General features: G+C 63.9%; 97 protein-coding genes and 1 tRNA gene (1 of these 98 cut by a window edge). 48 read left to right on the top strand and 50 right to left on the bottom strand.

The genetic code is table 11. The features are described from left to right. The 3 genes from AC1D75_RS02230 to thiD all read left to right on the top strand — a co-directional run. Nucleotides 1–713 carry the 3' portion of a SpoIID/LytB domain-containing protein gene (locus AC1D75_RS02230; RefSeq protein WP_495513689.1) on the top strand. The gene continues 922 nt to the left of window position 1, outside the view, so only the last 713 of its 1,635 coding nucleotides appear in the window; its start codon lies beyond the left edge, outside the window; it ends in the stop codon at nt 711–713. 78 nt (nt 714–791) lie between these two features. Next, nucleotides 792–2,051 (top strand): APC family permease, encoded by a 1,260-nt coding sequence (locus AC1D75_RS02225; RefSeq protein WP_495513688.1) that lies wholly within the window; start codon nt 792–794, stop codon nt 2,049–2,051. 69 nt (nt 2,052–2,120) lie between these two features. Then, nucleotides 2,121–2,933, top strand: a complete 813-nt coding sequence (gene thiD, locus AC1D75_RS02220; protein ID WP_495513687.1) for a bifunctional hydroxymethylpyrimidine kinase/phosphomethylpyrimidine kinase — start codon at nt 2,121–2,123, stop codon at nt 2,931–2,933. Here the strand turns inward: thiD and AC1D75_RS02215 are convergent. The 5 genes from AC1D75_RS02215 to AC1D75_RS02195 all read right to left on the bottom strand — a co-directional run bounded on the left by AC1D75_RS02215 (nt 2,916) and on the right by AC1D75_RS02195 (nt 7,685). Beyond that, nucleotides 2,916–3,899 carry an FUSC family protein gene (locus tag AC1D75_RS02215; protein WP_495513686.1) on the bottom strand — a complete coding sequence of 328 codons (984 nt, stop codon included), beginning with the start codon at nt 3,897–3,899 and terminating at the stop codon, nt 2,916–2,918. The genes thiD and AC1D75_RS02215 overlap by 18 nt on opposite strands. Nucleotides 3,900–4,083: 184 nt before the next feature. After that, a complete protein-coding gene (locus AC1D75_RS02210; protein WP_495513685.1) occupies nt 4,084–6,156 on the bottom strand; it encodes an Hsp70 family protein in 2,073 nt (690 codons plus the stop codon). A 134-nt stretch (nt 6,157–6,290) separates the two neighbouring features. After that, entirely contained in the window at nt 6,291–6,671 is a 381-nt protein-coding gene (locus AC1D75_RS02205; protein WP_495513684.1) for a hypothetical protein, read from the bottom strand. 30 nt (nt 6,672–6,701) lie between these two features. Then, nucleotides 6,702–7,106, bottom strand: a complete 405-nt coding sequence (locus tag AC1D75_RS02200; RefSeq protein ID WP_495513683.1) for a hypothetical protein — start codon at nt 7,104–7,106, stop codon at nt 6,702–6,704. Between the two features lie 117 nt (nt 7,107–7,223). Then, entirely contained in the window at nt 7,224–7,685 is a 462-nt protein-coding gene (locus tag AC1D75_RS02195; protein WP_495513682.1) for an SgcJ/EcaC family oxidoreductase, read from the bottom strand. A 274-nt stretch (nt 7,686–7,959) separates the two neighbouring features. Here AC1D75_RS02195 and AC1D75_RS02190 point away from each other — a divergent pair, with 274 nt between their 5' ends. Genes AC1D75_RS02190 through AC1D75_RS02180 form a run of 3 tightly spaced genes read left to right on the top strand, consistent with a single transcriptional unit; the run spans nt 7,960 to nt 12,502 of the window. Further along, on the top strand, nt 7,960–8,784 hold the full coding sequence (locus tag AC1D75_RS02190) for an FAD binding domain-containing protein (RefSeq protein WP_495513681.1): 825 nt from the start codon (nt 7,960–7,962) through the stop codon (nt 8,782–8,784). After that, nucleotides 8,781–11,501, top strand: a complete 2,721-nt coding sequence (locus tag AC1D75_RS02185; protein WP_495513680.1) for a molybdopterin-dependent oxidoreductase — start codon at nt 8,781–8,783, stop codon at nt 11,499–11,501. The genes AC1D75_RS02190 and AC1D75_RS02185 overlap by 4 nt, the downstream gene beginning before the upstream one ends. Nucleotides 11,502–11,533: 32 nt before the next feature. Then, the gene (locus AC1D75_RS02180; RefSeq protein ID WP_495513679.1) at nt 11,534–12,502 is read left to right on the top strand and encodes an antibiotic biosynthesis monooxygenase; all 969 of its coding nucleotides are present in this window, start codon (nt 11,534–11,536) and stop codon (nt 12,500–12,502) included. A gap of 41 nt (nt 12,503–12,543) precedes the next feature. Here the strand turns inward: AC1D75_RS02180 and AC1D75_RS02175 are convergent, their stop codons facing one another. The 6 genes from AC1D75_RS02175 to AC1D75_RS02150 all read right to left on the bottom strand — a co-directional run bounded on the left by AC1D75_RS02175 (nt 12,544) and on the right by AC1D75_RS02150 (nt 21,479). Continuing rightward, the gene (locus AC1D75_RS02175) at nt 12,544–14,202 is read right to left on the bottom strand and encodes a CotH kinase family protein (protein WP_495513678.1); all 1,659 of its coding nucleotides are present in this window, start codon (nt 14,200–14,202) and stop codon (nt 12,544–12,546) included. Beyond that, a complete protein-coding gene (locus AC1D75_RS02170) occupies nt 14,202–14,879 on the bottom strand; it encodes a DUF4956 domain-containing protein (protein ID WP_495513677.1) in 678 nt (225 codons plus the stop codon). Before AC1D75_RS02170 ends, AC1D75_RS02175 begins: the two co-directional genes overlap by 1 nt. Continuing rightward, nucleotides 14,876–15,709 carry a polyphosphate polymerase domain-containing protein gene (locus AC1D75_RS02165; RefSeq protein WP_495513676.1) on the bottom strand — a complete coding sequence of 278 codons (834 nt, stop codon included), beginning with the start codon at nt 15,707–15,709 and terminating at the stop codon, nt 14,876–14,878. Before AC1D75_RS02165 ends, AC1D75_RS02170 begins: the two co-directional genes overlap by 4 nt. Nucleotides 15,710–15,853: 144 nt before the next feature. After that, nucleotides 15,854–16,603, bottom strand: a complete 750-nt coding sequence (locus AC1D75_RS02160) for a maleylpyruvate isomerase family mycothiol-dependent enzyme (RefSeq protein WP_495513675.1) — start codon at nt 16,601–16,603, stop codon at nt 15,854–15,856. Between the two features lie 65 nt (nt 16,604–16,668). Next, entirely contained in the window at nt 16,669–19,839 is a 3,171-nt protein-coding gene (locus tag AC1D75_RS02155; protein ID WP_495513674.1) for a multicopper oxidase family protein, read from the bottom strand. Nucleotides 19,840–19,982: 143 nt separating this feature from the next. Continuing rightward, nucleotides 19,983–21,479: an MFS transporter gene (locus tag AC1D75_RS02150; protein ID WP_495513673.1), complete on the bottom strand. Its 1,497-nt coding sequence runs from the start codon at nt 21,477–21,479 to the stop codon at nt 19,983–19,985. A gap of 92 nt (nt 21,480–21,571) precedes the next feature. On the opposite strand from AC1D75_RS02150, the gene AC1D75_RS02145 reads away from it, so the two are divergent. Then, a complete protein-coding gene (locus AC1D75_RS02145) occupies nt 21,572–22,273 on the top strand; it encodes a TetR/AcrR family transcriptional regulator (protein WP_495513672.1) in 702 nt (233 codons plus the stop codon). A gap of 283 nt (nt 22,274–22,556) precedes the next feature. On the opposite strand, the gene AC1D75_RS02140 is transcribed toward AC1D75_RS02145, so the two are convergent. From AC1D75_RS02140 to AC1D75_RS02110, 7 genes are all read right to left on the bottom strand, one after another. Next, nucleotides 22,557–23,786: an RNA polymerase sigma factor gene (locus AC1D75_RS02140; protein WP_495513671.1), complete on the bottom strand. Its 1,230-nt coding sequence runs from the start codon at nt 23,784–23,786 to the stop codon at nt 22,557–22,559. After that, nucleotides 23,783–24,106 (bottom strand): YciI family protein, encoded by a 324-nt coding sequence (locus AC1D75_RS02135; protein WP_495513670.1) that lies wholly within the window; start codon nt 24,104–24,106, stop codon nt 23,783–23,785. The genes AC1D75_RS02140 and AC1D75_RS02135 overlap by 4 nt, the downstream gene beginning before the upstream one ends. A gap of 53 nt (nt 24,107–24,159) precedes the next feature. Continuing rightward, nucleotides 24,160–24,753 carry a dihydrofolate reductase family protein gene (locus tag AC1D75_RS02130; RefSeq protein WP_495513669.1) on the bottom strand — a complete coding sequence of 198 codons (594 nt, stop codon included), beginning with the start codon at nt 24,751–24,753 and terminating at the stop codon, nt 24,160–24,162. Between the two features lie 192 nt (nt 24,754–24,945). Further along, nucleotides 24,946–25,305: an MmcQ/YjbR family DNA-binding protein gene (locus AC1D75_RS02125; protein WP_495513668.1), complete on the bottom strand. Its 360-nt coding sequence runs from the start codon at nt 25,303–25,305 to the stop codon at nt 24,946–24,948. Between the two features lie 89 nt (nt 25,306–25,394). Further along, nucleotides 25,395–25,760, bottom strand: coding sequence for a nuclear transport factor 2 family protein (locus AC1D75_RS02120; RefSeq protein ID WP_495513667.1), 366 nt, complete (start codon nt 25,758–25,760; stop codon nt 25,395–25,397). 406 nt (nt 25,761–26,166) lie between these two features. Continuing rightward, a complete protein-coding gene (locus AC1D75_RS02115) occupies nt 26,167–27,600 on the bottom strand; it encodes a dynamin family protein (protein WP_495513666.1) in 1,434 nt (477 codons plus the stop codon). Continuing rightward, the gene (locus AC1D75_RS02110) at nt 27,597–29,429 is read right to left on the bottom strand and encodes a dynamin family protein (RefSeq protein ID WP_495513665.1); all 1,833 of its coding nucleotides are present in this window, start codon (nt 29,427–29,429) and stop codon (nt 27,597–27,599) included. Before AC1D75_RS02110 ends, AC1D75_RS02115 begins: the two co-directional genes overlap by 4 nt. A gap of 124 nt (nt 29,430–29,553) precedes the next feature. On the opposite strand from AC1D75_RS02110, the gene AC1D75_RS02105 reads away from it, so the two are divergent. Next, entirely contained in the window at nt 29,554–30,063 is a 510-nt protein-coding gene (locus AC1D75_RS02105) for an RNA polymerase sigma factor (protein ID WP_495513664.1), read from the top strand. Between the two features lie 85 nt (nt 30,064–30,148). On the opposite strand, the gene AC1D75_RS02100 is transcribed toward AC1D75_RS02105, so the two are convergent. Next, nucleotides 30,149–30,484: a hypothetical protein gene (locus AC1D75_RS02100; RefSeq protein ID WP_495513663.1), complete on the bottom strand. Its 336-nt coding sequence runs from the start codon at nt 30,482–30,484 to the stop codon at nt 30,149–30,151. A 169-nt stretch (nt 30,485–30,653) separates the two neighbouring features. Between AC1D75_RS02100 and glf the strand changes: the two genes are divergently transcribed. The 14 genes from glf (at nt 30,654) to AC1D75_RS02030 (ending at nt 53,011) form a co-directional block, all read left to right on the top strand. Next, entirely contained in the window at nt 30,654–31,874 is a 1,221-nt protein-coding gene (glf, locus tag AC1D75_RS02095) for a UDP-galactopyranose mutase (protein WP_495513662.1), read from the top strand. Nucleotides 31,875–31,894: 20 nt separating this feature from the next. Continuing rightward, complete coding sequence (locus AC1D75_RS02090; protein ID WP_495515954.1) at nt 31,895–33,823, top strand: glycosyltransferase; 1,929 nt, start codon at nt 31,895–31,897, stop codon at nt 33,821–33,823. Beyond that, on the top strand, nt 33,804–34,397 hold the full coding sequence (locus tag AC1D75_RS02085; protein ID WP_482136763.1) for a phosphatase PAP2 family protein: 594 nt from the start codon (nt 33,804–33,806) through the stop codon (nt 34,395–34,397). Before AC1D75_RS02090 ends, AC1D75_RS02085 begins: the two co-directional genes overlap by 20 nt. Then, complete coding sequence (locus AC1D75_RS02080; RefSeq protein ID WP_495513661.1) at nt 34,394–35,320, top strand: decaprenyl-phosphate phosphoribosyltransferase; 927 nt, start codon at nt 34,394–34,396, stop codon at nt 35,318–35,320. Before AC1D75_RS02085 ends, AC1D75_RS02080 begins: the two co-directional genes overlap by 4 nt. Next, nucleotides 35,307–37,247, top strand: a complete 1,941-nt coding sequence (locus tag AC1D75_RS02075; RefSeq protein ID WP_495513660.1) for an arabinofuranosyltransferase AftB family protein — start codon at nt 35,307–35,309, stop codon at nt 37,245–37,247. The genes AC1D75_RS02080 and AC1D75_RS02075 overlap by 14 nt, the downstream gene beginning before the upstream one ends. 396 nt (nt 37,248–37,643) lie before the next feature. Continuing rightward, nucleotides 37,644–38,621 (top strand): alpha/beta hydrolase, encoded by a 978-nt coding sequence (locus tag AC1D75_RS02070; RefSeq protein ID WP_495513659.1) that lies wholly within the window; start codon nt 37,644–37,646, stop codon nt 38,619–38,621. 224 nt (nt 38,622–38,845) lie between these two features. Then, nucleotides 38,846–40,699, top strand: coding sequence for an alpha/beta hydrolase-fold protein (locus AC1D75_RS02065; protein WP_495513658.1), 1,854 nt, complete (start codon nt 38,846–38,848; stop codon nt 40,697–40,699). A gap of 94 nt (nt 40,700–40,793) precedes the next feature. Then, a complete protein-coding gene (locus tag AC1D75_RS02060) occupies nt 40,794–41,333 on the top strand; it encodes a DUF732 domain-containing protein (RefSeq protein ID WP_495513657.1) in 540 nt (179 codons plus the stop codon). 13 nt (nt 41,334–41,346) lie between these two features. After that, a complete protein-coding gene (locus tag AC1D75_RS02055) occupies nt 41,347–42,321 on the top strand; it encodes a cutinase family protein (protein WP_495513656.1) in 975 nt (324 codons plus the stop codon). Nucleotides 42,322–42,443: 122 nt separating this feature from the next. Beyond that, nucleotides 42,444–43,439 carry an LLM class F420-dependent oxidoreductase gene (locus AC1D75_RS02050; RefSeq protein WP_495513655.1) on the top strand — a complete coding sequence of 332 codons (996 nt, stop codon included), beginning with the start codon at nt 42,444–42,446 and terminating at the stop codon, nt 43,437–43,439. A 291-nt stretch (nt 43,440–43,730) separates the two neighbouring features. Then, on the top strand, nt 43,731–45,629 hold the full coding sequence (gene fadD32 / locus AC1D75_RS02045; RefSeq protein ID WP_495513654.1) for a long-chain-fatty-acid--AMP ligase FadD32: 1,899 nt from the start codon (nt 43,731–43,733) through the stop codon (nt 45,627–45,629). 13 nt (nt 45,630–45,642) lie between these two features. After that, nucleotides 45,643–50,958, top strand: a complete 5,316-nt coding sequence (gene pks13, locus AC1D75_RS02040) for a polyketide synthase Pks13 (protein ID WP_495513653.1) — start codon at nt 45,643–45,645, stop codon at nt 50,956–50,958. Continuing rightward, complete coding sequence (locus tag AC1D75_RS02035; protein WP_495513652.1) at nt 50,951–52,501, top strand: acyl-CoA carboxylase subunit beta; 1,551 nt, start codon at nt 50,951–50,953, stop codon at nt 52,499–52,501. The genes pks13 and AC1D75_RS02035 overlap by 8 nt, the downstream gene beginning before the upstream one ends. Nucleotides 52,502–52,582: 81 nt before the next feature. Then, nucleotides 52,583–53,011, top strand: a complete 429-nt coding sequence (locus AC1D75_RS02030; RefSeq protein ID WP_495513651.1) for a DUF6632 domain-containing protein — start codon at nt 52,583–52,585, stop codon at nt 53,009–53,011. On the opposite strand, the gene AC1D75_RS02025 is transcribed toward AC1D75_RS02030, so the two are convergent. Further along, complete coding sequence (locus tag AC1D75_RS02025; RefSeq protein ID WP_495513650.1) at nt 52,962–53,360, bottom strand: VOC family protein; 399 nt, start codon at nt 53,358–53,360, stop codon at nt 52,962–52,964. The genes AC1D75_RS02030 and AC1D75_RS02025 overlap by 50 nt on opposite strands. 432 nt (nt 53,361–53,792) lie before the next feature. Between AC1D75_RS02025 and AC1D75_RS02020 the strand changes: the two genes are divergently transcribed. The 3 genes from AC1D75_RS02020 (at nt 53,793) to AC1D75_RS02010 (ending at nt 56,742) form a co-directional block, all read left to right on the top strand. Further along, complete coding sequence (locus tag AC1D75_RS02020; RefSeq protein ID WP_495513649.1) at nt 53,793–55,073, top strand: HNH endonuclease signature motif containing protein; 1,281 nt, start codon at nt 53,793–53,795, stop codon at nt 55,071–55,073. A 175-nt stretch (nt 55,074–55,248) separates the two neighbouring features. Further along, nucleotides 55,249–56,217 carry a quinone oxidoreductase family protein gene (locus AC1D75_RS02015; protein WP_495513648.1) on the top strand — a complete coding sequence of 323 codons (969 nt, stop codon included), beginning with the start codon at nt 55,249–55,251 and terminating at the stop codon, nt 56,215–56,217. A 15-nt stretch (nt 56,218–56,232) separates the two neighbouring features. Beyond that, complete coding sequence (locus AC1D75_RS02010) at nt 56,233–56,742, top strand: alpha/beta fold hydrolase (protein ID WP_495515953.1); 510 nt, start codon at nt 56,233–56,235, stop codon at nt 56,740–56,742. A gap of 128 nt (nt 56,743–56,870) precedes the next feature. On the opposite strand, the gene AC1D75_RS02005 is transcribed toward AC1D75_RS02010, so the two are convergent. The 3 genes from AC1D75_RS02005 to AC1D75_RS01995 are packed head-to-tail and all read right to left on the bottom strand — an operon-like array spanning nt 56,871 to nt 58,758. Continuing rightward, nucleotides 56,871–57,479 (bottom strand): energy-coupling factor transporter transmembrane component T family protein, encoded by a 609-nt coding sequence (locus AC1D75_RS02005; protein WP_495513647.1) that lies wholly within the window; start codon nt 57,477–57,479, stop codon nt 56,871–56,873. After that, nucleotides 57,476–58,156 (bottom strand): energy-coupling factor ABC transporter ATP-binding protein, encoded by a 681-nt coding sequence (locus AC1D75_RS02000; protein WP_495513646.1) that lies wholly within the window; start codon nt 58,154–58,156, stop codon nt 57,476–57,478. Before AC1D75_RS02000 ends, AC1D75_RS02005 begins: the two co-directional genes overlap by 4 nt. Continuing rightward, nucleotides 58,156–58,758, bottom strand: coding sequence for a biotin transporter BioY (locus AC1D75_RS01995; protein ID WP_495515952.1), 603 nt, complete (start codon nt 58,756–58,758; stop codon nt 58,156–58,158). Before AC1D75_RS01995 ends, AC1D75_RS02000 begins: the two co-directional genes overlap by 1 nt. 178 nt (nt 58,759–58,936) lie before the next feature. Between AC1D75_RS01995 and AC1D75_RS01990 the strand changes: the two genes are divergently transcribed. Further along, nucleotides 58,937–59,296 (top strand): Rv2640c family ArsR-like transcriptional regulator, encoded by a 360-nt coding sequence (locus AC1D75_RS01990; RefSeq protein WP_495513645.1) that lies wholly within the window; start codon nt 58,937–58,939, stop codon nt 59,294–59,296. A 26-nt stretch (nt 59,297–59,322) separates the two neighbouring features. Here the strand turns inward: AC1D75_RS01990 and AC1D75_RS01985 are convergent, their stop codons facing one another. Beyond that, a complete protein-coding gene (locus AC1D75_RS01985; RefSeq protein ID WP_495513644.1) occupies nt 59,323–59,808 on the bottom strand; it encodes an Lrp/AsnC family transcriptional regulator in 486 nt (161 codons plus the stop codon). Between the two features lie 124 nt (nt 59,809–59,932). On the opposite strand from AC1D75_RS01985, the gene AC1D75_RS01980 reads away from it, so the two are divergent. Beyond that, on the top strand, nt 59,933–62,230 hold the full coding sequence (locus AC1D75_RS01980) for a thiamine pyrophosphate-binding protein (RefSeq protein WP_495513643.1): 2,298 nt from the start codon (nt 59,933–59,935) through the stop codon (nt 62,228–62,230). 68 nt (nt 62,231–62,298) lie between these two features. Here the strand turns inward: AC1D75_RS01980 and AC1D75_RS01975 are convergent, their stop codons facing one another. The 3 genes from AC1D75_RS01975 to AC1D75_RS01965 form a co-directional block, all read right to left on the bottom strand. Continuing rightward, nucleotides 62,299–65,589: an arabinosyltransferase domain-containing protein gene (locus AC1D75_RS01975; protein WP_495513642.1), complete on the bottom strand. Its 3,291-nt coding sequence runs from the start codon at nt 65,587–65,589 to the stop codon at nt 62,299–62,301. Continuing rightward, nucleotides 65,582–68,908, bottom strand: coding sequence for an arabinosyltransferase domain-containing protein (locus tag AC1D75_RS01970; protein WP_495513641.1), 3,327 nt, complete (start codon nt 68,906–68,908; stop codon nt 65,582–65,584). Before AC1D75_RS01970 ends, AC1D75_RS01975 begins: the two co-directional genes overlap by 8 nt. A gap of 95 nt (nt 68,909–69,003) precedes the next feature. Beyond that, nucleotides 69,004–72,336, bottom strand: a complete 3,333-nt coding sequence (locus AC1D75_RS01965; RefSeq protein ID WP_495513640.1) for an arabinosyltransferase domain-containing protein — start codon at nt 72,334–72,336, stop codon at nt 69,004–69,006. A 72-nt stretch (nt 72,337–72,408) separates the two neighbouring features. Here AC1D75_RS01965 and aroQ point away from each other — a divergent pair, with 72 nt between their 5' ends. The 3 genes from aroQ (at nt 72,409) to AC1D75_RS01950 (ending at nt 75,711) form a co-directional block, all read left to right on the top strand. Then, complete coding sequence (gene aroQ, locus AC1D75_RS01960; RefSeq protein WP_495513639.1) at nt 72,409–72,873, top strand: type II 3-dehydroquinate dehydratase; 465 nt, start codon at nt 72,409–72,411, stop codon at nt 72,871–72,873. A gap of 322 nt (nt 72,874–73,195) precedes the next feature. After that, a complete protein-coding gene (locus AC1D75_RS01955) occupies nt 73,196–74,131 on the top strand; it encodes a phosphatase PAP2 family protein (RefSeq protein ID WP_495513638.1) in 936 nt (311 codons plus the stop codon). Continuing rightward, nucleotides 74,128–75,711 carry a hypothetical protein gene (locus AC1D75_RS01950; RefSeq protein ID WP_495513637.1) on the top strand — a complete coding sequence of 528 codons (1,584 nt, stop codon included), beginning with the start codon at nt 74,128–74,130 and terminating at the stop codon, nt 75,709–75,711. The genes AC1D75_RS01955 and AC1D75_RS01950 overlap by 4 nt, the downstream gene beginning before the upstream one ends. 89 nt (nt 75,712–75,800) lie before the next feature. On the opposite strand, the gene AC1D75_RS01945 is transcribed toward AC1D75_RS01950, so the two are convergent. From AC1D75_RS01945 to dprE1, 5 genes are all read right to left on the bottom strand, one after another. Then, nucleotides 75,801–77,087 (bottom strand): HNH endonuclease signature motif containing protein, encoded by a 1,287-nt coding sequence (locus AC1D75_RS01945; RefSeq protein ID WP_495513636.1) that lies wholly within the window; start codon nt 77,085–77,087, stop codon nt 75,801–75,803. A gap of 228 nt (nt 77,088–77,315) precedes the next feature. Then, nucleotides 77,316–77,879 (bottom strand): dihydrofolate reductase family protein, encoded by a 564-nt coding sequence (locus tag AC1D75_RS01940; RefSeq protein ID WP_495513635.1) that lies wholly within the window; start codon nt 77,877–77,879, stop codon nt 77,316–77,318. 143 nt (nt 77,880–78,022) lie between these two features. Beyond that, nucleotides 78,023–79,906, bottom strand: a complete 1,884-nt coding sequence (locus tag AC1D75_RS01935) for a galactan 5-O-arabinofuranosyltransferase (protein ID WP_495513634.1) — start codon at nt 79,904–79,906, stop codon at nt 78,023–78,025. Nucleotides 79,907–79,910: 4 nt separating this feature from the next. Beyond that, nucleotides 79,911–80,672, bottom strand: coding sequence for a decaprenylphospho-beta-D-erythro-pentofuranosid-2-ulose 2-reductase (gene dprE2 / locus AC1D75_RS01930; protein ID WP_495513633.1), 762 nt, complete (start codon nt 80,670–80,672; stop codon nt 79,911–79,913). A 34-nt stretch (nt 80,673–80,706) separates the two neighbouring features. Further along, nucleotides 80,707–82,128 (bottom strand): decaprenylphosphoryl-beta-D-ribose oxidase, encoded by a 1,422-nt coding sequence (gene dprE1 / locus AC1D75_RS01925; RefSeq protein ID WP_495513632.1) that lies wholly within the window; start codon nt 82,126–82,128, stop codon nt 80,707–80,709. Nucleotides 82,129–82,203: 75 nt separating this feature from the next. Between dprE1 and AC1D75_RS01920 the strand changes: the two genes are divergently transcribed. Next, nucleotides 82,204–82,998, top strand: coding sequence for an SDR family oxidoreductase (locus AC1D75_RS01920; RefSeq protein ID WP_495513631.1), 795 nt, complete (start codon nt 82,204–82,206; stop codon nt 82,996–82,998). An 11-nt stretch (nt 82,999–83,009) separates the two neighbouring features. Here AC1D75_RS01920 and AC1D75_RS01915 read toward each other — a convergent pair whose 3' ends face one another. Next, complete coding sequence (locus tag AC1D75_RS01915) at nt 83,010–84,545, bottom strand: phytoene desaturase family protein (protein ID WP_495513630.1); 1,536 nt, start codon at nt 84,543–84,545, stop codon at nt 83,010–83,012. A 256-nt stretch (nt 84,546–84,801) separates the two neighbouring features. Between AC1D75_RS01915 and AC1D75_RS01910 the strand changes: the two genes are divergently transcribed. Next, nucleotides 84,802–85,239 carry a DUF4259 domain-containing protein gene (locus AC1D75_RS01910; RefSeq protein WP_495513629.1) on the top strand — a complete coding sequence of 146 codons (438 nt, stop codon included), beginning with the start codon at nt 84,802–84,804 and terminating at the stop codon, nt 85,237–85,239. Here AC1D75_RS01910 and AC1D75_RS01905 read toward each other — a convergent pair. Further along, nucleotides 85,217–86,158: a TIGR03557 family F420-dependent LLM class oxidoreductase gene (locus tag AC1D75_RS01905; RefSeq protein ID WP_495513628.1), complete on the bottom strand. Its 942-nt coding sequence runs from the start codon at nt 86,156–86,158 to the stop codon at nt 85,217–85,219. The two genes, AC1D75_RS01910 and AC1D75_RS01905, sit on opposite strands and share 23 nt — an antisense overlap. A 191-nt stretch (nt 86,159–86,349) precedes the next feature. Here AC1D75_RS01905 and AC1D75_RS01900 point away from each other — a divergent pair, with 191 nt between their 5' ends. After that, nucleotides 86,350–87,729: a WS/DGAT/MGAT family O-acyltransferase gene (locus tag AC1D75_RS01900; protein ID WP_495513627.1), complete on the top strand. Its 1,380-nt coding sequence runs from the start codon at nt 86,350–86,352 to the stop codon at nt 87,727–87,729. Nucleotides 87,730–87,744: 15 nt separating this feature from the next. On the opposite strand, the gene AC1D75_RS01895 is transcribed toward AC1D75_RS01900, so the two are convergent. Genes AC1D75_RS01895 through AC1D75_RS01885 form a run of 3 tightly spaced genes read right to left on the bottom strand, consistent with a single transcriptional unit; the run spans nt 87,745 to nt 91,464 of the window. After that, entirely contained in the window at nt 87,745–89,022 is a 1,278-nt protein-coding gene (locus AC1D75_RS01895; RefSeq protein ID WP_495513626.1) for a lysine N(6)-hydroxylase/L-ornithine N(5)-oxygenase family protein, read from the bottom strand. Nucleotides 89,023–89,027: 5 nt separating this feature from the next. Beyond that, the gene (locus tag AC1D75_RS01890; RefSeq protein ID WP_495513625.1) at nt 89,028–89,876 is read right to left on the bottom strand and encodes a GNAT family N-acetyltransferase; all 849 of its coding nucleotides are present in this window, start codon (nt 89,874–89,876) and stop codon (nt 89,028–89,030) included. Beyond that, the gene (locus AC1D75_RS01885; protein ID WP_495513624.1) at nt 89,863–91,464 is read right to left on the bottom strand and encodes an MFS transporter; all 1,602 of its coding nucleotides are present in this window, start codon (nt 91,462–91,464) and stop codon (nt 89,863–89,865) included. Before AC1D75_RS01885 ends, AC1D75_RS01890 begins: the two co-directional genes overlap by 14 nt. Before the next feature lie 332 nt (nt 91,465–91,796). Here AC1D75_RS01885 and AC1D75_RS01880 point away from each other — a divergent pair, with 332 nt between their 5' ends. Then, complete coding sequence (locus tag AC1D75_RS01880) at nt 91,797–92,219, top strand: GtrA family protein (RefSeq protein ID WP_495515951.1); 423 nt, start codon at nt 91,797–91,799, stop codon at nt 92,217–92,219. Nucleotides 92,220–92,235: 16 nt separating this feature from the next. Here the strand turns inward: AC1D75_RS01880 and AC1D75_RS01875 are convergent, their stop codons facing one another. Further along, a complete protein-coding gene (locus tag AC1D75_RS01875) occupies nt 92,236–92,913 on the bottom strand; it encodes a DUF4352 domain-containing protein (RefSeq protein ID WP_495513623.1) in 678 nt (225 codons plus the stop codon). Nucleotides 92,914–93,090: 177 nt separating this feature from the next. Here AC1D75_RS01875 and AC1D75_RS01870 point away from each other — a divergent pair, with 177 nt between their 5' ends. Together AC1D75_RS01870 and AC1D75_RS01865 are read left to right on the top strand one after the other, a co-directional pair. Next, a complete protein-coding gene (locus AC1D75_RS01870) occupies nt 93,091–94,299 on the top strand; it encodes a sensor histidine kinase (RefSeq protein WP_495513622.1) in 1,209 nt (402 codons plus the stop codon). Nucleotides 94,300–94,362: 63 nt separating this feature from the next. Next, on the top strand, nt 94,363–95,016 hold the full coding sequence (locus AC1D75_RS01865) for a response regulator (RefSeq protein ID WP_495513621.1): 654 nt from the start codon (nt 94,363–94,365) through the stop codon (nt 95,014–95,016). Between the two features lies 1 nt (nt 95,017). On the opposite strand, the gene AC1D75_RS01860 is transcribed toward AC1D75_RS01865, so the two are convergent. Next, nucleotides 95,018–95,896 carry an LLM class flavin-dependent oxidoreductase gene (locus AC1D75_RS01860; protein ID WP_495513620.1) on the bottom strand — a complete coding sequence of 293 codons (879 nt, stop codon included), beginning with the start codon at nt 95,894–95,896 and terminating at the stop codon, nt 95,018–95,020. A 104-nt stretch (nt 95,897–96,000) separates the two neighbouring features. Here AC1D75_RS01860 and AC1D75_RS01855 point away from each other — a divergent pair, with 104 nt between their 5' ends. The 3 genes from AC1D75_RS01855 (at nt 96,001) to AC1D75_RS01845 (ending at nt 98,151) form a co-directional block, all read left to right on the top strand. Beyond that, the gene (locus tag AC1D75_RS01855; RefSeq protein WP_482136809.1) at nt 96,001–96,336 is read left to right on the top strand and encodes a YciI family protein; all 336 of its coding nucleotides are present in this window, start codon (nt 96,001–96,003) and stop codon (nt 96,334–96,336) included. Then, a complete protein-coding gene (locus AC1D75_RS01850; RefSeq protein WP_495513619.1) occupies nt 96,333–97,544 on the top strand; it encodes an RNA polymerase sigma factor in 1,212 nt (403 codons plus the stop codon). Before AC1D75_RS01855 ends, AC1D75_RS01850 begins: the two co-directional genes overlap by 4 nt. 118 nt (nt 97,545–97,662) lie before the next feature. Further along, nucleotides 97,663–98,151: an SRPBCC family protein gene (locus tag AC1D75_RS01845; protein ID WP_495513618.1), complete on the top strand. Its 489-nt coding sequence runs from the start codon at nt 97,663–97,665 to the stop codon at nt 98,149–98,151. Between the two features lie 103 nt (nt 98,152–98,254). Here the strand turns inward: AC1D75_RS01845 and hydA are convergent, their stop codons facing one another. The 4 genes from hydA to AC1D75_RS01825 are packed head-to-tail and all read right to left on the bottom strand — an operon-like array spanning nt 98,255 to nt 102,141. After that, complete coding sequence (gene hydA, locus AC1D75_RS01840) at nt 98,255–99,643, bottom strand: dihydropyrimidinase (RefSeq protein ID WP_495513617.1); 1,389 nt, start codon at nt 99,641–99,643, stop codon at nt 98,255–98,257. Further along, complete coding sequence (locus AC1D75_RS01835; protein WP_495513616.1) at nt 99,640–100,026, bottom strand: allophanate hydrolase-related protein; 387 nt, start codon at nt 100,024–100,026, stop codon at nt 99,640–99,642. The genes hydA and AC1D75_RS01835 overlap by 4 nt, the downstream gene beginning before the upstream one ends. 11 nt (nt 100,027–100,037) lie before the next feature. Further along, complete coding sequence (locus AC1D75_RS01830) at nt 100,038–101,186, bottom strand: NAD(P)/FAD-dependent oxidoreductase (protein WP_495513615.1); 1,149 nt, start codon at nt 101,184–101,186, stop codon at nt 100,038–100,040. Continuing rightward, nucleotides 101,176–102,141, bottom strand: coding sequence for a dihydrodipicolinate synthase family protein (locus tag AC1D75_RS01825; RefSeq protein ID WP_495513614.1), 966 nt, complete (start codon nt 102,139–102,141; stop codon nt 101,176–101,178). Before AC1D75_RS01825 ends, AC1D75_RS01830 begins: the two co-directional genes overlap by 11 nt. Nucleotides 102,142–102,317: 176 nt before the next feature. Here AC1D75_RS01825 and AC1D75_RS01820 point away from each other — a divergent pair, with 176 nt between their 5' ends. The 4 genes from AC1D75_RS01820 to AC1D75_RS01805 all read left to right on the top strand — a co-directional run bounded on the left by AC1D75_RS01820 (nt 102,318) and on the right by AC1D75_RS01805 (nt 105,931). After that, a complete protein-coding gene (locus tag AC1D75_RS01820) occupies nt 102,318–103,322 on the top strand; it encodes a LacI family DNA-binding transcriptional regulator (RefSeq protein WP_495513613.1) in 1,005 nt (334 codons plus the stop codon). 200 nt (nt 103,323–103,522) lie between these two features. After that, the gene (locus AC1D75_RS01815) at nt 103,523–104,386 is read left to right on the top strand and encodes an ABC transporter substrate-binding protein (RefSeq protein ID WP_495513612.1); all 864 of its coding nucleotides are present in this window, start codon (nt 103,523–103,525) and stop codon (nt 104,384–104,386) included. 28 nt (nt 104,387–104,414) lie between these two features. Next, the gene (locus tag AC1D75_RS01810; RefSeq protein WP_495513611.1) at nt 104,415–105,155 is read left to right on the top strand and encodes an amino acid ABC transporter permease; all 741 of its coding nucleotides are present in this window, start codon (nt 104,415–104,417) and stop codon (nt 105,153–105,155) included. A 26-nt stretch (nt 105,156–105,181) separates the two neighbouring features. After that, the gene (locus tag AC1D75_RS01805) at nt 105,182–105,931 is read left to right on the top strand and encodes an amino acid ABC transporter ATP-binding protein (protein ID WP_495515950.1); all 750 of its coding nucleotides are present in this window, start codon (nt 105,182–105,184) and stop codon (nt 105,929–105,931) included. A gap of 103 nt (nt 105,932–106,034) precedes the next feature. Here AC1D75_RS01805 and glfT1 read toward each other — a convergent pair whose 3' ends face one another. From glfT1 to AC1D75_RS01785, 4 genes are all read right to left on the bottom strand, one after another. Continuing rightward, a complete protein-coding gene (gene glfT1, locus AC1D75_RS01800; protein WP_495513610.1) occupies nt 106,035–106,937 on the bottom strand; it encodes a galactofuranosyltransferase GlfT1 in 903 nt (300 codons plus the stop codon). After that, the gene (gene wzt / locus AC1D75_RS01795) at nt 106,930–107,727 is read right to left on the bottom strand and encodes a galactan export ABC transporter ATP-binding subunit Wzt/RfbE (RefSeq protein WP_495513609.1); all 798 of its coding nucleotides are present in this window, start codon (nt 107,725–107,727) and stop codon (nt 106,930–106,932) included. Before wzt ends, glfT1 begins: the two co-directional genes overlap by 8 nt. Nucleotides 107,728–107,731: 4 nt before the next feature. Beyond that, on the bottom strand, nt 107,732–108,568 hold the full coding sequence (wzm, locus tag AC1D75_RS01790; protein WP_495515949.1) for a galactan export ABC transporter permease subunit Wzm/RfbD: 837 nt from the start codon (nt 108,566–108,568) through the stop codon (nt 107,732–107,734). 82 nt (nt 108,569–108,650) lie between these two features. Further along, nucleotides 108,651–109,193 (bottom strand): bacterial proteasome activator family protein, encoded by a 543-nt coding sequence (locus AC1D75_RS01785; protein ID WP_495513608.1) that lies wholly within the window; start codon nt 109,191–109,193, stop codon nt 108,651–108,653. A 92-nt stretch (nt 109,194–109,285) separates the two neighbouring features. Between AC1D75_RS01785 and AC1D75_RS01780 the strand changes: the two genes are divergently transcribed. Next, nucleotides 109,286–110,482 (top strand): cysteine desulfurase-like protein, encoded by a 1,197-nt coding sequence (locus tag AC1D75_RS01780; RefSeq protein ID WP_495513607.1) that lies wholly within the window; start codon nt 109,286–109,288, stop codon nt 110,480–110,482. A gap of 88 nt (nt 110,483–110,570) precedes the next feature. On the opposite strand, the gene AC1D75_RS01775 is transcribed toward AC1D75_RS01780, so the two are convergent. Beyond that, nucleotides 110,571–111,539, bottom strand: coding sequence for an NAD(P)H-quinone oxidoreductase (locus AC1D75_RS01775; RefSeq protein WP_495515948.1), 969 nt, complete (start codon nt 111,537–111,539; stop codon nt 110,571–110,573). Between the two features lie 146 nt (nt 111,540–111,685). Between AC1D75_RS01775 and AC1D75_RS01770 the strand changes: the two genes are divergently transcribed. The 3 genes from AC1D75_RS01770 (at nt 111,686) to AC1D75_RS01760 (ending at nt 113,354) form a co-directional block, all read left to right on the top strand. Further along, on the top strand, nt 111,686–112,171 hold the full coding sequence (locus tag AC1D75_RS01770) for a MarR family winged helix-turn-helix transcriptional regulator (RefSeq protein WP_495513606.1): 486 nt from the start codon (nt 111,686–111,688) through the stop codon (nt 112,169–112,171). Between the two features lie 13 nt (nt 112,172–112,184). Then, nucleotides 112,185–112,269 (top strand) — tRNA-Ser (locus tag AC1D75_RS01765). Between the two features lie 197 nt (nt 112,270–112,466). After that, nucleotides 112,467–113,354 carry an exodeoxyribonuclease III gene (locus AC1D75_RS01760; RefSeq protein ID WP_495513605.1) on the top strand — a complete coding sequence of 296 codons (888 nt, stop codon included), beginning with the start codon at nt 112,467–112,469 and terminating at the stop codon, nt 113,352–113,354. Between the two features lie 36 nt (nt 113,355–113,390). On the opposite strand, the gene AC1D75_RS01755 is transcribed toward AC1D75_RS01760, so the two are convergent. Then, nucleotides 113,391–114,113: a LysR substrate-binding domain-containing protein gene (locus tag AC1D75_RS01755; protein WP_495513604.1), complete on the bottom strand. Its 723-nt coding sequence runs from the start codon at nt 114,111–114,113 to the stop codon at nt 113,391–113,393. Nucleotides 114,114–114,160: 47 nt separating this feature from the next. Here AC1D75_RS01755 and AC1D75_RS01750 point away from each other — a divergent pair, with 47 nt between their 5' ends. Beyond that, nucleotides 114,161–114,532, top strand: coding sequence for a DUF5997 family protein (locus AC1D75_RS01750; RefSeq protein ID WP_495515947.1), 372 nt, complete (start codon nt 114,161–114,163; stop codon nt 114,530–114,532). A gap of 72 nt (nt 114,533–114,604) precedes the next feature. On the opposite strand, the gene biuH is transcribed toward AC1D75_RS01750, so the two are convergent. After that, the gene (biuH, locus tag AC1D75_RS01745; RefSeq protein ID WP_495513603.1) at nt 114,605–115,330 is read right to left on the bottom strand and encodes a biuret amidohydrolase; all 726 of its coding nucleotides are present in this window, start codon (nt 115,328–115,330) and stop codon (nt 114,605–114,607) included. Nucleotides 115,331–115,343 lie beyond the last annotated feature (13 nt).

Raw genomic sequence — 115,343 nt, 5'->3', positions numbered from 1 at the left:
GTGACTTCCCGGCCGTGATCGACGAGGGTGACGCGATCTCACCGCACCACGAATGGACCGCCTCGGTCAGTTCGGCGAGCATCGCAGACGAATTCGGCGTCGGATCCCTGACCGGCTTCGACGTGATCGAGGCCTACGGCATGGGCGCAGAGTCCGGCCGGGCCGCCACCATCCGGATCAGCGGTACCGCAGGCTCCGTCGACGTTCCCGCGCAGGAGGTTCGCACCAGACTTCAACTGAAGTCGTCGTTCTTCTCCGTGCAGGGTCAGGCGAACCCGCCTGCGATCATCGCACCGCCCTCGGGTGTCGGCACCGCTCCGGCCGCACCGGCGATACCCGGCATCCCGACGCTTCCGACAACCCCGGGCACACCGGGAACCCCTGACTCCTCCACCGGCACCGACGAACTGCTCGGTCAGTTGCTGGCATTGGCAGAGGCCGCCATCGGGACGAAGTTTTCCGAATTGGGCGGTCCCGCAGGACTACTCGGCGCAGCCCTCGGACCGGTCGAACCCACTGTCACGGGAACCGGTGCGGTGCAGCGGTTCCAGAACGGTGCAGTGTTCTTCAGCCCGGAACACGGCGCGCACGCGCTGGCCGGTGTGGCCCTTGTCGATTACCTGCTCAAGGGCGGCGAAACCGTCTTGGGACTACCGGTCGAGGATGCGTTGAGCGCCCTTGCCGCAGGATTCGCCCCAACTCCATCCCCGTGATGTGAATTCCCGAGGGCAATGCTCCCTCGGGCCTGTGCCTATCGGGCGGGTTTCGGCCCAGCCGGGGATACTGGGCGCGTGAGCGAACCAGGTCCGGCCGCCGCCGGGCAACTCCATCGCAGACTTGGCGTATTCGACGCCGTGGCAATCGGGCTCGGATCGATGATCGGCGCCGGTATTTTCGCCGCATTGGCACCGGCCGCCGCGGCGGCAGGATCCGGGCTGCTCATCGGTTTGGCGATCGCCGCGGTCGTCGCCTACTGCAATGCGACATCGTCGGCACGGCTCGCCGCCCTCTACCCGGTGTCGGGTGGGACGTACGTCTACGGCCGCGAAAGACTCGGCGCTTTCTGGGGTTACCTGGCGGGCTGGGGTTTCGTGGTCGGGAAGACCGCATCGTGTGCCGCCATGGCGCTGACGGTCGGGCTCTATCTGTGGCCGCAGTACGCCCATGCCGTCGCGGTCGCGGCCGTCGTGCTCCTGACCGCCGTGAATTGTCTGGGTGTGACGAAGTCGGCGCTGGTCACGCGGCTGATCGTGGCGGTGGTTCTGGCTGTTCTGGCGGCCGTGGTGGTCACCGCCCTGTCATCGGAGGCCTCGCAAGCCGATCGGCTCGACCCGTTCACCGATATCACCGTCACCGGTGTTCTCCAGGCTGCCGGCCTGCTGTTCTTCGCGTTCGCGGGATACGCCCGGATCGCCACGCTCGGCGAGGAGGTGCGCGATCCCGCCCGGACCATTCCGCGGGCGATCCCGCTGGCGCTGGGGATCACCTTGCTCGTCTATCTGGTGGTCGCGGTGGCGGTGCTCAGTGTTCTGGGCGCCGATATCATGGCCGGGTCGGCCGCGCCGCTGGTCGACGCGGTGGCGGCAGCCGGTGCCCCAGGGCTCGAACCGGTGGTCCGGGTCGGAGCGGTAGTGGCTGCCCTCGGGTCGATGCTCGCGGTTCTGCTCGGTGTTTCGCGGACGAGCATGGCGATGGCCCGTGATCGACACCTACCGCATCCGCTGGCCGCGGTCCACGCGTCGACGGGTGTGCCGTACCGCGCCGAACTGGTGATCGGGCTGGTGGTGGCCGTCCTGGCCGCGACCGCGGATCTACGTGAGGCGATCGGGTTTTCGTCGTTCGCGGTCTTGATCTACTACGCGATCGCCAACCTCTCCGCGGCAACTCTGCGGGAGGACGAAGGCAGGCCGCCGCGGGTGGTACCCGTGCTCGGCCTGGTTGGATGTGTTGTCCTGGCGGCCTCACTACCGGCCGCGTCGATGATTGCCGGGCTTGTGGTTCTGGCGTGTGGCGCGGCGGTCTACGGATTGCGACGTGTGACCGCCCGTTGACGGCGGAGTCATCGCGAGTTGGGGCAGCTGGGACAATGGTCCCCGTACCAAGAACAAGGAGATGACCCCATGCGTCCAGAAGCTGACGGAACGGCGCCGCATATTTCGTACGTGATCGCGGGGTCGGAGGCCACCGGCGGTGCCGGGCTGCAGGCTGATCTGCGTACCTTCCGGCAACTCGGGACGTACGGCGTCGGGACCATCACGTGCATCGTCTCGTTCGACCCGAAGTCCGGCTGGGCGCATCGCTTCGTCGCGGTGGATCCCGAGGTCATCGCCGATCAGATCGAAGCCGCCACCAGTGCGCACGATCTCGATGTGGTGAAGATCGGCATGCTCGGTACGCCGCAGACGATCGCCGTGGTCGCCGACGCGCTCGCGAAGCAGACCTGGCGGCACATCGTGGTCGATCCGGTCCTGATCTGCAAAGGGCAAGAACCGGGCGCTGCCCTCGACACGGACAACGGTCTTCGCAGCGAGATCCTCCCCCTGGCCACGGTGGTCACACCGAATCTCTTCGAGGCGCGCACCCTTGCCGGGATGGAGAGCATCGAGAGTGTGGAGGACCTCAAAGAGGCAGCTCGGCGTATCGCCGACCTCGGACCCCGATACGTCGTGGTCAAGGGCGGAATGGATCTGCCGGGCACCGATGCTGTCGACATCGTCTACGACGGTGTCGATTTCACGGAGTTCCGGGCCCCGAAGATCGGGGAGCAGCGAGTTGCCGGTGCCGGCTGCACATTCGCTGCCGCGATCACGGCCGAACTCGCCAAGGGTGCGGACGTGCTGGACGCGGTTCGGGTGGCCAAGGAGTTCACCAGGGCCGGGATCTTGGGCCGGATCGAGACGAACATGCCCCAGCCATCAATCGGGATCGCGTGATCGGTTGCGCTCGGGTGCCCGAATCATCAATGCCGGCAGCATGATCCCGAAGAACAGCGCGATCGCCACGCCGAGTGCGGTTTCGCCGATCCGTTCGAACATCCGGGAAGGTGCGCTGTCGGGATTGGAGTATCCCAGCAGCATGATCACAAAGAATGTCGTGAACGCGGGCAGGATGTAGAACCTCGAGCCCGCGGTGGCAGCCGCCAGTGTGAGCGCCAGTGCGAAGGCGACGGCGTAAACGACCGTGGGTGGCGAGGTTTCGATCAGCAGTACGGCCAGTGCGCCGCCGGTGATCACCGACGCCAGGCGTCCGACCATGCGGGAGATCTGAACGCCCCGGGCCGGACGCATCACCATCAGCGCTGCGGCGCAGGCCCATCCGACATGGTCGAAGTCGAGCGCAAAACCGATCGCGGCCGCGACCGCTCCGGCTGCACCCAATCGCAGTCCGTACGCCATCCCCGGCCCCTCGGGTGGAGCGTCCCGGGCCTCGGGTTCCCGCTCTGGCAGCACCAGGCAGACCAGCCAGACATAGGCGGAACCGGCGAGGAAAAGCGCTGTCAGTCTTCCTGATTCACCGATGCTGTCGTAACTGAGGCCGACGCCGACCATCGGTACCGCCAGTGTCATCAGCAGTAGCCCGAGCCGGGCGAACCGGGCGACACCGGCCAGGAGCACCGCGCCCAGCGCGAGGCCGAAGATCACCGGGACCGCCACCGCCGGGTACGGGGCCACCAGTGAACCGGCCATCATCGGTACGCCGATGAGCAGCCCGGAGATCAGCAGAACGACGCGTTGCCTGCGTCGTGGTGGGATCCCGACCACGGCGGCGGGCAAAACACCCACGCCGAGTGCCGCGGCCGCGGCGAGGTCCGAGAACGCGACCACAACAGCGGGCAAGGCGGCCACCGCGCCAAGGGCAGCCGTGGTGCCGCTCCAGGCGAAGAGCGGTTTCTCGGGCATGGGCCACAACGCCTTTCGCAGCTGGTCCGGCTCGGGACCCGCGGGTCGGCCCGATGTGCCTTTCGAAACGCTAGCAGGATTCGGTCATGCACACGCTCTGGCTGTGGAACCATCGTCGTGATATCCGTGGCGGATAGCTGGATCGACCGAAACTCCATCGGTGAGCCCGCCGAACGAAATCAGTTCAGCACAGGCAGATCTGGGCCGAGCGCAACCATGCGGCGAATGCTTCCTGATCGGTGCTGTCCGTGACCCACCACGTGATGGTCCCGTTGACTTCCGAGTAGATGATGTACGCGACGGTGTTGTCGTCGAAGGTGTCGAAGTAGGCGTACACCGGGTCGCCGTCGATTGTCTGGGTGAACAACTCGGAGGTGTTGCTCTCGGCATACGCGGCGTCGGCGATGGTCTTGATGTCCGAGGTGCCTGCGTCGAACAGGGCGATGGCACTCGGTGGGGCGCCCGTGGTGCCTTCGGTGAGTACGCCACTGGCCGGCGCACAGATGATCGCGGCAATGGCATAGTCCGGACGGTCCATCGCCTGGCAGGTGTCGGCGTCGAACAGATCCGGGTTGGCGTCGACCAGACCCTGGTCGTCTGCGTCGAGGGCGCCAGGTGTTGCCGATGGGTTCGTCGTGGGTTCTGGGCGTTTGGTGGTGGTGGAGGTTTTGGTCGTGGTGGAGGTCGACGTCGATGTGGTCGACGAACTCACCGGCCCGGCCTTGGGGTCGTTGTCCCCGCCGGAACTGGCGATGGCCACTCCGAGAATGGCAGCGACCAGCACAACAACAACCGCTGCGATCGCACCGATCGTGAGATTGCGCTTGCGGTTCGGGTTGGGGCCCGGCTGCTCTGGCGGCGGGCCGTAGGCGGCGGCATAACCCGGCGGGGGGTTCGAACCGTACGGGGGGTCCGAGCTGTACTGGGGGTCCGAACCGTATTGGGCATTCGTGCTGTATTGCGCGGTTGGCACATATCCGCCACCCGGTGCCGGTGCCTCGGGCGAGCCCCAACTCGGTGTGCTCCAACCCGGTGCACTCGGTGGCGGTGGACCCGCAGGTGGCGCCGGTGGACCGGACGTCGTTTCCGGGGTTGCGGGTTTGGACAAAGCAACACCGACGATCGGTGGCGCCGGGAACGGTGCGGCCGCGGAACCGGCGGGATCCGACTCGGCGACGAGAGCTTCGAGCGCGCCGAGTGCGACCACGGTCTTCGGGTTGTCGAGTGTTGCCACCGTGCCGAGTTCACCGAGACGCTGCTGGACCAGTGGCACCCGTGAGGAGCCGCCCGTCAGATAGATCTGGACGTCACCGCCGGCGCCTGCGCGAGCCAGTGTCCGCCGGGTGAGGTCGACAACCGAGTCGACGTTGGCGGCGATGAGCTGTTCGAACTCACCGCGCGTCAGCTCGAGGATGGCCTCGCGGCCGCCTGCGCTGATGTTGATGACCGCGCGCGGCGATTCCGACAGCAGCTCCTTGGCGCGTCGGATGTTGTCGTCGACGGCGCGTTTGGTCGACAGGTTTGCCTCGGTCCGCAGGTACTCCAGGAGTTCGGGTGCGCGTGAGGTGAGCTGTTTGTCGACCCACCGCCGGATCATGGCGTCGAGGTTCTTGCCGCCGAGGCCGTTGCTGCCGTCGTGCGCGATCAGGTCGATCGAACCGGGTGTGGACGTCGCATCGCCGATCTCGACGACGGCGACATCGCATGTGCCGCCCCCGTAGTCGAGCACCGCAATCGTCTTGCCCGCGGCTTCTCCTGCAGGGATGGCCCGGGTGTAGTGCGCGATCGCGGCGCGAGGTTCGGAGATCAGGGTGACCGCAGAACGGTCGAATCCGATCAACTCGGCCGCGCGGGTCAGGACATCGATCTCCTCGGGTGACCAGGCCACGGGGTGCGTGAGGATCAATCGGCTGGGCCGGGTCCCGCCGCGGCGTTCCACCGCCCGATTCATGGCCGAATTCAGCACGGCGGCGATGAGGTTCTCCAGTGGTAGATCAAGATTGCCGACCGGAACCGTGCCGGCATTGATGTGCCGTTTGGGGTGTGTGATGAACGCGGCGGGATTGCCTGAGGCCTGGTTGACGGCGGCTTCGCCGACCAGCACATTGCGGTACGAATCCGCGTATACCGACGACGACATGATGTCGCTGTTGTGGGAGAGCGGCACCACCGCGGGCGCACCTGAACCGGGTTCATATCCGGCCGCGGCGGTATTGGACGTACCGAAGTCGATTGCCAGCCACCATTGGTTCGACATCGGGGCGGTTCCTTTCGAAGTGAGTTGGCCATCGGAGTCGGCCACCGCCAACGTAAGGCATCTACGCGTTGGCGGCAGCCGATTGTCCGGTGGGTGAATGTCGTACTGCCAGATGACGGTTGAGGCAGTGCCTGCTACAGGATGGTGAAGCCGTCCGGTATGCCGTTCTGGTCGAGATCGGAGACCGCGAGATCGTGCACGCCGTCTTCGTCGACATCGGTGTAGTAGGTGTCGACGGTTCCGTCCTGGTCGAGGTCGGATGCGCTGGTCTCGCTGAACCCGTCGCCGTCGATGTCGTGGGCGATGGTGTCGACGATCCCATCACCGGTGAAATCCTGGACGATCGTGTCGTCGATCCCGTCGCCGTCGGTGTCGACGAGCGCAGATTCTTTATAACCGTCACCGTCGAAGTCTGCGTATCCGACGATCTGCGGATCGTCCTGCGGATACTCGGCGGCCGGACCGTTGCTCTGGGGTGAGGTCTGCGGCGAATCCGCTCGGGTGGAATCAGACATGGGGTTCCTTTGATGCTGGTTGTCGCCGGCTCAGAGGGCGCTCGTGTCGGGGGTCTCGACGCTGTCGGGATCGATTTCGGTCCACTCGTCGGTGCCGGTTTCGTGGACGTAGGCGCTGTCCACCTCGCCGTCCTGGTCGTCGTCGACGAATGCGATGTCGTGTTCGCCGTCGGCGTTCTCGTCGAGGAACACGGTGTCGGCGATTCCGTCCTGGTCGGAGTCGGAGACCGCGGTTTCGACGTGCTGGTCGCCGTCGGTGTCGAAGGCAAGGGTCTCTGCGGTGCCGTCCTGGTCGTAGTCCTGCACCATGACGTCGCCGACGCCATCGCCGTCGACGTCCACGAGGGCGGATTCGGTCACGCCGTCGTTGTCGACGTCGAAGACCTCCAGGACGGTGGCATCTTCGCTGATCTCGGGCATGCTGTTGTCGGACATCGGATTCTCCTTGTTGGTGGGGGTGCTCGCGATGGTCTCGCTTGCGGTGTTGTTGATAGGAGAGTCCGAACGCGCCGAATGTTCCGGTGGATATGAAAGAGGTTTCCGGGTATCGATCTACTGGTTCGGAAGTACATCGCTGACAGGGGTGTTCTGGCCGGCCGCGAGCCACCACTGGTCGTCCTTGTTCACCAGTACATACATGGCCATCTCCGAAAATCCGGTGGCGTCGGGCTCTTCACCCGCGGACAACGCCTGCCTCCGGATGTGTGTCACCACCACCCCGGGTGCAGGGGAAATGCTCTGAACCACCTGAAACTCGGACGTCGGTACTGCGGCGACCTTGCCGTCCATCATGGACCGATGAATCGTGTTGAGAAGTGAGTATCCCTGGAGTACCTGGCCCTTCGGGCTTCCCCAGAGCACATCTGAGGCGAACAGCGAGTCGTATTGATCGGCATTCGATGCGCTTTGTAGCCGATCTGCCAGAAGTGCAACCGCAGCAGCGACCCCGTCGCTGTCGTCGGCTCGGTGCAGAGTCGGCCGGGTGGTGTCCATAGGTGGATTCGATTCAGTCATACGATGACGCTACGAGTTCAAGCGTGCTTTAAGTCAAGCCGCGACGTCAGCCCGTGATTCGGATCGTTTTCTCGAAGGCCTGTGGAACGCGTGTAGTGCGAACGGATGAGCTGGGACGACGTCAGGCGACAAAACCCGCGTATCCGTAACGGGCACTTGATGATCCACAAGCCGTCGGAAATGTTCTTTGGTGCACATCGGAGTTGCTGGTCGCGTACATTTGCACCGGCGCAAAGGCATCCCTGCGCATCGCCTGCCCAGAGGGAGTCCTTACATGGACATCAACACTGTCACCGACGTTGTCCGGCGCCCACCGCAGCGACCTGGGGAGATCTGGCGCGCAGGCGATGCCTGGCTTGCCGGTGGCACGTGGTTGTTCTCCGACGATCAGCCACATCTGCGTCGGCTTGTTGATCTCACCTCGTTGGGCTGGGAGCCGTTCGTGTCCGATGCCGACGGCCTGCAGATCGGCGCCACGTGCACGATTCGCGATCTGTATGCCTTTGTGCCCCCGGATGGTTGGGTGGCCGGCCCGCTGCTGGCCACCAGCTGTGAAGCGTTCTTGTCGTCGTTCAAGGTCTGGAACGCGGCAACAGTCGGCGGCAACATCGTCATGTCCCTGCCGGCAGGCCCGATGATCACGATGACCGTTGCGCTGGAGGCCGCCTACACCCTGTGGGCAGCCGACGGCAGTGAGCGGACGGTCGATGCGGCCGAGTTCGTCACCGGAAACCATGAGAACGTACTGGCATCCGGCGAGATTCTGCGCCGCATCGCGATTCCGGCGCAGGCGTTGCGTAAACGGTATGCCGTCCGCCGGTTCACCCTGACCAAGATGGGCCGATCCACGATCTTCATGGTCGGGACCCAGACACCGGGCACCACAGATCTGCTGCTGACCATCACCGCCGGAACCACCAGGCCGGTCCGGCTGGCGTTCGACACGCTCCCCGACGCCGTCGCCTTGCGCGCCGCCATCGATGCGCTGCCGAGCGAGCTCTGGTTCGACGACCCGAACGGGAAGCCCGATCATCGGCGACACCTGGCGAACCACTTCGCCGAAGAGATCCGGATCGAACTGGCAGGCGGTGTGGCATGACGTACACGGTGAACGGCAAACCCTTTGAGCAACAGCCAGACCCGGGTCAGTGCCTACGTACTTTCATGCGCGATCTGGGGCATCATGGAGTAAAGAAAGGTTGCGACGGCGGTGACTGCGGTGCCTGCACCGTCTGGCTCGACGGCAATCCGATCCACAGCTGCATAACACCGGCATTCCGGGCCGACGGCCGCGAGGTCACCACCATCGAGGGCCTTGGCACTCCCGAAGACCTCCATCCGATGCAGAAGAACTTCTGTGCGGCACCGGGTTTTCAGTGCGGCTTCTGTACGGCGGGCATGATCATGACGGCAGCGACGTTCACCGATGCACAGAAACAGGATCTGCCGCGAGCCCTGAAGGGAAACCTCTGCCGCTGCACGGGTTATCGGGCGATCGAAGACGCCGTCAACGGCGTCTCGGAGATCGAGGAAGCAAAGCCGGGCCAGGCCGTCGGAACCAGCGTGGGGGCACCGGCGACCGTGGACATCGTCACCGGCCGCGCCGAATACACGATGGATGTCGCGATGGAGGGAATGCTGCATCTCAAGGTGCTCCATTCGCCCCACGCTCATGCCCGGATCGTGTCCATCGACAAGACCGCGGCCCTTGCCGTGCCCGGCGTGCACCGGGTGTACACGTGGGAGGACGTCCCCCGAAAACTGTTCACCACCGCCATCCACACCGACCACCTCGTCGATCCGGATGACACCTACATCCTCGACAACGTTGTCCGGTTTGTGGGGCAACGGGTGGTGGCCGTACTCGCCGAGTCCATCGGCGCGGCCGAGGAGGGTTGCCGTCAGGTGGTGGTCGAATACGATCTGCTGCCTGCGGTTTTCGATCCCGAGGACGCGATGTCGCCGGGTGCGCCGGCGCTGCACGATTCGTCCGACCCCTTCGTTCAGGACCCGGAACACAACATCCTGCTCGAGATCCACGGGCACGTCGGTGATGTCGAGGCCGGGTTCGCCGCGGCCGATGTGATCCACGAGGGGACGTACACCTCGCCCCGGGTGCAGCACGCACATCTGGAGACCCACGGATCGATTGCGTGGATGGAGGAGGGGCGTCTGAATGTCCGCACGAGTTCGCAATCACCGTCCATCGCCAAGGTCAAGCTTGCCCACCTGTTCGATCTGCGCCCTGACCAGCTGCGCGTGTTCTGCAAACGGGTCGGTGGCGGCTTCGGTGGCAAACAGGAGGTGATCGCCGAGGACCTGGTGTCATTGGCGACGATGGACACCGGTGCGCCGGTCTCGCTGGAATACACCAGGACCGAAGAGTTCACCACGGCCTCCCCGCGCCACCCGATGAAGCTGACGGTCAAACTCGGTGCCAAGGCGGATGGGACGCTCACCGCATTCCAGGTCCGCAACGTCTCGAACACCGGTGCATACGGCAACCACGGTGGTGAGACGTTGTTCGCGGGCAGCGCCGCGGTGATGCTATACCGTTGCGCCAACAAGAAATACGATGCCTATTCGGTCTACACCAACACGGTGCCCAGTGGTGCGCTGCGCGGGTACGGGATGACTCAACCGGCTTTCGCTGTCGAATCCGCGATGAACGAGCTGGCGGTCCTGTTGGACATGGATCCGATGGACGTGCGGCGCCGCAACATCATCCGTCCGGGCGATGCCCTCATCGCGTTCGAAGATGGTCCCGACGATGTGATGTTCAGTGAAGACGGCCTTGGTGAATGTATCGATCTGGTCGATGCGGCGCTGGCGCGCAACAACAATGGTGTATCGCTCGGTGATGATTGGCTGATCGGGGTCGGCACCGCGAGCTCGGTCCATGAGACCGCGCCGCCGACCGAACACATCTCGGAGGCGTGGGCGACCCTGGGCGACGACCTGGTCTATGAGTTGGCCGTCGGAACGGTCGAGTTCGGTGAGGGTACCTCGACCGCGCACGTCCAGATCTGCGCAAACCAGTTGGGCACCACACCCTCACGGGTACGACTCGTCCAATCTGACACGGACCGCACCGGTTTCGACACCGGCGCATTCGCCAGTGCCGGCCTCTTTGTCGCAGGCAACGCAGTGCTGAACGCATCCAATGCACTTCGGGACCGGATCCTGGCATTCGCGGCATCGCACGCCGGTGAACCGCTCGCCAACTGCTCGATGGACGACGACGGCGTTCTCTGTGGTGGCACCCGACTGACGCTTGCCGAGATCGTCGCGGCCGGAGCGCGCCGCGGGATCAAGTTCACCGAGGCCCGAAAGGCGTACGGATCACCGCGAAGCGTCACGTCGAACACCCACGGATTCCGGGTTGCAGTTCACCGGATCACCGGCGAGATCCGCATCCTGTACAGCGTGCAGGCGGCTGATCCGGGCGTGGTGATCAACCCGGCCCAGGTTCGCGGTCAGGTGGAAGGCGGTGTGGCACAAGGGCTCGGATTTGTGCTCACCGAGGATTACCACGTCGACGAGACCGGCACGATGATGAACCCGAACCTGCGCAACTACCGCATCCCCACGTTTGCCGATGTGCCGCGTACCGAGGTGATCTTGGTGGAGTCACACGACTCGGTTGGCCCGATGCGGTCCAAGGGTATGGCGGAGTGCTGCATCAACCCGGTGGCTCCGGCGCTGGCCAATGCTGTCTACGACGCGACCGGCGTCCGGTACCGAGAGCTTCCGCTCACCCCGGACCGGATCTTCCACCGTCTCGGTGCTTCCCGAACAAATGTCGCGCCGGCCTGATCCGTGTTCGACAAACCCAATAGGAGATGGCGATGAGCGCCGAAACGATCAACACCGTCGCGACGGTCATCATCGGCCAGAAGGTACGGCCCGGAGCTGAAACGGCGTACTCGATCTGGCAGGACAGTATGAATGCCGCAGCCTCGCTCTATCCGGGGTTCGTCGCAGCCGAAGTTTCCCAGCCCACCGACGTTCAGCCGGATTGGGTGGTCATCTACCGCTTCGACTCTGTCGCCAATCTGCAGGCCTGGATCAACAGTGCGACCCGCCAGGAACTCTCAGATCGCGGACGCGACCACGTCGACGGGCCCGCCACCCAACAGGTGATCAGCGGTGGCGCCCAGGCCGCGGACCCGTTGGTGACGGTTGTCGTGACCCATCGGGTCAAACCTGAACTGGTGGACGACTTCTTGGCCTGGCAGGGCCGTCTGAAGGAAGCCGAGACGAAGTTCGACGGGTTCCGTGGATCCGAGTTGTTCCGGCCGATCGAAGGCCTGCAGGACGAATGGACCGCGCTGTACCGCTACGACAACGCCGCAGACCTCGATGCCTGGCTGACCTCCCCCGAGCGCCGCGAGTTGTTGGCGGAGGGTGAGCGGTTCAGTGATTTCGAACTGCGGACCATCGACAATTCCTTCGGCAGCTGGTTTGCCTTTGACGACAAGGGGATTGAGGCGCCGCCGCCGTCGGGGTTCAAGACCTCCATCGCGGTGTGGGTGGGTCTGTATCCGACAGTGGTGCTCTTGTCGCTGGCGTTGTCACCGCTCGAGATGCCGTTGTGGCTCGGGCTGCTGATCGGCAACCTCATCTCGAGCTTCCTGATGAGCTATTTCACAATGCCCTATTACGTGAACAAACTGCTGAAGGTATGGCTCTGGCCGCGGCCGGAACGCACTGCCCGGTGGACCAATTCGTGGGGCTGGGGCATAGTCGCCGCCGTGACGGCATTGTGGGTGGTGGTCTTCTACCTGGTCACGGTGGTGTTCTGGTCCCTGCCCTGAGGTGGCTCCTTCCGCCCCACTGTGCGAACGCGAAGTCGGAATCATCTGAGCGCAGCCAAGCTGTCGTTCCGGGCCGTGATCCAGGTCCGCATGCTGTCGATGCCGGCCGTCAGATCCTGCGCGGTCAATCCGTCGCTGGTGGGAATGGACTCCGCCAGGGCGTCGAGTTGATCCTCGGCCAGCCCACTGCCATAGATCAGGTCGTACAGATCCCAGTACGCGGACTCATAGACCTCGGTGAACGCATCCGAGGCGAGGAACCGGGTCTTGAGCGGGTTGCCGCCGCCCATACCTCCACCACCGGGACCGATCTGACCTCTGGTGTCGGGTCGGGTGTTGTCCTGGCCCGCAGGCGCTGCCTGCCGGATGCCGGTGTTGGCGGGGCGTTGCTGCATCTGCCCGTCCGTCGCGGTTGCTCCCGGTCGGGCGCCCGCGCCACCGCCGCCACCCATTGACACGGTGTCGTCGGGACCTGCGGTGGTCTGACCGTTCATGGCCAGGTTGAGGTCCCACGCGACAACCGTGATCTTCTCGGTTTCCAGGTCGTACCAGAGGTAGTAGTTCTGGCCCGGCCCGCTCATGTCGTCCGAGTTGACCAGCAGGTTCTGGGTGGCCACGTACCGCGCAAACGAATCGACGTCCACCCAGTCACCGAGGTGCTCGTCGAACTCTTTGTCGTCGGCACCATCGAGCCATCGCAGAAAGTTGATGATCGGCTGTACGTCACCGGTTCCCGATGCGTTGAGCAACTTGAACTGGCTGGTGTACGAGGCCTGGTCATCGTCGACGTACGCCATCTTCGAGTTCGCGTCGGCCTTGTACAGATAGCCGGGGGAGTCGAAGAGGGTGTCGGCGTAAGCGGAGGCAGGATGTTCGAGCAGCAGCCGCGTAGACGTCTCACTGCCGTTGATGCGGTAGACACTGTAGGCGTAACGCTGCGATGCCTGTCCGGTCTCTGCGGTCAGTGACAGGGCCATCGCCTCGTTGATGACGGGTGATCCCGGACGTACGGAGATCTCCGTGAGACCCTGGTAGGCACGGCCTTTGGCGTTCTCGTCGAAACTGATCAGCAGCGGAAGTGAGCTGGGATCATCTGCGCTGACGGAACCCATGGCGCCGCCCATCATGCCGCCCATGCCGCCGCCCGGTTGCCCATCGGCAGGTGGCTGCATGCCCTCGGGAAGTTCCATGCCTTCCGGTGGCTCGAAGCCTTCGGGAAGTTCCATGCCAGGGGGAGCTTCGGCACCCTCGCCGCCGGGGCCCTGCCGGTCGCCGTCTACACGTAGACCCATCAATGTGGAGTTGCCCTTGAGGCGTACCGAGGCATCCGAGACCACGGTGCCGTCGATCGTCACCGTCGCATTGATCCACTTCTTCTCGCCGTCATCGCGGTACGCGGTGATCATGTCCTGATACTCGGCGTCGGTGATGTCGATGGACACCTCGTGGTCCACCGAGTCGTCGAACAGATCGACTGTGCCGGTGATGTTCTCGGTGATCTCCGAAGCAATGACCGCTTGATCGCCGGTGATGTACGGACGGATCCGGGTGGTGCCGAACACCGTTGCCATCACGACCACGAAGACCACGAAGATCGCCACGATCTGCCAGTGCTGGCGCCAGCTGACCGGAATATGGTGGCGCAGCCTCTTTTTGGTCTGACCGGGCTCAGGGACCGCCAGATCCGGATCGTCGGCCATCAGATATCCGTCTGGTCGTATCCGGTCAGAACGGTGACTCGTTGGCCGGAGTTGACGTCCCTCAGTGCGGCGATGAGCTCGGCCGGCTGCTTCCCCTTCTTCAAGCGCGCGGTGTAGTACAGCTCATTGAGGGCGCCGGCTCTGGTGGATTCCGTTGACACCAACTCGAATTCGAGGCAATAGCTGATCATCACGTCTTCGATCAGTTTCGCGTACTCCTGCTCCGGCGGAACCTGGACCTTGACCACCTGGCGCTGGACGTCGAGCTTGTACCAGTTGAACTTGTACATGATCACGAGCACGAGGCAGATCGCCACGGTTGCCGCGATGGCGAGAAGGTAGAATCGGGTTCCGGTGCACATACCGATCGCCATCACAAGGAAAATGAATCCCACGTCTCGGGTTTCCTTGACGGCGTTGCGGAATCGGACCACCGACAGTGCTCCGACCAGAGCGAATGCGCGCGCGATGTTGGAGCCGACAACCAGCATGATGAGGGCGATGATCATGCCGCACATCACCAGTGTCTGCACAAATGACTGGCTGTACGAGACGTTCTTGTGGGTGTAGCGGTAGACCCAGGCCACCGTCGCCGACAGCACAAACGACAACGCCAATGAGCAGATGATGTCAAACGTGTTGAACGTTCCACTGAGATCTTGCAGATCGATATTCACAAACTCTTCCTCAAATCGGTCATACTCGCACAGCTCTTGGATTCTTGTGGCACAACAAGTTCTGCTGCACCCATCTGGGATCGCGGAGCCATCCCGAATGCTTCGATGGATTGGCAGTACTTCGACACGCGGATGACTGACATGTTCAGCCGGGCGGTGAGATCGGTGGCCCAGTAGGGCACACGTTCGTTCGCCTTGAGTTCCACGACCGCCAGTTTGGGTGGAATGGTGAACTTGTTTTCCGAAGCGCAGGCGAAGTCGAAATCGCGGTCACGGCCGTGGACCTTGTGGTCGATCGTCACTCGGAGCCCGAGGTCTGCGTCGTTGCCGACGAATGCTTCACGCAGGTATCCGGTGGTGACGATCGGCCGCAGGTCGAGATTGCCGATCAACGTGGTGACCTCGTTGACAAATGGTCGTTGTGCGGGGTCGCACTCGATGTCTTCGCGCTCGTTCAACCATCGCAGTGCGGCGCCGTACGGCATCGAGATCCGGCGTTTCTGGGTGACCCTGTTGACGCGTTGCTTGATCTCGACATGCACTTCGGTGGTGTCGGTGCACTGTGCCGGATCCCCGTATAGACGCATCCGCAGTTTGCGCCGGAACTTCAGTCCCTCGATCTTCTCCCAGTAGAACCGCAGATCCGGGGTGTCGTAGTACAACGACGTCACCGGGTACCCGCCGACGGGCGAGTACGGATCGGAGTCCATGCGGGCGGAGAGTTCTTCGCGCAGCTCTGGAACCTTCAGCTCGTCGACGAAGTATTTGATCTCGTAGCGATTGAACGCATGCAATCTGCTCGCCGTTTGCTGATATCCCTGGGTACTCACCCCGGTTCGTCACCTCTCCCGTTCCGATACGCCGGGATGAACTCCAGGCGAACGAGAACAGTAGAACTGATGAACCTTGAGGGAAGGTCTGTAGATTCCTGTCAGTTTCCTGTCAATGAAGGATCAATTGTCGCCGCGGCGGATTCAGAACGCGGTGCGCTCGAGCCACGTCTCCCAGATCTGCTGATCGCCAAGGACCTCGACGTTTGCTTCGGCAGCCGATAGGCGACGAGTCAATGCCAGCAAGAGATCCATCGCGCGTCCGCGTGCTGCGGCCCCGGCCTTGGTGTGGCTGTTGTCCCAGATGATGGCATCGTCACCGTCGCTGATCGACCATTCACCGGCGTTGCCTAGGGTGTCTTCGTGGGCGTGTAGGTGCAGGGTGGTGCCGGCGTCGAGTGGGGTGGGCCGGCCAGAGCCCGCCTGGGCCAGGAGGTCGAGCCATTCGGATATTCCATCGGCGGCAAGAGCTGGGCTCAGCTCGTAGGGAAGACCCAGTGCCAGTGCGGCATCGGCCCGGTGAACCGTCGCCTCGTGGAGACGGCGGCGGATCCACCACGCGGACGGACGCGGGCCGAGGAAGGTCCAGACCGGGGCATCCGGGCCGGTCACCGCGACCGCGTCGATCAACTTCTGGGCTCCGTCGTGCAGCCAGTCGATCGCCTGATCCGGATCGGCGGGCGGCTTTCCACCGCTGACCGATCGCGGATCGAGTGGTTGCTCGCGTTTTTCGGCGACGATCGCAGCGGCCCAGCGATCGCCACGGCCGACATGGCGAAACAGTTGCTGGACGGTCCATTCCGGACATGTCGGCACCGGATGTGCCGGATCTGCCTGCCGGATCAGTTCACCGAACAGGCGGTTCTCTTCCACAAGCGCATCGGAGTAGTCCATCCTCGGACAGTACCGCTTCGGGTCGGGGAGGGTCATGCATCCCGATGTCCCGCGGTTTCACCCCCCTAACGACCACCGAGCGCTGGCACCCCGGACGACGTGGGTGGCAGCGTGCTCAACAGCGTGGGGGTCAACGTGGTTGCGTCCGGGTTCGGCCGCGCCAGAACGTATTTGCGCACCTCTCCTGAGGGTCCGGAAACAAGAAGATCCGCACCGGTGGTCGTACTGGTGGTCGCGACGTGCACGCCGCCCGCGGTGTATGGCTCAAATGAAGCGATCACCCTGAACTCGATCGGACCATCGTGGTGGCCGGGGCTCTCCAAATACATGGCCGGGGCGCCGTCGAGGCGCGAGCCGCTCGAGAACACCTTCACTGATCCGGCGCCAGTGCTCATGCCGGCGATGATGCTCTTCGCGCCACCCTCTGCACCGGCGACCCAGCCCGTCGACAGTGACACACCGCCGGTGTAGGACGGATCGAATGCGAGGAACTCTGACGTCACGGTTGGCGCGATGGCGTCCGCGGGATCGACGGAATGGGCTGAGTGAGTGTTCGTTCCGGTTCGCTGGGCTTCGGCCGTCGGTGTGTACAGGTCGTACCGGAAGGTCTTGATCAGCGGCGCGTCACCGGCGCCGGGCGCGGTCGCGATGCTGTCCCGGCCGGAGGCCGCATCCACCATGCCGGTTGCCACGCTCACGCCGGCCTGAGAACCCGGATACGGGGTGAAGCTCGACCACACCTTCGGTGCGGTGGTCTTGTTCGCAGGGAGATCCGAAGAGAAAATCTTCACCTGCGTTTCGATACCCGGACCGGAACCCACGATGATGTTGTCTTTCAGGGCATTCCCGTCCACATCGGCGCCGGCAACGTTGACACCACCACGGAAGTCGTCGTCGAACGGAGCGAACCGGGTCAGCTCCTCGGTGAAAGGTGACGGTCCGGCGCCGCTGTACGCCACCACCTCTGGTGCCACACCCGCTCCGGTGCCCGCGACCAGATCGAGAATCATGTCACCGTCGACGTCCGCCATCGCGACGGTGGGCGATCCTTTGTATCCGTCGAACGGGGTGAGCGTCGCGACCGGCTTGTCGCCGTCGCCGTTCATGATCTGTACCTTCGCCGGGCCGGTCGGTGAACCATCGACGGCCACAGCGTAAGTCGATTCCTCGGGGATCACGTTGATGATCGCCATCAGTCCGTTGTCCTCGTGGTTGAGACGGTGACAGTGGATCACGTAGCTGCCGATGTAGTCGGTGAATGTGCTGCGCAGCGTGACCGATGCAGGTACCAGCGGGTTTTCCTGGTCGTCGGTCACCGGTGCCGGAACATTGATGTTGTCGATGCCCCACGGTTGGACGCCGGTCGTCACACCTGACATCGGATCGACGATCTCCATCACCTGGAAGTCGTTGACGTGGATATGCATTGGATGCTCGTCGTTGTTCAGGTTGACGACTTTCCACTCCTCGACGGAGTTCAGTCGCGGCTGGATCAACGGGATGTTGGGGAAGAGGTTGGAGTCGAACTCGTATGTGAACGACTTCGGATCGCTGTTGCTGGCCAGGTCGTTGCCGAACCCGCCGCTGATCACGAGCTCGCGATTCACGTCGACCGGCATCGAGGCGGTGTCGACAAACGACGTGTAGGCGTCGAGCTGTTGGCCGATGGTGAAGTCGGTGGTTTGGCCCGTTCCGCGATCGGGTGTCGCCTGGATCAGTGTTTGCGTCGGGAAGGTGAAGAACCCATCGGCGTAGCTGATGTACTGCGGATCGAGGGTGACCGTGCCCAATTCCGCAGGCGGGTTGTCGGTTCCGTTGTTGGTGTACAGCACGCCGTGGTTGATCACGGGCTTGGCATTCTCGAGCGGGGGCATCTCGAGCACCAGATCACCCGTGGTCGGCATCGTCACGGCGATCGCGTACCGCGAGGCCGGTGGAACCACCAGGCGCGTGCCATCGCCGTCGACCGGACCGTGGACCTCGGTGTACGGATTACCGTCCTGCCCGACGATGGTGAACTTCGGGTGATTGCCGGTCGCGGTCTCCGTCAATTGCAAAGGCATATAGGCGAAGTCGCTGATGTTGGCGACGACCCAGATCTCCGTCTGGCCCGGTTTGATCTTCAGCTCGGGCTGGAACTGACCGTTGACGGTGAACTGGACATCGCGCTCGTTGTCGGGAAGATTCGGATTCGCCGGGATGGTGATCTTCTCACCGGTGAACGATTGCAGGTTTTGCGGGACCATCTGGTTCTGGCCGCGATGGTTGTCCGGTGACAGCGGGCCGGAGTACCAGTTGGTGAAGTACTGCGCACCCTCGGTGGTCTCGGAGAAGTTCACCGGCGCAAGGACTGGCCGATAGGTGCCGTCGGCGAGTTCAGAGTCCGAGGGGGGTGTCAGTGTGCTCACGAACTGCGGCCAGTTCGGGGCGTTCAACTGGTTCCCTTTGCCTGCGCGGTCGAAGACGAAGTTGTACTGCAACGCCATGTCCCGGATGGGGATGTCGTTCTCGGTCACGATCGGGAGATCGCCGTCCGGACGGCCGATTTCGAGTAGTCCGGCCAGACCCATGTACGTCTGCTGTGCGGTCAGCTGGTGCCGGTGGCTGTGATACCAATACATCCCATTCGGCATGTCGTCGGGAACCTCGTAGGTGTAGGTGTTGCCCATACCGGCCGGGATGTCGAGTAACACGTTGTCGGCGTTACCTTCCGGGCTCACATGCAGCCCGTGGGTGTGCAGGTTCAGCGGCGTGGATTCCTGTGCCGCCGGGTAGATCGGCACCTCCTCGCCCTTGGCGGTGTAGGACGGATCGAAGTAGTCGGCGATCGTCAGGTCCTGAAGATCGTTGTCGTAGTGGATGATCAGGGTCTCGCCGGGATCGACGCGCAGGGTCGGGGCGGGGTAGAGGTCAGAGGCGGACATCTTGCCGTTCGACGGCGAGCCCTTGATCACGTCATAGCCGTAGACGAGAAAGCCGTCGACCGGGCCTGATGCGGTGTCGAGGGCGATGGCGCCCTGATGTGCGGAGAGGCGCACTTCGAGAACACCGCCCGCCGCAGTCAGTTTCACCGGTTCGCGGTAGGGGACGGGGCTGCCGCCGGACCCATGGTTGGCACCGGGGCCGGCTTCGGTTTTCGATGACGAACATCCGGTGAAGATCAGAACGATCGACAATATGATCACCGAAATGGCTACAGATCTCTTGCGCGACACAAACACTGTGGTCCTCACCATCGACGATGAGCGAACCTTACGTGTTTCCCGAGGATTCCACAGTGTGAATTGTCAATAGAGCGCAGGATTTTCGATCGGAGAACAAAAACGCCGGACCCGATGATCTCGGGTCCGGCGGCTTTGTTGTTCAGCGCGTCAGTGCATCAGTGTGCGATGACGGGTTCGGCGTTCGGGTCGATCTCCGGGATCTTGTTGGGATACAGGACACCGGCGACCAGTGCGCCGAGCGCGAAGAAGCCGGCAGCCCACCAGAATGCGGTGTGATAGCTGGCCATGGACGCGCCGTCGGCGATGGCCTGCATGCCGTCGGGGCCCGACGGGCTGTGGCTGCTGACGTAGTTCTCGGCCGCGGTTGCGGCGAAGCTGCTCAGCAGTGCCACGCCGATCGATCCACCCACCTGCTGCGCGGTGTTGATCGTGGCCGAGGCGACTCCGGAGTCACTGGCTGCGACGCCGTAGGTCGCCAGGCTGATGGCGTTGGCGAACACGGAGCCCAGGCCGATGCCGATCATGATCAGGCCGGGGACCACGCTGGTGACGTAGGAACTGTCGACCTCGATGTTGGTCAAGTACGCCATGCCGAGCGCGCCGACCGTAAGGCCGACCGCGACCATCACTTTGGGGCTCAACCGGGTGATGAGCACCGAACCCGAGATCGCCGCTGTGATGGCGATGGACAGGACCATCGGGAGGAAGGCCAGACCGGTTTCGACCGGGCTGAATGCGAGGGTCTTCTGCAGATAGAAGGTCAAGAACAGGAAGACTGCAAACATGCCGATCGAGGAGATGAGCATGACGAGGTAGGACGCGCCGCGCATGCGGTCGACCAGGATCCGCAGCGGTAGCAGTGGATGGGCAACCTTGGTCTGAACCCAGGCGAAGGCAACGAGAACCACGAGTCCGATGACAAGGGGGAGCAGCGTCAAGCTGTCGGTCCAGCCCTTGGTCTCGGAATTGGCGAATCCGTAGACGATGAGGAAGAGGCCGACGGTGACCAGTATGGTCCCGGCCCAGTCGATCGGAGTCCGGGTGGGGGCCTTGATGTGCTTGGGTAGCAGCACGATTGCGCCGATCAGGGCGATCAGGGCGAAGATGACGTTGACGTACAGGCACCAGTTCCACGAGATGTACTCGGTGAGAACGCCTCCCAGCAGGAGGCCGATGCCGGCACCGGCGCCGGCGACGGCCCCGAAGATGCCGAAGGCCTTACCGCGATCCGGCGATCCGGCGAACGTCACGGCGAGCAGTGAGAGCGCTGCGGGCGCCAGCAAGGCGCCGAAGACACCCTGCAATGCACGTGCACCGACCAGGACCTCGAAACTCGGTCCCCAGCCGCCGAGTGCCGATGCCGCCGCGAAGCCGATCAGCCCGACGATGAAGGAGTTCTTGCGACCGAACAGGTCGTTGATCCGACCGCCGATCAACAGCAGGCTGCCGAAGGCGAGCGAGTACGCAGTGATCACCCATTGCCGATCGCCATCACTGAAACCCAGGTCTTCTTGGGCTTCGGGAAGCGCGATGTTCACGATGGTGGCGTCCAGGACGACCATAAGCTGGGCGACCGCGAGCACGGCGAGGATCAGCCAGCGATGATTGGAGCCGGTCGATTCTCGCGACGGCGAAGTTTGGGTTGTAGACATGTTTCTCTTTCAAACGACAGAAACGGAATAGGCAATTCCGCTAATGGTATCAGAACGGAACCAGTGATTCCACTTAGCGCTATGCTGTAGCCATGGCTGAGATAGGGGACACGTCCGACGTGCTGCGGGCCGATGCGAGGGAGAACCACCACCGCATCCTCGTTGCTGCTCGGGAGGTGTTCGCGGCCCAGGGGCTCGGTGCGAAGTTGGCCGACGTGGCCAGTCACGCCGGTGTGGGTGTTGGCACGATCTATCGGCGGTTCGAGAGCAAAGAAGGGCTCATCGAGGAGCTCTACGCAGCGCGACTCGGAGATGTGGCGGCCATGGTCGGTGAGGCCGAGGCGCTCGCCGATCCCTGGGAGGGTCTACTGCACTTTCTGTATTCCAGTGCGACGATGATGGCCGACGATCGCGTCATGAGGGATCTCGTGTTCGCCGGTGCGCCATCGATTCCACAGACGTCGGGTGCCAGCATCGAACTGGCCGAACACATCACCGAGGCTCAGGCCACCATCAACGATGCCGCCGAACACCTTGTCCTGCGGGCGAAGGAGGCCGGTGAACTGCGCGCCGATTTCGAGGCCACCGATCTTCCGGTGCTGGCTTTTTCGATTCAGGCCACCGCTCAGTTCGCGAGGTCGCACAACCCGGATCTGTGGCGCCGGACGATGGGCATGATCATCGATGGCATCCGGGCCTCACGAACCAGCCTGACCCCGCTGGAGAGTCCGGCGCTGACGTCGGAGCAGTTGTCAGAGATATTTGTTGCCCATCAGATCGGAAAGTCCATCTGAGGGTCACAAAGTCAGAAGGGTCGCTTCGTCTACCCGCAACCGGTGACTGGTGTCGAAGCGACGTGTCAGTGGGTAGCCCACGGTATGAATTATTCCGTAGCTCAACGGCATCCATAGTTTGGGCTCGTGATTTTTGACATGAGCAATGGAACACGGACCTCGGGCCTGGACTCGGGGGGCGGCACCGGGAGGCACGGACCTGCTGCCCTGCCGTCTGCTCCTAGCGGGGTATTCCATGCTGACCGGACACCGCTTGAACGGGTTTCGACCGGATCCGTCTGCACTACTGCAGCTGGTCGCGGCGGCGTGTCAGGAAGGCAGCCTCCGCGGTGTTGCCCGCCACTTCGATGGCTTTGTCATACGCCGCGCGGGCATCCTCGCTGCGGCCCAGCCTGCGCAGAAGGTCGGCGCGGGTTGCATGGAAGGCGTGATAACCATCCAATCCCTTTTCAAGCCGGTCGACGATCGCAAGTGCCGCTTCCGGGCCATCTAGCTCGGCGACCGCGATGGCCCGGTTGAGGTCGATGATCGGCGACGGGTCGACTTTGACGAGCTGGTCGTAGAGGGCGAGAACCTGTGACCAGTCGGTGTCGCGGATGTTGGGGGCGGAGGTGTGCACGGCGCCGATCGCTGCCAGGATCTGGTAGCGACCCGGAGCCTCCCCGGCGGCGGCCAGGCGCTCGCGCACCAGCCGATGACCCTCAGCAACTAGCACCGCGTCCCATTCCCCTCGGTCCTGCTCATCGAGGGGAACCAGTTCGCCGTTTGCCGAGATCCGAGCGGTGCGGCGGGCCTCGGTAAGGAGCATGAACGCCAGCAATCCGGCCACCTCACCATCCTCCGGCATGAGGGCACGGACCAGGCGAGTGAGCCGGATCGCCTCGACCGTCAGGTCAGCACGTACCGGGTCGGTGTCGGGGCCGGTCGCCAGGTAGCCCTCGTTGAAGACCAGGAAGAGCACGGCGAGGACACCGGAGACGCGGCCAGGGAGATCCGCCGCAGACGGCACCCTATAAGGGATGCGAGCTGCCTTGATCTTGGCTTTCGCACGGGTGATCCGCTGTCCCATCGTGCTCTCGGGCACAAGGAAGGCGCGGGCGATCTCAGGGACGGTCAGACCGCCGATCATGCGCAGTGACAGCGCCACCCGGACCTCCATCGCCAACGCCGGATGACAGCAGGTGAAGATCAACCGGAGCCGGTCGTCATCGATGGCACCGATCGACTCGGGTGGAGCGTTGTCGCACACCATCTGTGCCTCTTTGTGCTTGTCGTCGCGTTTGTTCTCGCGCCGTATGCGATCGATGGCCTTGCGGTTGGCGGTGGTGGTGAGCCAGGCGCCAGGATTCGGTGGCACGCCGTCGGCCGGCCACCGCGCGACGGCTGTCGCGAACGCCTCGGCCGCAGCCTCCTCCGCGAGGTCGAGGTTGCCGAAGCTTCTGGTCAGCCTGGCGACCAGCCGGGCCCACTCGTCACGATGTGCCCGGGTGATTGCGTCCTCGACGTCGCTCACTGGAACGGTCGCACCTCGATCTTCCGATCGCAGATCTTCGAAGCCTCGGCGGCGAGGGCGAGTGCCACATCCAGATCGGGCGCCTCCCACACCCAAACACCGGCGAGGTACTCCTTGGACTCCACGAACGGTCCGTCGCTGAAGATCGGTTGCTCGCCCCGGTTGTCGATGACCGTGGCCGCGTCTGTGTCCGCGAGTCCGCCTGCGAACACCCAGTAGCCATCGGCGATCAGTTGTTCGTTGAACACGCTGATCAGCGGCCGCCTGTCCGTGCTGCCGGGATTGCTCTTGTCATCGATCACGGAAACTAGGTACTGCATCTGAGGACCTCTCCTATGGGTTTCAGGACATTGTGTAACGCCGGTCAGGTACTTCAGCCTGCTGCATATTGCGGCCGCCCGGCCGGCCAGTAGACCTGGATCGCAACGCCCTTTGAGTCGACTCGCGATTCGACCAGATCGAGCGCAAGGTCTGGACCGGTCTCCGGGAACAACCGCGCGCCCTGGCCGAGGATCACGGGGACGACAAGCAGGGTCATCTCATCGACCAGATCGTTCTCTAGCAGCCACTGCGTCAGCGCGCCACTGCCGTGCACCTGCAGCTCGCCCCCCGGCTTGGCCTTCAGATCTGCGATAGCGGTCGCGAGATCACCGGAGAGGAACGTTGTGCCCGCCCATTGCGAGTCGGTGAGCGTGGTCGACGCCACAAATTTAGGTGTCTCATTCAACGCCACACCGATGGGATGGCGTTGCATATCCGCAACTGCTCCCCACGAGCCCGCGAACAGCTCGTAGGTCCACCGACCGAACAAGAACGCGTCGGCGCGCTGGAAGGTCTGGGTGATGAATGTCCTGGTCTCGTCGTCACCCTTCCCCAGCGCCCATCCGCCGCGCTCGAATCCGTTCCTTCGGTCATCCGACGCACCACCGTTTCCCTGCATAACCCCATCGACGGTGACTTGCGTCATGGTCGTCAATCTCATGATCACGGTTCCCCTGCACTTGGGGCCGCCCTGGTGGACGACCTCTCACTACTCCTACGAACACCACTGCCCCGATCCGACACCGACTCCGGATCTCTTTCGAACCATGCGTCTGGACAGATGGCGTTACGTCGGCGCACCAGCCAGTGGTGCCGTTCATTGGGCCCTCGTCAGTTGTCAGTGCGGGCCACCGGGATGCGAGAGGTCGTAGGCGCGGGAGACCTTCGCTGGGACGACCATGCGCCAGGCATCGACGACGAGCTCGCGGGCCTCGGTCGGCTCCAGGGCCGCAAGATCGGCGTGGATCCAGTTGAAGCGCAGGTCTGACTCCGAGGGCATCTGGAACTTGCGTGGATCCGCCGCGACTAGCGCTGCCCGCTCCTCCTTCGGGAAGGCGAACCCCATCACGCTCTCGTCGAGCGAGAACGCGACGTAGACCATCTGACCGACGCGGAACTTCAACCGCCCGCGCACGTAGGCATGGTAGGAGCGCTCCAACTCTGCGCCCAGCGCTCGTACGTCGTCGATGACCGCCATGTTCAGAGTCCGTTGGGCGTGTTCGACACGGAGCGATCCGCTATCGGTGGGCAGACCGTTGTGCGGTCAAGCTTCACAGCCGCACCTCCTCAAGTCTTCACGTAGCCGCGTGCCTCGACGATCCTGCCGTCGCGGATGCGGATGAGGTTTACGCCGCGGACCCAGTCATTCTCGCCACTTCCCCAGCGCAGGATCCACGGTGCCACGGCGAGATCACCGAGGATTTCCGCGGGCTCGGTCGAGAAGTTGAGGTCCGCGTTGCCCGCGAGTTCGGACCAGCGCGCTAAACAGGCTCGACCGCCCTCGTGACGGGCTCCGTCGGGAGCCGGGCTCGTGTCCTCGATGACGCATTCGTCTGAGATCAGATCCTCCAGGAGCGTTGGATCATCCAAACGGAATGCCTTGATGTATCGGTCTATGACCTCATGGATGGTGCGGGGTGTGGTTTCGGTCATGGTGGCGCCTCCTCATGTGTAGTGGGTCATTCCGTCAAGAGTGAGCTGCGTGATCGTCGTAAGTTTCATTTCTTTTGTTCTCCAGCTCCGGCACCACGTTGGCACTTTTCACCTATTCAACGAACGACTCCGCTCGGATCCGACACCAGCCGAAAAAGACTTCGTTCGGACAAGAAGTCTCACGGTGGACAGTCCGAGTCTCGAGCCGCTTCTTTCTCATGAAAGGCCGCTTTTCACTAGCGCGACAAAATCAAGTGCTAGGAGGTGTGGTTCGGCATCATCGAACGTCAACCGTCTCTATCTCCATCGCCAGAGGGGTAGAAAGGTGTTCTTGCTCATGGTGAACCTCCCGGCCTCGCTTGCGGGTCGTCATCTTGAAGGACGAGGAAATCCTGTTCTCGGTCATCTAGACCGCCCGGCGCATCATCGAATATGTGTGCAGCAGAACGGCAACGGCCTGTTCCTCGGCCGCCGACCCGCCGAGCAATCCGGCGGCGTGCACCCGCTGCAGTCGACGGTCCAGTTCGGAGGCAATGGCGTTGCGGTCGGCGTGTGGCGGCAGCCCCACGCGGCCACCGATCCCGGAGCCGACCAGGACTTGTCGAAGCTCGCCCACCCAGGGCGATTCCGGATCGGTCTGCGTCAGGGACCCCAGTGCTTTGAACTCGGCCATCGTGTGGGCCTGGGGACTTCGGCGCACCTGGCGCAGGATCGACCTGATCTGCCCGCCCGCGGGATGGGTCAGGGCCAGGTGCTCGACCTGGGTGCAGGCGGCCACCGCCCGGCTGATCAACACCGATCGGGTCAGATTGACGTCGATGTTGGCGCGCAGCTCGTCCACCCTAGAATGTTGTTGCAACCAGGCGTTGACGGCGTACGCGCCGCGGGTGGCCACGGTGCGGGCGTGCCGAAGGCCGTACTCGCCCAACAGGTCCAGCAATCGGTCGCGTTGCGCGTCGGTGCCGATCGATGGTGTCGGGGATTCGAGCCAGCGCTCCAGCTGTGGGTCGGAGAGGCCGGCGAGCGCGGCCAGGGCATCGGCGTCGGATTCGGTGAACTGCCCGGTTTGCGCGGTCTGGGCCAGAAGGCCCGCCACCGGTTGCACGGTGAGGAGGCCGGCAGTCAGTGATGCCGCGATCGCATCGGACTGCTTCTGCGCTTCCTCGATCGGATCGACATCACCAAAAGCGCCCTCGCCGAGGGTATCTGCTTTGGCCAGCACCCCGATCGTGTTGACTGCAGAGAAGCCGAGGTCGTGCAAGAACTGCACCTCGTCGGCGCGGGGGGTCGCGTCGAAGAGGAAGATCGCCGCATCGGCGTTGACCGATGCCTCGCGGGTCTGTCCGAAGCCGTCGATCAACGCCCGGCGGGTGGCCTGCTCGTTGCCGGTGGTGATGGTCGCCAGACCCGGAGTATCGATCAGGATCATGCTCTGCAGCAACCGGCTCGGGAGGTAGCGGTTGACGTAGGCGACGTCTTCGGCGGCAACACCGAGTTCGGTGACCCGGCCGTCGGTCAACGGTGCACTGCGGCGGACTCCTCCAACGGTGACGACCTCGGCCCGCGAAGGTGCGCCATCTTGGTAAACCGCAACAACTTTGGTGCATTCGGTGGCGGCGGTATCGGCAACCCGGTCACCGATCAGTGCGTTGACAAGCGTTGATTTCCCGGCCTTGACCCGCCCGACAACCACCACCCGAGGTGGAGCCCACAGGTCATCACGGATGCGTGCGGTGGCCTGCGCCAGTGGCCGGTCGATCTGTGCGATCTGGGCGAGGGCGCCGGTCAGCTGGTCGCGCAGGGCATGTGGCCGGGTACGCCGGACCGGTGGCCGGGTCACAGGGGTGCGCTCGCCTTCTTGAGTCCGCCGATCGCGGTGTCGAGTTGTTCGATGAGCGAGACGATTTCGGTCTGGCGGCGCGTGAGCCCGCGCACGCGCTTGTCCCGGGTCGCCTTGTCCTCCTTGGCGGCCTCTGCGCCGGCACTGATCTGTTCGCTGATCTCCTCGGTCTGGGCCCGCAGGTGCCGTCGATACGCCACCACGATCTCCGGGCGCGCGGTGGCGACGGTGCGGTCGATCACCCGCAGGGTCGACTTACTGGTGAGTCCCAACGTTTCCCGGAGCCAGGTGATCAGATGCTGGCGGCCGTTGCGCATCGCGCGGTACCCGAGGTTGACCGACAGCCAGACGCCGCCGGCGACCAACCCGATCGGCAACACCGCGGCCATCGCAAGACTTCCGAAGATGGCGCCGCCGACCATGCCGCCGGTCAGCAGATTGGCACCCATGAACCCCATCATCATCGCGCTGGGGTCCACCACATCTTTCCACTTCTTCTGCACCTCAGGCGAATTGATGTCCTCGGCCACCAACGTGGCGGCCACCGAGTTCATGATGTCCTCCCACTGTTCGTCGTTGCCGAACAGTTGTGCCACCACGTCGTGCAACGCCGAGGCGAAGGTGTCGAAGGACCGGGCCCCGGCAGCCTGCAGATCGGAGGTGATCGCGGCGGTGAAGACCTGGGGCTGCTTGCGCAGCATCCGCCAGCCCTCACCGTTGATACGGCCGGTCCAGTCCTCTTTGATCCGGTTCAGGTCGCCGTCCAACTGGGCGGTCGCCCGCTGCCGGGCCAGCGTGATGTCGCGGGACAGATGCTGGTCCCATTCGGTGCCGTGGTCGCGAAGCTCCTTGAGCCGCGCCTTCTTCTGGTTCAGATCGTCCAGCGCGGACGAATCGCCCTGAATCAGCGCGATTTCCGTGTCGAGGCGGACCTTCATCCGGTGCATGCCGCTGCGGCACACCTGCAGTCCGTCGAGCATCGGCGAGATCTCGCCGAACTCGAGCAATCCGTTGATCGCATCGCGTAGGGCTCCGATCCCGGAGGCGGTGAGGATCTCCTCACGGTGTGCGGGGTCCTGGTCGAGAGCTGCCAGGGCCCGGGTACCCGACACCCCGATCACGGTGGCGGTCCGGCCGAGTTCGCGGCGCACGATCGAGCGATTTTCTTCGGCGATGGTGCGCCAGTTGCGGCGGTTCTTGTCGATCTTGGTCATCGCGACCACCACCGACCCGGAGGTCTCGGTGGCAGTCCGCAAGAACTCGACCTCGGGCGCGGTCAGTGGCGCGGCGCTGTCACAGACCATCACGATGGCCCCGGCCCGGCGAGCGGCGGTCAGAGCGAGCCGGGCGTGCCGGGGATCGAGACCACCGGCCCCGGGGGTGTCGACCAGCGTCATTCCGGGCAGATGCAGGGGATCGGCGGCCACCACGGCTTCGGTGGGCAGGGCCTCGATGGTGGGGTCTTGGACGCACCGACCGCCCATCGTCACCCAGTCGGGCAATTCAGCGAGTGGGATCACACGGTTCGCGTCGGGGAAGTCCAGACGCGCCGAGCCGGCCGCGAGAGTGTCGTCCGGCGGTGTGAACCAGACACTGGCGCTGGTGGTGATGTCGACACCGACCGGAGCCAGCGACCGTCCGAGCAACGCATTGACCAGGGTGCTCTTGCCGCGCTTCACCTCGCCGACGAACACCACCGCACCACCGGAATCGGCGGCGTGAAAACGCGCCTGGGCAAGGTCGGCCGCCTTGGGCTGTCCGTACTTACGTAAGGCCTCGGTGGCAGCGCCAAGCGCCTCGACCGCATCGGCGTTGGCACGAGTGGTCACGATCACTCCCAGATCATCGGTGGGGCAGGGGCAAGGGTGGGGCAGGGTCAGTCGAAGGGACGGTTTCTTCACCGATGACTCTGCCGCATCCACCCTGGTCTGCGACATTGATCAAGTGACTGACATGAGCGAGCGCGACCTGGTTTTGCGCAGCCAAGATGGCGATCAAGCGGCCTTTGGTGAGCTGGTCACCCGGAACCGGGATCAGATCTGGGCGGTCTGCCTCCGGATCACCGCCAACAAGTACGACGCCGAGGATGCGCTGCAGGATGCGCTGATCGCCGGCTGGCAGAACATCGGCAAGTTCCGCGGCGATTCGAAGTTCACCAGCTGGATGTACCGGATCGCTGCCAACGCGGCGCTGGCCGTCATCCGCAAGCGGCTCGACACCTCGGCGGACGGACCTCCCGAGTTCGAATCCTCGGCACCGCGGGTCGATGCCCAGGTCGCCGACGTCGACCGCGTGCGTGCGGCCTTGGCCCTGTTACCGCTGGAGTTCCGTGAGGCCATCGTCCTGCGTGAATTCGGTGATCTGTCCTATCAGGAGATCGCCGACCAGCAGGGCGTTGGTGTGCAAACCGTCAAAAGCCGCATCAACCGGGCCCGCGCCAAACTCCTGGAAACCCTCGCCTGACCCCGCCGCACCCCGACGATGTGCCCTTTTGGCGGCGCCCACCTGGGCTTTTGTTCGCCAAAAGGGCACATCATCGGGGGCCGGGTCAGGTGAGTAGGTCGTCTCCGGTCGTGTCCGTGGAATCTGAGTAGTCCGTGTGGTCCGTGTGGTCCGTGAAGTCGGAGTCGGATGAGTCTGTGGCGTCGGTGTCAGGGTCGTCACTGTCGAAGTCATCGGTGGTATCGCCGACAAACAGGTCGTCACTGGTCTCGTCTTGATCGTCCGGCAGTGTGCTTTCGGTCTCTGGAATCAGGTCCTCGAAGCCGGATCCGGTGTAGTCGAATGCGGCTTCGAGGGTCTGATCGAAGACCGCCGGATCAACCTGGTCCTGCGCCGCGATCTGGGAAAAGATCCCGTCGAGCTGGTCATCTGGGCTGGTCACGGTACTTCTCCTGGGTCGATGGTGCGTCCGCCGAAAAGATGGGTCGCCGGTTTGTCAGTAATAGGAGTCCGGCCGACCCCGGAATGTTCCCGCACGGTCACGACGTGTTTGGCGGTGTACCTGCCCGGCGAATCGGAGTAGCTCGACGGTTCGGTTACCCTGAACACCCGTGACCCCCCACAAATCCAGCCCTGATGCCGCGTCCGGCTATGACCTCTTTGTGGTCGGATCGGGATTCTACGGACTGACTGTTGCAGAACGGGTGGCCACCGAGCTCGGCAAACGTGTCCTGGTCATCGACCGGCGTCACCATCTCGGCGGCAATGCGTATTCCGAACCCGAACCCACCACCGGGATCGAGATCCACAAGTACGGCGCACACCTGTTCCACACCTCGAACAAGAAGGTGTGGGACTACGTCAACAAGTTCACCGACTTCACCGGGTATCAGCACCGTGTCTTCGCCATGTACCAGGGACAGGCGTACCAGTTCCCGATGGGCCTTGGCCTGGTCTCGCAGTTCTTCGGTCGCTACTTCACGCCGGACGAGGCACGCGCGCTGATCGCCGAGCAGTCCAGTGAGATCGATACCGCCAAGGCGACGAACCTCGAAGAGAAGGCCATCAGCCTGATCGGCCGCCCTCTCTACGAGGCGTTCGTGAAGCACTACACGGCCAAGCAGTGGCAGACCGACCCGAAGGAGCTGCCTGCGGCGAACATCGCCCGGCTCCCGGTTCGCTACACCTTCGACAACCGCTACTTCAACGACACCTATGAGGGTCTGCCGACCAACGGTTACACCGCCTGGCTCGAGAACATGGCGGCGAGCGACCTCATCGACGTCCGTCTGGAGACCGACTGGTTCGACGTCCGCGATGAGTTGCGGGCACAGAACCCCGACGCGCCCGTGATCTACACCGGGCCGCTCGACCGCTATTTCGACTACGCCGATGGCGAACTCGGCTGGCGAACACTGGATTTCGAGACCGAGGTACTCGATACCGGAGACTTCCAGGGAACCCCGGTGATGAACTACAACGACGCGGACGTGCCGTACACCCGCATCCACGAGTTCCGGCACTTCCATCCCGAGCGCGAGTACCCGACCGACAGGACGGTCATCATGCGCGAGTACAGCCGTTTCGCCGAGAACGACGACGAGCCGTACTACCCGATCAACACACCTGAGGACCGCGAGAAGCTCAGTGCTTACCGCGCACGGGCAGCCGCCGAGACGGCTTCGTCGAAGGTGCTGTTCGGTGGCCGTCTGGGCACCTATCAGTACCTCGACATGCACATGGCCATCGCCAGCGCCCTGACGATGTACGAGAACACGCTTGCGCCGCACCTGAAATCCGGTGCGCCACTGGCGACAGAGGTGGAACAGTGACCGGGACAGCAACAGGGACAGTGACAACGGAAGCCGAGCAGTCACAGAGCCCGCAGACCCACGACGCGGCAAAAACCTTGCTGCAACGCGTGATTCTCCCGCGACAGGGTGAACCGCTGGACGTCCGGTCGCTCTACCTGGTGGAGTCCGAGAACAACGCTCGACGCGCACATGCGCCGACCCGGACCTCGGTGTTGCTCGGTGCCGAGTCCGAGGTGAGCTTCCTGACCTACTTCAACGCTTTCGCTGCGTCGTATTGGCGCCGTTGGAGCATCCTGAAGTCCGTTGTGTTGCGTATCGAGGTCACCGGCGCCTGCCGTGTCGACGTGTACCGGTCGAAGATCGATGGATCCCGTATCGCGGTCGACGGCAACCTGGTTCCGATTGACGAAAACGGTGACGGTGTCATCGAATTCGAGGTCGGCCTGGAGCCGTTCGAAGACGGTGGCTGGATCTGGTTCGACATCACCACCGACACCGAGGTGGAGGTGCGCGCCGCTGGTTGGTACGCCCCGATCGATGCGCCGACCGGTCCGGAGACCAAGCGGGTGACCATCGGTATCCCGACGTTCAACCGCCCCACCGATGCGGTGAATGCGCTGCGCGCGTTGACCTCCGATCCGCTGGTCGATGAGGTCATCGACGCGGTGATGATGCCTGATCAGGGCACGAAGCTGGTCAAGGAAGAGCCCGGCTACGCCGAGGCCGCCGCCGCGCTCGGCGACCGGCTGCACATGTTCAAGCAGGGCAACCTCGGTGGCTCGGGCGGTTATTCACGCATCATGTACGAGGCGCTGAAGCAGACCGACAGCCCGTACGTCCTCTACATGGACGACGACATCAGCATCGAGCCGGATTCGATCCTGCGCGCTCTGGCGCTGTCGCGATTCGCCAAGTCGCCCATGCTCGTCGGCGGTCAGATGCTCAACCTGCAGGACCGCAGTCACCTGCACTGCATGGGAGAGGTCATCGACCACAGCAACTTCATGTGGACCAGTGCGCCGTACGTCGAGTACGACCACGACTTCGCCGAATACCCGCTGCGCGACCGGGAGAACTCCAAGGACCTGCACCGGCGCATCGACGTCGACGGCAACGGTTGGTGGATGTGCATGATCCCTCGTGAGACCGCGGAAAAGATCGGCCTGCCGATGCCGCTGTTCATCAAGTGGGACGACTGGGAATACGCGCTGCGTGCGGGCAAGGCCGGCTACCCGACGGCCACCATTCCCGGTATTGCCATCTGGCACATGGCCTGGAGTGACAAAGACGACGCCATCGACTGGCAGGCGTACTTCCACCTCCGTAACCGGTTGGTGGTCGCCTCGATCCACCACGAGGGTTCGATCAGTGGCATCCTGAAGTCGATGTCCAAGGCCACGGCCAAACATCTTCTGTGCCTGGAGTATTCGACGGTCGCCATCCAGAACGAGGCCATCCGTGACTTCCTGGCCGGTCCCGACCATGTTCGGGACCTGCTGCCGACGGCGCTGCCGAAGATCGCGGCCATGCGCAAGCAGTACCCCGATGCGGTGGTTCTTCCATCGGCCACCGAACTGCCCCGGACCACTGGGGAGGCAACACGTTTCGGGATGAGCATCCCGACCAACCCGATCTCGAAGATCCGGTCACTCGGTGCCGCGGTTGTGAACAACCTCCGCCCGGCAGATCCGCGCCACCATGAGGTCCCGCAGGCCAATTACCCGCCGCTGCAAGCGCGTTGGTTCAGCCTCGGCCGGGTTGACGGGGTCACCGTGACCACCGCCGACGGCCGCGGAGTCGTGTACCGCCAGCGGGACCGGGACAAGATGATCGAGCTGGCCAAGGAATCAGCCGCCCTGATCAAGGAACTCCGCGCTCGTTTCCCCGAGATGCGAGAAACCTACCGATCCGCGCATGCGGACCTGACCAGTAAAGAAAGCTGGGAGCGTGTCTTCGGAATCGATTGAGGTCGAGCTGAGTCCCATCGGTGTATTGCGTGGCGAGACCAAGATTCTGGTCGGGATCCAACGTGCGCTGATCAACAAGCCGGGAGCGGTGACCGCTGCCCGGGGGCTCTCGCATTTCGGTGAGCACTCCCTCGGCTGGCTGGCTCTGGCCGCCGCAGGCGGGACGATCGCGCAGCTCCGGGGTGACAAGTCGGGACGCGACAAGTGGATCGCCGCCGGGGTCGGGGCGTTCGGCGCCCACGCCGCCTCCGTCGTGATCAAGCGGGTGGTCCGCCGCCGCCGTCCGAACGACCCGCGGGTCGAGATCGGTGTCGGAACCCCCAGTAAGTTGAGTTTCCCGTCCAGTCATGCGACATCGACCACCGCGGCCGCGATTCTGCTCGGCCGCGCGGCGGGCCTTCCGGTCGCGGCCCTTCCGGCGGTACTGGTGCCGCCGATGCTGATGTCGCGACTGGTCTTGGGCGTTCACTACCCGACCGATGTGATCGGCGGGGCGCTGATCGGTGCCACCTGTGCGGCCGCGCTGACCACAGGTGAAAGACTGATCCGAACTGAGAACCGAGGAGTGCAGTGAGCGAGGAGCCGATCGAGCACGGCGCGTTGCGTGGACCGCCGAAGAATTTGGCAACAGGCCTGGTCAAGGCCGTCAGGCCGCGACAGTGGATCAAGAACCTTCTGGTGTTGGCCGCACCGTTGGCCGCGGGGGCCGTTGACGAAGGCGACATCCTGGCCCGGACCGCGATTGCGTTTGTTGCGTTCTGTCTGGTCGCTTCCTGCGTCTACCTGATCAACGATGCCCTCGACGTCGAGGCCGATCGTAATCACCCGACCAAGCGGTTCCGTCCGATCGCGGCCGGAGTGGTTCCGGTGCCGCTGGCGTTCGCGCTGGCAGTGGTCCTGGGTGCGTTGTCCATCGGCATCTCGTTCCTGGCGAACTGGCAACTTGCCGCGGTCATCGGTGTCTATCTGGTGATCCAGCTCGGCTATTGCTTCGGGCTCAAGCACGAGCCCGTCATCGACATCTGCATCGTGTCGTCCGGCTTCCTGCTGCGCGCCATCGCCGGTGGCGTGGCTGCCGAACTGCCCGACGGTCTGTCCAAGTGGTTCCTGTTGGTGATGACGTTCGGGTCGCTGTTCATGGCGGCAGGCAAGCGGTACGCCGAGCTCCAGTTGGTCGAGCGCACCGGCGCCAAGATCCGTAAGAGCCTCGAGTACTACACAACGACGTACCTGCGATTTGTGTGGACGTTGTCGGCGACCGCCGTGGTGCTCTGCTACGGAATGTGGGCGTTCGATGCGGACAGCAACCACGACGACAACGTTTGGTATGCCCTGTCGATGGTGCCGTTCACCGTCGCAATCCTTCGCTACGCCGTGGATGTTGACGGTGGTCAAGCGGGCGAACCCGAAGAAATCGCGCTCGGTGACCGTGTTCTCCAGCTGCTGGCCATTGCCTGGTTAGTATGCGTGGGTGTCGCGGTCTATGCCATCAGTTGAACCAACGGTTTTGGGCCGCAGGATCAATCCGGCCACGATCTCACTGTCGATCAGTGCGGTCGTGGTCGGCGCCATCTTCGCTTACGGAGCATGGCAGCGTCGCTGGATCGCCGACGACGGACTGATCGTCCTCCGGACGGTTCGCAACCTGCTGGCAGGCAACGGTCCGGTCTTCAACAAGGGGGAGCGGGTCGAGGCGAACACCTCGACTGTGTGGACCTACCTGATCTGGTTCTGGAGTTGGGTGACCGACGCCAGGACCGAGTACGTGGTGTTGTGGATCGCACTCGTTCTGTCGGTCACCGCCCTCCCGTTGGCCATGTACGGAACCGGGCGCCTGTACCGCATCGACAAGGGCCGTGGCCCGGTCAACCGCGGCTGGATGTTGCTGCTCCCGCTCGGTGCGCTCGTCTACATCGCCTTGCCGCCTGCCCGCGACTTCGCGACCAGCGGTCTGGAGACCTCGCTCTGTATTTTCTGGGCTGCCCTGCTGTGGTGTCAGTTGATCGCATGGAGTCAGCGAGAGACATCGACCGGACACCTCGGCCGGAAACAGACCATCACCACCCTGTTGCTCGGATTCACCGCAGGCCTGGCGCCGCTGATCCGGCCGGAACTGACACTCGTCGGTGGATGCGCCCTGCTGCTGGTGGTCTGTGCGCCGATGACGTGGCGGATGCGACTGGCGTTCGCAGCCGTGGCGGGTGTGCTCCCGGTGGCCTACCAGATCTTCCGGATGGGCTACTACGGCCTGTTGGTTCCGAACACGGCGGTGGCGAAGGATGCCAGCGGATCGAAGTTCGAACAGGGTTTCCGCTACCTCGGCAACATGTTCAGTCCTTATCTATTGCTGCTGCCACTGATCGTTGCGGTGGTCGCGGCCGCGGTGGCCTGGTACCTGCGCAGTCGGCAGGTCGATTCCGCAGCCGATTCGAACCGTGAGGACCAGGATCGGGGATGGCGGGCGCGGACCGCGATGGTCAGTCGCAGCCTGCAGACCCCGACGGCCGTTGTCGCCCTGATCATCGTCACCGGATTGGTCGAGGCGCTCTACTGGGTTCGCCAGGGTGGCGACTTCATGCACGCGCGTGTGCTGCTGGTTCCGCTGTTCCTGCTGATGCTCCCGGTGATGGTCATCCCGATCGTCATCCCGACCGCGCTGGGCCGCGACCAGATCGTCGGCTGGGTCGGAGCCGGCGTGATGGCCGGTCTCTGGGTGACCACCGTCGTATGGGCCGTCTCGACCGCGCATGTGGCCGGCATGACCAACGGCACCGAGATCGGCCGCGGTGGCATCGTCGACGAGCGGCGCTACTACATACAGAACATCGGCGTCGAACATCCCATCACCGCTGAGGACTATCTGAATTATCCGAGAGTCCGGGCGATGGTCGAATCGATCGCCGAGCATCAGGACACCGGTGGCGTCCTCTTGCCGTCTCCGAACTACAACGAGTGGTACTTCGATCCGCTGCCGGTGCCACCTCCGGACAATGTGGTCAAGCAGTTGACCGTGTACTACTTGAACCTCGGTATGACCAGTATGAATGCGCCGCTCGACGTCCGGGTCATCGACCAGATGGGCCTGGCATACCCGATCGCCGCTCACTCCGATCGTCTTCCGGACGGCCGGATCGGTCATGACAAGGATCTGGACCCGGAGTGGGTGATCGCCGAATCGGGCGCTTACCCGCGATACCCGGTGCTGCCACCCTTCATCAGTCAGGACGGGGTTCGGCAGGCGCAGGTGGCACTGACCTGTAAGCCCACGGAGGATCTGATCGCGTCGTACTCGGCACCGTGGACATTCGAACGATTCCGGCACAACGTTCGGCAGGCAGCCGGGTTCACGTCATATCGGATCGACCGGAACCCGCTGTACGAACTCCAGCGCTGTAATTTGCCGATTCCACCCCCGGTGCCCTGATCGTGACAATCAGATCCTGTGGACTCGCCAAATTGTTATCTGAAAGTAACCTGTGAATCTCGGCGTCGGAGCAGGTAGGGCGAGCGGGCTCGAATTGTGACGTAGCGCAAGGTCTCGGAACTGTAACGCCGGGTTTTGCTGGCGCGATAATGATGGAGAACCTGAATTTTGGCAGGTCGCGATGTAGTTCGGGGCGCGATGAATCCAGCCGTAGGGTTTGTCAGGCCGGGGCCTATCCAATAGGCTCCGTTCGTTGCCGGAGTGCGAGACCCATGTGTCGCCAAGCTGTGTAACAGCTGAGGGGCCTGGTGGTCCACCGGAGTGCTCGTGGCCGATTGATTTCCAAGGCACCCCAGCCGATGGCTGCGGTGCTGGACAGAAAGAGAGTTACATTCGATGCGCGTACGCAGACCTTTCGGGCGAGCGGGATTCGGTAAGCGATTCGTCGCTGCCTTCGCCGCAGTGGCGACCATCTCCGGAGTCGGCGTTGTCGCCGGTACCGGAACCGCCGCCGCCTGGGGCACCGGATCAGGCTTTTCGCAGTGGTATGCGGACGGCTGCGGTATGCCCGGTGCGGTGAAGGTCCGGTCGTGGACCAAGCCCGGCAACTACAAGACCGTTGTCATGCTCGACGGCCTCCGCGCAACCAACGACGTCAGTGGCTGGGAGCACGAGACCAATATTCAGAACATGGTCGACCGTGGCGTCAACGTGGTCATGCCCATCGGTGGCGCCGCAAGCTTCTACAGCGACTGGAATGCGCCCAGCAACTTCAATGGCCAGGATTACGCCTACAAGTGGAACTGCGTGATCACGCGTTCGCTGGTGAACGGGATGGATGAGCGCGGACTGCGTGGGCCCTCGGGCAAGTACGCAATCGCCGGAATCTCGATGGGCGGCAACGCGGCCCTGGTCATCGCCGCGAACAACAAGCAGAACTACTCCCACGCCTTCTCGATGTCGGGCTACCTGAACCTCTCGGCGCCGGGTATGAAGTCGGCCATCCGTGTTGCACTCCTTGACGGCGACGGCGGACCGTGGAACGCCGACAGCATGTGGGGTCCGCCGTGGAGCACCCGCTGGTACGACAACGACCCGTTCGTGCAGATCACCAAGATGCAAGGTCTGAATGTTCGCGTCGGCTCCGGTACCGGTATCCCGGGTGTGCACAACGTCAACGAGAATTTGGTCAGCATCGTGCAGGGCGTGCCGCTCGAAACGCTTGCGCTGGCGCAGACCCGTGCGTTCGAGGTCCAAGCCTTCGTCAACCGCGTCAAGCTCACCACCGATTACCCGCTCCAGGGCACTCACGCGTGGGGTTACTGGCAGGACATGATGTGGCGCGCACTGAACGACGGATGGTTCCGCGGATAGTTCGCCCGTGACCCTCTGGTCACAAAAATCACACCAGTAACAGGTGTGGCAACCTCAAAACCGAACGCCCTACGTGTATGAAACACGTAGGGCGTTCTGTTTTTTTCTGCTCACCGGTATTCGGAGACGTAGCGAGACGGAGTTCGACCCGGTGTGCGAAGCAGGTGCGCAGCGGAGTTCGGCCAGAGATCTGGTTTTGATCGTGACTTGAGGAGTAGAGGTACATGCGGCAGAGATTTGTGCGCGGCGCAATGGGACTGATCGCCGGCGCAGTGGCAGTGTCCGCAGTGCTGGGAACATCGACCGCGGTGGCCGCGCCTGTCCATGCGGCCCCTGGGCCGGTACACAGCGCTCCTGCTGTCGAAGTTCCGGGTGTCAAGATCACCAACACCTTCTGGTACTCCGATCGCCGCGTCGCGATGTGGGTCTACTCGCCCGCGATGGGCACCAACATCCAGGTGCAGTTGCTGCTGGCGCGGGACTGGAACTACCGGCCGTCGAACACCTTCCCGCAGATGTACATGCTGGACGGTCTGCGCGCGCAGGAAGACCAGAACGGCTGGATCATCAACACCAACGTCGAGGACTTCTACAAGGACAAGAACGTCAACGTCGTCCTGCCCATCGGCGGTGAATCCAGCTTCTACGCCGATTGGCAAGAGCCGAACAACGGCAAGAACTACAAGTGGGAGACGTTCCTGACGAAGGAACTGCCGCCGCTCCTCGAGAAGCAATGGCGTTCGACGGATGTCAGGGGCGTCGAAGGGCTGTCCATGGGCGGTTCGGCGGCGATGATGCTCGCTGCGCGTAACCCCGGGTTCTTCAAGTTCGCCGCGTCGTTCTCCGGCATCCTCCAGCTCAGTTCGTTCGGTATGCCGCAGGCCATCCAGTTCGCGGTGAACGATGCCGGCGGCTACGACGCCGCCAAGATGTTCGGGCCGCCGACCGATCCGGCCTGGAAAGAACACGACCCGTATGTGATGGCCGAAAAGCTGGCAGGCACCAGTCTCTACGTGTCGTCCGGCAACGGTCTGGTCGGCCAGTACGACACCTTGTCGACCATCCCCGGCCTGGCCACCAACTACGCGGGCGTGGGACTCGAAGTTCTCTCGCGGGTCACCTCGCAGCAGTTCGCGAGCCGTCTGAATCAACTCGGTATCCGTGCGCAGGCCGTCTACCGCGACTCGGGAACCCATACCTGGCCGTACTGGCAGTTCGAGATGGAACAGGCATGGCCGCAGGCGGCCGGAGCCCTCGGGCTCGCTGCCGACCGCCCGGCGTGCAGCACCAGTGGCGCGATCGCGCCGGTGTACAAGACGAACAAGTCTTCGCTCGGAGAGTGCCTCACCCCGGAATATGACGTGCCCGGTGGTCGCGCTCAGGACTTCCGTGGCGGCCGGATCATCTGGTCGGCCAAGACCGGCGCCCAGGTCGTGGGCGGTGGCATCGGCGGAGCCTATGTGGCCGCAGGTGGTCCCGGTGGCTGGCTCGGATTCCCGACCAGTGGTGAACTGGCCACACCGGACAAGGTGGGACGCTTCAACCGCTTCCAGAACGGCAACATCTACTGGACCCGGACCACCGGTGCCCATGCTGTCGGCGGCGCGATTCTCGCCGACTGGGGCAAGAGTGGCTATGAACGCGGACCGCTGAAGTACCCGACCGGTGATGAGATCGACACCCCGGGTGGCAAGGGCCGAGTGCAGGCCTTCCAGATCGGTGCGTACTACTGGAATCCTGCCAATGGCGCACATTCGGTGCAGGGCATGATCTTTGACAAGTACCTTGCGCTCGGCCACGAAGGTGGCTGGCTGGGCTTCCCGACCACCAATGAGATCGGTCTCAAGGCGGGCGGCAAGCTCACCGCATTCGATGGCGGCAACATCTACTGGACCCCGGCCAAGGGTGCCTTCGCGATCGCACCCGGACCGATCTTCGATGCGTGGGGCAAGGCCGGCTACGAGAACGGAAAGCTCGGCTACCCCATCAGCGACGAGGAGCCGATCACCGGCGGAACCAGGGTGCGTTTCGAAGGCGGCTCCATCGAAAACGTCAACGGCGTTGTCACGGTCAAATAATTCCCTCAGATCGTTTCGGTAGCCTGGCGGAGGCCTTCGGGCACCAGACCGCACAGACGACGTCCCCGCGAGGGGCGCCGGAGAAGGAAGTGACATGACAGGCAACATCATTCGGGCCGTGACCGTGGGCGCAGCACTGCTGGTGACAGCTGTGCTGGCCACGGGGTGTGGTGACGACGACTCGACGGCTTCGGCGCCCACCAGTGCGGTGAGCACCTCCAGCAGCCCGGTCAGCGCCACCAACAGCGCGGAGCCCTCACCGAGTGAGAGTGCCCCGTCGTCGGCAGTGACGTCGACAAAGGTGACCAGCAAGGCACAACCCGACGACACCGAGGGTCTGCCGGCAACCGGACCGGCTTCCGCGCAGGTCCCCGTGGGCGTCGACGCCGACGACAAGACGCAGGCGTACCTCGCCGAGCTGAAGAAGCAGGGTGTGCAGATCCCCAACGACCCCGACAACGCGCTGGCAATCAGTGCGGGCCAGACCGTCTGTGAGGGCAAGAAGCAGGGGACTCCGCCCGCGAACGTCAAGATCTTCGTGGTGCCGATCGTCGGGTCGGGTACGACTGATGAGGCCAAGGCCAACTCTGACGCCGACAAGGTGATCAAGGCCGCCGAGTCGAAGCTCTGCTGACCGGCCGAATTCAATGACACCCAAGAAACGCAAGCGGGGCAAACTGCTGCTCTTTGCCATCCTCGGTCTGGGGATTCTCAGCGTCATCGCGGTCATCCTCGTGGTGATCCTGATCATCAACCTGCTCAAGCCGGAACCCGTTGGGCCCGAAGGCCCGACGCAGGACACGACGAGTTCGGTGCCGCGTCCCACCGCGCAACCGGCCGATTGTCCCGATGTGCAGGTGATCTCGGTCCCGGGTACGTGGGAGTCGGCGAGCGACGACGACGCCTATAACCCGACCGCGAATCCGCAGTCGTTGATGCTCAAGGTTTCTGGTCCGCTGTCGAATGAATTCGATTCGTCGCGCGCTGACGTCTACACCGTTCCGTACGTCGCGCAATTCCGGAATCCGACGAACCTGCAGGACCGGCAGGCCGACTACGACGTCTCGCGCGCCGAGGGTACGCAGAAGACCCGGGCGAAAATCGCGGAGGTCAATGCGGAGTGTCCACTGACCAGCTTTGTGCTGATGGGCTTTTCGCAGGGTGCGGTGATCGTGGGTGACATCGCCGGCGAGATCGGCAACGGCAATGGCCCCATCGCCCAGGATCTGGTTTTGGGCGTCGGCCTGATCGCCGATGGTCGTAGGCAGCCGAACCAGGCGGAGAACGTCGGCCCCAATCCGACCGGGGTCGGGGCGGAGATCGCCCTCGACATCCTGCCGATCCCCGGCATCGATCTGACCGGTCCGCGGCCCGGTGGTTTCGGTGAACTCACCGATCGCACGTACTCGCTGTGCGCGCCCGGCGATCTGATCTGTGATGCGCCGACGATTACCAACCCCCTCGAAGGCATCAACAAGTTGATGGGGGCCATCAACAATCCGATCCACGCGATGTACAACACAACGCAGTACTGGAGCAACGGTGGTCAGCCCGCGACGGTCTGGATGACCGACTGGGCGCGCGGCGTGATCGACGATGCGCCGTTCCCCAAGCACGAATAGCCCGTCTGGCCCTGTCCGACCATTTTGAACCGCCTGGCTGCGGAAGTAACGTGTGACGCCGAACCGCGCGGCGTCGGGTTGAGCCGATGGCCGCGGGCAATGCGTACTAGGTAGGAGAGAAGATGACGTCAGCTGCGGCGGACTCCGGTCTGCGCAAGTTCCGATTCGGAGCAGGCGGCGAGGGCAACCGTGACGAGGGTGGTGCCCGTAAGTTCGTCAAACTCGCGCAGACCGCCGAGGAGTACGGTTTCGACACCTTCGCGGTGCCGGATCACCTCGGCAACCAGGTCGGTCCGCTTGCGGCCCTGGGTGCACTGAGCCAGGCCACCGACCGAATCCGACTCGCGACGTCTGTGCTGGCCAATGGCTACCGTCATCCCGCGCTGCTGGCCAAAGAGGCCACCACCATCGACGTGCTGTCGAAGGGGCGCCTCGAGCTCGGTATCGGGGCGGGGTGGATGAAGGAGGAGTTCGACAAGGCCGGCATCGAGTTCGAGTCGCCGGGTGTCCGCATTCGTCGTCTGGATGAGTCATTGACCATCCTGGACGGCCTGTTGCGGGGCGAAGAGGTCAACTTCTCAGGTGAGTTCTACAACATCAAGGGGCTCGTCGGCAGCCCTCGGCCACGGCAGGGCCCGCGGCCTCCGATCGCGGTCGGTGGTGGTGGTCCGAAGATGCTGGCGCTGGCCGCCAAGCACGCCGACATCATCTCCGTGGCGACCGGCACCACCGCCGAAGGCAAGCTGCGGCTCTCGGATATGACGATGCAGAAAACGGTCGAGCGGGTGGACCGGATCCGGCAGGCGGCCGGTGAGCGTTTCAACGAGATCGAGCTGAACTGGACGATCGCCACGATTGTCATCACCGACGATCGCGAGGCCACCGCAGAGATGGCCCTTGCTGCTCTTGACCAGGGATATCCGCCGAACATCGAGATGGATGTGAAGCTCTCGGTCGAGGACATCCTGGAGTCGCCGTACCTGGCATTCGGCTCGTTCGAGCAGATCGCCGATCAGATCCGTGAGGTACGCCGGCGCACCACGATGTCGTACGTCGGAGTTTTCCCGACTCAGATGGACGCGTTCGCGCCCATCATCCCGCTTCTCAAAGGAGAGTAGGGGCGACCCGCGTCGCAGTGGCGTAGGTTGTCTTTCGGCCATCCGGCGAAGACGGGTGCCGACGGCGGGTGGTGTTCATGTGATGGGCACCGTCGCCGGTAGGATGTGAAGGGTTTGGCTCGGGTCGACATGGCTTCGAGTCCTATTTGGCTTGACATGAAAAGTAGGGAACCCTGTTGGAGACGAATCCGAAGGTAGAGATCGGCAACCGTGCCGAGATGACGCCGACGGCGGAGTGCGACAGCGGTGACCCGATTTGGGCCGGCGCCCCGGCCGCTATCAGGAGTGCGAATGAACAACGAGTTTGACCAGTTTTTGGACGAGAACGGCAATCTGTTCTTCACCGAAGACGCGACTCTGGTCGACTACGTGGAGCGCAATGTCGTCGAGCAGGCCGACACCCTGGCGTATCGATTCATGGACTACAGCCGTGAGCGTGACGGCGAGGCCATCGATCTGACCTGGGCACAGTTCGGCAAGCGCCTGCGCGCGATCGCAGCGCGGCTGCAGCAGGTCACCCAGCCCGGTGACCGGGTGGCGATCCTTGCCCCGCAGTCGCTCGAGTACGTGATCGGTTTCTTCGGCGCGCTCTACGCAGGCAACATCGCTGTCCCGCTGTTCTCTCCGGATGAGCCCGGGCACACCGATCGGCTGACCGCGGTGCTGGCCGACTGCAAGCCGTCCGCGATCTTGACCTCGACGAAGTCTGCCGAAGCGGTACGTGACTTCTTCAAACCGCTGCCCGCCAAGGACCGTCCCCGCGTCATCGCCATCGACGCCGTTCCCGATTCGGTCGGGGAGACCTGGGTGCGTCCGACGCCGAAGCTGCACGACACCGCGTACCTGCAGTACACCTCGGGTTCGACCCGGGTCCCGGCCGGCGTGATCATCACCTACGAGTCCGTTGCGGCGAATGCGCTGCAGATGATCGATGCGATCGAGTTCGACCACAACTCGCGTGGTGTGACCTGGCTGCCGATGTTCCATGACATGGGCTTGCTGACGGTCATCCTGCCTGCGCTGGGTGGCAAATACATCACGATCATGAGTCCGCAGGCGTTCGTGCGCCGCCCGGGTCGCTGGATCCAGGAGCTCGCGGCGATGGCCGACCGCGCGGACACCTTTGCTGCGGCGCCCAACTTCGCCTTCGAACATGCCGCCGTGCGCGGCGTGCCGAAGGACGGCGAGAACATCGACCTGAGCAACGTCATCGGTCTGATCAACGGCAGCGAGCCGGTCACGGTCAGCTCGATGAAGAAGTTCAACGACGCATTCGGCCCGTACGGACTCCCGAAGACGGCCATCAAGCCGTCGTACGGCATGGCCGAGGCCACCCTGTTCGTCTCGTCGACCAAGCGCGACAACGAGGCGAAGATCATCTATGTCGATCGCGATGAACTCAATCGCGGCCAGTTCAAGCTTGTCGACCAGGACGCACCGGGTGCGGTGGCGCAGGTGTCGTGTGGGCAGGTCTCGGTGAGCCAGTGGGCCGTGATCGCCGATTCGGAGACCGCCACGGAGCGTCCCGACGGACATGTCGGTGAGATCTGGTTGCACGGCATGAACATCGGGCACGGTTACTGGGGTCGCCCGGAAGAGACCGAAGAAACCTTCAACAACACCCTGGCGAACCCGTTGCCGGAGGGCAGCCACAGTGTCGGCGCCCCGGAGGGTGCCAAGTGGATGAAGACCGGTGACTACGGCGTCTGGTACGACAACGAGCTCTACATCACCGGTCGTGTCAAGGATCTGGTGATCGTCGACGGCCGCAACCACTACCCGCAGGACCTCGAGTTCTCGGCGCAGGAGGCCAGCCCGGCACTGCGCCCCGGTTTTGTGGCGGCCTTCGCGGTGCCGGCCAACGAGTTGCCGGAGGTGGTGTTCGCGAACTCCGCCAGCGGATTGAAGTTCGACGCCGATGACGCATCTGAGCAGTTGGTCATCGTTGGCGAGCGTGGGCCCGGCAAAAAGGTCGATCCACAGGAAGTGGCGGACACCGTCCGCGCCGCGATCGCACAGCGACACGGCGTGATGGCGCGCGATGTGTTGATGGTCCCGGCCGGCTCGATCCCGCGAACCTCCAGTGGCAAGATCGCCCGACGGGCATGTAAGGCGGCGTACATCGACGGGAGCCTGCGCGGTGGCTACCAGCAGACCGCGTTCCCCGACGCGCCGATTGAGAACCAATAGTTTGGAAACCCCGATGCCTGAACTGAATAACGAGCCCGGTGCTTTGAACTCGGACGATGAATTGCCGGGCTCCGGTTTCGGGCCGGGAGACGGCTCGCATTCAGACGGTGACATTGACGTGTCGCCGGTGGGGTCGGACACCGATTCGGGTGTCGCGCTCCATGATGACGAGAAGGCCGGGGACATGACGGTCTCGGAGCTGCGTGAGTGGCTGCGCGGCTGGGTCTCCGACACCACCGGGCTGCCGCTTGATCAGGTATCGGATGACCGGCCGATGGAAGAGTTCGGTCTGTCGTCGCGGGATGCGGTCGCATTGTCGGGTGACATCGAGGACAAGACCGGTGTGATCCTGACGGCCACGGTTGCCTACCAGCATCCGACCATTGCGTCGTTGGCGAAGCGCATCATCGAGGGTGATCCTGATGAGGGTCTCGATGACGATGATGATGCCGAGCGTTATCAGCGGGTACGTGGCGCCGACGACGACATCGCCATCGTCGGTGTGGCAACCCGTTTTCCGAAGGCCGGGCACACACCGGAGTCGACGTGGGATCTGTTGATCAACGGGCGCGACGGTGTCGGTGGACTGCCGGAGGATCGCTGGACGGAGTTCAAGTCCGAACCCCGCATCGCGAAGGTCCTCGCGGAGGCGAACCTCAATGGTGGCTACCTCGACGACGTCAAGGGCTTTGACGCCGACTTCTTCCAGATGTCGCCGCGCGAGGTCGAGATGGTCGATCCGCAGCAGCGCCTGGCGCTGGAACTGACGTGGGAGGCGCTCGAACACGCCCACATCCCGGCCAGCGACCTCAAGGGTGGTCAGGTCGGTGTCTTCATCGGCAGTTCCACCAACGACTACCAGATGCTTGCCGTCTCCGATCCGGAAGGCGCGGGCGAGACCGCCGCGTACGCACTCACCGGAACGTCCACTTCCATTGTGGCCGGACGGGTTTCGTACTACTTCGATTTCCGGGGGCCGTCGATCGCCCTCGACACCGCGTGTTCGTCGTCGTTGGTCGCGGTCCATCAGGCCGTGCGGAGCCTGCGCTCCGGCGAGTCGGACGTGGCGCTTGCCGGCGGCGTGAACATGCTCATCACCCCAGCCGCGACACTCGGCTTCGATTCGTTGGGCGTGCAGTCGAAGGACGGCCGGATCAAGGCGTTTTCGTCTGATGCCGACGGAATGATCCGTGCCGAGGGTGGCGGACTGGTCGTTCTCAAGAGGCTCTCCGATGCTCGCCGGGACGGCGACAAGGTGCTGGCCGTGGTCGCGGGCTCGGCGGTCAACTCCGATGGACGCTCCAACGGACTTCCCGCCCCGAACCCCGAGGCGCAGGTTCAGGTGCTGCGCACTGCCTACACAGATGCCGCGATCAATCCCCGCGATGTCGACTACATCGAGGCCCACGGCACCGGAACCATCCTCGGTGATCCGATCGAGGCCGATGCGCTCGGCCGCGTGGTGGGTAAGGGGCGTGAGGCCGACAAGCCGGCTCTGCTCGGTTCGGTGAAGACCAACTTCGGTCACCTCGAAGCTGCCGCCGGTGCCGCCGGACTCATCAAAGTTGTTCTGGCGCTTGGCGAGAACAAACTGCCCCCGTCGCTGAACTATGCAGGCCCCAACCCGTACATCCAATTTGATGCGCTGCACCTGAACGTGATCCCGGAGGCCACCGATTGGCCGCGGTATTCGGGACACGCGGTGGCCGGCGTCTCCGGGTTCGGCTTCGGCGGTACCAACGCGCACGTCGTCGTGCGAGAGGTGACCCCAGAAGATCTCACCGAACCGGCCACGACCGAGGTCGACGTACCGGCGGCTGCGCAGGCCACGGTCGCGGACTTCCTCGACGCAGACGACGATCCCGACGAATTCCTCACCGAGGCCGAGCGTGCTGCGCTCGGTCAGTTGGCCGCGGCCCCGAAGGTCGCGGAGACCGCGGTGGCCGAGGTCGATCCGACCGAGGGATTCGCCCCGTGTGCGGTCGAAGGTTCGGTTGTCCCGCTTGTCGTTTCCGGATTCGTGCCGTCGCGCCGCCGCAAGGCCGCCGCCGATCTGGCCGACTGGCTGGAGACAGATGAGGCCAAGGCCGCGCCGCTGGCAGACATCGGCCGTGCGCTGGCCCACCGCAACCACGGGCGTACGCGCTCGGTGGTGATGGCCCGCAGCCACGAAGATGCACTCAAGGGCATGCGTGCGATCGCGGACAACAAGAATTCGCCGATCGTATACACCTGTGACGCACCGGATCCGGCGTCTGCCGTCTGGCTGCTGTCCGGATTCGGCTCGCAGCATCGCAAAATGGCCAAGCAGCTCTACACCGAGAACCCGATCTTCGCTGCGGCGGTCGACAAGGTCGACAAACTGATCGAAGACGAGCTCGGTTACTCGATCGTCGAGCAGTTCCTCGACGATTCGGTCAACTACGAGATCGAGACCTCACAGATCGGCATCTTCACCATCCAGATCGGCCTGGCCGAGCTGCTCCGACATCACGGCGCCGATGCCGGTGTGGTGGTCGGACATTCGATGGGCGAAGCGGCAGGCGCCTACATCACCGGCGGATTGTCGCTGGGTGATGCCGTGCGCGTCATCTGCCAGCGTTCGCGCCTGATGGGTGAGGCCGAGGCGACGCTGACCGGCGACAACATCCGGCTGATGGCACTGGTGGAGTACAGCGCCGATGACATCACCGGTGTTCTCGCCGACTACCCGGATCTCGAGATCTGCGTGTATGCCGCGCCGACCCACACCGTGATCGGTGGACCGGAGTCCCAGGTGGATGCCATCGTCGCGCGCGCCGAGAGCGAAGGAAAACTCGGCCGCAAACTGGCAACCAAGGGTGCGAGCCACACGTCCCAGACCGACCCGCTGCTCGGCGAACTCGCGTACGAGCTCAGCGGAATCGAGCCGATGTCGCCGAAGATCGGCTTCTACAGCTCGGTGGACCGCGAAGAGTTCTACCGCCCGGGCAGCGACCCGGTGCACGCCGTCGAATACTGGACCAAGGGGCTGCGGCACAGTGTCTGGTTCTCCCAGGCCGTGTCGAAAGCTGTTGAGAACGGCCACACCACGTTTGTGGAGCTGGCACCGAACCCGGCTGTCCTGATCTCCGTTGCCGCAGTGACCTTCGGTGCCGGTATCCACGATGCCGAACTGATCGAAACGCTGCGCCGCAAAGAGGACGAGAGCTACGGCGTGATCAATGCGCTGATGAAGCTCTACGTGCACGGGCATCCGGTGGATGTCGGAACCCTGTTCGGACAGGGCGACTTCGCCGCCATCCCGCGGACCCGCTTCGAGCGCAAGCCTTACTGGCTGACCGCGTCGATTTCCGGCGGTTCCGGTGAGGGTCGTATCCCCGGCTCGCACGTTGCGCTACCCGATGGCAGGCACGTCTGGCAGGTCTCGGCAACGGCCGCAACCGATCTGACCCAACTGGTGAAAGCCGCTGCCGAGCAGGTGCTTTCCGATGTGCAGGTCACCGCGGTGGTGCCTTACGGCGAGCCCGTGGGAGCAACGACTCTGACCACCACACTCGCACCGCATCCCGGTGGGGCCGGACTGCAGGTACATGCCGCGGAAGGCACGTCGTTCCGATTGCTGCTCGACGCGGTGGTCACCGCCGGTGTGCCGCTCGCGCCGACGGTGCCTGCACTGTCGAATGCCGCCGAGGCCGCAAAGAACTCTGGCTTCGTCGACAACACCGTGGTCACCGACCCCGAGGTCAGCGATGAGATCGGCGCCCGCTGGGATCCGAACTCCGGTGAGAGCATTGAGGATCGGATGGCCCACATCGTGGCCGAGTCGATGGGTTATGAGGCCGAGGATCTTCCGCGCGAGATTCCGCTGATCGAGTTGGGTCTCGATTCGCTGATGGCGATGCGGATCAAGAACCGCGCCGAGTGGGAGTTCGACATCCCGCAACTGCAGCTGCAGGCGATGCGTGAGGCCAACCTGCAAGATGTGGTCAAGTTCGTCACCTACGCCGTCGAACATCGTGAAGAAGTGCAGGCACTCGCCGCTCAGGCCGAAGGTCAGGGCGAACTCGACACTGCCGCGCTGGCCGAGCTCATCAACTCCGACACGTCGGAGAGCGCAACCGAACCAGAACCCGAGCCCGAGCCTGAACCCGAGGTTGCTCCGGTGGTGGTTTCGCCGGAGGCTGCGCCTGCCGCAGCTGTTGCTCAACCCGCAGCAGCCGCACCGGCAAACCTGAAGAGTCAGGCCGAAGTCGCTGCTGCTGCCGGCGCCGATGTGCCGCCGCGAGATGCCGCCGAGCGCCTGACATTTGGTGTGTGGGCTGTGGTCACGGGCAAGTCGGCCGGTGGAATCTTCAATCCGCTGCCGGTGCTCGACGACGAGACCGCCGAGAAGTTGACCGCGCGTCTGTCCGAACGGGCAGGCGGTGAGCTCGACGTCGAGGACGTCATCGACGCCGACAACATCGAGACGATGTCGAACTACGTGCGCGAGCACCTCGAAGGAGGCCAGGTCGACGGGTTCATCCGGTACCTGCGTACTCCTGAGAAGACCGACCGTAAGCCGGTTCTGGTGTTCCACCCGGCGGGTGGATCGACCGCGGCCTACGAACAGCTGCTCAAGAAGCTGCCCGAAGATGTGCCCGTGATCGGTTTCGACCGCGTCGAGGGCAGTATCGAAGAGCGCGTCAAGCAGTACTTCCCGAAGCTCAAAGAGGTTCAGCCCGAAGGGCCGTACACGCTGGTGGGTTGGTCGCTGGGTGGAGCGTTGGCCTATGGGTGCGCCCAGATGCTGGTCGAGCAGGGTGACGAGGTCGCGTTTGTGGGTCTGATCGACGTGGTCCGCCCGTCTGAGCCGATCCTCGACACACCGGAAGCCAAGCGGGCCCGGCTGCAGCGGTACTACGACTTCGCCAAGCGCACATACGGTCTCGACGATGCGCCGCTGCCGATGGACCGCCTGGTGGAGGCCGATGACGAAGGCCAGTTCCGCATCATCATGGAGATGCTGGCGATGAGCGACGCCAAGATCCCCGGTGGCATCATCGAGCACCAGCGCACCAGCTTCCTCGACAACCGGGCACTGACAACCGTGGAACCGACACGATTCGACGGCAAGGTTGTGCTCTACCGCGCCGACCGGATGCACGAGGGTGCAATCGAACTCGAGCCGCAGTGGGCTCACATCGATGAAGACGGACGATGGGGTGAGGTCGTCGACGATCTCGAGATCATCCACGTCGGCGGCGATCATCTGGCAATCATCGACGAGCCTTATATTGGAAAAATCGGTGCCGATCTGACCACCCGGTTGGACGAGCTCTCGCAGGAAAGTGACACGAGTGACTGACACGACCGCAGGCAAACTCAAAGAACTCCGCGAAAAGCTCGAGGCCGCAAAAGAACCCGGTGGCGAGCGGGCTGTTGCCAAGCGGGCGGCGAAGGGCATCGGTTCGCCGCGTGAGCGGTTGAACATGCTGTTCGATCCGGGCACGTTCGTGGAAATCGGTCAGCTGGCCAAGATGCCGGGTGCTGCCGAGAGCGGCTACGGCGACGGTGTCGTCACCGGTCATGGAATGGTCAACGGCCGTCCGGTGGCTGCGTTTTCGCACGATCAGACCGTGTTCGGCGGGACGGTCGGTGAGATGTTCGGCCGTAAGGTCGCGGCGATCATGGAGTGGGCGGCCAAGGTCGGTTGCCCGATGGTCGGTATCAACGACTCGGCGGGTGCTCGTATCCAGGACGCGGTCACCTCACTGGCCTGGTACGCAGAGATGGGTCGTCGTAGCGATCTGCTGTCCGGCATGGCCCCGCAGGTCTCGGTCATCCTCGGAAAGTGTGCGGGCGGTGCCGTGTACAGCCCGGCCAACACCGACATCCTGGTGGGCGTCAAGGACCAGAGCTACATGTTTGTCACCGGGCCCGACGTGCTCAAACAGGTGACCGGCGAAGATGTTTCGGCCGAAGACCTCGGTGGCTCGTACAACCAGGCGGCGTGGGGCAACATCCACCACCTGGCCGACGACGAGAAGGGTGCCTTCGACTGGGTCCGTGAGTACCTCGAGTACATGCCGTCGACCTGTTACGAGCGTGCGCCGATCATCAATCCGGGCTTGGAGCCCGAGGTCACCGACAGTGATCTCTCGCTGAACACCTTCCTGCCCGACAGCGACAACGCCGGCTACGACATCCGCGACGTCATCCTGCGGGTGTTCGACGACGGTGCGTTCCACGAGGTCGCAGACCTGTTCGCGCCCAACATCGTCACCGGTTTCGCCCGTATCGACGGGGCGTCGGTGGGTGTTGTCGCCAACCAGCCCAACGCGATGTCCGGTGTGCTCGATACCGATTCGTCGGAGAAGGCCGCTCGGTTCGTGCGGATCTGCAACGCCTACAACATTCCGCTGATCTTCCTGGTGGATACTCCCGGCATCCTGCCCGGGTTGGACGAGGAGCGTAAGGGCACGATCCGCCGGTCGGGTCGTTTCCTCTACTCCTATGTCGAGGCCGACGTACCGAAGATCACCGTGGTCCTGCGCAAGGCCTACGGCGGCGCGTACGCGGTGATGGGCAGCAAGCAGCTCGGCGCCGACCTCAACTTCGCGTGGCCAACGGCCAAGATCGCGGTGATGGGTGCGGAGTCGGCGGCTGCGGTCCTGACGCGCAAGCAGACCGAGAACGCCACACCGGAAGACGCCGCGAAGATCCGCAAGGACTTCATCGACTTCTACAACACCGCCATGGCCACGCCCTATCTGGCGGCTGAACGTGGATACATCGACGCTGTCATCGAGCCGGCCAACACCCGCCTCGAACTCCGGCGGGCGTTGGCGCAGCTCAAGGACAAGCAGGTTCTGCGGACACCGCGCAAGCACTTCTTGATGCCGATCTGACGTTGCGGATCGCGCCTGCAATGGGGCTGCTCGACGTACGGTGATTCCACGATCGCCTTCCCAAACGTCGTGGGGTGCGCAATGGAATCCTCCTACAGTTACAAACTGCTTCGGATCGCGCTGGTCGTCTTCGGCACGGTGATGCTTCTGCTCTATCCGCTGGCGCAGGTGTGGCCGTCGGGGTGGGCGTGGCATCACGGTGCTCCGCACGAGTCCGACTACTTCATGATGATCGTCGGCCTGTATGCGACGCTGGGCGTTTTCCTCTGGAACGCGGCGCGGCGACCGGAGGCCAACATCAGTCTGATCTGGTTCACGGTTTGTTCGAGCTTCGTCCACGCCGCGATCATGGCGGTGCAGTCCTTCGGCAGCGGCCACGACATGGGGCATCTGTGGGGAGATGTCGTGGCACTGCTTCTGGTCGCTGTCGTGTTGTCGGTTTTGTTGCTGTCAGCTGGACTCAGCCGACGGGTTCCCCCGATTGGACCCACTGCACCAGCTGCCAGATGATCCCGTTGGGATCGGAGAACTGGCAGTATCGCTCGCCCCATGGTTCGGTTTCCGGGGCGGTGACGACTTGGGCGCCTGCGGCTTCGATCCGGGCGTACTCGGTGTCGATGTCTTCGACCTCGAACGCCACCAACATGCCCTGACCTGCCGCTCCGGCGATCGACGCCGGCTTGAACGTTTCCAGGCCTGTTTTCAGGAAGACCATGTTGAACCCCGCGTCCGGGTGAGCCAGCGAGATGAAACCGTCGGCGGACATCGCCTCTGTGAACCCGAAGTGATCCTGCGCAAACGACGCGGAGGCCTTGACGTCGTCGACGTTGAGGGACAGTGCAGTACCGGTGATTTTCACGGTGGGCCTTTCGGTTGAGCGACCAAAATAACATCGTATGGTGTACGAGGTTACCAGATTTGCTTCGGTTACCGGTCTGAGCTGGCCTGTCGATGCGTCTTCGGCGGCACAATCGCTGTCTGTCGCGCCACGTGAGCCCAACCTGAGGTGATCCGACCTCGTTTCATTCACGGCGCAGGCGGGGATGACGACGATCGCCGGTTGGCCGAGGATCTCGGGTCGGCATGTCGCACATTCCCGACACGGGTATGTCGTGTGAGGTGTGGGCGAGGCCGGTAGTGGGTTAGTCGGGAGCGTGGATTCACTTTCGTGTCGGACCTCCCCGGTATGATGGCGGGCTGGACCTGCCATGTGGTGAAAAGGGTTGTGTAGCAATAGAATTGCTCGTATAGAACACTTGTGCGAATGGGATTCGGCCGGTAATATTGGGCTATGGACTTCGGGGAGATGTTCGCCAGAATGTCAGATCTGGCAGGGGATGCGGCATTGGTCGCCGGTGATGATGCGCAGGTATCTTCACGAACGGTGGCGGTTGTTCGACTCAATCATGTTGTGGAGCAGATACTTTTCCGTTTGGTCGGCGAGGTCGATAACCGTCGGATCGCACAGAAGAAAGGCGTGGGATCCACAGCCAAGCTACTGCGGGACGCAGGTGTCGCGCCGACGGTTGCGCACCGGTATGTGCGAGTGGGTAAGGCGCTCAGCGACATTCCGTCGATTGCCGATTATGGAATCGACGGACAACTATCTGGTGAGCATGTGGATGCAATTGTGAAGGGGCTACATCATATTGAGCGTCGCAATCCAGAACTCCCGGCTACTGACCGGTCTGACTGTGAGCGCGGACTACTGACCGAAGCGTTGATGGGGACGCCGGCGGCGGTGTCGCTACGGGCACGGCATATCGCGTTGGTGTTATCGCCGCCTGACAAGGAGATCCCGGACGCCGAAAACCATGACCTGAACGAGTTGTCATTCGGGACCGGTGATGACGGCCGCACCCACGGCACCCTCGACTTGGATAGTCTGCTCGGCGAAAAGCTGGCGGTGGCACTCGATCCACTGTGCACACCGGCACCCGAACCCGACGGCTCACCGGATCCGCGGAGCACAGGCCAAATCCGGGCTGATGCGCTGGAACGATTGCTGGATTCGTATTTCGATCAGGAAGACCGACCCACCCGCGGCGGGGCGAAACCACATGTGACGGTGACAGTCTCACCTGAATATCTACAACATTTGCAGCTGCGCGGCATCCCAGGCCCCACACCGCCGGCCATGGCACCCAAATTCGAATGGACCGGCCCCGCCTCAGCACCCACCGCCCAGATGGTGGCCTGCGATTCAGTGATCACCAAGATCCTGCTCGACAGTGAATCGGTACCGCTCGATGTCGGCCGCGACCAACGCACCGTCACCCCCGCGATCCGCAAAGCGTTGATCGCCCGCGACCATGGGTGTGCCTTCCCCGGATGTGGCTGCCCCGCGGTCTACACCGACGCCCACCACATCGACTTCTGGCGCAACGGCGGCACCACCAGCCTGACCAACATGGTCCTACTCTGCCGCCGACACCACCGCTACATCCACCACCACGGCTGGACAGTGTTCCTGGGTCGCGACGGACATCCCTGGTTCATCGCACCCGGCAGCGCCACCGAACTACGATCCCACGCCCGCCGCACCCTGACCACCGACCTCACCGCCGCATAAGACGACGAGACACCAAACCGCAAGACCGAGCAACACAGGCTGAACCCTGTGTACTGCATGACCTTTGACAACTTCATAGTGTGACGGCATTGGTGCAGATGCCCATATCGGGTGCCTCGCGACGTGAGCCGCGTACGCTGTGGGACACATCGATACGCGAATCGAGGTGCGGTCCATGACAACCATGCATGCGGCTCTCGTCACGTCGTTTGATGAGCCTCCGCATTTTCGGGAGTTCGAGGTTCCGGCGGTTCCTGGGCCGGATCATCAGCTTGTTGACGTCCTCGCTGTGGGACTACATCCGCGAGTACGGTCGGGTGCTTCCGGAAAGCACTACACCAGCACCGGAGAATTGCCGATGATCCCGGGTGTCGACGGCGTCGGCAGGCTCCCGAGCGGCGGCACCGTCTTCTTTTTGGCCGATGGCAAGATGCCGGGGCCGATGGCAGAGAAGGCTGTGATCGATATGAGCCGCACGATCCGGCTGCCGTCCGACGCTGACATCCTGCAGGTTGCGGCCGGAATGAATCCGGCGATGTCGTCCTGGGTGGCACTGCGCAGTCGGGTATCGATGCAGTCGGGCAGCACGGTGATGGTCTTCGGGGCAACCGGCAATGCCGGTTCGATGGCAGTGCAGGTGGCCAAATTGCTCGGTGCTGCACAAGTGATTGCAGTAGCGCGCAACCGGTCTCGCCTCGAGGAGCTCAAGAGCCTCGGTGCCGACGTACTCGTTCCGCTCGCTGCGGATGGGGCCGAGTTCGGTGCCGAGATCGCTGCCGCCGGTGAGGATGTCGACATCGTCCTCGACTACCTCTGGGGTGCGCCTGCGCAGCAGGCGATGACGCCGCTCATGATGGGTCGCGACGACCGCAGCAAAGCACTCGACTGGATTCAGATCGGAGCTGTCGCGGGTGCGACCATCGAGCTTCCGTCGACGACCCTTCGGGCGTCGAATCTTCGAATTCTCGGCAATGGTCAGGGTTCGGTTTCCCCAGCCGGATACATGGCAGAACTCCCGTCCCTCGTCGACGTGATCAGCGCCGGAAAACTCGAGATCAGCGTCCGTGCTCAGCCGCTTGCGGAAGTCGAAAAAGCCTGGGCGAACACTGATTCCAGCAGAACTCGGACCGTTCTGGTCCCGTGAGGAGTGTTTGTGACGATGTGGCTTCGGTTCATCCACGGTGCAGGCGGCTATTTCGACGACCGTGAACTGGCAGACGGTCTCGGCGCCGCGGTCGGTGCGGCTGTGGACATGCCGCACATCCCCGAAGACGACATGTCGTTCGAGGCGTGGGCGGCCCCGGTGCGGCGCATGGTTGCCGAGATTGGTGCGGGGGATCTGTTGATCGCGCATTCCTTCGGCGCGTCGGTGCTACTCCGGGTGCTGGCCGAGGAAGCGCGGCCGATCCCGTCCCGGGCGTCGCTGCTGGCGATGCCGGACTGGAGTCCGGCGGGATGGGACGTCGAGCAGTACGCGTTCGACGGCCCTGAACCGGCTCAATCGATTTCGCTGCACCACTGCCGCGATGACGAGGTGGTGCCGTTCACTCATCTGGCGATGAACGCGGCGCGGCTACCCTCGGCCCGGGTCCACGAGCATCCCTCTGGTGGGCACCAGTTCCTCGGCGTGGTCGACGCGATAGCCGCGGACGCCCTGGCCCGGTGGTGACCGCGGTATCAGGGAGCGTGTCAAGGCCTCGGCACGAGCATGTGCCGGCAGTGCGGAACCCCTTGTCTTCCAGAAGTTTCGTGAAGTTTCGGAGGTAGGGGCGGAAAGGTGGTTGCGGTAGACCGCTGTTACTGATCGAGCCCGCGGGCCGACAGCGCATCGGCGAAGTGGTCGGCGGTGTGTAGTGCACCCAGAACCACCGGTACGGCAAGCCGATGAGGCATGAACTTCAAACCTCTCGCGCGACGGGCCTCGTCGACATGGGTGACGAGTTCGACCATGAGCGGAATCGACCGAATCGCAAGGGCCAGAACCAGAGCCATCCGATCGGGCCGGAATCCGAATCGCCGCAACGGCATGAACATGCGCGTCAACGCGGCCAGCATGTCCATGGTGCGGGTGGTCAGTGAGACCGCGACGGCCAGGGCCACCGACAGGATCATGACCCCGCAGACCACCAGTGCTCGCTCCCAGGTGGCAAAGATGAGCTGAAAAGCGAAGATCATCAACACAACCCAGAACAACGGCCGCAGCGAGGCCAGCACGACCCGCATCCGCAACCGGGCGACCACGAACACCGCGGCCACGAGGACGATCCCGAACGGCAATCGCTCCGGGGTGTCGATCAGGGCGGTCATCGTGATCACCACAACACCGAGGGCAAGGAGTTTGAATCCCGCGGGCAGGCGATGGATGGGCGAGTTCCCGGGTTGGTAGACGCCGAGTGCGTTGCTCACGCCATCAGCGTTCGATAGTGCGGGATGACTTCTCCGGGCGCGCCGTCGGCGACAACGCGGCCGTCGTCGATCGCGATCACCCGGTCGAAATCTGACAGCAACTCGAGGTCGTGGCTCACCACGATCAGCTGCTGCTCCAAATCGGCGAAGACGCCGCGGATCATCGCGCTGTTGCGGAGGTCGAGCAGCGTGGTGGGTTCGTCGGCCACGATGATCGTCGGTTCGGCGACCAGTATCGACGCCAACGCCAACAACTGCTTCTGGCCACCGGAGAGCTTTTGTGCGGGATGGTCGGCGTGCCCGGCCAGCCCGAATCGGGCGAGCACCTCGCCGACCCGTTCGGCGACCTGTGCCTTCGAGAGCTTCCCCCGCGACAACGACAACGCCACGTCTTCGCCGACGGTCGGCATGATGATCTGGCGATCCGGATCGGTGAAGACGAACCCGACCTCTTTGCGGATCGCGCGGGTTTTGCGTCGGGTGTCGAGACCGTTGACCTCGACGGTGCCGCTGTCGGGGATGACCAGTCCGTTGATCATCCGGGCGAGCGTTGATTTCCCGCTGCCGTTGGACCCGACGATCCCGATCCGCCGCTGCGTCAACTCCAGGTCGACGTCGCGAAGTACTGCTCGATCTGCGTAGGCGTGACTGACGCCTCGGAAGGTTATCCCCGTCATCACCGTCGCATCAGACGCAGCGGGGTGATCAGCCCCGGATATCCGCGATGAACCTGCCGGGCGACGAGCGCGGTGGCGGCGGCCTTGGCGAGGTCGCCGATCACGTAGATGCCATTGGTGCTCAGTGCGGCCCACCACGTCATGTCGGCGCGGATCATCAGTCCGATGGTGCCGAAGAGGTAGATGACGCCGAGTCCGCCGATGACGTTGATGACGAATCCCGGGATTACCCGGTACCTAGGCATCATCGCTGCGGTCAAGAGGCCGATGACGATGACCGCGGGCAGCCAGCCGATGAAGAATCCGGCCGTCGGGGAGGTCAGCGAGACGAGTCCGGTGCGGCCGCCGGCCAGGATGGGCAGTCCGCAGATGGCGAGTGCGCTGAAGATGAGGACCGCGAGCGCACCCTTGCGCCAACCCAGGATGGCGCCGGCAAGCATGACCCCGAGTGTCTGCAGGGTGATCGGCACGCCGCTGCTGCCCAGCGTGATCGTGCCGGGTAGGCCCAGCGCCGCGATGAGGGCCGCAAAAACAGCCGCCTGCGCGAGATCGCGCACGGTCAGGCCGACGGCGATCCGGCGTGGGCGCCCGTCGATGGGCATGGTCGTATCTGATGTCACGGTGATACCTCGCGCTGTGGGACGCCGGATGCTGCATCCGGGGTACGTCAGCTCCGAATGAATGCGATTTCGGTGGTGATACTACGGATCGGCGTGGTGTCCGGTTTCCTGACCGTCACCTTTTAGACATATGTCACGAATCGAAGCTACTGTGGAAAACATGCCCAAGGCGCTGCCAGTTATCGACACCACCTCGCCGATCTGCTGTGCGCCGGTGTCCGCGGCCCCGGTGAGCGATGACGACGCACTGGAGATCGCGCTTCGACTCAAGGCGCTGGCCGACCCCGTCCGGATCAAGTTGATGTCGATCCTGCTGACTGCCGACAGCGGTGAGGCGTGCACGTCGAACCTGGCCGCCCTGCTCGGATTGTCGGAGGCGACGGTCAGTCATCACCTTGGTCAGCTCAAGAAGGCGGGCATGGTGCAGTCGTCGCGGCGGGGCATGAACGTCTTCTACGCCGCGCACCCGGATGCGTTGAACGCCCTGCGTGGTGTGCTTGATCCCGATTGCTGCCGCTGACGGCCGAGCACGAAGCGGCACGGCCGTCAGCCGTCGGAACCTTCGAAACGCCGTAGGAGCGGGTCGAGGCGGTAGTCCACGAGTCTGCGCATCACCAGCGACGTCATCGTTCGCTCGACACCGTCGATGTCGAGCACCTGGCCGGCGATTCGATAGAGGTCGTCGGCGTCCCGCGCGACCACCTGGACCAGCAGATCTGTCGCGCCGCTGAGTCCGTGGACCTCGACGACCTCGGGGACGGCATCCAACGCCTCGGCGACCGCGGTCAATTCGCGCTGCACAACGCTGGTGAGGATGAACGCGGTCATCGGATAGCCCAGTGCCGCCGGATCGATGCGTCGTTCAACAGACCGCAGCGCACCGCTCGATTCCAGCTTCGCCAGCCGGGACTGCACCGTGTTGCGCGACAACCCCGTCTGCTCGGCCAACGACAAGACGGTTGCCCGCGGCTCGGCGGCGAGGGCACGGAGCACCCTCGCGTCGATCGGGTCGGCCTGGTGACCGTTGCTCATTGTGCCTCCGCTGAGAACCATCGAATCCGTCGTGGTGTGCAAAATGCATACTCTCACGGCGATTGGTTGCGCAGAAAGTCTGTGCGTGATGCAGTCGAACAACATCTATGAGTAGGAGCAACTGATGGACGAGCGGGACCTCGGATCGCTGGCGGACGTCGAGCAGCGGGTGCTCTGGCTTGCGACGTCGATGATTCACCACGCCAACCGGGTCAGGCCGAACACGTCGGGACTCAAGGTCGGTGGCCACCAGGCCTCATGCGCGTCGATGGTGTCGATCATGACCACACTCTGGTTCGACCAGCTGCGTCCCGGAGACCGGGTCTCCGTCAAACCCCACGCCTCGCCGGTCCTGCACGCCATCAACTACCTCCTGGGTGAACTCGGCGAGTCCTATCTGACCCGGCTCCGGGAATTCGGCGGCCTGCAGAGCTACCCGAGTCGCACAAAAGATCCTGATCCGGTGGACTATTCGACCGGATCCGTCGGCATCGGCGCGACCGCACCCATCTGGGGCGCAATGGCCCGGCGATATGTCGAGACCACCTTCGGCGGTGCGGGCAAGGGCAGGCAGTACTCGCTGGTGGGTGACGCCGAACTCGACGAAGGCGCCGTGTGGGAGGCGATCCTCGATCCGTCGGTCGCCGAACTCGGTGAAGTCGTCTGGATCGTCGACCTCAATCGTCAGTCCCTGGACCGGGTTGTCCCGAACATCGCCGCAGACCGCCTGGAGAAGATGTTCGACGCAGCCGGCTGGCAGGTGATCACCGTCAAGTTCGGTGCCCTGCTCGAGGAACTGTTCTCGCGCCCGGGCGGGCAGGCGCTGCGAACACGGATCCTGCAGATGCCCAACCCCGAATACCAGCGGCTGCTGCGCTGCCAGGCAGACGACCTGCGCACCCGCCTGCCCGGTGACGGGCCGGAGGCCCAGGCGGTGGCCGACCTGATCGCCGGCCTCGACGACGACACTCTCACCCGGGCGATCCGCAACCTCGGCGGGCACGATCTCGACGCATTGCGCAAGGCGTACAGCGAGATCGACGACACCAGGCCGACGATCATCATCGCCTACACGATCAAGGGTCACGCGCTGCCGACCGAAGGGCATCCGCAGAACCACTCGTCGCTGCTGACCGTTCCGCAATACGACGAGCTCGCCACCGGTCTGGGAATGGACCCGGCCAAGCCGTGGGCCCGGTTCGACGACAATTCCGCCGCCGGCCGGCTCTGCCGCGAAACCGCCGCCGCGCTGCACCGCGACAACACCACCCCGAATCTGCCGCCGCAGGTTCCCGCCGACTTCGGGCGCACCCCGTCGGGAACCTCCACCACCCAGGCGGCACTCGGTCGTACACTTCTCGATCTCAGTCGTGAATCCCCGGATGCCGCACAGCGTGTGGTGACCGTGAGCCCCGATGTCAGCTCCACCACCAACCTCGCCGGATGGCTCAACAAGGTGGGGGTGTGGTCTCCGGGGGAACGTCGGAACTGGTTCGACGACGACTCCGAGACGATCATGCACTGGCGGGAACGCCCGACCGGGCAGCACATGGAACTCGGTATCGCCGAGACCAATCTTGTCGGCCTGATGGGTGAGCTCGGTGCCACCTGGAGTCGTTGGGGCGAACCACTTTTCCCGATCGGCGTGATGTACGACCCCTTTGTGGAACGGGCACTCGAACCCTGGTCGTACGGAATCTACGCCGGCGGACAGTCGATCCTGGTGGGCACGCCCTCCGGTGTCACCCTCGCGGCCGAAGGCGGTGCCCACCAGTCGATCAAGACGCCATCGATCGGACTGGAGCAGCCGGGGTGTGTCAGCTACGAGCCGGCGTTCGCGATCGACGTCGAGTGGATCCTGTTGTCCTGCATCGGCCGCCTGGGCCGGACCGACGGAAGCTCGTCGTACCTGCGGCTGTCGACCCGCCCCGTCGATCAGCGCCTGGCAGCGGTCCCGACCGATCCGGCGGCCCGGGAACGTCGCCGCCGGCAAGTGGTGGCAGGCGCCTACACGGCACGCCATGTCCCTGATCCTCAGGTGACGCTGGTGGCAATGGGCGCGATGATCACCGAAACCCTCACGGCGGCAGATCGACTCGCCGACCAGGGGATCGCCGCCGAGGTGGTGTGTGTGACCAGCCCCGGACTGCTCTTCGAAGCCCTACAGGCCCGCCGTGGACACGGAGACGCGTCGACCTGGATTCTCGATCAGGTCTTCCCGGCCGAGCGGGCCGCGCCGATGGTGTCAGTCCTCGACGGGCACCCGCACACCCTGGCGTTTCTGCAGACCATCAATCAGGTCCGCGGAATCTCGCTCGGCGTCAGCCGATTCGGCCAGGTCGGCACCCTTGACGACGTGTACAGCTATCACGGTATCGACACGGACAGCATTGTCCGCGGGGCCCTCGACCTGACCTCCTGACCCCGATGATGTGGCCTTATGGCGATCAAAAGCCCAGGTGGGCAACGCCATAAGGCCACATCATTGGCTCAGTAGCGGGCGCCGCGCATCGGGGCGGGGTCATACAGCCCCGAATGCGTGGTCGATCCGATCTCGAGTTGGGCGGGCTTGGCCTCGACGATGGGGGTGAACTTCTGCAGCGAACCCCAATCCCGGCCCCAGTTGTTCCGCATGTACGACGGAATGATGGTGGGCCGCAACATCGCCTGAGTGATGCCGAGTGGTCCGCCTGCGTCGCCGGACATCCATGTCTGGGTGCTCTGGCGAGTTGCCTCGGCGTCCGGCAGGATGCGCCACTTCGGCACCTCGATCACGCCGTACTTCACCGCCATCGGCTGCTGGCATGGGAATGCCAGAGCAGGTAGCCAGTCGATCAGCACCGGATCGTCGTGGCCGACGAGCTTGTCGAGGGTCTCCATCTGCGTGATGCGAGGAGGCGTGAGCGCCAGCCACTGATCAGGGGCAGCAGAGGTGTCCGCAGCGATCACGCGCACCACAGAAGCCCCGGCGGGGGCATCGCTGAGCGGGAACCGCAGGTTCCGCCAGATCGGCTGCTCGCCGGTGTCGATCGGACCCATCTGGCCGAGCGCCACAACGGTATTGCCGGGTCCGGGCCGCCCGAACTCCACAACCAATTTCTGGCCGGACTGGACGATGCCGTCACCGTCGACGGCCTCGATGCGCCCGGACGCCGACAGCGTGAGCAGCGGTGAGTCCGCATTCGGCGCGGGCATCTGGTACCAGGCCGAGGTGAGGGATCCACCGGAGGAGCCGTAGCTGCCCAGGACCGGGGTGGTCGCCGGATCGAGGCCGAACGGCAGTCGGACCGTGGAGCCGTTCACGCCGAGAGCGCCTTGGCCACCGCCGGTTCCGGCTTCGTCGGCGTCGTCCGTTTCGTCGGCGCCTGCCCCGGTCTGTGCGGTGTTCAGGGCGGCCGCCTCCGTCGACTCGGTGGCGTCCACGGACAGGTCACCGGGTACCCCGTTCGGGGTGAAGCCGGTCATGTCGGTTCCGGCGAGTGCTTCACCCGGGGTCAGATCGACCTGACCGGCAACAGATGCCGGCTGCAGCAGCCCGGTATTCGGATTCGGCTCCACCAGGACGTCGTCGGCCATCGCGCAGATGTCACCTTGCAGTGCAGCCACATTCGAGTTGAGCCACGAGTAGCTGTCACGTTGTTCATATGCTGCCTTGGCGAACGACAGCAGCATGAACAGGACCACCAGTCCGGAGATGACCGGCATGGGGGAGAACGCGAATCGGTGCCAGAACTTCGAGCCCTCGGTGCGCTGTTCGGCGTCGACGTAGTCATCGCGGAAGTGCTGGTACAGGCCGACCAGGGTGGTGACGACAGCGACCGCGAGGATGATCCACGCGACCCGGATCCCGGCGATGGCCGGCGGCCGATCCCACCATGGGATGCCGTAGCTGCCCACGAACCACCAACCGTTGGTGCCGGCAAAGGACAGTGCCGTCACATAGAGCACGGCAGCGGCGAAGAAGGTTCGATTTCGCCTGCGCCGCAAGATCGCCGGGGCCATCATCGCGCCGGCGGCCGCGGCGAGCGCGGCGCCGATACCCGCATAGACACCGAGGTGATGGGTCCACTTGGTCGGGGTGAAGGCGAGGAAGAAGATGAAGCCGAAGACACCGGCAACCAGACGCCAGGTGGGTCCCTTCGGGATACCCATCGGTGTCCGGCGACGCAGCAGCATCAGCAGCACGACCATCAGGCACAGGAAGGCCATCAGGATGCCGAACCGCCTCGACAGTGTGCCGTCGGCGGTCGGCAGCATCAGGTAGTAGTACCGGACCGGTTCCTGCCACCATTCGAGAGTCGGTCCGACCTCGGTGGCGACTTCCGACGACGTCAGAATCGTCGCGAGGGTCTGATCGGCAAAGATGTTGTACAACACCGCGGTTCCGGCCGCCAGGATCGGTACCAACAGTGGCAGTAGGCCGTCACGGCCACGGCGGGCCATGATCCGGCGCAACAGCGGGCGGATGCCGGCGAGCAGCAGCGCCACGGCCATGAGACCACCGGGCGCCAGCGCCAGGGTGAACGACGCGATGATCGTCGCGACCGCCAGCGGAAGCAACCGTCCGGTCGCGATGGAGCGGTCCACCGAACACCAGGTCAGCAGGGCGCCGACCGCCAGTGCGGGTTCGGGGCGTAGCCCGTTGTTGTACGGCAACCAGATGGCCAGGAACACAAACAACGCCGACCACAGGGCCGGGGTCGAATGCCGGACCGTGCGGCCCAGTCGTGGGATCACCTCACGGGAGATCAACCACCAGCCCAGAAGCCCGAGCAAGAAGGAAGGCAGACGCATCCACGGTGTCGACAAACTCACGTGGGTCATGGCCGAGATCACCTGGTAGTGCCAACCGAACGGATCTTGCGGCACACCGAAATAGCGGTAGTAGTTGTCGACGTATCCGGCTTCGCTCGCGATGCGTCCGACCGTGAAGTTGTAGCCGTCGTCAGAGGTGTTGGCCCCCATCAGCCACCACAGCGCCAACGTGGCGAACACCACCACGTCCGAGACGCGGATCGTCCACCAACGCCTGGGTAGGAATCGGTGATGTCCGCGACCGTCACGCGCATCGAGCAGTGCCAGCGCGATCAAGGACAGGACGGTCATCACGATGCCGATGATCATCGCCGCGAACTTCAGGTTTGTCGGGGTGGTGACGAACCTGGTGTCGATGGTGGCCGAGAACTCGAGGCCCTGCGGCGAAACGCTTTGCGGCAGTCCGGTGAAGACGCCGACGATCTGCGGGCGCAGGTTCGGATCCGGCACATCGAACGAGAGCAGACCCTCCGTGCCGCCGTTCACGATCTCGCCGTAGGCGCGCTGCCCGTCGGCGTTGAAGGTGATCCGACAATCCGGATTCGACTGGGCCGCAGCGCGATCCACTGTCAGCAGCACCACGTCACGGTCGGTGACGGTGATGCGCTCGGACGTGGCGCGGATGAACAGGCCTCGCGACGTGGCGTCCTGTCCGCCAGCAGGCAACGTCGAGAGCAGTACGCCGCCATCGGCGGGCAGATCGGCAGCGGTGGAACAGGGTACGGACACCCGCATGTCGACCGGCACAAAAGAGACCAGCGGTGCCGAGACATTGGTGACCTGGTTGTCCTGTGGCCAGTTGAGTTGCGCGGTGGTCTGATTCACCGGCATCAGCGGGCTGAGGCAGGCCAGGAGGAAGCCGATCAGGCCCGCCACCACGGCAACAATCTTGACGTTCCGGTAACCAGGGCCGGCAAATCTGCCCACTGACCCGTTTCTACTGATGATGCTCGCCTTTTCACTCATTTTCTTGCGGCACCACTCTCAGCGGACCGGTCCGCGACCAGCCCCATTTTGTTTCGGTACCGGTGATGATGTTCGCCTCCGGGGCGTCGGGCACCAGCGGGATCAGGACCTCGAGAGATCCCCACGAGCGGTACCAGTCGTCGTCGAGGTAGGTCGCAACCGTGTCGGCGCGGGTGACGGCTTCACTCACACCGAGCGCGCCGCCGTCTTCGGCCGCCTGCCAGGTCTTCGACTGCGACGCGGCCGTGGTGCGGTCCGGCAGGATCCGCCACTGCGGGATCTGGGCGACCCCGTCGGTGATGGCAAACGGGCGCTGACACGGGAACTGGCTCGCCACCGAGAAGTCGATCAGCGTCGGCGCCTTGGATCCGACAACCTCCTGCAACGTGCGCAGCTGCGGTGCCCGCGGTGGGGTGATCGCCAGCCACTGCTTGTTGTTGACGTTGTTGTCCTTGGCGATGATCCGCATGCCGGTCGCCTCGGTGGGTACCTGATCCATCGGGATCACCAGGTTGCGCCACGGCCGGTTCGGCTTGTCCGGACCCGGGTCGATGGGACGGATCTGCGCTCCGACATCGACGAACGTACCGTCGGCCTCTTCGATGCCGAACTGGATCTGCAGTTGCTGCCCGAATGTCATGACGCCCTCTTCGTTGAGCGTGAGGACCGGTCCGGCGGCGCTGAAAGCGAGGATCGGAGAGGCGTCGCGGGCCGGCAGTTGATACCAGTCGGTCATCAGTGTGGCCTCGCCCGAGTCGTATCCGTAGCTTCCGAGCACCGGCGTGGTGGCCGGGTCGAGTCCGAACGGCAGGGCCACCGTCGAACCGTTGACCGTCTCGGGGCCGTATCCGCCTGCGATGCCCGCGCCCGATCCGGAGACGACGAAGGGTTTGTTGAAGCTGGCCGAGACGTTCATCTGTCCGGGGCGGGCCGACCCGGCCTCGGGTGTGAGGCTCTCCGCCACGCCGTCGGGTGTGAACCCGACCGGATTCTCGCCGGCGAGGGCATCAGAGACCGAGACCCCGTTGGCGGGCGTCAGCATGCCCTTGTTGGGGTCCTGCTCGACCAGAACCGCGTCGGCCATCGCGCAGCTGTTGCCTTTGAGGGTCTCGAGGTTGGCGTCGAGGACCGTGTACGCGGGGTACCGGGAGAGTGCGGCCTTCGCGAACACCGCAAGCATGCAGATGACCATGAACCCGGCGATCAGCGCGATAGGGGAGGAGGCCAGGGTGAGTCGGCGACGGTCGGCCTTCTTCTGGGCCTCGTCGCCGGTGTGGACCAGGCCCTTGTTCTGCACGAAGTCGTGGCGCAGGTGTTGCCAGACGGCGACCGCAGCGGCGACGACGGCGAGGATCAGGAAGATCGTCGAGACCTCACGTCCGGCCAGGACGGGTGCTTTGTCGAACCAGGAGATTCCGAAGTTGTAGGCGAACGGCCAGGAGTTCTCGCCTGCCATCGCCGCGGCCATGGCGAACATGAGTCCGGCGACGAACACGGAGAGGTTCCGTGTCGATCGGGCCGCGGACTGGGCGACGGCGACGGTGGCCGTGGCTGCCAGTGCCGCTCCGAATCCGGCGAAGATGCCGAAATGGATCGTCCACTTCGTCGGGGTGAACATCAGCAGCAACAGCGTGACGAGGGTGGCGCCGAGGACCCGCCACACCGGACCCGGATCGATGGCCCGAATCTTGCTGCGGCGCAACATGACCGCCAGTGTCACGAATACCGATGCCAGCAACAGGAGTAGCGGCACCCGTCGGGTCAGCCCGCCGTCGGGCGTGGTGACGGTGATGAAGTAATAGCGCAGGTATTCCTGCCACCACGAGATCGTGGGGCCCACGATGTAGCGGGTGCGGACCGCGTCGAAGACCGTTGCCAGCGTCTGATCGCGGAACACCACCAACACCACCAGGGAGGCAGCGGCGATCGACGGCGCGGCAAGGGCGGCCAGGTTCACCCAGCGACCACGGGTGGTGGTGGCCGATTCGCGACTGCGCTCGATCACGATTCGCAGCATCGGGCGGGCGCCGACGATCAGGACGGCGATCGCGATGACACCCTGCGGGGCCAGTGCCAGCGTGAGGCCTGCCACCATCGCCGCCAGTGCGGCGGGGAGCAGGCGCCGGGTGGCGATGGCCTGCTCGACGGCCCACCAGGTGAGCAGCGAACCGAGGATGATGATCGACTCGCTGCGCAGGCCGCTGGCGAACGGGAGCCAGAACGCGGTGAACACCGTGGCTGCCGCCCAGACGGCCCAGGCACTGCGGCGCACCCCGGCGCCCAGTCGCGGCAGGAGCACCCGCGAGAGGATGAACCAGGACGCCAGACCGGCCAGCAGCGAGGGGATGCGCATCCACAGACCGGACGCCGACACCTCCGACCAGGCCGCGAGGAACGAGTAGTACCAGTCGAACGGGGCCTCGGCGATCCCGTAGTAGCGGTAATAGTTGGCCAGGTAGCCGGCTGACTCCGAGGCCCGGCCCATGTTCAGGATGTAGCCGTCGTCAGGCGATCCGGCGCCGAGGAAATGCCAGATCAGCAGCACAGCGGTGACGGCGAGGTCGCTGGCCCGCGGGCGCAACAGCCGCTTCCACGAACGTTTCCCGATGCGGCGGTGGTAGCCGTCGATCCGGTCCAGCAGGGCCAGGCACACCAGTGAGATCACGATGGCGATCAGCCCGAGGACCAGGACGATGGTCTTGATCGCGGTCGGGGAGCTGTCGAAGCGGTTGTCGACGGTGGTGGTCGCCGAAAGGCCTTGTGCAGCAGCTGCTTCCACGTCGCCGGTGGACAGGTCGGTGAACACGCCGTCGAACTGCGGACGCGAGTCGATCCCGAGGAGGCCTGCGGGACCGAGCCCGACGAACTCGGCACCGGCACCGGTCGGCGTCGACCAGACGTGTAGCTCGCGGCACTGCGGGGTGTCGATGGCGCCGCGGGCCGCGGATGTCGCCAGTTCGTTGCGGAACACCACAGAGACGGAGTTCGCCGATGCGTTGACCACGAGTGCGTTCTGGTTGTAGCGCTCAGCCCCCGGCGGCATGGTCGCCAGGACCAGTCCGCCACCTTCTGGCAGCGTCCCGATCAACGAACAGGGGATGGTCGCGTCGAAGGCTTGCGGGGTCTGCGCGATCAGCGGTGCGGTGACCGATGCGGTCTCGGAAGAAAGCTGCTGGCCGGTGGGCCACTCGATGGTCGCGGTCGACTGTTTGACGGGCAGCAGGGGAGAAATCGCGCAGAACACGATCCCCACGAGACCGGCCACGATCGCGACCAGGCGGACTGTCCCCGCACTGGGGAGGTGAGAGGACACAGGCACGAGAGACGATGGTATTGCACCGACCTGAGAACCCGAACCTGCCCCGTGAGCAGGGCAAGGTCCGGGTCTTTCTCAGGGTCGGCTCGTGCCAGGTCTCAATAGCGGATCGGTGCCGGACTCCACAGACCGGAGCGGGTTGCGGTTCCCAGATCCAGTTTGGCCACCGTGGCGGGCTCACCGAACGGCTCGTACCGCACCAGCGAACCCCAGTCGCGACCGATGTCGCCTTCCAGGTACGACGGCACCGTCGTCTTGTCCAGGGCCACCTCGATCCATCCCAGCGGTCCGCCACCGAACGCATCGGACCACGCACCGACGGCCGCGGCCAGGTCGGCGCCCGGTGCGATCCGCCACTTCGGGATCTCGGCGACGCCGTACTTGTGGCCGAACGGACGCTGGCACGGGAAGGCCAGACCGTTGGTCCAGTCGATTTGTACCGGTGCCTTGCTGCCGACCATCGTCTGCAGCGTCTCCACGTGCGGCACCCGCGGTGGGGTGACGGCGATGAAGCTGTCCTGGGCCAGATTCTCGTCGTTGGCGACGATCCGGATCGCGGTGGTGTCGGCCGGGAACGAACTGCGGTAGGTGCGCAGATCGCGCCACGACGGACGCGGGCCCGGGTCGATCATGTCGACCTCTCCGGCCACCTCGAAGTCCTCGTTGCTCTCGCCCGAACCGGTCGAGTACTCCATCTTCAGGTCTTCGATGTTGAACTGACCCGCCACGGCCATCGTGACCAGCGGGGTGTCCGCGGTCCGTGCAGGCAACCGGTACCACGACGAGGTCAGATACGAGGGGAACTGATCGTCCTGCGAGTAACTGCCCAGGACCGGGGTCTTGGCCGGGTCCAGCCCGAACGGCAGCTTGGCCGTGCTGCCATTGATCCCGGCCTGCTCGGACTCGCCTCCGCCGGTGCCACCGGCATTCGAGTTCAGGACGTCCGGGGATGCCGCGACATTGCCGCCGAGAACACCGAGGCTGCCGGCACTGGCGGTCGAGTTGAGTGACAGCGGCAGTCCGTTGGGGGTGAACCCGGACGTGGCCGGAGGCACACCGCCGGGCGTCTGGGTGCCTGCCAGACCGTCGGCGATGTTGCCGTCGACGGGTTCGAGGAGATCAGCGGTCGGGTCGGGTTCGACGAGGACCTTGTCGGCCATCCCGCAGACATCGCCGGACAAGGCGTCCACGTTCGACGAGGGCACCGAGAACGACCCGCTCTGCTGCACTCCGGAGAATATGGAGGTACAGATCAGGAAGACGACCACGAACATGCCCGCGACGGCCAGCGGAGATGCGGCAAGCATGCTGATCCACCGGCGTCGGCGACCGTTGTTGCGTGGGGTGTCGGCCGTCTCCGGTTCGCGGAACGGTTCCCGGAAGTGGAACCAGAACGCGATCAGCAGGGCGACGACACATAGGAACAGCAGCAGTGTGCCGAGCGCGACACCTATCCGAACCGGCAGCACACCCCACGGCATGCCCCAGTTGGAGACGTAGAAAGAGGCGTTCGGCGCGGTGAAGGACAGGCCGGTGATGAACAGGACCAGCGCGATGAACAGCATCCGGTTGCGCCGGGCGTGCATGGCCTCGGCGCTCACGGCGATGGCGGCGATGGCAGCCAGCGCGGCGGCCAGACCCGCGAAGACACCGAACTGATGGGTCCACTTGGTCGGCGTGAACATCAGGAAGATCAGTGACGCGAAGGTGATGCCGACGATGCGCCGGGACGGGCCGAGCGCGGTACCGGGGATGCGGCTCTTGCGGATCAGCATGGCACCGGAGATCACCAGGCCGACCAACATCGCGAGCACCGCGAACCGGCGGCCCACCGAACCGTTGGCGGAGAACTCGAACAGCGCGGTGTAGCGGTCGATCTCGTTGTACCAGCTCAGTGAGGGACCCAATGCGGTCTTCATGCTGGTCGACTGCGTGAACGCGGCCAGCGTCAGATCGGAGAACACCACGAACATGACGAACACCCCGGCAGCACCCACCGGTGCGGCCATCGCGAGATAACCCGTCAGACCCCCACCGATCGCCTTGGCTCTCTTGATGAGAGACATCACCATCGGACGGGCGCCGGCGATCAACGCGGCCACGGCCATCAGGCCGGTCGGTCCGGCGGCGAGGCTGAACGCACCGATCATGCAGGCCAACGCGGCAGGCAATGTCCGCCCGGTCGCGATGGCACGTTCGACCGAACACCAGGTGAGCAATGCGCCGAGGCAGATGATGGGTTCGGGACGCAGACCGTTGTTGAACGGGAACCATGACGCCATGAACACGAATGCTGCGGTCCACGGCACCACGCGATTGGTGACCGCCGCGCGTCCCAGACGCGGCAGCACCTCGTGAGAGATGATGAGCCACACCAGGATTCCGCAAACCAGCGCGGGCAGTCGCATCCACGGGCTCGCCGTGGTGACATGCGCGAGCCAGCCGAAGATGTGGTAGTACCAGCCGAACGGGGCCTCGGGTGCGCCGTACCAACGGTAGTAGTTGGCCGTGTATCCGGCGTTTTCGGCGACCCGCGACATCGTCAGGATGTAGCCGTCGTCGGACGTGTTGACCCCGACGATGTGCCAGATCAACAGACCGCCGATGACCACGGCGTCACGGGCGTTGAACCGCCACCAGTTCTGGGGCAGGAACCGCCGGTGCCTGCGGCCGTCGGTGCCGTCGAGGACGGCCAGTGCGCCGAGTGAAATCAGGGTCAGCACCACACCGACCGCGATGGCCAGCCACTTCAGCACAGTGGGGGCGGTCGTATAGCGGTCGTCGATGTTCGCGTGCGCGCTCAGCCCGGGCAGGGCCTGGGCCGAACCGGTGAGGTCGGTGTAGATGCCGGTGAGCTGGGGGCGTTGATCGCCATCGGTGGTCTCGCCGACCAGCGCCTCACCTTCGGTGTTCGTCATGCCGACGAACTCGGCCCGCACCGACTCGAAGGTGGCGGTGACGTCGATGCTCTGGCAGTCCTGGGACCGGATCTGGGCGAGTGTTGCGGAGGCGACCGGGGTGTTGCGGACCACGACCTCGACCACCTGGCGGTCCAGCGCATCGGTGGCCTGGCCGGCCTTGCGGATGAACAGGCCCCTGGCGACCGATTTCTCGGCTTCCTTCGGGAGCGTCGAGACCAGCACGGTCTGTCCCGGTTCGGTCAACTGGTCGATCGCCGCGCAGGGCACCGAGATCTGCAGGTCGACCGGTACGTACGACACCAACGGCGCCAGCACGGACTCCAGTTTGTTCTGCTGCGGCCAGTTCAGATCAGCTGTCGTCTGGGTGACGGGGAGCAACGGTGTGAGCAGCGCAAGGAGGATTCCGGCAAGCCCTGTGATGATCGCGGTGACCTTTGCGATACGGACCCGGTCTCGGCCTGCGGTGCCGACAGATGACGGCGTCTTGTCTGTCTCGGCGGCATCTGGCACAAGGACTGATGCTATCGGTCCTTGCGTGTCGGATTGACCAGCGGTGCGGTGGCGCGCAATACACTTTGCGCAATGAGTGAAAAACTGGGCGCGATGAGCGGAAAGCTGCCTGTCCTGTTGCTGAACGGACCCAATCTCAACACGCTCGGGACCCGACAGCCGGAGGTGTACGGCTCCGACTCACTCGACGACGTGGTGACGCTCGCGACCTCGATTGCCGCCGAGTACGGGTTTGCCGTCGATGCGCGCCAGACGAATCACGAGGGCGAGATGCTCGAGTGGATCCAGCAATCGCGGGGGCAGGTCAGCGGGATCGTCATCAATCCGGGCGCCTGGACCCACACCTCCATTGCGCTCCGAGATGCCCTGGTCATCCCCGAGGTACCGATCATCGAGGTACACATCAGCAACGTGCATGCCCGCGAGGAATTCCGGCACAAGTCGTACGTTTCCGGCATCGCATCCGGTGTTGTCGCCGGCTTCGGAATTCGCGGATACGAGTTCGCGATTCGTCGGATGATCGACCTGATCGGCTGAGTCAGAGGTCTGCTGCCCGACCGACAGTGTGGTCAGGGTCACTCCCAATGGTGCAGAATGACCCCAGTACGAGGGGCCGAAACCGGAAGTGAATACGTTCGCCCTGTTCAGCGACTCGCGCGTGGCGCGAGGGAAGGATCTGCGGAACTCCTCGGTTATGATCCAGCAGAGCCTTTGCGCCCACTTGGGCGCTGGATCTGTACGGAGTTGTGTCGGGCCGTGGTGTGAACGCGGTAGTTTCGCGGTCGGTCCCTTTCGGATTGGGACCCGCGTTTTCTGAGTTGTCTAGGTGTGTGGAGGGTTTTATGCGGGAGTTGTGTATATGACGCTCCGCGATGACCGCCGACCCGCCACCGATCCGAAGAGCGGTGTGGTCGACGCCGCGGAGTACGAGTCAATCGACTTCGAATCCACCGAGTTCGATGCGGCGGAGTTCGATACTTATGAATCCGAGCTCAAACAAACCGGTTTCCGAGCGGTCGCCACACGCGTCAACCGCTACCTCGCCCGGCCCCGATGGTGGCTCGAAGTTCTCATACTCGGATCCCTGTACGCGATCTATTCGCTGATCCGTAACAGCGTCGGGGACGTGGCCGACCAGGCCTACCGCAACGCCAACGACATCCTCCGCTTCGAAGACGCCTGGCATATCGCGCTCGAGCGGCCCCTGAACGAATTGGTCCACACCACCGGGTGGCTCGCGAACATCGTTGCCCTGCAGTACGCGACCCTGCACTTCTGGGTCACCCCGGTCGTGTTGATCTGGTTGATGTTCCGGCGCAAGGAGCACTACCGCAAGGTGAGCGGTGCCTTGGTCCTCACCACAGGTCTGGCGCTGATCGGCTTCTACTGCATGCCAACGGCACCGCCGCGTCTGCTCGCCAATGAAGGTTTTGTCGACATCATGGCGCAGACCGCCTCATGGGGATGGTGGCCCGCGTCCGGCGCGCCCGGAAGCGACGCGATCTCGAACCAGTTCGCGGCCATGCCGTCGTTGCACTGTGCCTGGGCAACGTGGTGCGGCGTGGTCCTGTTCTGCTTGGCGAAGTGGAAGTGGTTGCGGTTCGTCGGTTTGCTCTACCCGCTGACCACCTACTTCGTCGTGATGGGTTCGGGTAACCACTTCATCCTCGACGTGATCGCGGGCGTGGCACTGCTTGCCGTTGCTGCGCTGATCATCTATGCGCCTGCGCTGTTGCGTTGGTCGCGCCACCGATCGGCGGTCACGCCGACCAGGTCCGGAGTGCCGCTCGGATGAGTCTTCCGGTGGCCACGCCACTGTTGCGCTGGCGGCCCCTGTGGCCGATGGTGTTGGCGGCGGTGGCAATTGTGGCGCTGTGGCTTGCCCATCCGACGGTTGGTGACCTGCAGGCAGCCATCGCTCGGGAAGAGGCCGCGCGTTCGGGCGTCGGCCTGGGCTACTGGTTCGGTTGGTACGGCGGCGTGTCCCCGGGAAGCTATTCACTCATCGTCCCGGCCCTGTCGACGGTGACCGGATCGCTGCTCCTGTTGTGTATCGCGACCGCAGTCATCGCGTTGCTGTCGATCCCGCTCTCCAAGGGTGGAACCCACCCCACGGTATTGATGTGGGCGATCACGGCCGCTGCTGTCCTCAACATGTTGTCGGGACGGGTTGCGTTCTCGGTGGGTGCGGCAATCGCCTTGGCCTCGATACTTGCCCTCAGGCGAAACCTGTTGCCGCTGGCCGCCATCGGCCTGCTGGTGGCGGGTCTGGCGAGTCCGCTCGCACCTGCGTTTGTCGGATTGGCGGCGTTGCCGTTCGCTCTCGGAAAGGATGCCCGGGCGCGCAAGGTCTGGTGGGTTCTGGGTGGGGCGGGGCTCGGGGTCGTCGTACCGTTTGTGATGTTCGGTGCCCCCGGCGCACAGGGCTTTCCGGCCACCACTTTGTTCTGGATGGCGTTGATCGCGATCGGTGCCTCGTTTGCGCTGACCATTCCACCGGTTCGGTGGATAGTGCCGCTCGCGAGCGGGGTGGCGATCTTCATGTTCCTCGTGCCGACGGGGATCGGTTCCAACCTGAGCCGGTTCTTTTGCCTTGTGCTGCCCTGCATCTGCTTGTTCTATTCGAAGAAGTCGTTGAAGATCCTGGCGATCGCCCTGGCGCCTGCACTCATCTATGCCGTTTTTGTGGCCACGGCTGATCAGGTGGTCGGTGCAGACTCCGGCCAGAGCGAGACGTCGTACACGCCGCTTCAGTCGCTGTTGCTCGCACAACCGGAGATCGACAACCATCGCGTGGAGCTCGTGGATGCCCAGACTCATGCCGGGGCACACAAACTCGGCCTGGACATCAAACTCGCGCGCGGCTGGGAGAATCAGTCGGACTCGCGGTACAACCCGATCTTCTACGAGAAGAATGCGCTGACGCCGGAGTCCTACCAGGGCTGGCTGGCCGAGAACGCCGTCGCCTTTGTGGCGGTCTCCGCAGATCCGTTGCGGCAGTTGAAGGATGAAGCTGCACTGGTGACCGACGGCCTTCCCTATCTGGATCGCATGTGGGGTAACGACGATTGGACGCTCTACCGCGTCGAGGGTCCGAAACCGATCGTGCCGCTGCCGTTGACCGTGGTCGAGTCGTCGCCGTCCCAACTCGTCCTGGACGTGCCGAATTCGGACGCGCATCCAATCCAGTTGCGCTACAACAAATATCTCGTTGCACGCAGCAGTGTCGACGATTCCGTGTACGCCTGCATCGAGGAAACCGAGGACAGCTGGATCACTCTGACGGCTGCGGTACCCGGCGAATACACCCTCGAAGGACTTCTCTCTGTCCGTGGTGTGGTCGGCGCCCAACCTGCGGACTGCGGCGAGTCCTGATTGGTGGCCCCCTGGGGCCCACACTGTGTAGTTGTCAAAGATCTTGCAGTTCACAGGGTTAGCTGTGTTGCAGGGGACTGGCGGTCTGGTCAGGCGGCGAGGGGCTCGGAGGTCAGGGTGCGGCGGGCATGCGATCTCAGCGGTGTCTTGCTCGCATCGTCGGGTGACACAAACCAGGGGTGTCCGTCGCGACCGATGAAGACTGTCCACCTGCGGTGGTGGATGTATCGGTGGTGGCGTCGGCACAGCAGGACCATGTTGGTCAGGCTGGTGGTTCCGCCGTTGCGCCAGAAGTCGATGTGGTGGGCATCGGTGTAGCCGGCAGGGCATCCGCAGCCAGGGAATGCGCAGCCGCGGTCTCGGGCGATCAGTGCTTTGCGGATGGCCGGGGTGACGGTGCGTTGGTCACGTCCGACATCGAGCGGTACGGAATTGTTGTCGAGCAGGATTTTGCTGATGACTGAATCACAGGCGACCATCTGCGCTGTGGGTGCTGAGGCCGGTCCAGTCCATTCGAATGCGGGTGCCCTCGCTGGTGGTTGGGCATTGCCGAGTCCGCGCAGCTGTAGCGCTTGGAGGTATTCGGCTGTCACTGTCACCGTCACGTGGGGTTTCACGCCGCCGCTGCTGGGCCGGTTTTCTTGTCCGAGATAGGAATCCAACAGTCGTTCCAGGGCATCGGCCCGGATTTGGGCGTTGTTACGTGGGTCTGGTGACCCATCTGGTTCGGGTACCGGTGTCGATAGTGGTTTCAACGCGACGGCAAGTTTCTCGCCCACGAGGTTGTCCAGGTCGAACACGCCGTGGGTGCGGCCGTCGTCGCCAGTCGTGAACGAGAACTCATTGAGATCGTGATTCTCGGCGTCGGGGACTTCTTTGTCCGGCGGCGACAACACGATCGCCATATGCCGTGCCCGCGCTGACACCGCGGCCGGTGTGGTGGTCAGCGCTTCGGTCAACAACCCCCGTACACAGTCACCCCGATCACCATCGACCAAGTCTGGGTTCCGTCGTTCAATATGGCTCAGGCCCTTGACGATCGAATCGATATGCTCACCCGACAGCGTCCCGTCCACGCCATAGGACGCCACCGACGGAATGTCGTTGAGTGCCTTACCTACTCGCACGTATCGGTGCGCGACCGCCGGCGCCATCCCGGCCTGTTGTAACAGTCTCGCGGTGGAACCATCACCCGATTTCTGCGCTATCTCACGCCGGTCGAGTTCACCGATGAGTCGGAAAAGTATCTGATCCACAACATGATTGAGTCGAATAACTGTCACCGTACGGGATGAAATATCAACGTCATCCCCGGCGACCAGAGCCGCATCCCCTGCCAGATCTGAGAGCCTGGCGAACATTCCCCCGAAGTCCATAGCCCAATAGTACGACCCGAACCCCATTCGCACAAGCTTTCGAACGAACTAATCATATTGCATTGCAACATCTTTCGCTGACTTCACGTTCTCGACCCATCAGTCTAACGAGAGGCTATGACATGGGCTTCGAATCGGCCGGTGGGCTGGTTGTGTTGAGCGACGTGCTGGTGGCCGTCGAACATCACCTGCCCTCGTCACTTCCTCGGCCGCGTGGAGGAAACGCGCTCAGCGTTTCGTCTCGTACCTGTTCAGAACCACCCCGCCGGGAAACGTCCGCGTCTCCACCAGGTTCAGGTTCACCCGGCTATCGAGCGTGGTGAAGAACGGCATGCCGCCGCCCACCAGGACCGGGTGGGTCACGATCGTGTACTCGTCGACAAGCCCGGCCCGCATGGCCGCCGCGGCCAGCGTTGCACCACCAACCCTCATCGGCCCGCCGTCCTGCGCCTTGAGTCGGGTGATCTCCGCGACCGCGTCGCCGGTGACCAGGCGGGTGTTCCAGTCGACCTTCTCCAGCACCGAGGAGAACACCACCTTCGGCGTGTCCCGCCAGTTCCGCGCGAACTCGATCTCCGCCGGGGTGGCATTGGGCTGTTGGTCACCGGTCGGCCAGTAGGAACTCATGGCCTCCCACAGCTTGCGCCCATACATCAACAGGCCGATCGCCCGCTCCTCATCGAGCCACCACTGAAACAGCTCGTCGCTCGGCTCGCTCCACCCGAGGTCGTCGCCGGGCGCGGCGATGTAGCCATCCAGTGTCAAGTTCATGCCGTAGGTCAGTTTCCGCATCGCGCCATGCCTTCCGTCAGCCAGTGTCGGAGTTTAGACCGGTTCAGCGCACAAAACTGATCGGTCCGCGATCTGGCTCGCAGGGACGGCTACGAGCCCGCGTTGTTCGATTCGCCGTTCAACAACGTCGTGGGTTGGAACAGCTAGTTCCGGACCACCAGGACGAACGGGCCGATGTTGGTGACCGTGAAGCGTGGATCGTCGAAGACGTTGGGGTTGAAGGTCACCGTGTACCGGCGGACGTTCGGGTCGTTGGGGTAGACGTCCTCGGCCAGACGCAGTGCGTAACCCTCGGCGCTGTAGCGGAACAGGAAGACCGTCGGGGGTAGCCAGGGCGACGAATCCAGTTGCCCGATCAGGATGTCGGTGGTCTCCGATTCCGACCACGCGTTGATCGCCGCGGCGCGTTTGTCGAACTCCGCCAACGGGTTTGCGTAATGCGAGGTCAGTCCCTGGAATCCGAAGTAGGGATAGATCGACAGGAATCCGTAGTCGGCGGTCAGGACGATCGTGTCGGCCTGAGGCCTGCCGGTCTGTTCGAGGATGACGTCGTTGATCTCGGGGAAGTAGGCCTGTGCGCCCGGGGGGCGCTGATCAGCGCGTTCGCCGTAGCCGTCGGTGTCCGTATAGGCGACGGTGATCTCGGCGGCCAGATGGTTCGGGATGCTCTGTCCGACGGCGATCGCGGCAAGGGCTGCCATGATGGCGATGGCGGTCCGGACGTCGCCGAAGCGGCGGACGACGTAGCCGGCGAGTTCGGCGAATCCGTAGACCCCGGCGACACCGAGGATCACCGTCAGTACCGGCTCCATGCGGAACGAGAGCAGCGTGGTGCCGGTTGCGGTCAGGGCCATCGAGAGCAGGCAGAACAGGTAGATGGAAAAGACGGTGATGCCGTAGGCCAAAGCGACGGTGCGCGTTCGGAACCGGAGCACGATCCAGATCAGGCCGACCATGGTCAGCGCGCCGATCAGAGACCAGTGCAGCATCGGGGTCGGCAGCACCGCACCCGAACTCGGCAGGTAGTGCTCAGCGGTACCGCCGGAGGCGGGCTTGTTCCGAAGCCTGTCGATCAGGTACGGCGCCCAGACGATCAGCGCGACCAGACCGGCGATGACACCCATGACCACCAGTCGCAACCCGTGATCCCGGATCGCACGCCACCGGGCCGACCGGATGTCGCTGGGTGGAATCGTCTTGTTGGACTGCCCGAACCAGGCCGCCAGCACGAAATAGAGCGCCATCAGGACGGTGGTCATCGCGTAGAGGCCGGTGTAGAGCGTGTAGAAGGTGGCGCTCAGGCCGAGGAACAGTCCGCCGGCCAGGATCGCGGGTCTGCTGCCCGAGCGCAGCCCGTGCAGGATGGTGATCAGCATCGGTGCGCCGACCATCACCAGAACGGCCGCATACGGTTCGGGACTGACGTACATCAGCGTCAGGACCGTGGATGCCAGGGTGACGGCGATGGCCCGGTCGGTACGGATCATGCGCTGCCACAAAGCCATTGCGATCGCTGCCGCAATCGCGATCGAGATGATCGACCACGGTTTGTACGCTTCCCAGGCGGGCTGGCCGGTCAGGTCGGCGTACCGGCCACCGAACCAGAACCAGCCGGCCGGGTAGTACGGCGGCAGATCGGCATACGTCATGTCCGCCAGACGGGGGCTGTTGGTCAGACGCGTGAGGTATTCGGTCCGGAACTGCTGATCGACGGAGATTCCGAACAGGTAGAGCTTGGTGGCACCCAGCGGCATCGCCAGGGTGACCGCCGCAAACGATGAGATACCCACCCACGACAGAGGTTTGATCAGTCGGCCGGCCTTGCCGGTCCGCGACAGCACGACCGCGATCAGCAGGATCACGATGGCCGCCACCTGGCCGGTGGTGGTCAGCGCGGTCGCGACATTCGACGAGTTGAATGCCGGCCAGTCGACCTTGGAGATCACTGTCAGACCGGCGCCCGAGACCACAAGGGCCACGATGGCCGCGCCGATCAGATCCCCTATCGAGGACAGATGGGTCCGCATCGGCTCAGATTGGAAGCTTGCGGAAGATCGGGCGCGGGATGTGCCGGAGGATGATCATCACGAAACGGAACGGCCCCGGTGCCCAGACCAGTTCCTTGCCCTTGTCGGCCGATGTCACGGCCAGCTTGGCCACATCTTCCTTGTTGACCGTCAGCGGCGCTTCTTTCACGTGCGCAGACAGCCGGGTACGGACCATGCCCGGCCGGATGACGAGGACGCGGATGTTGTACTCGCGCAGAGCCTCGCCGAGGCCGAGGTAGAAACCGTCGAGGCCGGCCTTGGTGGAGCCGTAGACAAAGTTGCTGCGACGCACCCGTTCTCCGGCCACCGAGCTCATCGCGATGATCTGACCGTGGCCCTGCTCGCGCATCTTCTGCCCGAGGAGCACACCGACCGAGACCGCCGCGGTGTAGTTGATGGTGGCGGTGAAGACGGCTTTGCGCTGGTCCTGCCACACCTCTTCGTCGACACCCTGGACGCCGAACGCCACGATGGCAACGTCGATGTCGCCGCCTGCGAACGCCTGGTCGATGACGGCGGGGTGGGTGTCGGGCTTGAGCGCGTCGAAGTCGATGCGCTCCACGGACGAGGCACCCGCGGCCTTCATGGTCTCCACGGCCGCCTCACCGGCGGGGTCGCCGGGCATGGTGGCCAGCACCACCCGCATCGGGCCCTTCTTGAGGTACTCGGCGGTGATGGCCAGACCGATCTCGGAGCTTCCGCCGAGAACGAGCACGGACTGGGGGACGCCTACGGCGTTGATCATGAATGTTCCTGTCTGCGTTGAGAGTGTTTGTGGCTCAGGCGAGTTCGAGGCGTCGAGCCATATCGGAGATGAACACTCCGGTCGGATCGATCCGGCGACGGGTGGCGATCCACGAGTCGATCTCGGGGTACATCGCGTGGAAGTTCTGCGCAGACGTCCGCGAATCCTTGGCCGTGTACAGCCGTCCACCCATGGCCATCACCCGACGGTCGAGTTCATTGAGGTACTCGCCGAGCCCGCGCTTGATCGGGAAGTCGAGGCAAACGTTCCAGCCGCGGAACGGGAAACTCAGCGGCGCCCGGTTGCCCTCGCCGAACAGCTTGATCACGTTGAGGAAGCTGACGTGTCCGGATGCCTGGATATCGGCGATGATCGATTTGAATTCATCCTCGTTGCCGGTGGGCACGATGAATTGATATTGCGTGAATCCGCCACCGCGTCCGTAGGCGCGATTCCACTCTCCGAGGACGTCGAGCATGTGATAGAACTGCGGCAAAGTTTTGACCTGACCGGTTTTGTTCGATCCGATCCGGTAATACGCCTCGCCGACGATCGAGAAGTCGAGTTTGTTGGCCAGGCCCTTCGGGAAGACGTCCGGCAAAGTCAGCAGTGGCTTGCTGACGAACTTCAGCGGGTCCTTCTGCAGCTTCGGCGGGAGTTCTTCGAGCTTCGCGAGGTTGCCGCGGCTGAAGGATCCACGGCCCAGCTTCGGTGGCTTGCTGATCGAGTCGAACCAGCCCGATGCGTACTCGTAGCCGTCCTCGAAACCGTCTTCGAGGTGCAGTGCGATCGTCTCGTCGAGGTTTGCCGTGGTGGCGGTGTCGGCGATGAAGTACGCGCTCTCGGTGCGCTTCAGTTGCACCTTGGCCCGCAAGATGATGCCGGTCAGACCGATTCCGGCGACCGTGGCCCAGAAGAGTTCACCATCTGGATCGTCGGAGGTGCCCGACGGTGTGAGCGTCAGGACGCGACCGTCGGCGACGAGCAGCGTGATCTCGACCACGTGCTGCCCGAACGTGCCTGCGCTGTGATGGTTCTTGCCGTGGATGTCGTGGGCGATCGCACCGCCGATGGTGACCTGGCGGGTACCCGGCAGCACCGGAACCCACAGCCCGAACGGCAGGGCGACGGCCATCAGCTCATCGAGCGAGACGCCGGCGTCGAGGTCGACGATCCCGGTGGTGTCGTCGATCGAGTGGATGCGTTTGAGCTGCGTCATGTCGATGGTCAGGCCACCGATGTTCTGCGCGGACTCGTTATAGGAGCGTCCCAGGCCGCGTGCGATCACGCCGCGACGCAGGTAGGACGGCTTGTCGGCATTTGCATCGGCAACCTGTGCGACAGCCTTGGCGATCACCTCGACATCAGGTGTCGCCAGCACGTGACCCTCGATCGGCGTCGTGCGGCTCCAGCCGACGAGCTTGCGGGTTTCAATGGGCAATTCAGCGGTAGACATCGATTCAGAGACTACCTGGGGTGGAACGGTCCGCCGCGACGTCTGTGTGACAACCAACGATGGTAAGAATCAGGTATGACCACACGATGGGTGTTCATCACCGGAGCCGCAGCAGGAATCGGGCGCCACAGCGCGCTGACCTTCGCACGCAGGGGATATTCGGTCGGCGCCTATGACATCGACGACGCCGGACTGGCCACCCTCGCCGCAGAGGTCGCCGGGTTCGGTGGGCAGATCGTCACCGGACATCTCGATGTGACCGACGCCGACGAGTTCGGTGCCCGCCTCGACGAGTTCGCCGAGCACAGCGGCGGTCGACTCGACGTGCTGTTGAACAACGCCGGGATCTTGCTTGCCGGGGCTTTCGAGGACATTCCGTTGGCTGCTCAACACCGGCAGATCGACATCAACGTCAAAGGCGTGACCAACGGCTGTCACCAGGCATTTCGGCATCTGAAGAACACTCCGGGCTCCGTGGTGGTCAACATGGCGTCGGCTTCGGCGATCTACGGCCAGGCTGAACTGGCCACCTACAGCGCCACCAAGTTCTATGTCCGCGGTCTGACCGAGGCACTCGACATCGAGTGGGGCGTCCACGGGATCCGGGTGATCGCGATGTGGCCCCTGTTCGTGCAGACCGCGATGACCGAGAACGTGTCGACGGGCACCACCGACTCGCTGGGGATCCGGCTCGGACCCCAGGATGTCGCCGATGCGATCGTCGCGGCGGTGGAGGAAACCAGGGTCGACAAACTCATCCATCGGGTGCACCACGCGGTGGGTACGCAGACCAAGGTGATGACCCTGGGTTCTCGCTTCTCTCCCGCCTGGCTGACCCGACTGGTCAACAAGCGTCTCGCACATTCGTAGAGCGGGCCCGCTCAGGGTTCGAGGACCGCGGCGGCCGCGTTGTGTCCCGGAATCCCGCTGACCCCACCTCCGCGTCTGGCTCCGGCACCGGCGATGAGGAGGCGGGGATGTTCGGTCTCCACACCCCACGTCCCCACGGCATCGGCGGTCAGCGCCCACGGCCACTGCAGTGGCCGGTGGAAGATGTTGCCGCCGGGCAGGCCAACGGCGGTCTGCAACTCCAGCGGGGTCTTCGCCTCGATACACGGGTCGCCGTTGATGTCGACGGCGATGACGTCGGCGATGGGTTCGTCGAGCACCGAGTCCAGTGCGGCCAGAGTTGCCTGCACCGCTTGGTCTTTGGTGCCCGCAGCGGCGAACAGCTCGGGCGGCATGTGCAGGCCGAACAGGGTGAGCGTGTGCATGCCGTCGAGTGCGGCCCCGAGGATCGTAGGGTCGGACAGTGTGTGGCAGTAGATCTCACAGGGTGGTGTGGTCGGGATGGAACCGGCCGCGGCCTGCCGGTGTGAGCGCGCGAGGGCCTCGAACCCCTCGTGCACGTGAAAGGTCCCGGAGAACGCGACGCCCGGGGCGATGGACTGATCGCGAAGCCTCGGGAGACGTCGCAGCAGCACGTTGATCTTCAATTGCGCGCCCTGCGGCGGCGGCCCACCGACGGTCGGGGTGTCGAGCAACGTATCGAGGACCGCGGGCGCGCAGGCGGCGTGGATGAACTCGGCCGACGCGGCGCCGCCGGGCCAACCGACCCGGCCGTCGACGGTATCGATGGCAGTCACCTCGACACCCGTCCTGATCTGCGCGTCGGCCGCGACCGCCGCTGCCGCCAGCGCGCCGGACACCGCGCCCATGCCGCCGACGGGGACGTCCCAGTCGCCGGTGCCGCCCCCGATCAGGTGATAGAGCAGACAGATGTTCTGCAGCAGTGAGGGGTCGTACAGGTCGGCGAACGTGCCGATCAATCCGTCCGTCGCGACGATCCCGCGCACGATGTCGTCGGTGAAGGTGCTCTCGATGATGCTGCCGAGAGGTGTGCTGGTCAGGTCGTCCCAGAGATCCATGGATTCGAGGTCGGATCCGGCGATCGACGCCATTTCGTCGGCGCTCACCAGCGGTCGCAGCATGGTCGGGAAAACGCCCTCGGCGATGGTGGACATCGCGGAGTAGAACTTCTGCCAGGCCGCGAAGTCCCGGTCCGAACCGGTGGCGGCGCGAAACGACTCCGCGGTGGCCCGGTCGTCGGCGGTGTCGACGAGGATGCCGCGGGTCGGGTCGATGGGCATCGGGGTATATGACGAATAGCGTCGCCTGACGAGTGTGAGGTCGAGGTCGAGGTCGGTGATGATCTGCCGGGGCAGCAGCGACACCAGATACGAGTAGCGAGAGAGTCGGGCGTCCATGCCGGGGAAGGGCCGAGAAGAAACGGTTGCCCCGCCGATGTGATCGGACCGTTCGAGAACCAGCACCTTGCGACCGGCGCGGGCGAGGTAGGCGGCCGCGGTGAGCCCGTTGTGGCCGGCCCCGATCACGATGTCGTCGTACGTCTCCATGCGGTCATGATGCCGCCACCTTCATCCCGCGACCAGGCGTCCTGGTGAGACAGCAATTGTCAGGGTGTCGTCATCCCGTCCTATGGCACCTACATTGCAGCCGAGTCCGAGGAAACCGTGTGCGTTTATCGCCACGAATGTGCCGAATATTGTAGTGCGCCGATGCGTGCTGAAATAGCGGACGAACTGTCACGTCCGGTATTATTTTTACTGTTGGTAATTATTGGAACTTGTTCATCACGTGAGGGGCGTCGAAATGCAGATCTGGGGAACCGGAGCTTTCGACAACGATCCCGCGACCGCGTGGGTGGGCAGGTTCGACCGTGCTGCTGCAGCGGCGCGGCCCATCGTGACGCGCGCGGCGTTGGCGGCGGTATTCGATCGCAACGACGAGTCTGTTGGGTTCGCGGCTCTCGCGGCCGCGACGACTGTGGCCGCAGCGCTACCGGGTAGGCCCTTGCTTGCGGCGGGTGTTGGTCCGAAAACGTTGGCGGACAGTGTGTTCACGGTAACCCCTGAGCTCGCCGATCTCGCTCTGGCAGCACTGAAACAGGTCGGTTCTTCCACCAGTGAGTGGTCTCGGGCATGGATTCGCTCCGGACGTCTCGATGATGCGCTCGCAGTCCTCGACGCGGTGGCCGGCGAGTTGGAAGAACGGTCCGAGCGCGGTCTCAGAGTGCGCGCAGCTTCTTGAGCAAGGGTTCTGCCGCCTCGCTCAAAAAAGCGTCCTGCGTATCTCCGCCGATCTGTACCAGCGCCACATCTGTATAACCCGCCTCCAGAAAAGGTTTGACGCTCTCGGCCAATTCATCGAGGTCGGGTCCACAGGCAATCGATGAGGCGACGTCTTCGGGCCGGACATATTCGGTCGCGCCACTGAAACCTGCGGGGGTGGGTAAATCGGCGTTGACCGACCATCCGCCGGCGAACCAGCGGAATTGGTCGTGGGCCCGGGCAATTGCGGTGTCGCGATCGTGATCCCAGCAGATCGGGATCTGGCCGATCTTCCTGGAGTCGTCGGGGTGGTGTCGGGCCCATGAGCTGACCAGATCGGCCTCGGGCTCCGTGGAGATCAGATGATCGCCGAGCGGTGCGAACTTCTCGATCGATTTGTCGCCCGACACCGCGAGCCCGATGGGGATCCCATCGTCGGGCAGATCCCAGATTCGGGCGGAATCGACACGAAAGTACTTGCCGTCGTGGGTTACCAGCCCGCCCGCGTGTAGCTCGCGGATGATCTCGACCGCCTCGACGAACATGTCCTGACGCTGGTCCACAGCGGGCCAACCCTGGCCGACCGTGTGCTCGTTGAGGTTTTCGCCGGAACCCAGGCCGAGGATGAATCGCCCGTCGGCGAGGAGCTGCATCGTCGCTGCCTTCTGCGCGATGACAGCGGGGTGGTATCTCATCGTCGGTGCGGTCACGTAGGTCGCCAGATCGACGCGTTCGGTGACGTGGGCGACGGCACCCAACACGGTCCAGGCGTAGGGCGCGTGACCCTGTGAGACCAGCCATGGCGAGTAGTGATCGCTGGCGACTTCGAAGTCGAAGCCCGATTTCTCTGCATCCGCGGCGTAGCGCACCAAATCCTTGGGGCCGCTCTGTTCTGTCATCAACGTGTATCCGTAACGCATACCTCGAAGGTTCCCCTTCTGTCCGCAGGCAAAACCTCGGCCACGTGGTACGCCGATCGGATTGCAGGCATGTGCAAACCCTGTGCTGCGCCCGGCGGGCTTGTAACGTGTGCCACATGCACGGGGTCATCGAGTCCTGAAGCACGTCGAACCGAAGGTCAGGAGCGCGTATGCCCTATATGCCCATCACCGAATCCATGTTCCTCCTGGCCGAATCGCGGGAGCATCCGATGCACGTCGGAGGCCTGCAGTTGTTCGAGCCGGTCGATGGCGCCGACGACCTCTCCGAGCAGATGTTCGAGACATTTCAGGCACAGACCGAGGTCCACCGGCTGTTTCGCAAACGTCCGGCTTCGCCCGTGGGTGTGATGGGCACCGTGCGATGGACCCATGACAAAGAAGTCGACCTCGAATATCACGTTCGGCGAACTGTGCTCCCGCGTCCGGGCCGGGTACGTGAACTGTTGCGGTACGTCTCGGCCAATCACGGCGCGCTCCTGGACCGGCATCGTCCGATGTGGGAGCTACACCTCATCGAGGGTCTCGCCGACGGGCGCGTTGCGATGTACACGAAGATCCATCACTCGCTGGTCGACGGGGTCTCCGCCCTGAAGCTGCTCGAGAAGACGCTGTCTCCCGACTGTGATTCCCGGACGGGCCGGGCGTCGTGGGATCCGGAGTTGTTCATTCCCCGGCCCAAAGCGCCGGAGCCGGGCTCGGAGGAGTCCCGGAGTCTGTTCTCCGAGGGGTTCAAGATCGCCGGTGAGCTCGTGGGTTTCCTTCCGGCTTCCGCGCGGGTCGGACTTCGGGCCATGCGAGACGCCAACCTGATGGTGCCGATGCAGGCGCCGCGCACGATGTTCAACGTGCCGATCGGAGGCGCCCGCCGGTTCGCGGGCGAACAGTGGTCGACCACTCGTCTGCTTGCGCTGGCTGCGGGGCTGGAGATCACGCTGAACGATGTGGTGATGGCGATGTGCGCAGGCGCACTGCGCTCGTATCTGATCGATCAGAACGCCCTGCCCGACGACCCGCTGATCGCGATGATGCCGGTGTCGATGCACGCCAAGGGCGACGACTCCTCGGAGGGCAACGCGATCACCGCGATCCTGGCGAACCTCGCGACCGATCAACCCGATCCGGAACGCCGGCTGGCGGCCGTGATCGATTCGACGAGGGCGAGCAAGCAGGTGATCCGGGATCTGAGCCCGCTGCAGGCGATGGGGTACGGCGCCGTCATCGCCGCCCCGCTCGCATTCTCGACGGTGCCGGGGTTTGTTCGGCTGACCCCGCCGCCGTTCAACCTCATCATCTCGAATGTTCCTGGGCCGCCGCATGATCTGTACTGGAACGGCGCCAGGCTCGCCGGTGTCTATCCGGCGTCGATCGCGATGGACGGTCAAGCCCTCAACATCACCGTTGCCACCAACGCTGACATGGTGAACTTCGGGGTGACCGGCGCACGAGCGGAGATCCCGAGCCTGCAGCGGATCCTGACCCACCTCGACACCGCATTGGAAGAGCTCGAGAAGCTCTGCGGTGCCGGCTGAGGGTCGGGCTGCCAGTCAGGACGTCGGAGCGTTCACGATCGATTCGACGATGTCGCCAGAGCGAATGGCGATGTTCGACAGCAGGGTCGAGGTGAAACCGTGTGAATGTTCCACGCCGCCATGGAGATACAGATTGCCCGGGTGATTGCCCTTGCGCTCGACGCGGTAGTCGCGGGTGACCACAGGCAGTCCGGCCTCATCGAAGCAATAGTCGTCGGTGGCATCGCCCAGGAGGTCGGCGAGGCCAACGGACCGGAATCCGGTGGCGTACACGATCGCGTCGGCGGTCACGGTCTCCGAGGCGCCCGTCGGCAGATGGCTGATGGTGGCCTGAACACCGTTGTCGGTTTCCACGGTCGTCCTGGGGTCGAGTCGAGATGCGCCGCGAACGAACAAACGCCTACGGCCGCTGACCTTTTCCTGGTACTCCCGCGCATAGAGGTCGTTGATGACATCCGAATCGACAGCCGAGTAGTTGGTGCCCTTGTGGTAGCTCATCAACTGCTGTCGAACCTGGGGCGGCGCGAAGTGGAAATCGTCGACGGCCGCAGGATCGAACACGCGGTTGGCGAAGGGGCTGTCGTCGGCCGGGGTGTAACCGTACTTCGCGAAGACCGCGTGCACCTCGCAGGCCGGGTAGGTCTCGTGGAGATAGGCGGCCACCTCGGCGGCACTCTGCCCGGCTCCGACCACCACGAATCGTTGATGGGTCAGGGGCGGCAGGTCGCTCAGACGGGCGAGCAGGTTGTGGCTGTGCCACTGGCGCACCGACGGTGTCACAAAATCGGGTAGGACACCGGTGATCCCGCCGCCTGCCACCACATTGCGGGCCGTCACCTCGGCAGTGGTGCCGTCGGCGTCGCGAACCTCGACCACGAAATGATCGCCATCCGCGCGAACGCCGCAGACCGTCGAGCCGAAGGTCACCTGATCGCAGACCTGCTCCGCCGCCCACGCGAGGTAGTCGGCGAACTCCGCCCTGGAGGGGAAGAAGGTCTGATGGTTGACGAAGTCGACCAGTCGACCCCGGCACTTCAGATAGTTGATGAACGTGAACTGGCTCAACGGATTACGTAGTGTGACCAGATCCTTGAGGAATGACACCTGCATCTGTGCGCCGGGGATCATCATGTCCGGATGCCACTGGAACGAGCGCTTGCTCTCGAAGAACCGTGCCCGCAGTGGTGCATCCGGCGCTGTCTCGTTGTGCTCGTTGACGGCAAGAGACAACGCCAGATTGCTCGGGCCGAAGCCGATTCCGACGAGATCGACTATCGCGGAATCGCGCGTCATATGGTTCATTCCTTAGGTCGTGAAGAAGCATCTGCGGACTGGCGGGCCGCCAGGGCCTCGGTCAACCGTTGGAGGTACCGGACGTTGAAATCGGAGTGCGACAGGAAGACCGCGAAGTCGGCCATGTCGAAATCCGGGTCGTACGACGGTGGACCGCAGACGGCAGCGCCGATTCGCAGGTATCCCTGCATCATCGGTGGGATCTTCACTCGACCGGGCGTCGCCGGTATCTCGTCCAGCGACTGCCCGTCGACGCTCACCGGGTTCTTGGGCGTGACCCGGCGTTCGGGCGGGGTGACGCTGCGTTTGTAGGCGAAGTCGCGAACCTTGCGGACCAGGGATCCACGCGGGCCACCGTCTTCCATCTGCACCGAGGCGCAACCGATGGCGTACTCATGTCCGGTCATCTGCTGGTATTTGAAGATCCCGGCCCACAACATGCCCATCACCGCGCCGCTGCGATGCTCGGGTTGCACTGCGGCCCTTCCCAGCTCGACGAGATTGGGTCGGAGCGCCTCGATACCCTCACCGAACTCGAAGATGGTCTCGGTGAACATGCCGCCGGCCGCCTTGGCACCTTCGGGAAGCAGGAGCCGATAACAACCCACCACTTCTCCGGTGCTCTCCGCGCGCGCGACCACGTGGTCGCAGTACGGGTCGAATCGATCGACGTCGATCATCTCGCCGGTGTATTGCCCGCGCACCGCATTCGGTAGCGATGCACCCATCTCGTCCGCGAACGACTGGTACCGCAGACGCTGGGCTGCCTCGATGTCCGCCGGGTTGGTCGTCAGGCTGATCGAGTAGCCGGTCGCAGACGCGGGGGGAATCAGCAACGTGTCAGTGACGGACATGTGGCTCCTCTCGGGGCTGCTCGGCGGCAGCCTGTTGTGATGCGTGGTCGCGGTGGATCAACGCGTAGACGATTGCGGTCAGGACGGTCGCCGCCGTGGCTGCGGCCAGCACGGCCGCTTGCAGACCGGCTGCCGAGGATTCACGGGCGATGCGGGCGAGTTCGGGTAGTGCGAGAGCGAACTGGTCCGGGATGAAGTCGAGGATCGCCAGACCCGCACCCGATCCCAGAGCATCGGTCAGTGCAAGAGTCTGTTCGGCAGAGACATCGACCGGTGTTCCGGCGATCGTCAACGAGTCGAGTTCCTCGCGGGCGTGCGAGGCGGCGTACTGCGTGAACAACGCGCCCATTCCGGCGATGCCGATCACGGTGCCGATCTGGCGGGCGGTGCTGACCACACCCGTCGCCATCCCGGATTCTGATTCGGGGACAAACGACAGCGCTGCGTCCGAGGCGATGGCGCTCATCATTCCCACGCCGAGGCCGGCGATGATCGAACCGGGAATGAAGTGTGTCCATCCGGTATCACCGGAGATGCCGATCATCGTCCACAGCCCGGCGGCGATCATTGCCGTCGACAGGGGCACCACGTGGCGCATCGCAAGCCAGCGCGTGACCACCATTCCGATCGGTGCGCCCACAATGCAGGCGATCGTGAGGGGGAGTGCGCGCACACCGGATTCAAAGGGAGTGAACCCCAACGTGTTCATCAGATACAGGGCCAGATAATTCGTGCCGGCGATGACTGTGCCGGAGGTGGTGAAGGCGGCAAGTGAGACGCCGGCGAAACCTGGCCTGCGCACCACGGCCAGATTCATGAGCGGATCGGTGGTCTTTGCTTCCCAGAGCACAAACGCGATGGCGAAGACCGCTGCGATGGAGAACAGTCCGAGGATCAGCGGCGACGTCCACCCCTGAACATTTCCTTCGATGATCGCGTACACACCGGCGCACAGGGCGACGCTCAGTGTCGCCGTGCCGATGAAGTCGATTGCGCGGGTGACGTCGCCGCGCGATTCCTGGACTTTCCAAGCGGTGACGGCCAGCGCAACGATCCCGAGTGGGATGTTGATCATGAAGATCGCCGGCCATCCGAACGCGTCGACCAGCGCGCCGCCCAACAATGGGCCTGCCGCGCTGCCCGCACCCATGACGGCCCCGTAGATCGCGATCGCGAACGAACGCCCCCGGCCGGCCGGGTAGGCCGCGGCTATCAGCGGCAGCGAGACACCCAGCATCATCGCGCCACCGAAACCCTGGACCACGCGAACGAGGTTCAGGGTGTTGATGCTCTCCGACAACGCACAACCCAGCGACGCCAGGACGAAGATCGTCAGGCCGATCTGGAAGATCCGCTTGCGTCCCAGCCGATCTCCGAGCGTCGCCGCGGTCAGGAGGAATGCGGCCATCGGAAGTGCGTATCCGTCGACGACCCACTGCAGTCCACTCAGGTCTGCGGAGAGGTCGGATTGGATGTCAGCGAGTGCGGCCGACACGATCGTCATGTCGAGCAGGAGCATGAACACGCCGATGCAGACCACGGTCAGCGTGGTGCGGGCGTGAACGACTCGATCGTTCAGCGAAAACAAGGGCGCCTTTCGACGCGCGCGTGATAAACGCACGTGGGGACGAAATCGGAAACCAAGGAAATCGAGAATTGATGGGGCTGAAAGGTGAGATGCACAGTATTGCAATTGCTCGTCTTTGTGCAAAACGCCCGAATGTGGACGATAGGCCCCCCGTGGACAATTCGCAAACCACGTGGAGTTGTTCGGTTTTGCAATTCTCTTGAATTACTATTCGACGCCGTGTTCATTCGGGTTCTGGGCCGAGGTGTCGAGCCGTGGGTGTGGCCGAACCGGCCAGCCGCTAGGGTGTCTGGGTGGTAGAAGAGCAGGCCCAGGGGGGTCGGACAACCGGACTGGACGCGGCAGTCGAGACCCCGAAGCCGGCCGGTGGCGATTTGAAGACCCAAATGGTCCGTTTCGTCATCACCGGCGCGGCGTCCGGAGTCCTCGATTTCGGGTTGACCCTGCTCTTCCAGCATGTGCTGGGCTTCCCGGAATGGGCCGCCAAGTCGATCGGTTTTGTGTTCGGCACCACAATGGCCTACCTCATCAACCGGCGATGGACGTTCCGGGCCGAACCGAGTGTGGCCCGATTTGTGGCCGTTGCACTGCTCTACCTGCTGACCTTTGTGGTTCAGGTGGGGATTTACACCGTGTTGTCGCGTATCTGGGACGACACCGTGGTGTGGAGCCTGGCCGCCTTCGTGGTCGCCCAGGGCACCGCCACCGTCATCAACTTCGTGGTGCAACGAATGGTGATCTTCAAGATCCGCTGACCATGACCCAGCTGCGTTACAGGGTATTGACCCACGCCAGGCGGTCCGACGACAGCGAGAACGTGTCTTCGAACAGCACCACGTAGGTGCCGGGGGCTGCGCCGTCGCGTGCGTCGAAGCAGATGTCACCCGCTGTTTGGCCGCCGGGTGCGATCTTGCCCGAATTCAGCATTTGCTTCTCGGGCGCATACGTGGCGTTCCGAATGGTTCCGCTGGCGTCTTGCAGACTCCAATCGATATAGCCGTTGAAGTCATTCTGCTTCGAACCGACATTCTTGATCGTCACACTGCTGCAGAGGTAATTGCCGAAATCGGTATTGGCGCTTTCCAACGCGGAAACGGTATATGCCAGGTCGTCGCGGGTAATCGTATCGCCACCGGTTGCTGCGGTGTCGTCGTCCAATTTCCCCGGGAATTGGGGTCCGGCCTCGCTCTCGGTTTCGGTCTCGGCGCCCGCGGTTGTCGAGACCGCTGCAGAGGTCTCGCCGGAGGCTTTGGTGACGCTGGTTTCGCTGTTGCCGCCACTGCCGGCGACGATCGCGGTACAGGCGCCGATCAACAGAATCGGCACACCGATCACGACCCAGGGCCAGACCTTGCGCTTCTTCTTCGGCGGCTGCTGATACGGACCCGGGGTGGGGTTGTAGGGCTGGTTGTAGGGGTTGTTGTCGCCTGGCAGGCCGGGATTGGTCATGGCAGATCCTCCTGAGGGGGGTGGGGGTTGGCGTGGTGAGAACAGCAGACCGCAACCGGACATCGGGTCGCCTCCTCCAAAGGGACGGCACCCCTCATACGTTCGGACGGAGGTTCGGCCGATGCAGACCGTTCGGTGGATCGTGCAACGTCAGAGGTTCGCCGTAGCCTCCATACCGTGACAACAACTTCCGGCGAAACGATCCGGCGCCGGCTGTGGACCACCGGCGCGGTGAGCTTGAGCGTCTTCGGTTCGATTCTGGCGGTGGCGCTCACCGAAGAATCGGGGAGTGTCCCGGTGTGGAACTCCACCATCGGGTTGCTGTTGAACCTGGTGGCGGCCGTAGCGCTCATCTGGCGACACCGGTACCCGATACCCGTGCTGGCGATCTCGGTCATCGGGCCGATGTTCTTCTCGACCGATGCCACCGCGGCCCTCATCGCGCTCTATGCACTGGCGCAGGCCGAGCGTGGGATCAGGCTTGTCCTGGCTGCGTTCGCCGTCTACCTGGCTTCGAGTGTGTCGCTCATCTACGACACCATGCGGACCCGAGACAACTCGATTCTGACCATCAGCTCCCCGCGGCCCGAAGAAGGCGCGCCCAGCCCGGATTGGGATGTTCCGCTGTGGATCCCGTGGATCGTCGCGGCGGTTCTGGTGGCCATCGTCGTGACCGTCGCGTTGCTGCGACATGCCCAGGTCGAACTGGCCCAGGTGAAACTGAGCCGAGACCGGGCGACCAAGCAGACCGATGTGATGCGCGACGAGATGATCCGAACGGAAGAGCGGACCCGCATCGCACGCGACATGCACGACACCCTGGCGGCGAGCCTCAGCCGGATCTCCTTGATGGCCGGGGCAGTTCAGGTCGGTGGCACCGACAATCCGGAGAAGATCGTCAACAATGCGTCGTTGATCCGGTCGACCGCGCACGATGCCCTCGACGACCTCAAGAACATCGTCGGGGTCCTGCGCGGTTCGGCTCCGCAACACAGCGGCCATCAGGGGATCGATGCAGTCGCCGAGCTGGTGCAGGGCGCGCGGGCGGCCGGCCTGCACGCCACCCTCTACACGGACCTGTTGCCCGGCGACGTCGGCACGGTCTCCGGTCACGTCACCTACCGGGTGGTGCAGGAATCGCTCACGAACGCGCAGAAATACGCCGGTGATCAGACGATTCGGATCTCGATAGTCGGTGCCGGTGAACACGGGATCCGCATCAACATCTGCAACCAGCTCAGCAGCCGTCCGCCGCTGGTCCCGGTGGGCTCGCGGTCCGGGTTGCGGGGGCTCGCCGAACAGGCAAGGGACATCGGCGGGACGTTCCACGCGGGCGTGGTGCGAGGCGAGTTCGTGACCGATTGCTGGTTGCCCTGGTATTCCTAGGGCCGCGAGTCTTGCTGGTGCCGCGAGTCTTGCTGTCGGTGCAGGGTAATACCCTGGGCCACCATGACCGGGCCACACCGCATCACCGTGTTGATCGCCGACGACGATCCCTTTGTTCGGCGCGGTGTCTGCGACATCTTTGCCGCCACCGCGGACATCGTTGTGGTCGCCGATGTCGATGACGGCGACCAGGTCTTGGCCGCAGTCACGCAGTTCCGGCCACACGTGGTGCTGATGGATCTGAAGATGAAGCGCATGGGTGGACTCGACGCCACCCGCGCACTGATGGCCATGCCGAATCCGCCGCGGGTCATCGCCATGACCGCCATGGATGTGGACGACCTTGTGATTCAGGCGGTCTACGCCGGGGCGCACAGCTTTTTGAGCAAGGATGAACCGCCGCAGACGTTCCAGCAGTCGGTACGCGCGGTCGCGGCGGGCAACACTTTGTTCAGTCAGGAGTCGTTGCGTCGCATCGTCGACGGTCGGCCGCAGCCCGTGGCCGCGGTCCCGTCCGCGGTTGACAAGTTGAGCGGCCGTGAACGAGATGTGCTGCGCGCGATGGCCACGGGCGCCCCCAACGCCGTCATCGCCGGGGAGCTGTTCCTCAGTGAGACGACCGTGAAAACCCATGTGTCGGCGGTCTTCACGAAACTCGGCGCGAAGAATCGCGTCGAGGCGGCGCTGGTGGCTTTTCGGGCCGGCTTGGTGAGTTGAGCTAGCCGTTGACCTTGCTGATCACCGAATCGGCGAACATGTTGAGATTGTCGATCTTCTTCTGCAGCGGCTCGGTGTCGTTGCCGGTGATGTAGGGGATCCGGAAGCCGACGATCACGTCGGTGATGCCTTTGTCCTCGAGGCGTTTACAGCCGTCCGGGGTGTAGGCATCCATCGAGATCACATGGATCTCGAAGGGGTCGTTCAGTTTTCCTTCCGCCTTGCGGATGGCCGTGATCTTGTCCAGCAGCGCATCGAGTTCCTGGGGTTGCCCGCCGCCGTGCATCCAGCCGTCGCCGCGGATCACCGCGCGTTTGAGGGCGAGATCGGCGTGTCCGCCGACCAGAAGCGGGATCGGTTTGGTGGGAACCGGATTCATCTTGATCTTGGGGATGTCGTAGAACTCCCCGTGGAACTCGAAGTACTCGCCACTGCTCAGTCCGCGGATGATGTCCATGCATTCGTTCATCCGCCGGCCCTTGCGTTTGGGGTCGACGCCCATGATGTCGTAATCCTCGGCCCAGGGGCTGGTGCCGACGCCGAGCGAAAGTCGGTTGTTGGTCAACACCGCCACCGACATCGCCTGCTTCGCCACCAACGCCGGTGGCCGCACGGGAAGCTTGAGGACAAACGGGTTGAACCGGATCTTCTCGGTGACCGCACCCATCGCCGCCGCCATCACAAACGTCTCGATGAAGGCTTTGCCGTCGAGGAACTCGCGATTGCCGTCCTCGGTGTACGGATACGTCGAGTCCGATTCCTCGGGATAGGCGATCGAATCGGGGATCGTGAATCCCTCGTAGCCGGCTTCCTCTGCCGCCTTCGCCAGTGGCAGGTAGTAGCTCGGATCGGTCATTGCCTCCGCGAACGTGAACCGCATGATCCTCCTAGAATCGTCGTGCGCCCATACTAGAACGAGTTCTATTTCTCTGGTGGAGATCGGTCACCCTTGTTGCGCCTCGGTCGTTGCGGTATATGTGGCAAATGAAATATGTGCTTCTGATCTGCGACGACGAGAAGGACGCTCCCTCCAACGAGGAGATCGCGGCCGATCCCGCATATCAGGAGTGGGACGCCGAGGTTGCGCGACGAGCCGTCCAACACGGCGGTGCCCGGCTCCGTCCCACCGCAGATGCGACCACGGTGCGCGTCCGGGACGGCGAGACGCTCATCTCCGACGGCCCGTTCGCGGAGACGAAAGACTTCGTCGGCGGTGTCGACATCATCGAATGCGCAGATCTGGACGAGGCGATCGAGATTGCGGCGGGACATCCCTATGCACGTCGAGGATGTGTGGAAGTGCGACCCGTCTGGGAATGACCACACCCGACGAGGTTCGTGCCGCGGTCGAAGACGCATATCGACGCGAGTGGGGTCAGGTGGTGGCGACCCTGATCGGGTTGACCGGAGACTGGGACCTCGCCGAGGAATGCGCGCAGGACTCATTCGCCGCCGCCGTGGCCACCTGGACGCGCGATGGCGTCCCACGCCGCCCGGGAGCGTGGCTCACCACGGTGGCGCGCAACCGGGCGACCGACCGGCTGCGTCACGCCACCGCCGAAACGGCAAAACTACGCCAGGTCGCGGCGCTGCCCATGGAACCGGCTGTGCCGCAGGAGATTCCCGACGAGCGTTTACGGCTGATCTTCACGTGCTGTCATCCCGCCTTGCCGTTCGCGGCGCGCGTCGCACTCACGCTGCGCACTCTGGCAGGGCTGAGCACGGCCGAGATCGCCGATGCGTTCCTGACCTCCGAATCGGCCATGGCGCAGCGACTTGTACGGGCCAAGCGCAAGATTGCGGAGGCGGGCATCCCGTACCGGATCCCGCCGGTCGAAAGTCTTCCGGACCGGTTGTCCGCGGTGCTCGCGGTTCTCTACCTGATCTTCAACCAGGGCTACGACGAGAAGGATGGGCGCCGGGCACTGGCCGGCGAGGGCATCCACCTCGCCCGGATGCTGGTCCGGTTGATGCCCGACGAACCCGAACCGCGTGGACTGCTGGCGCTGATGCTCCTGCTCGAGGCCAGACGCGAACAGCGTTTCGAGGCCGACACACTGGTCCCGCTGGAGGACCAGGACCGCACCCGCTGGGACGCTGCGCTCATCGCAGACGGTGTTGCCGTGCTCGACGGCGCGCTGACAATGCGGTGGCCGGGCCCGTACCAGGTCCAGGCCGCGATCGCCGCCTGTCACGCGACCGCATCCGACACCGCCGACACCGACTGGCCGCAGATCGCGGCGCTCTATGCCGAACTCGCGCGCATGACACCGTCTCCGGTCGTGGAACTCAATCGTGCGGTTGCCATCGCCATGGCCGACAACATCCCTGCAGGCCTGAGCCTGATCGACGAACTCACCGAGGCGGGAGAGCTCGACGGGTATTACCTCCTACCCGCGGCTCGCGCCGATCTGCTCCGCCGTGACGGCCGAGCGGCCGAGGCCGCGTCGGCGTATCGCGAGGCGTTGTCGTTGGCGCCGACGGATGCCGAACGTCGCTACCTGGACCGACGCCTGCGGGATCTCTAGACCGCTTCAGTCGCGGAGTTCGGCACGGCCGGTGAAAAGAATTCTCGGATGATGTCGATCTGGGGCCGCGTGCTTCGTCGGTGGGATGTAACCCACCGAATAGAGAGGCAGAACAAAAATGTCGAACAAAGAGTATTTGAGCGCCACGATGACCGTCGATCGCACGCCGGAGGAAGTCTTCGATGCGATCACCAACGTGCGCGGATGGTGGTCGGAGAACATCGTCGGCGGCACTGCCGACCTCGGCGACGAGTTCATCTTCACCGACGACACCAAGTTTGCGGGAGAGATGGCCCTCACTTCGAAAGAGGGCATCCGATTCTGTAGGTTCCATCTGACCGACGTGGTTCCCGGAAAGCGGATGGTCTGGCACGTGCTGGATTCGGTCTTGACCTTCATCGATGACACCAACGAGTGGACCGACACCAACGTCGTCTTCGATATCACCCCCACACCGGGCGGTGCGACGCTCGAGTTCACCCACGAAGGTTTGACCGAGGACTCCGAATGCTTCGAGGCCTGCTCGCGCGGATGGGGCTTCTACATCACCCAAAGCCTGCCGCAGTTGATCACAACCGGTACCGGTAAGCCCATCGAGCGGTACTGATCACGCCACACCGAAAGGTAGCCAGGTGATATCAGGGTGTCGAACCCCGGTGTCACCTGGTTTTCAGGTTTTGCCGAAGTGCGTTTCCCCACGGCCGTGTTCTTCACATGCTGAACGCACCCCTGAAGTCGAGAGGCTCCGACTGCAGGTGTCGCCCGCGAGGGGTGGCGTCGACCAGGCGGCCCTCATCGATGACGACGGAACCACCCACCAGCACGGTGACGGGCTTGCCGCGCAGGCAGCGACCCTCGTAGGGGGTGTAGTCGGTAGCCATGTGCAGGTCGCCGATGGTGAGAGTCCACTCGACCGCGGGATCCCAGATCGCGATGTCGGCGTCCGATCCGGGCATCAGCGAACCCTTTCTCGGGTAGAGCCCGTTGGTGCGCGCAGGGTTTGTCGCGGTCAGTTCCACAAATCTGCTCGGGGTCAAACCCAGGCCGTTGACGTACTGGGAGAATATGACCGGAAGGCGTGTCTCGACGCCCGGGAGCCCATTGGGCATATGGCGCACGTCGTGCCGATGTGATTGTTTCTGCGCGGTGTCATAGCAACAGTGATCGGATCCGATGGTCGTGATGTGACCGGTGAAAAGGTGACGCCCCAGCCCCTCGACGATGTCGGCTGACCGCAGCGGCGGGCAGCAGACATAACGCTCGGGTTCAGCGCCCTCATAGGCGGTTTCGTCGAGCGAGAGATGATGTGTGACAGCTTCGGTGAAGGCCACCAATCCCCGTTTGCGTGCGTCGGCGACCAACTCGACTGACGCTGAACTGGACTGATGCACAAAATAGACTGGGGCGTGCTGAGATTCGGCAATGGCGAGGATCGCCGCGACGGCGGCCGTCTCGGCGAGTTCGGGACGCGTGTCGGGCATGTGGGCGGCATCGATTCCGGTGGAAGAAGCCGCGAAATTCTGTGCGTCGGTGACAATGGCGTCAGATTCGCAGTGGATGACAACCATTCCCCCGAGATCACGGGTGGTCTGCATCGTCTGCAAGATCGTGTGTTCGTCCGCCATCGTCTCACCGGCGTACGTGGTGAACATCTTCACGGTGCGGATCCCGGCGTCGGCCATTGTTGCCAACTGTTCTGCGGTTGTGTCATCCCACTCGACGACACAGGCATGCAAAGCCGAGTCGCAAAGCCCCTCAACGGCTTTCGCGCGTTGTATTTCGGCGGCTTCGAGAGGCTTCTGCCCGGGGCGGGGGATCGCGAAGTCCACAATGGTGGTCGTGCCCCCGAACACCGCGGCCGTAGTGCATTCGAGGTAGGAGTCCAGGGACGTGAACTCACCCGAGGTGAAGCCGACGTGACAATGGGGGTCCACGCCGCCGGGCATGACCAGTTTCCCTGTGGCATCGATTGTTTCCGCGGTCGGATCTACCGGTGCTCCCGGCGCCAGCACGGCCGATATCTTGCCCTGGTCGATCAAGAGGTCCGCCGGTGCCGACCAATTCGATTCGACGACCGTCCCTCCACGGATGATTTTCATTTCCGGGCCTCCAGGTAAGCTCGCCACCCGCCCTGATCACTGATGTCGGTCACTCCGGGCGCGATCAAAGCCCGTTCTCGCATACGCATCGATAACGACCCACTGCCGTCGGCCAGTTCGATGACACCCAACTCGAGTTCGGCCGGCTCGCGGGGAAGCAGCTCCTCGCGTAAGACGTCGTACTCGACTTCATAGAGTTCGCCGGGAACGGCAGCGCCGCCACTGTCGACCGGATGCAGACCGGGGAACTCGTCACGGACCGAATAGAACCGGTACCTGGGTGCGGTCTCCGCCGGGCCGAGTAATCGTGCGTTGCTGAGTGCGTCGTTGAGTGTGCCGCCGGACATGGCCTGCCCGTTGACGAACATCGTGACCTTTGCCATTCGACTTCCTTCTACTGATGTGAATGTTGGACAAGCCGGGATGGGGAGAACGCGGAGACGTCGACCAGCGTCGATTTGCCGAGAACCATGGAGGTGAGGACCTCGGCCCACAGGGGGGCGAAGGTGAAGGAGTAGGTCCCGCCGGCAACGAATATGCCAGGTGCATCATCCAATTCGCCGATCACCGGCATCTCGTCAGGAGTCGTCACCACCGGCCCGGTCCACACGTCGAGCAATGGCGAACCATTGAGGCCGGGTAATAGTCGGGCCACTTGCCCGAGGTTGCCCGTGGTGCTGGCCTCGTCGGTGAGCGCGGCATCATAACCGTTGAAAGGGCCTGCCGGCCAACCTCCGCCGACGATGAGGCGACCGTGGCGGTCCTGCTTGATCGACATACCTTCACCGACGTGCTGGACCAGCATGTCCAGGGTATTCGGGGCGGCTTCCAGAGAATGCATCTGCAGAGACTTCGGCGTCAGGTCGAGGTGCGCTCCTGCCATCGCAGCTATGTCGGCCATCCAAGGCCCGGCCACGTCTAGTAACGCCGATGAATGCCACGTGCCGTCAGGGGTGATCGTGGCCCAGCCGTCCCCGTGACGTTCCAGCGTCGTGACCGGTGTTCCGGTGCACAGCACCGCGCCTTCGGCGACGGCCTGGCGCAGTAGGGCCGGACCAGCCATGTCGGGTTCGGCGAAGCCGTCCCACGGACACCAGGTGGCACCCTGGATGGTGGGACCGAGAAGGGGGAGTGCCTGACGGGCGTCGTGCCCGGTCAACACCTCGGTCGGAATCCCGGCCGCGTGTTCCCACGTCTGTTTCAGATGCAGCGTGCGCATTTGTTCGTCTGTCTCGGCGACCATGAACCCGCCGCAGCGGACGAGCCCGAGGTCCGGAACGCTCTCGGCGAGGTCGTCCCACAGTTGACTCGTTGCCTTCTGCAAGGGGAGGAGGCGTTCGACATCCACGGCAATTCCCTGACCCGGGCGGCGCGCGTGGAGCGTTTGAATGTGCAGATTTCCTGCGGTGGTCCCCGAGCCCGCGGTGTTCGGTGTGGTGCGGTCCAGGACAACGACCCGTGATCCTGCCCGTGTTAGCGCCAACGCCGTTGCCGCACCGATGATTCCGGCACCGATGATGACGACGTCGACGTCAGCGTCCATGGCCGGCTCCTAGGACGAGTGCGGATGCCTCAGCGATCCCGGAGTCATCGATGACGGCCTGCAGAGCTGCCAACGTTTGCGGCTCCGTAACGGGCAGGAGTGGTTCACGCACCGCGCCACCGGGCTGGCCCAAGAGATTCATGACGGCCTTCAATTGGGAGATCGGTGAGGCGTGAACACCGCTGTAGTCACTGTTGATCAGGCGAGAAGAGAACAGTTGGTACTTGTCCACCCATCCACGCGCCGTCTCGGCATCGCGCGCCGCGACGGCCCGGTAGAAGGGCACTGCGAAGGGCGCTCCGACGCCTCCACCGTCGATGTTGCCGTCACCGCCGAGTTCCAGCAGTGTCGCCAGTCCCCGCCGATGCAAAAAGCTTCCGAATACACGGACCTGACTCGACACGGCTTCGACGGTGTCGAGCATTGAAAGCCATTGGCCTGTGCTGTCTTTGATTGCCACGACCCTGTCTAGGGCAGCCAGTCGTGCGAATAACCCCGGAGTTGTGCCCATGTCGATGGACACCCCGCGGGGCCAGTTGTAGACCATGAAAGGAAGTGATGTGGCTGTGGACACGGTTTCGAAGAACTGGACGGTTTCGTCCGGTGAGGTGTGAACGTACGGCGGCGGGGTGGCCAAGACACCGTCTGCGCCTGCGGACGCCGCGTGGCGTGCGAGCGCCGACGACTGCGCAGCCGTATAGCCGCTGACACCGACGACGACGGGAAAGCGTCCGGCAACCGCGTCGACCGCCACCTCCGCAACGGTTCTACGTTCGTCGTCGGTCTGGCTGAACCACTCTCCGGTGCTGCCGTTGATGAGTACGCCGCTCACTCCCATGTCTGCGTAAAGATTCATCAACGATGCAAGTGCGTCGGTGTCGACGGCCCCCGACGGGGTGAACGGTGTGGGAGCTGCGGGCCAGTAGCCAGACCACGCGACGTCATCGCGATTCATGTCATGGTGCCTTTCGAAAGGGGTGCACACGGGAGATGAGGAGAATGAAGATCAGCAATGGGATCGATTGCATAGAATGCCGTCAGGCGGCCGGTTGGTCAAGCCCGGCAACGTAGTTGTAACGCGGACACTGTCGAATGTGGGTGTCCGTACATGGAATTGAGGGATGGTAGTCGATGTCAGTCACTTTGATCGACGTGGCAGCCGCTGCGGGTGTGTCCCGCAGTACTGCATCACGTGCGTTGAGTGGATCTCCATTGATCTCGGCCGAAACACGGGCCGCTGTCGAGAACGCGGCGCTCGCACTCGGATACCGGCCGAACCGCACCGCTAGTGCTCTGCGATCGAATCGTTCTCATTTAGTCGGTCTGGTCATGAACAACCTGCTGAACGCGTCCTTTCACAAAGTCGCCGAGGTTGTGCAGAAACGTGCCTCTGACAGCGGTTTTCAAGTGATTCTGTGCATCACCGATGCCGATCCAGACCGAGAAGACGACGTGTTGGCAATGCTCGGCGAGCACGGGGTGGACGGCACGATCCTGATTGGCAGCGGTGGCAGTGCGACCGCCTCGAACGCACTGCTGTCGCAGGGGCGCGCGGTGGTGAACCTGATCAGATCGGTTCGCGGTAGCAAGGCCCCGACCGTGCTGGCCGGCGACCTGGACGGCGCTCGAGACGCCACCGACCACCTGTTGTCACTCGGGCACACGAAGATCGGCTATATCGGCGGAACCGCGGAGGCGACGTCCGGCCGAGAACGATTCGAGGGATATCGGCTAGCTCTCGAGGGCGCAGGTATCGACATCGATGATGCGCTGGTACGACGCGGTCCCTTCACAACCGAGTTCGGTGCCGAGGCGGTGAATTCCCTACTCGATGAACGAAAGCCGATGACCGCCTTGTATGCGGCCAATCACGAAGCGGTGTTCGGGATACTGCCCACGCTGATTGCCCGAGGCGTCTCGGTGCCCGCCGAGCTGTCGTTGGTGTGTCACGAGGACATGTCGTGGCTTGCGATGTGGCAGCCGCCGATCACCGTGGTCGACAATGGCGCGGTTCAGCTCGCCAACCTGGCCATGGACCTGCTGTTTCAGCAGATCAACGCCTCTGCGGCCCCGGAGGCGAGAACGTACCGGGTGGGGGCACGCTTGATCGATCGGGCGTCGTGTCGCGAATTGTGACGCGTGTCAAGAATGCTCGGACGTGGATCGCATCGCTCTCTCGTTAACACTTCGTTTCCGGCATGTCGGATGCGTTAAACCGCGTTGACGGCATCCGCGGACTCTGCAACTGTTATGGAATCGATCCCATTCCTCGCGGTCGATCTCGATCACCACCGTCCAAGTCCACTGCACTGCAGTTGGTCTCGAAAGGTTTTCCAATGCGCAAGATCATCGGATTCGCGGCTACGGCCGTGGTAGCCGTCGCTGTTGTCACGGGATGTGGCTCGTCGTCCGACGAAGGGGCAGCCCCGAAGGATTGCACCCCGACGCTGGGTGCTGGGGACTTGACCGAAGAAGGTGCGCTGACTGTGGCAACCAACGCCACGCTGCCGCCCATGCAGTACGTGGACGCCGACGGTCAGGTGATTGGTATGCGTATCGATCTTGCCAAGGAGATCTCCGAACGCCTATGCCTGACAGCGAAATTCGTGAACATCGAGTTCGAGGCCCAGATTCCAGGGGTTCAGACGGGAAGGTGGGACATGATCGACACCGGTTTGTTCTATACGCAAAAACGCGCCGAGACCATCGACCTCGTGCCGTATGAGGTTCAGGCGGTGTCTATTTCGGTGCCCTCGGGTAACCCGGATTCGATTTCTTCTGTCGACGATCTGGCCGGCAGAACGATCGCTGTTGAAGCGCCCGGGTATGAGTTCGACACCCTGACCGAGCTAGCCAAACAGTTCGCCGATGAGGGCAAACCCGCATTGAAGGTCCAGACGTTCAAAACAAACGCCGACGCTTACCAGGCTCTGGCAGCGGGACAGGTCGAAGGCACGGCCATCGTGGATTCGGTGACATCCTTCTACCAGAAGGACGGACGCTTCGAGACTGCGGTCGGCGGACTCAACGAGGCACCCCTGGCGATGGGTTTCGCCAAGAGCAGCAAGGCTGCGGTCGAGGTCGCACGGGTGCTCTCCGAGATGCGGGCGGACGGATACCTGCAAGAGCTGTTCGGCGAGTACGAGGTATCCGGATACGAAGGTGACATCGCAGTGAGCACGGGCCCGCTCAACAGCTGATCGTTGGCACAAACGGAAAGGGATCCTTGTGTGGTCTTGGGACGCGTTCTTCTCCACTCTGACGAGCAAGCAACTGCTCGAAGGTGCATGGGTCACGGTCTGGCTCACGGTCGTCAGCATGGGGCTCGGCCTGGTTGTGGCCGTGGTCGTCGCCGCCGCGCGCTCCTCTCGGTTCCTGCTGCTGCGCGCGGTATCCGGCTTCTACGTGTGGCTGATGCGAGGCACTCCTCTGCTGGTGCAGCTGGTGATCATCTACACCGGATTGCCCCAGGTCGGGATCAGGCTGGGGGTCATCGAATCCGCCCTGCTCGGCTTGGTGCTCAACGAGGCCGCCTATCTCTCCGAGATCGTGCGTGCGGGACTCCTGTCGGTTCCGGCGGGACAGACCGAGGCTGCACGTGCACTCGGCATGTCCCCGGCAAAGGTGTTTCGCGTGGTGGTTCTGCCACAAGCGCTTCGCGTGATGATTCCTTCGCTGGGAAACAGTTTCAACGGACTGCTGAAGACGACAACGCTGGTGTCGGTGATCTCGGTGCAAGAGCTCCTTCGCAGAACCCAGTTCCTCGTGCAGGTCAATTTCCGTGTCTTGGAGGGGCTTTGCGCGGCAGCCTTGTACTTCCTGGTCCTCACCACGGTATGGGGTCTGATTCAGAGGGTGATTGAAGCGCGCGTCGGAAGGGGCTACGACCGCACCTATCAACGTAAGGGTGCGCGTCAACCAAAGGGTCTGGAAGAAAGCTCCGTCGAAGCAGAGATGGTGAATCGATGACAACAACAACGCGCGAGACCTCGATCATGGTCGACGTCAAGAACATGACCAAGTCGTACAACGGCCTCGTGGTACTCGACGACATCGACTTCGTGGTCGAGCAGGGTGAAGTGGTCCTGTTGCTGGGGCCTTCGGGAAGCGGCAAGAGCACGTTGCTGCGTACGCTGAATTGTCTTGAGACCATCGATTCGGGCGCCGTACGCGTCTGCGGCGAGATGATGGGGACAACCGACGACGACAAGCGCCGCCGACTGCCGGAAGCCCGCATCGCCAAGCAGCGCCACAACACCGGCATGGTCTTTCAGAGTTTCAATCTGTTTCCGATGCTGACCGCGCTGGACAACATCGCCTCAGGGCCACGTCATGTCCTCGGTATCCCCAAACAGCAGGCGCGGCAGGAAGCTCAGGTACTGCTCGAGCTGGTCGGGCTCGGCGACAAGGGAGAAAATTACCCGTCCCAGCTGTCCGGTGGTCAGCAACAGCGAGTTGCCATCGCCCGGGCCCTGGCGATGAAGCCCAAAGTCATGTTGTTCGATGAACCCACCTCCGCGCTCGACCCAGAAATGGTGAAAGAGGTTCTGGATGTGATGGTTCGGCTGCGCGACGAGGGCATGACCATGGTTGTGGTGAGTCACGAGATGGGCTTTGCCAAGGCCGCGGCCGATCGAGTGGTCTTCATGAGCGACGGCAAAATCGTGGAGGCCGCCCCTCCGGGGGAGTTCTTCACGAATCCGAAACACCCCAGGACCAAGCAGTTCCTGAGTCGGATTCTGTGAAACCTCTCCGGTCGCCGGCCGTAACAGCCAGGGACGTTGTGAACGGTGTGGCACCCGGAGAATAGGTGAGGATGCCTTGCTTGCGCCCCTGTGTCACCGGGTTTCAGGGCTTGCCGAAACGCTCGCGACGTCCGAGTGATTGCAGTCGCATCCAGTTTTTGAACCCGGCCACGTCTCGTTGCTGCACAAGGAAATACCATCCGAATCGGGCATATTCCTGGGGCAGGAGTTTCCGCATCCCGGGCCTGCTCATCAAATAGCCGCGATTGCGGTAGGTGAAAAAGCGTTTGGTCTCGTTGTCGGGGTACTGGGTGTGCATCCGGCCACCGAGGATGGGGCGAAACTCGCCGCTGCCGTCCGGATGAAGGTATGCCGTGGTCAGGCAGGTTCCGAAATTCAGTCCGGACCGCACCAGGCGACGGTGCATCTCGACCTCGTCGCCGCGGACGAACAAGCGCAGATCTGGCACGCCGACCGCGTCGATGGCGGCAGCCGAGAACAGGGCGCCGTTCATCAGGGATGCGATGCCCGGCAACAGATCTGAGGTCTCGCCGTCGGCGAAGAGTTCGGACCGTTTGCGGCGCCACACCAGGCCGCGACGCAGCGGGAACGCCAGGGTTTCAGGGTTGTCGATGTTGCAGACAACCGGCGAAACCTCGTCGAGCTGGTGGGTGGTGGCGCAATCGAGCAGCTTCTGCAGCACCTCGGGGCCTTCGGGGCGGCCGTCGTCGTCGGCGCACCAGACCCAGTCGGCGCCCAGCGCCAGGGCCTGCAGCATGCCGAGCGCGAAACCGCCTGCGCCACCGAGGTTGTGGGCCGATCCGATATAGGTCACCGGAACCGGTTGGGCAGCAACGAGGTCGGCGACGTCGTTGTCGTTGTCGTTGTCCACGACCACCAGGTGGTCGATGGGGCGGGTCTGGTTGGTCAGCACGATCAGCGACTGCTCGAGCAATTCGAGCCGACGGTGGGTCACCACCACGGCGATGACCTTGGGTTCAGGCATCTTTTTCGACCTCGGCCAGCACTTCACGCACGTGCCGGGCAGCCTCGGGACCTTCGTAGGCGCCGACCACTTCTTCGATGCCGCCGTCCATCCGGATCGCTCCGTGGTCGATCCACAGGGCGCGATCGCAGAGCTGGGCGAGGAACTCGTTGGAATGGCTGGCGAAGACCAGGATCCCGGACCGTTTCACCAACTCCTGCAACCGGACCCGGGCCTTCTTCATGAACTCGGCATCGACGGCGCCGATACCTTCGTCGAGGATCAGGATCTCGGGGTCGATAGAGGTGACCACACCGAGCGCAACCCGCACCCGCATGCCGGTGGAGTAGGTGCGCAGTGGCATCGAGAGGTAGTCGCCGAGCTCGGTGAACTCGGCGATGTCGTCCATCTTCTTGAGCATCTCGCGGCGGCTCATCCCGAGGAACATGCCGCGGATGACGATGTTCTCGTAGCCGGAGATCTCGGGATCCATGCCGACGCCGAGGTCGAAGACCGGTGCCACGCGGCCCTTGATGGCACAGGCGCCACGGGTGGGTTCGTAGATGCCGGACAACAGCCGCAGCAGTGTCGACTTGCCGGCACCGTTGTGCCCGACCAGGCCGATCCGGTCACCATGCGACAGGTGCAGGTTGATGTCTTTGAGGGCCTCGACCACGATCACGTTGGATTCGTTGGATCCGATCACACCGCCGGCCCGACCGAGGACTGACTTCTTCAACGACCTGGTCTTGGCGTCGAAGATCGGGAAATCCACGCAGGCATCCCAGGTATCGACTCGTACTTGACTCATGACCTCACACCCAATACGGAACGCGGGCACGGTAATTACGCAAAACCAGCAACGCCACTGCCCATCCGGCGGCGGTGCATGCGATGACGATCAGCCAGTGATAGAGCGCTACCGATTCGCCCAGCAGTGGTCCGCGGGTGATCTCGAGGTAGTGGAACATCGGGTTGAGCTGCACGAGCTTGACCCGGCTGGAGTCGGCGCCGACGTTCTTCTCGAGGTCGGTGGCACTCCAGATGATCGGTGTCATGAAGAAGATGAGCTGAACAGCGGTGGTGAGCAACTGACCGATGTCGCGGAACCGGGTCGACAGGATGCCGAACACGATGGCCACCCAGATCGCGTTGACCACCAGCAGCGCGATGCCGGGGATGACCAGGATCACGGTCCAGGTCACCGGCTGCGGGAAGATGATCAGCAGGACCAGGTACAGCGGGATGTTGTGCGCGAAGATGATCAGCTGACGCCAGGTCAGCCGGTAGACGTGCACGCTCAGCGGAGCCGGGATCTGCTTGATCAGGCCTTCGTTGCTGGAGAAGAGTTCGGCGCCTTCGAGGATCGATCCCTGGATGAAGTTCCAGAAGATGAATCCGAGCATCACGTACGGCAGGAAGTCGTGGATCTCGTTGCCGAACAGCTGCGAGTAGAGCAAACCCATCGCGACGGCGGTGACCGCGGTGGCGATGGTGATCCACAGCGGACCCAGCAATGACCGGCGATAACGCTGCTTGATGTCCTGCCAGCCGAGGAGCAGCCAGAGTTCGGAATGTTTGAAGCCGGACGAGAGGTCGCCGAAGGCCCGCCTGAGCGACCGCGAATCGGACTCCGCTGATGGGGGCCGCATAGGTACTTCGTCGGCTGCTGTTGACACGAGAGTCGAGCCTACCGTCACCGCACCGGGGCTCTCGCTCCCATGGGGTCGAGCGTCAGAGGTATTGACCGGTACCGGCCGCCCCGTGCGGTCCGCCGGGACCACCGCCTGCGAAGGGGCCCGACGGGGGCAGCTGGCCCTGCCGCATCTGTTCGAGCTGGGCACGCGCGGCCATCTGCTGGGCGAACAGCGCGGTCTGGATACCGTGGAACAGGCCTTCGAGCCAGCCGACGAGCTGCGCTTGAGCGATCCGCAATTCGGCATCGGAGGGGACGTCGTCCTCGGTGAACGGCAGTGCGAGCCGTTCGAGCTCGTCGCGCAACTCGGGCGAGAGTCCGTCCTCGAGCTCGAGGATCGACGACCGATGGATCTGTTTGAGCCGGGCGCGACTGGCGTCGTCGAGCGGTGCGGCCCGTACCTCTTCCAGCAACTGCTTGATCATGGTGCCGATCCGCATCACCTTCGCGGGCTCGACCATGGCGCGCATGCCCTCGTCGTCATCGCCGGTGCCCTCTGAATCGGCCGACGGGACCACAAGGATGCCGTCGTCGTCGTTGATACCCGCGATCGGACGCTTGTTGAGATTTTCATCGGTCATCCGTTCATTCTCCTGATGTTGAGCGGCGATTGCACGCAGTTGCCCAGACGAGGGGCATTGCGGTGTCGCGGGGACCGTCTATGGTGGCTGCCATGGCTTATGACGTCGCCCGCGTTCGGGGACTGTTCCCGTCGCTGGGTGATGGTTGGATACATCTCGATCCGCAGGCAGGAATGCAGATTCCCGACTCGGTGGCGACAACCGTGTCGAAGGGTTTTCGATCCCTGGTCTCCCAGCCAGGTGGCATCTACCCCGCGGCCCGCAAGTCGGCGGGGATCATCGATGCCGCTCGTGCGGCGGTGGCAGATCTGGTCGGTGGCGATCCCCGCGGAGTGGTGCTCGGACCGTCCCGTGGACACCTGCTGAACGTGCTCGCCGAGAGTCTCAACACCCGGGTGTGGCTCGGATCGGAAGTGGTGGTCAGCCGGCTCGACGACGAGGCGAACGTACTGCCGTGGCTGCGTGCCGCCGATCGTTTCGGCGCCAAGGTGAAATGGGCCGAGGTCGACATCGAAAACGGTGAACTGCCGGTCTGGCAGTACGACGGGCTGGTCAGTCGGTCGACGAGCGTGGTGGCCATGCCCCTGGCGTCGTCGACGATCGGCTCTGTGGTCGACGTCGCCACCGCAGCCGCGGTGGTCCACGCGATCGACGGACTTGTGGTCGTCGACGCGACCAGCGCGGCTGCCTACACGTTGCTCGACATCGAGGCGCTCGGCGCCGACGTCCTGGTGGTCAGTGCCGACCGCTGGGGTGGACCGGCGACGGCAGCGTTGATCTTCCGCGACCCCGAGATGTTGTCCCGGGTGCGGTCGATGTCGCTGGACCCGGACGCGCAAGGTCCGTCCCGGCTGGAGGTCGACGGACATCAGCACGCCCTGCTGGCCGGCTTGGTCGCATCGATCGAACACCTCGCCGGACTCGACGAATCGGCCACCGGTACCCGGCGTGAGCGGTTGGTCACCTCGATGACGGCGCTGAGTGAATACTCACAGCGACTGCTGCAGTACCTGCTGCGATCGTTGGGGCAGTTGAACCTGGTGAATCTGGTCGGATCGGCCGCCGTACGGATTCCGGTGGTCAGCTTCACCGTGACCGGGGTGACCGCCGACAAGGTGGTTCGACGGCTGGCCGACAACGGAATCTGCGCACTCGCCGACGTGAACAGCCGGGTGCTCAGTGGCATCGGCGTGAACGACGTGGGCGGTGCCGTCACCATCGGCCTCGGTCCGTACACGACGCCTTACGAAATCGACCAGCTGGTGCGCACTTTGGGATCGCTGGGCTGACTTTCGCCATTTTTCGGCCCCCACAGTGGGCGCCCGAGGGAACATTGCTCCCTTGGGCACCTCTGCAGGGGACGAAATCGGCGGGCGCTCAGAGTGTGAGCAGAATCTTGCCCGACACCTCACCCGACTCGAGCAGGACATGGGCGGCGCCGGCTTCGGCCAGCGGAAATGTCGCTCCGACAACAGGTTTGATCCTGCCGTCGGCGATCAGCGGCCAGGTGGTGGCGACGGTGTCGGCGACGATGGCGGCCTTGTCGGACTGGTCCCGGCCGCGCAGCGCGGTGGCGTGGACGGTACCGCGCTTGCTCAGCAGTTCGGCGATGTTCAATTCCGCTTTCACACCACCCTGCATGCCGATGATCACCAGGCGGCCGTCTTTGGCAAGCGCAGACACGTTGCGGCCCAGGTACTTTGCGCCGATGATGTCGAGTATCACGTCGGCACCACCTTGCTCCTTGATCACCTCGACGAAGTCGTCGGTTTTGTAGTTGATGGTGATGTCGGCGCCGAGGTCGCGGCACAGTTCGAGCTTGTCGTCCGAGCCTGCCGTCACGGCAACCGTTGCGCCCAACGCCTTGGCCCACTGGATCCCGTGGGTGCCGATGCCACTTCCGCCTCCGTGGAGCAGGACGAGTTCACCCGGCGCCAAGTGGGCGGTTCGTTTGAGGTTGGACAGCACGGTGCAGGCCACCTCGGGTAGCGCCGCGGCCTCGATCAGATTCACGGAGTCCGGGATCGGCAGCAGGTGTTCGGCGGCGACCGCGACGTACTCGGCGTAGCCGCCACCTGCGATCAGCGCGCAGACATCTGTACCGGTGGTCCAGCCGGCCACACCGGGGCCGAGTTCGTCGATGGTCCCGGAGACCTCCATGCCGATGATGTGGCTCGCGCCGGGAGGTGGTGGATAGTTGCCCTGCCGCTGCAGCAGGTCGGCCCGATTCACGCCGGCCGCGGCCACTTTGATCAGCACCTCTCCCGGGCCTGGGCGGGGTTTGTCGACCTCGGCCACGGTGAGGTTCTCGGCCGGACCGAACTCGGTCACGTTGACTGCGCGCATTGAGGTCATGCCTCTACCTTTACTCGGCGGATGCCGTTGGGCGGTAGGTGGTGTCCGTAAGCCGCGCATTTAATGGCGGTAAGGTCCCGATTTGTAAACGCTCAATCCTGGCGTTGTTGGGTCAAAAGTCGTAGTCCGGGGGAGAAATGACAGACAATACAGCTGTGCCCTGGCTCGATGACTCTGAACAACTTGCGTGGCGATCGTTCATGAATGGATCGCAGCGCCTGTTCGACGCGATCAATGACGCCCTGGTGGAAACCGCTGGTCTCACCTTTGCCGACTACCGCATTCTGGTGTTGCTGTCGGAGTCGGAATCGATGCGGATGAGCGCTCTCGCCGATGGTGCGTTGAGCAGCAAGAGCACCATTTCGCGACGTGTGGACCGGATGGCCGAAGCCGGCTGGGTCGAGCGGATGGCCAAGGATCACGACAAGGACCAGCGCAATCGCGTCTGCCGGATCACCGAGTCGGGCCGGATCAAACTCCACGACGCCGCCAAAGGTCACGTTGTCGCGGTTCGTACCTACCTACTCGATCACCTCGAAGATCACGAGCGCGAAGCCATGGCGACAACCTTCCTGAAGGTCGATACGTGGCTGCGTGAGAACCCTCAGGCCCGCGTGAAGTAGGCTCTGTGCCGAAGGAAGCGTGGCAGAGCGGCCGAATGCACTCGCCTTGAAAGCGAGCGTGGGTGAAACCACCGGGGGTTCAAATCCCTCCGCTTCCGCAGTTCAAGGGGCTCCGGTATCAGATCAGATGCCGGGGTCCCTTTGGTTTCGGGCGCACACGGGAAAAATCACCACGCACAGGTTTCCGACCACCGCGCCCTGCTGGTCGAGGTGTGAGGTGGGCCGTCGTTGCTGAAGTCCTCTCGCGGTATTCTCGCCCCGCGACTGCGGGACAGATGTGATCGAGGAGGCGACAGTGACACCCACCGGTGGTTTCACCGTCGCATCGTTCAACGTCAACGGCATCCGTGCGGCCCGGCGCCGCGGGTTCGATGACTGGCTGGTTCAATGCGCCCCAGACGTGGTGGGGTTGCAGGAACTGCGGTGCGGCATCGATGACGTCGGCGGCTTCGGTGACCACATCGCGTCGATCGACGTCGGTTCGATTCCGGGACGCAACGGGGTGGCGATCCTGACCCGGCACGAACCCGCCGCCGTGCGCACATGGTTGACGCATCCGCCGAAGGCCCGGGGGTTGTCGGAGTTCGCCGCCGAGGGTCGCTACATCGAGGTCGATCTGGCCGATCGGCCACTGACCATCGGCAATCTCTACCTCCCCAAAGGCGGCCTGCCCGCCGAACTCCAGCGCCCCGGATCGATGCGTGAGCAACCCGACGGGGGAGTCAAATATGCTCGGAAGCAACGGTTTCTGGCCGGGTTCGCCCGCGAGCTCCAGCGCAACCGGCGGGCCGCCGGGCAGGCCGGACGGGAGTTCTTGCTGCTGGCCGACCTCAACGTGGCGCACACCGAACACGACGTGACGAACTGGCGCGCCGCTCGCAAGATGGAAGGCTTCCTGCCGGAGGAGCGGGCCTGGTTCGATGAGATCACCGGACCGCGCCGACTGGTCGATGTGGTGCGCACTCTGCACGGTGACCGTCCGGGCCCGCTCACCTGGTGGAGCTGGGCAGGGGAGTCGTTCGTGAAGGACGTCGGCTGGCGCATCGATCACCAGCTGGCCACCCCTGGCCTGGCCCGGCGCGCACGTCGGGTCACCGTCGACAAGGAATTCACGCCCCAACTCCGGCTCTCCGATCACGCCCCGCTGATCGTCGAGTACGACGACGTTCGCTCGGAGGACTGACCCTCGCTCGGGCTGTGACGCGAGCGAGGGGTGAGATCAGCGGCGTCGGCCCTTGCCGGGTTTCTTCCCGGTGGCCTCGCGGCGGGCCTGTTTGGCCAATGACTTCTCCTTGGCAGAGCGCTTGGGGGCGGGGGCAGAGCTTCCCCGCGACGAGCTGGATTTGCGACCCCGCACGATGCCGATGAACTCGTCGGCGAGCTCGGTGGTCGGGGCCGGCCACAACAGGCCGACGGATCCGGCAGGTGCGTCGGTCACCGGACGAAAGACCAGATCCTTGCGATGATGCAGTCGGGCCAGCGACTGCGGGACCAGGATGATGCCGGTACCCGCCGCGACGAGTTCCATTGCGTCGCCGGTGGTTTCCGGTTGGTGGTCCACAGCTGTTCCCGGCCGATTCGACATCACGATGGGCTCGTCGAGCGGCCACAGGAGTTGTTCGTCGGCGAGGTCGGCAACGCTTATCTCATCGCCAACGGTGAAGACGTGGTCTTTCGGCACGACCACGACGGTCGTCTCCTCGTAGAGCTCGATCGTGTGGTGCGGCCCCGGATCGCTGTGGCGCAGTGCGTCGGGAAGACGTGTGATCGCCATCTGCACCCGCCCGTCGCGGATTGCGTCAGCGCACGCGGCGACGTCCATCGCGATGAGTTCGAGAGGCGTCTGCGGGATTCGTTCACTCCAGGTGCGCACCCACTTGCCGGGTGTTACGCCGGGCACGTACGCCAGCCGAAATGAGGGGGCGTCGTCGGGTGTGGTCACGCCAAGAGGCTACCGCCCGATACCCTCGACATATGAGTTCGCAGTCGATGAAGCCGGCCACCGCCGCCAAGAAGTTGGACGTGTACCTGCCGGCGACGCCCGCCGAGTTCCAGGAGGGCCTCATCACCCGGGCGGAACTCGATGCGCTGCAGGCGGACCCGCCGGAATGGCTGCGCGATCTGCGCGTCAATGGGCCTCACCCGAAGAACCTGGTGGCGATGAAACTGGGGATCTCGAAGGGCGCTCTGGTGCGCCACGGCATCACCGAGGCGCTGACCACTGAGCAGATCAACACCCTCCTGTCCGAGATGCCCGACTGGCTCGAGGCCGAGCGTGCCACCCAGATCGAGGTTCGCAAGGAAGCGGCCAACCCGAAGCCGGCGCCTGCCGACCGGCCGCGCGCACGAAGAAGGAAATAATATCCCGATGATGGTGGCTTTCGGCGAGTAAAAGCCCCAGGTGGGCCTGGCCAAAAGCCACCACCGTTGGCCCTACAGAGCGACCGCCGCGGCGGTTTGAGAACCCAGGGCCGCGAGAAGATCGTCCGACGACGCGACCGCGCCGAAGACGCCACCCTGCATGGTCACCATCTGCAGGGCCGCGCGGTGATTCGACGGATCCGTTGCTCCGGTGCAGTCGGAGAGGACAAGGCATTCGTAACCGCGGTCATTGGCCTCGCGCATCGTGGTGTGCACGCAGACATCGGTGGTGATTCCGGTGAGGATGATGTGCGTGATTCCGTTGCGGCGCAACACCAGGTCGAGATCGGTGGCGTAGAACGCGCCTTTCCCCGGCTTGTCGATGATCACCTCGCCGTCGATGGGTGCGACTTCGGGCACGATCTGCCAACCCTCTTCACCGCGCACCAGGATCCGGCCGCATGGGCCTTCGGCCCCGATCTCTGCCCCGATCTGTGCGGACCGCCAGCGTTTGTTCTCCGGCAGGTCGGAGAGATCGGGGCGGTGTCCTTCACGGGTGTGGATGACGGTCAGTCCCGCGGTGCGGGCGGCCGCCAGCACCCGGGCCGTCGGCTCCAGTGGTGTGCGGGTGAGGGAAAGGTCGTAGCCCATCGCGTCCACGTACCCGCCGGGGCCGCAGAAGTCGGTCTGCCAGTCGATACACAGCAGGGCGGTCGACTCCGGTCGGAACGAACCGTTGTACGGCCAGGCGTACGGGGTGGCGCCGGGGAGGGTGGGGAAAGTGGAAGTGGTTGTCACAGAGTTCCTTTGA

The organism is Williamsia sp. Y712, from assembly GCF_059445525.1.
This window is presented reverse-complemented; position numbering and strand designations above follow the sequence as displayed.

Excerpts from the sequence above, each read along its gene's own strand:
- AC1D75_RS01770 (WP_495513606.1), top strand. The coding sequence starts at position 111,686 with ATGACAGACAATACAGCTGTGCCCTGGCTCGATGACTCTGAACAACTT.
- AC1D75_RS01985 (WP_495513644.1), bottom strand. The coding sequence starts at position 59,808 with ATGAGCAACGGTCACCAGGCCGACCCGATCGACGCGAGGGTGCTCCGT.
- AC1D75_RS02205 (WP_495513684.1), bottom strand. The coding sequence starts at position 6,671 with ATGTCTGATTCCACCCGAGCGGATTCGCCGCAGACCTCACCCCAGAGC.
- AC1D75_RS02135 (WP_495513670.1), bottom strand. The coding sequence starts at position 24,106 with ATGCAGTACCTAGTTTCCGTGATCGATGACAAGAGCAATCCCGGCAGC.
- AC1D75_RS02060 (WP_495513657.1), top strand. The coding sequence starts at position 40,794 with ATGACAGGCAACATCATTCGGGCCGTGACCGTGGGCGCAGCACTGCTG.
- glfT1 (WP_495513610.1), bottom strand. The coding sequence starts at position 106,937 with ATGCCTGAACCCAAGGTCATCGCCGTGGTGGTGACCCACCGTCGGCTC.
- AC1D75_RS01815 (WP_495513612.1), top strand. The coding sequence starts at position 103,523 with ATGCGCAAGATCATCGGATTCGCGGCTACGGCCGTGGTAGCCGTCGCT.
- dprE1 (WP_495513632.1), bottom strand. The coding sequence starts at position 82,128 with ATGTCTACCGCTGAATTGCCCATTGAAACCCGCAAGCTCGTCGGCTGG.
- AC1D75_RS01785 (WP_495513608.1), bottom strand. The coding sequence starts at position 109,193 with ATGACCGATGAAAATCTCAACAAGCGTCCGATCGCGGGTATCAACGAC.
- AC1D75_RS02195 (WP_495513682.1), bottom strand. The coding sequence starts at position 7,685 with ATGACTGAATCGAATCCACCTATGGACACCACCCGGCCGACTCTGCAC.
- AC1D75_RS01830 (WP_495513615.1), bottom strand. The coding sequence starts at position 101,186 with ATGGACGCTGACGTCGACGTCGTCATCATCGGTGCCGGAATCATCGGT.
- AC1D75_RS01780 (WP_495513607.1), top strand. The coding sequence starts at position 109,286 with ATGGCTTATGACGTCGCCCGCGTTCGGGGACTGTTCCCGTCGCTGGGT.
- AC1D75_RS02150 (WP_495513673.1), bottom strand. The coding sequence starts at position 21,479 with ATGTCTACAACCCAAACTTCGCCGTCGCGAGAATCGACCGGCTCCAAT.
- AC1D75_RS02210 (WP_495513685.1), bottom strand. The coding sequence starts at position 6,156 with ATGTCGAACCAATGGTGGCTGGCAATCGACTTCGGTACGTCCAATACC.
- AC1D75_RS01995 (WP_495515952.1), bottom strand. The coding sequence starts at position 58,758 with ATGCCCATCGACGGGCGCCCACGCCGGATCGCCGTCGGCCTGACCGTG.
- hydA (WP_495513617.1), bottom strand. The coding sequence starts at position 99,643 with ATGAAAATCATCCGTGGAGGGACGGTCGTCGAATCGAATTGGTCGGCA.
- AC1D75_RS01945 (WP_495513636.1), bottom strand. The coding sequence starts at position 77,087 with ATGGACTTCGGGGGAATGTTCGCCAGGCTCTCAGATCTGGCAGGGGAT.
- AC1D75_RS02185 (WP_495513680.1), top strand. The coding sequence starts at position 8,781 with ATGACGTACACGGTGAACGGCAAACCCTTTGAGCAACAGCCAGACCCG.
- AC1D75_RS01975 (WP_495513642.1), bottom strand. The coding sequence starts at position 65,589 with ATGAGTGAAAAGGCGAGCATCATCAGTAGAAACGGGTCAGTGGGCAGA.
- AC1D75_RS02020 (WP_495513649.1), top strand. The coding sequence starts at position 53,793 with ATGGACTTCGGGGAGATGTTCGCCAGAATGTCAGATCTGGCAGGGGAT.
- pks13 (WP_495513653.1), top strand. The coding sequence starts at position 45,643 with ATGCCTGAACTGAATAACGAGCCCGGTGCTTTGAACTCGGACGATGAA.
- AC1D75_RS01850 (WP_495513619.1), top strand. The coding sequence starts at position 96,333 with ATGACCACACCCGACGAGGTTCGTGCCGCGGTCGAAGACGCATATCGA.
- AC1D75_RS02215 (WP_495513686.1), bottom strand. The coding sequence starts at position 3,899 with ATGCCCGAGAAACCGCTCTTCGCCTGGAGCGGCACCACGGCTGCCCTT.
- AC1D75_RS01890 (WP_495513625.1), bottom strand. The coding sequence starts at position 89,876 with ATGTCCGTCACTGACACGTTGCTGATTCCCCCCGCGTCTGCGACCGGC.
- dprE2 (WP_495513633.1), bottom strand. The coding sequence starts at position 80,672 with ATGATCAACGCCGTAGGCGTCCCCCAGTCCGTGCTCGTTCTCGGCGGA.
- AC1D75_RS01990 (WP_495513645.1), top strand. The coding sequence starts at position 58,937 with ATGCCCAAGGCGCTGCCAGTTATCGACACCACCTCGCCGATCTGCTGT.
- AC1D75_RS02050 (WP_495513655.1), top strand. The coding sequence starts at position 42,444 with ATGACGTCAGCTGCGGCGGACTCCGGTCTGCGCAAGTTCCGATTCGGA.
- AC1D75_RS01900 (WP_495513627.1), top strand. The coding sequence starts at position 86,350 with ATGCCCTATATGCCCATCACCGAATCCATGTTCCTCCTGGCCGAATCG.
- AC1D75_RS02105 (WP_495513664.1), top strand. The coding sequence starts at position 29,554 with ATGAGCGAGCGCGACCTGGTTTTGCGCAGCCAAGATGGCGATCAAGCG.
- AC1D75_RS02010 (WP_495515953.1), top strand. The coding sequence starts at position 56,233 with ATGTGGCTTCGGTTCATCCACGGTGCAGGCGGCTATTTCGACGACCGT.
- wzt (WP_495513609.1), bottom strand. The coding sequence starts at position 107,727 with ATGAGTCAAGTACGAGTCGATACCTGGGATGCCTGCGTGGATTTCCCG.
- AC1D75_RS01875 (WP_495513623.1), bottom strand. The coding sequence starts at position 92,913 with ATGACCAATCCCGGCCTGCCAGGCGACAACAACCCCTACAACCAGCCC.
- AC1D75_RS01750 (WP_495515947.1), top strand. The coding sequence starts at position 114,161 with ATGAAGCCGGCCACCGCCGCCAAGAAGTTGGACGTGTACCTGCCGGCG.
- AC1D75_RS01955 (WP_495513638.1), top strand. The coding sequence starts at position 73,196 with ATGACGCTCCGCGATGACCGCCGACCCGCCACCGATCCGAAGAGCGGT.
- AC1D75_RS02160 (WP_495513675.1), bottom strand. The coding sequence starts at position 16,603 with ATGGACTACTCCGATGCGCTTGTGGAAGAGAACCGCCTGTTCGGTGAA.
- AC1D75_RS02120 (WP_495513667.1), bottom strand. The coding sequence starts at position 25,760 with ATGACCGAAACCACACCCCGCACCATCCATGAGGTCATAGACCGATAC.
- AC1D75_RS01820 (WP_495513613.1), top strand. The coding sequence starts at position 102,318 with ATGTCAGTCACTTTGATCGACGTGGCAGCCGCTGCGGGTGTGTCCCGC.
- AC1D75_RS02175 (WP_495513678.1), bottom strand. The coding sequence starts at position 14,202 with ATGGCCGACGATCCGGATCTGGCGGTCCCTGAGCCCGGTCAGACCAAA.
- AC1D75_RS01895 (WP_495513626.1), bottom strand. The coding sequence starts at position 89,022 with ATGACGCGCGATTCCGCGATAGTCGATCTCGTCGGAATCGGCTTCGGC.
- AC1D75_RS01910 (WP_495513629.1), top strand. The coding sequence starts at position 84,802 with ATGCAGATCTGGGGAACCGGAGCTTTCGACAACGATCCCGCGACCGCG.
- AC1D75_RS02155 (WP_495513674.1), bottom strand. The coding sequence starts at position 19,839 with ATGGTGAGGACCACAGTGTTTGTGTCGCGCAAGAGATCTGTAGCCATT.
- AC1D75_RS02190 (WP_495513681.1), top strand. The coding sequence starts at position 7,960 with ATGGACATCAACACTGTCACCGACGTTGTCCGGCGCCCACCGCAGCGA.
- aroQ (WP_495513639.1), top strand. The coding sequence starts at position 72,409 with ATGAGTGAAAAACTGGGCGCGATGAGCGGAAAGCTGCCTGTCCTGTTG.
- AC1D75_RS01920 (WP_495513631.1), top strand. The coding sequence starts at position 82,204 with ATGACCACACGATGGGTGTTCATCACCGGAGCCGCAGCAGGAATCGGG.
- AC1D75_RS01980 (WP_495513643.1), top strand. The coding sequence starts at position 59,933 with ATGGACGAGCGGGACCTCGGATCGCTGGCGGACGTCGAGCAGCGGGTG.
- AC1D75_RS01855 (WP_482136809.1), top strand. The coding sequence starts at position 96,001 with ATGAAATATGTGCTTCTGATCTGCGACGACGAGAAGGACGCTCCCTCC.
- AC1D75_RS01845 (WP_495513618.1), top strand. The coding sequence starts at position 97,663 with ATGTCGAACAAAGAGTATTTGAGCGCCACGATGACCGTCGATCGCACG.
- thiD (WP_495513687.1), top strand. The coding sequence starts at position 2,121 with ATGCGTCCAGAAGCTGACGGAACGGCGCCGCATATTTCGTACGTGATC.
- AC1D75_RS02145 (WP_495513672.1), top strand. The coding sequence starts at position 21,572 with ATGGCTGAGATAGGGGACACGTCCGACGTGCTGCGGGCCGATGCGAGG.
- AC1D75_RS01935 (WP_495513634.1), bottom strand. The coding sequence starts at position 79,906 with ATGCGGACCCATCTGTCCTCGATAGGGGATCTGATCGGCGCGGCCATC.
- AC1D75_RS01865 (WP_495513621.1), top strand. The coding sequence starts at position 94,363 with ATGACCGGGCCACACCGCATCACCGTGTTGATCGCCGACGACGATCCC.
- AC1D75_RS02070 (WP_495513659.1), top strand. The coding sequence starts at position 37,644 with ATGCGCGTACGCAGACCTTTCGGGCGAGCGGGATTCGGTAAGCGATTC.
- AC1D75_RS02130 (WP_495513669.1), bottom strand. The coding sequence starts at position 24,753 with ATGACGCAAGTCACCGTCGATGGGGTTATGCAGGGAAACGGTGGTGCG.
- AC1D75_RS02030 (WP_495513651.1), top strand. The coding sequence starts at position 52,583 with ATGGAATCCTCCTACAGTTACAAACTGCTTCGGATCGCGCTGGTCGTC.
- AC1D75_RS02000 (WP_495513646.1), bottom strand. The coding sequence starts at position 58,156 with ATGACGGGGATAACCTTCCGAGGCGTCAGTCACGCCTACGCAGATCGA.
- AC1D75_RS01825 (WP_495513614.1), bottom strand. The coding sequence starts at position 102,141 with ATGAATCGCGATGACGTCGCGTGGTCTGGCTACTGGCCCGCAGCTCCC.
- AC1D75_RS01940 (WP_495513635.1), bottom strand. The coding sequence starts at position 77,879 with ATGCGGAAACTGACCTACGGCATGAACTTGACACTGGATGGCTACATC.
- AC1D75_RS02200 (WP_495513683.1), bottom strand. The coding sequence starts at position 7,106 with ATGTCCGACAACAGCATGCCCGAGATCAGCGAAGATGCCACCGTCCTG.
- AC1D75_RS02015 (WP_495513648.1), top strand. The coding sequence starts at position 55,249 with ATGACAACCATGCATGCGGCTCTCGTCACGTCGTTTGATGAGCCTCCG.
- AC1D75_RS02055 (WP_495513656.1), top strand. The coding sequence starts at position 41,347 with ATGACACCCAAGAAACGCAAGCGGGGCAAACTGCTGCTCTTTGCCATC.
- AC1D75_RS02125 (WP_495513668.1), bottom strand. The coding sequence starts at position 25,305 with ATGGCGGTCATCGACGACGTACGAGCGCTGGGCGCAGAGTTGGAGCGC.
- AC1D75_RS01775 (WP_495515948.1), bottom strand. The coding sequence starts at position 111,539 with ATGCGCGCAGTCAACGTGACCGAGTTCGGTCCGGCCGAGAACCTCACC.
- AC1D75_RS01915 (WP_495513630.1), bottom strand. The coding sequence starts at position 84,545 with ATGGAGACGTACGACGACATCGTGATCGGGGCCGGCCACAACGGGCTC.
- fadD32 (WP_495513654.1), top strand. The coding sequence starts at position 43,731 with ATGAACAACGAGTTTGACCAGTTTTTGGACGAGAACGGCAATCTGTTC.
- AC1D75_RS01860 (WP_495513620.1), bottom strand. The coding sequence starts at position 95,896 with ATGCGGTTCACGTTCGCGGAGGCAATGACCGATCCGAGCTACTACCTG.
- AC1D75_RS01905 (WP_495513628.1), bottom strand. The coding sequence starts at position 86,158 with ATGACAGAACAGAGCGGCCCCAAGGATTTGGTGCGCTACGCCGCGGAT.
- AC1D75_RS01805 (WP_495515950.1), top strand. The coding sequence starts at position 105,182 with ATGGTCGACGTCAAGAACATGACCAAGTCGTACAACGGCCTCGTGGTA.
- AC1D75_RS02180 (WP_495513679.1), top strand. The coding sequence starts at position 11,534 with ATGAGCGCCGAAACGATCAACACCGTCGCGACGGTCATCATCGGCCAG.
- AC1D75_RS02075 (WP_495513660.1), top strand. The coding sequence starts at position 35,307 with ATGCCATCAGTTGAACCAACGGTTTTGGGCCGCAGGATCAATCCGGCC.
- AC1D75_RS02065 (WP_495513658.1), top strand. The coding sequence starts at position 38,846 with ATGCGGCAGAGATTTGTGCGCGGCGCAATGGGACTGATCGCCGGCGCA.
- wzm (WP_495515949.1), bottom strand. The coding sequence starts at position 108,568 with ATGCGGCCCCCATCAGCGGAGTCCGATTCGCGGTCGCTCAGGCGGGCC.
- AC1D75_RS01835 (WP_495513616.1), bottom strand. The coding sequence starts at position 100,026 with ATGGCAAAGGTCACGATGTTCGTCAACGGGCAGGCCATGTCCGGCGGC.
- AC1D75_RS01950 (WP_495513637.1), top strand. The coding sequence starts at position 74,128 with ATGAGTCTTCCGGTGGCCACGCCACTGTTGCGCTGGCGGCCCCTGTGG.